This is a genomic window from Streptomyces sp. HmicA12 (assembly GCF_000373565.1).
Lineage (GTDB): Bacteria > Actinomycetota > Actinomycetes > Streptomycetales > Streptomycetaceae > Streptomyces.
On sequence record NZ_KB891798.1, the window covers coordinates 170785 to 286127 of the forward strand.

Sequence of the window (115343 nt, forward strand, 5' to 3'; positions counted from 1 at the left end):
AGCCGGGTGAGCCACGCCCTGCTGCATCAGGCGCGATGCCCGGTGGCCGTCGTGCCCGACGTCGCGTGAAGTACGCCGGGCCGGCTACCGACCGGAACGGAGCCGCGCCGCGTGATCGGGCACGTACGTCTGCAGGTCGCGTGGCGGACGCCGGTACCCCGAGGCCGGGGGACGCGCGGGGAGATCGACTTCGGGTGGCGGGACGTCCCGGTAACGCACGGTCGAGAGCAGGTGCGCGATCATGTTGAGGCGCGCGCTGCGCTTGTCGTCGCTCTCGACGATGTACCAGGGCGCTTCCGCGATGTCCGTGTGCACGAGCATCTCGTCCTTCGCCCGCGAGTACGCCTCCCAGCGCGTGATCGACTCCACGTCCAGCGGCGACAACTTCCAGCGCCGGGTGGGGTCTTCGAGGCGGCGCCGGAAGCGCTGCTCCTGGACGGCGTCGCTCACCGAGAACCAGTACTTGCGCAGCAGCACACCGTCCTCCACCAGAAGGCGCTCGAAGATCGGGCACTGGTGGAGGAAGCGCCGGTGCTCCGCGGGCGTGCAGAAGTCCATCACGTGCTCCACGCCGGCCCGGTTGTACCAACTCCGGTCGAACAGGACCAGCTCCCCTGCCGCGGGGAGGTGTTCCACGTACCGCTGGAAGTACCACTGCGTGCGCTCGCGTTCCGTCGGCGCGGGCAGCGCGACGATCCGGGCGACGCGGGGATTGAGATGCTCGGCGACCCGTTTGATCGTGCCGCCCTTGCCCGCCGCGTCCCGCCCCTCGAAGATCACGACCAGACGGGCGCTTTCGGCACGCACCCACTCCTGGAGTTTCACCAGCTCCGCCTGCAGCCGGTTCAGCTCCCGCTCGTACAGCGCCTTGTTCACGACCTCACCCCGCATCCCGTAGCCCAACACCCCGACCGTCTCTCGTGACGTCATCGGGGTCCCCGCCTCCCGCGTCTTCGACCGACAGCTCAGGAGGGCACCACGATCACGGGGCACCGGCTGTGCTCGATCAGAGCCCGCACGGTCCGGCCGAGCCGCCCCCTGCGGCGCCTGCCCACGACAAGCACCTCGGCGTTCTCCGAGTTCCGCAGCAGTGCGTCGGATGCTGCCGGACCGAGGAACACGTCCGGCAGCATCCGTACTTCGGGGTACTTCTCGCGCCAGGGCCGCAGCACATCGGCCAAGGTCTGCACCTCCTGGTCCTCCCACGAGGCACGGTCCTTCTCCGGTACGGCGAAGGGCAGCGATGCCATGGCGAAGGGCGGAAGACTCCAGGCGTGCAGCACGTGCAGTCGTGCTCCGCGCAGCCCCGCGGTGTGCAGTGCGAAGTCGAGCGCGGCGTCCGCGGGATCGCGGGCATCGATCCCCACGGTCACCTTGTCGGGGCGGTGCCGCAGGTCGTGAAGCTCCGGCCGCAACGGCACGAGCACCACGGGGACGGTGCACCGCGTGGCCACGCCATGAGCCACCGAACCCAGACGCAGCCCGGCGTACCCGCCCGCGCCGCGCACGCCGATCACCACCAGTCCGGCGTGCTCACCGAGGGAGAGCAACTTCGGTACGACGTCACCGACAGGCACGGCGCCGTCGGCAGGGGCATCGGGACACGCCATGAGCTGCGCCTGGACGCGCGTGCTCACAGGAGGGCCTCCCTTGGGGGACACGTGGACCGACTGGAGGGGCAGCCCGCGCAGACGGGCCTCGCGCGCCGCCCACCTGGCCGCGGCCGCGCTCCGCGCCGAACCATCGACTCCGACAACCACCGCGTGGAGCATGTCGGTTCACCTTTCGTGGAGGTCGCCTCGCCTGCTTCCAGAGTCCTCGGGAGACATCCCTGCGAGCAGGGGCCGGACGGACCGGTGCAGGGGACCGGCGGCCCCTCCTCGGCCACCGCGAGGAGCGGAACGATGAGGGTGGACGCGGAGGAAGACCTCGTGGAAGGTGCTGCATCATGCTGCGACCCGTCGTCGTTGGAGTCGACGAATCTCCTGAGAGTCTCGCCGCCGCGGAGTGGGCGGCCCGGGAGGCGCTTCTGCGCGACCTGCCGCTGCGGCTCGTGCACGCCTGGAACTGGAGTCCGCATCCCGCGTCCGATGTGCCCGTCGGTGTCACGGCGGCCGGCGCCGCGCAGCGCGTGCGGGCCCGTACGACGCTGGACAAGGCGGAGGCCCGCGTACGCGCCGCCTGTCCGACGGTGCGGCTGACGGCCGACCCGCTGGAGGGCCCCGCCTCGGCCGCGTTGATCCGGGTCGCCGGCCAGGCCGAGATGCTCGTCCTCGGCTCGCGCGGACTGAGCGCGGTCACGGGTGCCGTCGTGGGGTCCGTGGCGCAGAGTGTGTCGGCCGCCGCGCCCGTACCCGTCGTGCTCGTGCGTATCAGGGTGCCCGATTCCTGGGACGGGATGTCAACGCCGGGCGCGCCGCGTCCCGACGTCGTGCTGGGCCTCGATCTCGCTGATCCGTGCGACGAGGTTCTGGAGTTCGCCTTCGCCGCGGCCGCGTTGCGGGGTGCGCGCCTGCACGTCGTGTCCGCTTGGCGGAGCCCGGCCTTCTACTCGGTGGGTCCCGGAGAGGTGGGACTCGTCGAAGGGCCGCGGCGGGAGACGGAGTGGCAAGGCTTCCAAGAGGCAGTGCTGCAATCGTGGCGTGACAAGTTTCCCGGCGTCGAGGTGACAGGAACGGTTGTCGAAGGGCGGGCCGTCACACCGCTGCTCGCCAGGGCCGAAGGGGCGGGCCTCGTCGTGGTCGGACGCCATGCGCGGGAGGGCCACCGACTGGGCCACCACAACGGCCCGGTCACCCACGCGGTCATCCACCACGCCCGCTGCCCCGTCGCGATCGTCCCGCACCCCTGACAGCGCCGATGGCCCCATCCGCGTACCGCGACATGAGAAGGGTCCGCGATGAGCACCGTCACCACCGAACCAGGCAGGTGGTTCCCCACCACCGCCGTTCCTGATCCCGGTCACCCGGCTCGAAGCCGACCGGGCGGCGCTCGGCCCCATCGGGGCGGGTGACAGCCGATGAGGCAGGAACCACCGCACAACGAGGAGGTGACGGACATGATCAAGCCGATAGTCGTCGGTGCAGACGGTTCACGCGAGAGTGCCGCCGCGGCCGACTGGGCCGCGAGGGAAGCGTTGCGTCGCGGTCTGCCGCTGCGCCTGGTCCACGCCTGGGAAGGCCTTCCGTCGCAGGGCACCGAAGCGACGCTGCCCGAGTTGGCGGCCCCGCAGTACTGGGCCCGCCGCGTTCTGCGCACCATGAGCGAACAACTCCACGCGCGCTACCCGAAGTTGTACGTGTCCACGGAGCAACTCAGGCTGCCACCCGGCCAGGCGCTCCTGGCCGAGGCCGAGTCGGCGGAACTGCTCGTACTCGGCAATCAGGGGCTGGGCAGCGTCAGCGGGCTGTTCATGGGTTCGGTCGCCACGGCTACCGCGGCTCACACGGCGCGCCCGCTGGTGCTCGTACGCGCCGGATACACCGGCGACAGCGAGCGCCTGCCGGACCCGTCCGGCGAGTCTCCCGCTCATGGTCCGTACCGGGACGTCGCGCTCGCTGTCGACCTGCGGGAGTCGTGCGACGAGGTGCTCGAATTCGCCTTCCGTGCGGCGGAGTTCCGAGGCGCACCACTACGTGTCGTCCACGCATGGCACGTTTCATTGCGCCGGGGCGTCGTCGGCCCCGATGAGCGTGCCGCCGTCAAGAAGCGTGCCGAGCACGAGCTCGCCGTGCTCCTGGCGCCGTGGAGGGACAAGTTCCCGAAGGTGCCCGCGCGCGAACGCGTCGTGGAGGGTCACCCGACCCACCACGTGGTCAAGGCGGCGGGCGGCGCCGGGCTGCTGGTGGTCGGCCGCCGGGCGCGGCGGGCTGCGATCGGCGCCCACGCCGGACCCGTGACACACGCGGTGATCCATCACGTGGACTGCCCCGTGGCGGTGGTTCCGCACGACTGAGCCGCCGCCGGGCCGGTGCGGCTTGGCCCGCGACCTGAAGGAGGCCAGGTCCGGCGCCGGTGCAGCATCGTGCGCACTTCTCTGAACGGGAGCCGGACGACGAGGCGTCACGTCGGTTCGGTGACTGGGGTGCCCGACATCCGACAGCACCGGTGCGATGGTCGATCGAGGCCGTACCGGCACGGCATGATCGGGCAGTTCGACCGTGACGCGGGGCGCGGTCGATGCGCGACGACCGGTGAGCCGGCCGTCGGGTCACCGATGGGCAGGGGGCTCCACCCGCTCGCGGTCACCTCGTCGATGTTGTCGATCTCGAAAGCGGCTTCGGTTCCCGCCGCTTCGGCCGCCGGCGCTCCCGCGCGGTTCGGAAGGTGATGGCGCGGTCTTCGAGCGTGTAGTCGACCGGCGACACGGGGCTCCGCTCGGTGCGCATCCCAGCCGAACACGTCGTCGCCACCTTTCGGCAGATCACTGGCGGGAACGTTCTGCGGGCAATGGCCGTTGCCGGGCAGACGGGGCCATGTCCGTCGGGGGGAGGGTCATTTCGACCTCGCGGCCGGAGGAAGCGTGTTCCAGTCGTACGAGGACGGAAACCCTCTTCACCTCGCCGGGTGACCTGCGACAGCACCGGCCGGGCGATCGCGGTGTCGACCCGGTCGAGGACCTACGCGATCGTGCTCACCGGGTGTCGCTCTCCCCGGCGCTGTCGAGGGTGGCCCGGCCGCCCTCCAGCCGGGCCACCGGGACCCGGAACGGCGAGCAGGACACGTAGTCCAGGCCGGCCGCGTGGAAGAAGTGCACCGATTCCGGGTCGCCGCCGTGCTCGCCACAGACTCCGATCTTCAGCCCGGGGTGCGCAGCACGGCCCTCCTCGACGGCGATACGCACCAGTCGGCCGACGCCGTCCTGGTCGATGGTCTCGAACGGGGAGACCTTGAAGACGCCCTTGTCGAGGTAGGCGGAGAAGAACGCCGCCTCGACGTCGTCCCGGGAGAAACCCCACGTGGTCTGCGTCAGATCGTTCGTGCCGAAAGAGAAGAAGTCGGCCTCCTCGGCGATCCGGCCCGCGGTCAGGGCCGCGCGGGGCAGCTCGATCATCGTGCCGACCGGGCAGACGACCGGCACGCCGGAGGCCTCGGACACCTCGGCGAGTACGTGGTCCACCTCGTCGCGGACCAGACGTAGTTCCTCGACGGTGTCGATGAGCGGCACCATGATCTCGGCCCTCGGATCGCCGCCGGCCCGCGTCCGGGCCACGACGGCCTCCGCGACGGCCCGCACCTGCATGGCGACCAGGCCCGGGGCCACCAGACCGAGGCGGACGCCGCGCAGCCCGAGCATCGGGTTCTCCTCGTGCATCCGGTTGACGGCGTCGAGCAGCTCGGCGTCGTGCGGGTCGGCCCGGTCGCCGCGGGCCTCGGCGGCGGCGACGCGCACGGCGAGTTCGGTGCGGTCGGGCAGGAACTCGTGCAGCGGCGGGTCGAGGAGCCGGATGGTGACGGGCAGCCCGTCCATCGCCGTGAGGATGTCGATGAAGTCCTGCCGCTGCAGGGGGAGCAGCGCTTTCAGGGCCCGCCCGCGGTCGGCGTCGGTGCGAGCCAGGATCATGGCCTCGACCAGGCGGCGGCGGTCCCCGAGGAACATGTGCTCGGTGCGGCACAGGCCGATGCCCTCGGCACCGAACCGCCGGGCGCGGGCTGCGTCCTCGGGGGTGTCGGCGTTGGCCCGCACCCCGAGACGCCGTACGGAGTCGGCCCGTCGCATGAGGCGGTCCACGGCGTCGACGACGCCCTCGTCATGCTCACCGGTCTCGAAGTACCGCATCACGGCCGAGTCGACGAGCGGCACCGCCCCGAGGCGGACCGTGCCGTCGGAACCGTCCACGGACAGGAGCGTGCCCTCCTCGACGGCGGTGTCACCGACCGTGAACCGGCGTGCCCGGACATCGACCTGGAGTTCCTCGGCACCGCAGACGCACACCCTGCCCATCCCGCGGGCGACGACGGCCGCATGACTGGTCCGGCCGCCACGGCTGGTGAGGACGGCCTGCGCGGCCACCATGCCGGGCAGGTCGTCGGGGGTCGTCTCCTCGCGGACGAGAACGACCCGCTCACCCCCCGCCGCACGGCGGACGGCCTCGGCGGAGTCGAAGACGACGATGCCCACTGCGGCCCCCGGCGATGCGGGCAGGCCGCGCGCGAGTTCCGGCCGCGCGCCGGAGGTGTCGAAGCGGGGGAACATCAAGCGCGCGAGGCCGTCTCCGCTGGTCCGGGCGAGCGCCTCGTCGGTGCTGATGAGGTGTTCGTCCACCAGCTCCGCCGCGATGGTGAACGCCGCCTCGGCCGTGCGCTTGCCCACCCGGGTCTGCAGCATCCACAGGGTGCCGCGCTCGACGGTGAACTCGATGTCGCACAGGTCCCGGTAATGGACCTCCAACGTCCGCATGTGATCGCGCAGTTGGGCGAACGCGGCGGGGGCGAGCCGCTCCAGTTCGGCCAGCGGGACGGTGTTGCGGATGCCGGCGACGACGTCCTCGCCCTGGGCGTCCGGCAGGTAGTCGCCGTACAGTCCGGGCCGACCGGTCGCCGGGTCCCGGGTGAAGGCGACGCCGCTTCCGGAGTCGTGTCCGAGGTTTCCGAAGACCATGGCCTGCACGTTGACGGCTGTGCCCAGGTCGTCGGGGATGTGCTCACGGCGCCGGTAGAGCCGGGCGCGCTCGCCGTTCCAGGACGCGAAGACGGCGCGTATCGCGCGGCGCAGCTGCTCGGCGGGCGACTGCGGGAAGCTTTCACCGGTCGTCCGCTGAATCAAGTCCTTGTAAACGAGGACGAGTTCCGATAGATCGGCGGCGTCGAGACGAAGGTCGTCCGTGACGCCGCGGGACTTCTTGAGAACGGCCATCGCCTGCTCGAACCGGGCTCCGTCGACGCCCATCACCGTGCTGCCGAACATCTGTACAAGTCGGCGGTAGGAGTCCCAGGCGAACCGCTCGTTCCCCGAGGTCTTGGCGAGGCCGAGCACGGAGTCGTCGGTGAGGCCGATGTCGAGGATCGTCTCCATCATTCCTGGCATGGAGAAGCGGGCCCCCGACCTGACGGACAGCAGCAGCGGGTCGTCCGGTTGACCCAGTCGGCGTCCGACGGCCTCCTCCAGGGCGGTGAGATGCCCGGAGATCTCGTCGGCCGGCTCGTCGGGCTCCGTGCCCGTCCCCAGATAGGTCCGGCAGGCTTCGGTCGTGACGGTGAAACCGGGCGGCACCGGCAGGCCGAGACGTGTCATCTCGGCCAGGTTGGCGCCCTTGCCGCCGAGCAGAGCGGCCATGTCCCGGCTGCCCTCGGTGAACGCGTACACGTAGCGGGTCATGGCGGAGTCGCTCCTCGGGTCGGTCCGGAAGCCCTCGGCTGGTATCGAAGGCCGCGGACCCAGCGTCGGACGGGCGCCCGCACCAGGGGCAGACCCTCACGGTCCCCGGCTGCTGGGCCACTCGACCCTCCTGGGCGGAGGCCGTCCTGATGAGGGCCCAGCGGAACCCCGACAAGGGACCACTGGACCCGCGCGCGCCACACGCCTGCGACGGAACCTGAGGACAGGTGTCCCGCACGGCGCCGTCAGCCGCGCCGGCCCCGCACGAGGAGGCCACGGTCATGACCGGTACGACGACGTCCCGCACGGTGAGTTCATCGCCCTCCGGGCGGCGGGAGCGGCTCATGGGCTCGGTCTGTGCGGTGAACCCGGAAACGGGGGCCCGCGTGGCCGACGAGAGCGGCAAGCCGCAGGGCATCGTCAGCCGCTCGGACCTCATCAAGGTCTTCCTGCTGTCCGTGATGAGGGGATTGCCGATGAGGTACGCCGTGACACCGTCTCGTACCTGTTCCCGGGCGACCGGCGCCGTCAACGGCGCCTGAGCGCCGGGCTGTTGTTTCCGTGCGAGCCGCCGCGCTTTCCGGCCGGACCGGGCGGGGCACGCGTTGCCGCACCACGCACGCGCAGTACCGCGGCGGCCGTGCCGACCGTCGCCCGACCGCGAAGGGAAGCCATGACCGACCCCTCCGGAACCGACCGCGTCCGCCCCACCGATCCCCTCACCGCCGCCCGGCCGCCGCGGGAGGAGCTGGCCCCGGCGTTACGGGACGTCAGAGCTGTCGTGTTCGACAACGACGGAGTGATCACCGACTCGGCCCGTGTGCATGCCGCCGCCTGGAAGACCGCCTTCGACGCCTTCCTGCGTGACCACCCGCCCGCCGCACCGCGCGACCGGCGTCCCTTCGACACCCGTGACGACTACCTGCGTCACGTCGACGGGAAGTCCCGGCTCGACGGCGCCGCGGCCTTCCTCGCTTCCCGCGGCATCGACCCGACGGACGAGCGGATACGATCCGTCGCCGCCGACAAGGAGCGGCTGTTCGTCGCGCGGCTGCGCGAGCACGGCATCGAGGCGTACCCCGGGACCGTACGGCTGCTGCGCGCCCTGCGCGATGCCGGGATACCCACGGCCGCCGCTTCCGCTTCCCGGCACGCCCCCGAACTGCTGGCCAGGGCCGGAGTGCGTGATCTGTTCGACGCCTTGGTCGACGGTGGCGAGGCGGCGCGGCTCGGTCTGCCCGGGAAGCCGAAGCCGGACCTGTTCCTGGAGGCGGCACGGCGCCTGGACGTTCCCGCTCGGCGCACCGCCGTCGTCGAGGACGCCCTGGCCGGCGTGGAGGCGGGCCGCAGCGGCGGATTCGTCCCGGTCATCGGTGTCGATCGCGCGGCAGGCCCCGGCACACGGGAGCGGCTGCTGCGGTACGGCGCCGACATCGTCGTCGGCGACCTGGGCGAACTGCTCACCCGAGGAGTACGACCGTGACGGCCGAGACCTGGGACTACGAAGGATACGACCCCGAGCGGGAGAGGCTCAGGGAATCCCTGTGCACGCTCGGCAACGGCTACTTCGCCACGCGCGGGGCGCTGCCCGAGTGCGTGGCGGACGACACCCACTACCCGGGCACGTACGTGGCGGGCTGCTACAACCGGCTGACCTCCGAAGTGGCCGGGCGTCAGGTGGAGAACGAGGACATGGTCAACCTGCCGAACTGGCTCCCGGTGCGCTTCCGTAGGCCCGGACGGCAGTGGATCGCTCCGGACGCGGATCCGGTGCTCGACCACCGCCTCACCCTGCACCTGTCGTCGGGCCTGCTGGAGCGCCGGACCCGGTACGACCTCGGGCGGGGGCAGGTGTTGTCGGTGCGGCAGCAGCGGATCGTGCACCTCGCGGATCCTCATCTGGCCGCACTGCGCACCGAGTTCACGGCAGAGGGCTTCTCCGGCGACCTGGAGGTCGAGGCCGCCCTCGACGGCGGCGTCGTCAACGCCGGCGTGCCCCGCTACCGGGACCTGGACGGCCGCCACCTGACCCATGTGCACACCGGAACCCCCGCCCCGGACACCGTCTGGCTGCGCTGCCGCACCCGGACCTCCGACATCCGCGTGGGCATGGCGGCCCGGCTCACCGCCGACGCACCCGTCACGGCCGAACCCACAGCCGTGCGGGCCGTCCACCGCGTACAACTGCACCTCACCGAGGGGTGCCCCGCGACGGTCGACAAGACGATCGCCCTGCACACCTCACGCGACCCGGCGATCAGTGACCCCCTGGCCGCCGCGATCGACCGGGTCGTCACCGCCCCCGGCTTCGACGCACTCCTGGACAGCCACCTCACCGCCTGGGACCAGCTGTGGCGCCGCGCAGAGCTCGACGTGCAGGGAGAGGCGGGCGGCATCCTGCGCCTGCACCTCTTCCACGTGCTGCAGACCCTCTCGCCGCACACCGCCGACCTCGATGTGGGGGTGCCGGCGCGCGGCCTGCACGGTGAGGCGTACCGGGGGCACGTTTTCTGGGACGAGCTGTTCGTCCTGCCGTATCTGAACCTGCACTTCCCCGAGGTGTCCCGCGCCCTGCTCCGCTACCGCCACCGGCGCCTGGAACGGGCCTGCGCCGCGGCGCGGGCCACGGGCCGCAGGGGCGCGATGTACCCCTGGCAGAGTGGGAGCGACGGACGGGAGGAGACCCAGCAGCTCCACCTCAACCCGCGTTCGGGGCGCTGGCTGCCCGACCACTCGCATCTTCAGCACCATGTCGGCTCGGCGATCGCGTACAACGTGTGGCAGTACTGCGAGGCAAGCGGCGACACCGAGTTCCTGCACACCAAAGGCGCCGAGATGCTCCTGCAGATCGCCCGGTTCTGGGCGGACTCGGCCGTATGGGACGAGCACCTCGCCAGGCACCGCATCAAAGGCGTCGTCGGCCCCGACGAGTACCACGAGACCTACCCCGACGCGGCGGCCCCCGGGCTCGACGACAACGCCTACACCAACGTCACCGCGACCTGGGTACTCACCCGGGCCCTGGAACTCCTCGACACCTTGCCCGAACCCCGCCGCCGCGAACTCGTCGAGCGCACCGGACTCGACACGGGCGAGCTCGAACAGTGGCAGGACGTGTCCCGCACCCTCCATGTCCCCTTCCACGACGGCGTCATCAGCCAGTTCGAGGGCTACGGTGACCTCGCCGAACTCGACTGGGACGGCTACCGGCGCCGGTACGGCGACATCCGCCGCCTCGACCGGATCCTGGAGGCGGAGGACGACACCGTCAACCGCTACCAGGCGTCCAAGCAGGCCGACGTCCTGATGCTCGGCTACCTCTTCGCCCCGTCCGAACTGCACGGAATCTTCCGCCGGTTGGGGTACCGCCTCGATGAGCACACCTGGCGGCGCACTGTGGACCACTACCTATGCCGTACCAGCCACGGCTCCACCCTGAGCGGCCTGGTCCACGGCTGGGTCCTGGCCAGGGCCCGGCGCGCCGAGGCGTGGAAGTTCTGCCAGGAGGCGCTCCAGGGAGACATCGCCGATCTGCAGGGCGGAACCACCGGCGAGGGAATCCACCTGGGCGCCATGGCCGGCACCCTCGACCTCGTCCAGCGTGGGCTGACCGGCCTGGAGACCCGTGAGGGAGCCCTGTGGCTCGACCCCGTACCCCTGCCGGAACTGTCCTCCTACGGATTCACCCTCCGCTACCAGGGTCACTGGGGCGTACGACTGCGCCTGGAGAAGGAGCAGTTGGAGATCGCCGTACCGGCGTCCGACCGGTCCTCCATCGACGTACGACTGCCCGACCGTGCGGTCCGTGTGCGGCCGGGAGAGACCTGCGGGCTCGTGCTCCCGAACTAGATCACCCACGCATCGGTTCCGGCCGGGTCACTCGGCGCGAGACAGGGACCGAGCGGCCCATCTTCCCGGACGGTGCCCGCGCAGACCCTGGAGTCAGCATCCGGCACAGGAGGTGGACTCCATGTCCCGTACCGTCACCGATGTCGTCGACGCTGAGCGGGGGCGGCGGCCGTAGCCCGTCCATGTCACCGACCTCTACCGCAGGGCCGTCACCGACCTCGGGCGCCGCATTCCCGACAGCCTGGACATCATGCGCGCAGGCTCGACCGACATGGGGAACGTCTCCCACGTGGTCGCCACCATCCACCCGTCCAGCGGCTACGACCGCGGTGACACGATCATGCACAACCCCGAGTTCACCCGGTACGGCACCAGCGCCGGCGCCGACCGTGCCGTGCTCGACGGCGGCCTGGCCATGGCGTGGACGGCCATCGCCCCGGCCACGACCGAAGACCACCGCGCCTCCCTGCCGGCCCGGCTCGCCGACCGCCGGAACACCCCGCGCGCGACGCCCGCCGCATAGCCGCTCCCGGTGCACGAGCGCGGGCTCATCGCGGCCTCCGGACGGCCCTCGGCGGCCGCCCGAGCCTGAACTCCCGCCGTGCGACGTGCAGAAGCCGCCGGGCCGCCGGCCGCCATAAACTGGCCGGCGTTGCCCGATGAACGAAGGACGACAGTGAATTCGCCCCTTGCCCGGCCGGACCTCGGCACATCCACGCGCGGTGTCGCGCGCGCCGTCACGGACGTCCTGCAGCCCCGCAACGTCCTCGTGGCCGGCATGCTCGGGATCGGCGCCGTCGCGGGCGGCCTCGCCGGGCTGGCCTGGGGACTTCTCGGTGCGCTCTGCGCGGGACTGGTGCCCGCCGCCTACATCGAGTTCGAACGGAAACGGGGAACATGGGGCGACCGCCACGTGGTGGACCGAACGAAGCGGGCGCCCATCTTCCTCGTCATTCTGGCGTCCGTCGGCACCGGCGCACTCCTGATGACACTGGGGCACGCCCCCTCGGACGTCATCAGGGCCATGGTCGCGCTGTGGGTGATGACCGTCGCCCTGCTGAGCATCAACACCGTCTGGAAGATCTCCGTCGACTCGGCGGTCGCCTCGGCCGTGGTCGCGCTGCTCGCCGTCGTGCACAGTCCCTGGTGGCTGGTGGGGTACGCCGGGACCGTGGTGGTGTGCTGGTCACGCGTGGCGCTGCGGTACCACACGGTGTCGCAGACCGTGGCGGGCGCGACCGTGGGGGCGCTGACCACGGCCGCGTGGCTCGGGGTGTGACCTGCTCCCGTCGCCGGACCGGCGACGGGAGCAGGATCCCGGGGACCGTCGGCCCCCGGGCGGACCCGGCCCGATCGGGCCGGCCGAGGGCTCAGCAGGCGCCGAGGTCCTGCCAGACGCCCCACTCCCCGGTGGTGCCGGGCTCCTCACCCGTCGTCCACCACTTGGCCTTCCAGGTGTGGCCCTTGTACGACACCTGCTGGCCACCCGTGTAGACCGTGCCCGAGGCCCACGGGGCCGCCGTGCACTGGTTGCCGCTGCCGCCGGTGATCGTCAGCGTGTACGTCGCCGAGGGCGCCGCGGACGCACTCGCGCCGGTGACCACGAGGGTGTACGTGCCGTTGACGGCCGCCGCGGTCGTGGCGACGGTCAGCGTCGAGGTCGCTCCGGCCGTCACCGACGTGGGGCTGAGGGAGGCGGTGACGCCGGCGGGCGCGCCGCTGACGGTGAGCTTCACGGTCTCGGCGCTGCCCGCGGTCACCGAGGTCTGTACTGTCGCGCTCGTGGAGGCGCCGGCCTTGACCGTCCCCGATGCCGGGCTCGCCGTCAGCGAGAAGTCGTTGCTCGGTGCGGTGGTGCCGCTGGTGAAGGGCGCGAAGACGTGGGAGAAGTCCCAGGTGTTCTGCTCGATGCCGGAGCAGGTGTCTCCGGCGGCGCCGCCGGGGCAACTGCCGTTGTCGCGCTGGAGCGCCCAGAAGGAGATCATGTTGATCCCCTTGCTGTTCGCCCAGTCGTAGACGTCCTTGGCGTCGGCGAGCGTGAACGTCTCGGCCGGGCCGAAGTCGTCGACGCCGGGCATCTCGGTGACGCCGATCATGGCCCAGAGCTGGGCCGCGCTCTTGGTGGGGTAGAGCTTGGCGAGCTGGTTGTACAACCCCTGGGCGGCGGTCTTCGTGTCCTGCGCCATGTTGTGGGACGCGTTGTCGTAGTAGTCGAACGTCATGAGGTTGACGACGTCCACGCGCGCGCCGTTGGCCACGGCGTTCTTGAGCACGGCGAGTCCGCCGGCGGCCGGGCCGCCGGTCGTCGTCGGCAGGGTGTACGAGATCTCCAGCTTGCGGCCGTTGGCGGCGGCCCAGTCCTGGACCTTCTTGATCGCCTTGTTCCGCCGGTCGATGCCGGCGGTGTTGTCCAGGGAGTCGACCTCGATGTCCATGTCGAGCCGGGGGATGTCGTAGGTCGAGACGACCTTCTCGTAGACGGCGGCGATCTGGTCGACGTCCGTACAACTGTCGGCGATCTCGGTTCCGGTGGTGTCCGCCGTGTATCCGCCGAACGACGGGATGACATCCCCGCCGCGCCCCTGGATCGTCTTGATGTCGGCGCCGAAGGACGACGCGGCGACGGGGAGCGAGGTGTCGCCGTTCCAGTAGGCGGTGCAGGAGCCCTTCGCCGCCGTCTGGAGGAACGCCATCGTCAGGTGCTTGGCCCCGGACCGGGCGCTGAGATCGGCGGGGCTCTCACCTGTCCACGACTCGAAGTACGGGGCGAAGACATGGGCGGGGAGCGGGGTCGCGGCCTGGGCGGGGGAGCCCGCGACGGCGGTGAGGCCCAGAGCGGCCACTGCGGTGGCCACCGCAGTGAGAGTGGCACGGAGGGAGCGCATACGTCTCATGGCCATCCAAGAGGTGAGGCGGCGTCAACTCAGCTGTGACGCGCGGGAGATGCATACGGAATAGCCTGGCAGTCAGGGGCATGTCAATGGTCTGTACCAAGTGAGGACTAGACCAACTTGAAAGGCTCTCCAAGCCCCGACCCGTGACGCATGGCACCGCGTGCCGTGGGGGTGCTGGTCAGACGGGCGTCCCGGTGGCCGCGGCCGTTCGACCCGGGTGGGGCGGGTCGTCGAACCATCTGGCGCTTGCTCCTCCGGAAAGAAGCCGAGCGGAATGCCCGATGTTGTGGCCCACCCGCGCCTTGTCGGTCATGGCCGGGGACCCGTTCGATGCCGGACCGGCCGACGACTGGCGGTTCGCGGTACGGCCCCGCGTCAACCTCGGCGGCCCCGGCCGGCCGGTCGGCTCAGTTTCCGGACGGTTCAGGGGAGGCGATGGTGAGGTCGCCCGGGTCGACGCCGCCTTCCGTGGTGTCGTCGTCGGCGAAGACGAAAGCCTCGACGGGTACGCCCCGTTCGGCGCTCAAGGCCCGGACGAGTTCCCGCACGACGACCGTCTTTCAGGACCACACGCGGACCCGGGCCGCCCGCGCCCGGCAGCGCGCCCGGCCCGGCACAAGTCCCGCGGAGGCGGGCCCGACGTCTCCGAGGCGCCCGGCCGCCGAACGCTCGACACGACGCCGGTCGCCCGCATGCCGAGGCCGTCCCGGCGATACCGGTGATCACAAACTTCGGTCCGACCCCTTCCCCGTACCGACCAGTCGGTACTAGCTTCGCGGCGGCGAGCACGCATGGAGGCGTGCTGGTGATCAGTCAAGGGAGGCATGGTGTCGATCTCGCCGCCGACGAACGAGCCGCGTACCGCGGGGCCGACCGCGCGAGCGCTGGGCCGCCTGGGGCAACGGCGGCTCGACCGCTACCCGGAACGTGGCGCCCGCTACTGGTACTTGGGCGTCGTCGTCCTCGTCACGATCGTTCTCTACTACCAGCTGTACGTGCAGTACGCCGTGTCGACCGCCATCATCGGCGAGTACCACATGACGTTCCTGTACTTCGTCTACATCTCGGTGGCGGCCAACGCGGTCGGCGCGTTCGCGTCGCTGCTCGCCGGTCTCGCGGACCGCTGGGGTCGCGCCAGCATCGTGGTCTACGGCCTCCTGGTGGTCGGTCTGTTGACCACCTTCGTGCTTCCCCAGGCACCCGGCCGGACCAGCTATCTCCTCGCCTACTGCGCCGTGGCCCTGGTCGAAGGCATGATCCTGGTGGCCACCCCGGCCCTCATCCGCGACTTCTCGCCACAGCTCGGCCGCGCCTCCGCGATGGGCTACTGGACGATGGGGCCGATCATCGGCAGCCTCGTCGTCACGGGCGTCACCTCGCGCACCTACGGCGGCGGCACCTCCTGGGAGGACGAGATCCGCTTCGCCGGCATCAGCGGCCTCGCCGTCTTCGTGATCGCCCTGTTCGGGCTGCGCGAGCTCGCCCCGGCGATCCGCGACCAGATCATGGTCAGCGTCCGCGACCGCGCACTGATCGAGGCCCGGGCCAAGGGCCTGGACACGGAAGCCGCCCTGCACGGACAGTGGCGCCAGATGATGCGCCTCGACGTGATCGGCTCGGCCGTCGCCATCAGCCTCTACCTCCTCCTCTACTACGCGGCCGTGGGCAATTTCGTCCTCTACTTCGCCACCACGTTCGGCTACTCGGCGCAGCGCGCCAATGCGCTGCTGAACTGGTACTGGGGCGCCAACGCGATCGCCCTCGTCGCCGCCGGACTGCTCTCCGACCGGCTGCGCGTGCGCAAGCCGTTCATGCTCGTAGGAGCGCTGGGCTCGATCGGTTTCACCCTCGCGTTCACACTCCACGCCACACAGCCGCACACCGGCTACTACACGTTCGCGTTCATCGTCGCCGGGATCGGTGTGACCAGCGGCGTCGCCTACTCGCCGTGGATGGCCGGCTTCACCGAGACCGTCGAGCGCCACAACCCCGCCGCCACCGCCACCGGCCTCGCGATCTGGGGGTGGATCGTCCGGATCACGGTGGCCCTGTCGGCCGCCTGCGTGCCGCTCGTGGTGCACTCCGCGACCCCGCTCATCGAGCACGGCACCGAGGTCAAGCAGGCCTCCGTACAGGCCGCCCCCGCACTGGCCGTCACCCGGGCCCACCCGAGGATCTTCGCCGAGCTCGACGCCTACGCGCCGGGCAAGGTGCCGCCCGCGCTGCTGGCCCGCGCCCAGAAGGAGGTGGGCGCCGAGGACCTGCGGACCGTGCGGAAGGCGGCACCGCAGCTGAAGATCCTGCGCGAGCACGGCGCCGAGGTCGCCCGGGCGAGCGAGGAGACGCCGGGCCAGTGGCAGACCTGGTGGTGGGTCTGCCTGGCCGGGCAGGTGGCCTTCCTGCCGTTCGTCTTCGTGATGACGGGCCGCTGGCGACCTCGCGACGCGCGCCGCGACCTCGAGGAACACGAAGAGGCTGTGGCCCGTCAGGTGTCCGGGATACAGCAGAGCACCGAGGAGAACAGGACAGCATGAGCACCCCCTCCGAACTGCACGCGCTCACCGCGCTCGAGCAGGCCGCCGCCGTGCGCGACGGCGAGGTCGCACCGGACGAACTCGTACGACACAGCCTCGCCCGCGTCGAGAAGTACGACGACCGCTTCGGCGCCTTCATCACCCGCACCCCCGAGGCCGCACTCGCCGCCGCCGACGCGCTGCGAGCGGTCCACCCGCCGACCGGGAACCGTTCACCGCTCTTCGGCGTACCGACGGCGGTGAAGGACCTCGTCGACACCGCCGGCGTGCCCACCACGTACGGGTCCAGGGCCTTCGCGGACCACGTGCCGACGGCCGACGCGCACAGCGTGACCAGGCTGCGCGAGGCCGGCCTGATCAGCCTCGGCAAGACCAACACCCCCGAGTTCGGCTGCTGTTGCTACACCGACAACGACATCGCGGGCCCCGCCCGCAACCCGTGGGACCCGGCCCTGTCCGCCGGGGGTTCCAGCGGCGGAGCCGCGGTCGCCGTCGCGCTCGGCCTCGTACCCGTCGCACACGCCAGCGACGGCGGCGGATCCATCAGGATCCCGGCGAGCCTCTGCGGCCTCTTCGGCATCAAACCCTCACGAGGGCGCGTCAGTTCGGGCCCCGCCGGAGCCGAGGTCACCGGCCTGTCGGTACAGGGGCCGCTGGCGCGGTCGGTGCGGGACGCGGCGGCCTACCTCGACGTACTGGCCGGGCCCGAACCCGGCGACCCGCACTGGGCGGCGCCGCTTCCGGAGGGCGAGACCTTCCTCGCCCACGCGGACCGCGACCCCGGCAGGCTGCGGATCGGGCGGTACGCGACTCCTGCCGCCGCGGATCTCGCGGTGGCCCCGGAGTGCCTCGCCGCTTGGGAACACGCCTCCCGCCTCCTGGAGAGCCTCGGTCACGCCGTCGAGGACATCCCCAACCCATTCGGCCCCGAGATCGGCGACCACTTCATCGACGCATGGGGAGTCCAGTCGCTCGGTCACTCGCTGGACGGCGACCGGGAAGCCCTGCTCAGGCCGGTGACGCGGGCCTGGCGGGCGTACGGGCGTGGCGTCACCGGGGAGAGGTTCGCCGCTGCCCTGAGCGGAATGCACCGGGCGACGCGGCGCGCGATCCAGGCGACCCGGGCGTACGACGTCGTCCTCACGCCCACCCTGGCGACCCTGCCCCAGCCGGTCGAACACTTCGACGAGTCCGGCGATCCCCTGGTCAATCTCGACCGCCAGCGGACGTTCAGCACGTTCACGAGCCCGTACAACATGACCGGCCAGCCCGCGGTGAACATCCCCCTGTACTGGACGGCCGACCACGGCATCCCCGTGGGCGTCAGCCTGATCGGTCGCCCTGCCGACGAAGCCACACTCATTTCCCTCAGCGCCCAGTTGGAGGAGGCGTGTGCCTGGCGGGATCGTTACACGGCGCTGCTGTCGCAGGACGCACGACAGACCGACTGACCGTCCCCGGGTCGGCACTGCAGCTGTCGAACTGCTCGGATGCCGTCGCAGCTCGCCGTGTGCAGGATGTCTGAGGCGGACCGGTCTCGAAGCCGCGCACGCACAGCGGCGTCCGGACTTCGGCGACGGCGGAACAGAACCGGCGCCCGGAGCCTTGTGCGGGGTGCTGGACCGGACCGCCTGACGATGTGACCCAGTGGCATCCCTCTCCGAAGGAGCAGTTCCATGGCTCTCACCCGCGAAGAGCGCGAGCAATTCCTCGCGGAGCCGCACATCGCGGCCCTGGCCGTCGACGCAGGCGAGGGGAGGGCGCCGCTGACCGTGCCGATCTGGTACCAGTACGCGCCGGGCGGCGACATCTGGATCCACACCGGCAAGGGCTCACGCAAGCATGAACTCATCGCGAAGGCCGACCGGTTCACGCTCATGGTGGACCGTCTCGAGCCGACCGTCCGTTACGTGTCCGTCGAGGGCCCGGTGATCTCCACGGTCCCCGCCACCCGCGCGCATCTGACCGAGATGGCCTCGCGCTATCTGCCGCCCGAGAAGGTCGACGGCTACGTCGAGTTCGCCGAGGCGAACCACGGCGAAGCAGTCGTCATCACGATGCGCCCGGAGCACTGGGTCTCCTCCGACCTCGGCAACGTCTGACCGGCCACGGCCGTCGCGTCCGGATCTCTGCGTCGCCGGGGCCCGAGGACGCCCCGCCATCGGCTGTCCGCGGGATTTCGGGACTCTTCGCGGCGGGCGTGGCGGACGACCAGGTAGCCGAACCCGGCGCCGGCCCACGATCATCGACCTGTGGCGCGCGGTCCGCATCGACCTCGACTCGATGGTCACGTGCCATGTCCCGCTCACGGACATCAACGAGGCGATCCGTCAGATGCACACCGGCGAGGCCCTGCGCACCGTCATCGACATCGCCGAGTGACGACTCCGGCAGGGACCGGAGCGGCGAGCCGTGTGGTCGGACGCGACCGCACCGGCCTCGCCGGCCGACGCCCGACGTTCACCCGAACGGACCACCCGCCTCGCGGCCCGCAGGGCCCGCGAGGAGCGTGGCGGAGAGTCGAGCAAGCCCACGACCTCCGGATCCCGGACGGGACACGGCAGCTGCGGGCAGGAGGGGTCGTCATGGCCTACACACCCAAGGGCGCGACGCCCGCCACCGCCGACGCGAACCGTGCGGCGGTCGCCCGGTACGACATGGACGACCGGCAGGACTTCCACGACAACGACCGCGGGTTCATCGCCCCGTTCCCCGACAAGCTGTACGGCGCCGACGGCCGCGTCATCTTCGACGCGAGCCGGTTCGACTACATCGACGACGACGCCCCGGCGCCGGACACCGTCAACCCGAGCCTGTGGCGCCAGTCCCAACTGATCCGCAAAGGCGGGCTGTACAAGGTCGTCGACGGCATCTACCAGGTCCGCAACAACGACATCGCCAACCTCACCGTGGTCGAGGGCGACACCGGTCTCGTCGTCGTCGACTGCATGGCCTCCGTCGAGGCCGCCACGCAGAGCATGGCTATGATCCGCGAGCACGTCAGCGACAAGCCCGTCGCCGCGGTCATCTACACGCACACTCACATCGACCACTACGGCGGCGTCAAGGGCGTGGTCAGCGCCGAGGACGTGGCGTCGGGCAAGGTGCCGATCATCGCGCCGGGCACGATCGCCTCCTTCGACAAGCACGCCATCGGCGAGAACGTGATCGCGGGCAACGCGATGTCCCGCCGCGCCTCGTACGCCTTCAACAGCCTGCTCGACTACTCCGCCACCGGGTGTGTGACCTGCGGCATCGGCATCACGACCGTGCCGGGCGTCACGGTCTCCTACATCTCGCCCACGGACCCGATCACCGAGACAGGCAGCAAACGCGACCTGGGCGGTCTCGAGTTCGAGTTCCTCTACGCCCCGGACACCGAGGCGCCGGAGGAGATGCACATCTGGATCCCGCAGCTGGCCGCGCTGACCTGCGCCGAGAACGCCAACCACTCGCTGCACAACATCCAGACGCTGCGCGGTGCCCGGACCCGTGACGCCCGCAACTTCGCCCGCTACCTCGACGAGACGCTGGAGCGGTGGGGCGACGAGGTCCAGGTGCACTACGGCCCGCACACCTGGCCGGTGTGGGAGAACGGCGAGGTCACCTCGTTCCTGGCGTCGCAGCGCGACACGTACAAGTACATCCACGACCAGGCCCTGCGCCTCGCCAACAAGGGATACACGCCCCTGGAGGCGGCCGAAGTCATCGAGTTGCCGCAGGAGTTGGGCCGCAAGTGGTTCAACCGCGGCTACCACGGCACGCTCCACCACGACGTCCGTGCGGTGTTCACCAAGGAACTCGGCATGTGGGACGGCGACCCCGTCTCCCTCCACCCGCACCCGCCGACCGAGTCGGCCCGGCGCTTCGTCGACCTGATCGGCGCGGACCAGGTCATGGCCGAGGGCCGGCGGGCCTTCGACGCGGGCGACTACCGCTGGGCGGCCCAGATCCTGCACACCCTCGTCTTCGCTCAGCCGGACCACCAGGCGGCGCGCGATCTCCAGGCCGATGCCTACGAGCAGATGGGCTACCAGGCGGAGGGGCCGCAGTGGCGCGGCATCTTCCTCACCGCGGCCAAGGAACTGCGCGAGGGCGTCCAGCCCGCCACGTTCGCCACCGCGAGTCCGGACACCGTCCTCGCCATGCCCGTCGACATCCTCTTCGACTACGCCGCCGTCCACCTGATCGGCGACAAGGCGGCGACCGCCGACCTCCGGATCGACTTCTGCTTCACGGACATGGACGAGACATGGTCGATGTGGGTCGCGCGCGGGGTCCTCAACGCGCGTCGCGGCGCCGCCCCGGACACGCAGCTCACCGTCACGGGCCCCAAGGCGGCTCTGGTGGGTGTTCTGCTGAACCCGTCGAGCGCGGCCCCGCTCGCCACGTCCGGAAAGCTCCGTCTCGACGGCGACGACACCGTTCTTCTGACGCTGGGCGGGCTCCTCGACGCGTTCGACCCCGACTTCGACATCGTGACGCCCTGACCGAGCGGTCGGCTGCCTGCGGGCAGCAGGAAACCAGGCGGCGGTTCCCACCCCGGACGCGGATCAGGCCGGACGGACGGAACCCGGATCGTCCGGACTGTCCGACGGCGGGGCCGAGGTGTCGGAAAGCTCGAGGAAGGCCGCGAGTTCGGTGCGGTTGCGGACCCCCGTCTTGCGGTAGACCCGGCTGAGCATGGCCTCGACGGTCTTGCGCGAGACGAAGATCCGCTGGGCGGCCTCCTCGTTGGTGCACCCTGCCCGTACCAGATCGGCCAGTCGGCGCTCGCGTGCGGTCAGCCCGTCCTTCGCCGCGGAGGGCAGCGCGGCCGCGCCGGGGGTCACCGTGCCGGCGAGTGCGCCCAGGTGGTCCTCGACCAAGGTGATCCAAGGACGGGCCTGGGCCTCCGTGAACAGGGCCAGGGCGTGCGCCCACGCGAGTCGTGCGGCCGAGGCGCGGCGCCGGCGGCGTTCGACGCGCCCGCGGGCCAGGTGGGTTCGCCCCTCCTCGACGGGCCTGTGCAGGGCCGCGAAGGTCTCCGCCGCGGCTTCGAGAAGTCGCGCCGCTCCGTCGCTGTCGCCCTCCTGATACAGGCACAGGCCGCGGGCATGTGGTTCGACGCCGGTGACGGCAACCTGCACGCCTCCGCCCTCACCGGCGCCGGCCGCCGGGCGATCGAGGCGACCGGCGCCGTCGCGCACGCGGCCCGCCATACGAGTGCCCGACTCGACGAGGTCACGCGCGCGATCGGCAGGTGGGGCAAGGGGCTGCCCGGTCTGCTGTCCTGGGGCCCCGATGTCCGTACCAACCGCGTGCGCCTGGTCGTCGACCCGGCCCGTACGGACGCGCGCACCACGGCCCTGCGAGGGCGTCTGGCCGAACTGGGCGCCTTCACCCTCGGACGCGGCAGCCGCCCACGAACGGGCCGCCCGAGGACACATCCAGGGCAAGATCGTGCTCACGGTCGCTTGACCGACCGGTCATCCGGCCGGGGTCATGAGTGACCGCTCGGATGATCGCGGCCGGCACCTCGCGATCGCATCGCCGACGATGCCCTCCACCCTGCGGGCGAACCGGTGCCTGCGGCGCCACCCGCTGGAACAACGTCCACAGGCCTTCCGGCGCCACCCGCTCAACCCGGCTCAGGTCGCCCAGATGCGGCTTGAAAAGTGCCACTTGCCCGAGACCGGCTGGGAGCTGCTCAACCTGGCGGGCGGTGTTGTCTCGGTAGGTGGGCAGTGGACGGACGACGGCCCTGTGCATGAAGTGCACTCGCGCAAGCGTTGCGCGGCCACCGCTACCCGGCCTGTGCCCATCCCGCCGCAGTTCGTGCGCCTGCTCCGTGCCCACATTGAGCGCTTCGAAGCAGCTCAGGATGGCCGGCTGTTGCGGGATCAGGCCAACCGCCTCATCGGTGCCTGACGAGCGGAAGTCCAGGTCAGGCGCCTTCTTCCGTTCGCCTGGAAGAACCCGAGCTTCTGGGCCGAGTGCGACACCAGAAGGTCGACCGCTGTCTCCCAAAGATCCAGGACGCGGGAGCGCGCTTGATTCCGGCCGGCGTGCAGCCCGGTCTGCGGGCCCTCCTCGAACGCGCGGAGCTCGCCGAGCGACTCGGCCCTGGGGGAGGGGTGCCCGCGGACTGGTGGTCCTTGGGCCGGTGGAGGCAGCGGTGCGCGTATCCGTCGGCGGGAGGCCACCCGCGCCGAGCCCGGGTGATGTCTGAAGAGCGACATGCGTGACAGCGGTCGGCAGTCAGGGAGGGGTGTGACTGCCGACCGCTGTCGGTCATGCGTGGCCCGCGCCGTCGTCGGCCGGTGCCGGATACGGGCTGAAGACCGGGACCGCGCCGTCCGTGCAGTACTCGAACCGGACGCGCGCGCCCGGCCACGGAGGCGACGCCCCCACTGCCAGGCGACCGGTCACCCGGAAGCCCTCGTCGAGCACGATGACGGGAACCAGCAGGGGGAGTTTGCCCTTGCGCGGGCGGCGCAGGTAGTCGTGGACACGTCCCATGCCCTGGCTGCACTCCCAGGTCAGTTCTTCGCCCGCGCAGTTCGGGCAGAGGCTGCGCCCGCCGAACACGGTGCTGGCGCACCATGCGCAGCGCTGGAAGCGCAGTGCGAACGGGCCGAAAGCGTCGGCGTCACCGGGCTCGGGCAGAACGCCCAGGGGATACATGGGTGCTCCAACTCGTTCTGTCGTAAGGCTGCTTGACGGTGTGAAGACCGGTCACGACGGCGCGGTCAGGCGCTCGGCAGCAGGAACTCGGCCCGACCGCTGATCGCCACGCCACCGGCGTCCCGGGTGCAGGTCAGGTCGATCTCGACCGTGATGCCGTCGGCGCCCGGCCGTACCGCGGTCACCGCACCCGTCACGGTGAGGGTGTCGCCCGGCCACACCTGCTCCTTGAAGCGGGTGGTGAGGCGGCGCACGGTCTCGGCGCCGAGCCAGTCCGTGGCGAACGTGCCCACCAGTGCGGCCTGGAACATCCCGATGGAGAAGACACCGGGGAAGCCCGCGGCCTTCGCCGCCTCGTCGTCGTGGTGCAGGGGGTTGAAGTCCCCGGAGGCGCCCGCGTACCGGACGATGTCGGTGACCGTGAGCGGGCCGAAGGAGCGCTCGGCCTTGCCGCCCACCCGCACGGCAGGGGATGCCTGTGGTGTCGTCATCGGTCGTTCTCCTTGGGCGCGTGCGCGGTCTCGACTGCCGTCGACCGCTGTTCGGCGACGAGCGTGCCGTGTTCGTCGCGGAACTCCATGACCACGGTCACGAAGGTGAGGCGGCCGCCGCGGCGGCCCTCCTTCTCGTAGCGGTCGGTGATCCGTGAGGTCGCCGTGAGGGTCTGGCCGGCGCGCGGTGGTGGGCCGTGGAAGACGTACTCCTGCTCGGCGTGGAGCGTGCGCCGCGGGTCGAGGCCGTGGCGTGCCTGTGCCTTGGACTCGGCGGACTGCCAGAAGAAGCCGGCGGTGGTGAGGAACGTCGGCGGGATCACCGGGTCGGCCGCCCGGTACGCCGGGTTCGCGGAGAGCGTCGCCGTGGCGAACTCCCGGATCTTGCCGCGCTCGACCGGGACCTCGAAGGGCACCGGGGCGGATGCGTCGTCGCGAGCCATGTCAGTTGTCCTTGTGGTGGCTGGACTGCTTGACGTGCTCGCCGGGGATCGTGTTGTCCGGCGAGGCGGGCATGTGGGCCGTGGCCGACGCCAACTCCTCGACGGTCCAGCGCTGTTCGCTCTTGACCTCGTCGACCATCGTCCAGCCCTGGTACAGGCCGACCTGGCCGCCCGAGACGCGGAAGGCGTGCCCCGAGAAGCGGCAGTCGGCGGAGGCCAGCATGGCGACGAGGGGGGAGATGTTGCCGGGGTGCCAGGTGTCGAACGCGGCGTTCTGGGTCGACGTCATGACCTCGCCGAAGCCCGGCGTGGCGACGGTGAGGCGGGTGCGCGCCACCGGGGCGATGCAGTTGGAGCGCACGTGGTAGCGCTGCAGCTCCTTCGCCGCGATCTGGGTGAGGGCGGCGATGCCGGCCTTGGCGGACGCGTAGTTGACCTGCCCGGGGTTGCCGTGCAGGCCGGAACCCGACGAGGTGTTGATGAGCGAACGGTCCGTCTCCACCCCGGACTTGGCCTGCGCGCGCCAGTAGGCGGCGGCGTGCCGGGCGACCGCGAAGGTGCCCTTGAGGTGGACGTCGATGACCGTGTCGAACTCCTCCTCCGACATGTTCACCAGCACCCGGTCGCGCAGGATGCCCGCGTTGTTCACGACCACGTGCAGGTCCCCGAAGGTCTCCACCGCCGTGTCGATCAGGCGGGCGGCGCCCGCCCAGTCCGAGACGCTGTCGGTGTTGGCGACGGCCTCGCCGCCGAGCGCCTTGATCTCGTCCACGACGGCCTGCGCGGCACTGATGTCGGCGCCTGCTCCGTCGGGAGCGCCGCCGAGATCGTTGACGACGATCTTGGCGCCCTCGGCGGCGAACAGCAGCGCGTGCTCGCGGCCCAGGCCGCGACCGCCACCGGTGATGACCGCTACGCGCCCGTCCAGAGTTCCCATGTCTCGATCTCCTGGTCTGTGAGAACGATCTGTAAATCGCTCGTCTTGATCATGGATGGCGAACGAAGCTCCGCGCAGCCCGCTCATCAGCGAAAGTAGAGCAAGATGTGACCAGAAGTAAATGACGAAGTTGCTTGTCGCGGTGATAAGAAGAATCTATGGACCGTCGCCACTTCCAGTACTTCCTCGCCGTCGTTGAGGCCGGCAGCATCTCCGCGGCCGCCCGTAAGCTGCGCATCAGCCAGCCCGCGGTGTCCCAGTCGGTGAAGGAGCTTGAGCGCGAGATGGGCTCCCCGCTGTTCCAGCGCGGGCACCGCCTGAGCCTCACGCACGCGGGCCGCGCCCTGGTGGGTCCGGCACGCCGCACCCTGCGCTCCTTCGAGGTGGCGCGGGCCGCCGTCCAGGAGGTCGACCACCTCGCCACCGGCCGCGTCGATCTGGCGGTGGTCGCCGCCTACGCCGTCGACCCGGTCCTGCCGCTGGTCCGCCGCTTCCACGCCCGCTACCCCGGAGTGCGCATCGCGATCCACGAGGGACCCGCCGGGGAGGACGGATTCGGGGCGCTGCGCCGCGCCGAGGCGGAGCTTCTCGTCACCGATCACCCCGCCCCGTACGCCAAGCACGAGGCGGTGCCGCTGGCCCTGCAGTCGATGCAGGCCGTGTTCCCGCCCGGTACCGGGAACCTCCCCGAAGGGCCGGTGACCTTGCGGACGGTCGTGACGCACGACTACGTGCAGGGGCTTCCGGAACGGTCGGCGATGCGCGTATGGTTCGCGGCGGCGCTGGCAGCCGAGCAGTTGCCCCCGCCCCCCGTCGTCGTGGAAACCGCGCACCGCGACGCCATCATCCCGCTTGTTCTGGCGGGAGCCGGAGCCACGCTGCTCCCCGCTCCCGCGGCACGGACCGCGCAGCGCCTGGGCGCCGAGGTCCGGCCGCTCGCCTTCCCCTTCACCCGGTCCTGCTTCCTGTACCACCGCCGTGGGCCCCTGTCGCCCGCCGCGCTGGCTCTCGTCTCGCTTGCCGCCGACACCGCCGCGGCCGACGTACGAGCGACGCACGAGGATGCGGACCGGGCATGACCCGCATCGTTGAGGAGCGTCATGACCGCGATACCGGACGTCGGTGTCACCGGCTACGGGATCCACCTCCCGCTGTGGCGGCTGGACCGCGCGCAGATCCGCAAGGCCCTCGGCTCGGGCGGCGGCAAGGGTACCCGCGCCGTCGCCTCGTACGACGAGGACAGCACCTCCATGGGTGTCGAGGCCGCCCGCCGGGCCCTCGCCGGGGCCCTCGACCCCCAGAGCCTCGTCTTCGCCACGGCCACCCCCGCGTACACGGACAAGACGAACGCGACCACCGTGCACGCGGCGCTCGGCCTCGAACGCGGCGTGTCCGCCTACGACTTCACGGGCGCCGCCCGCTCCGGGGCGGGCGCGTTGTCCGCCGCCGCCGACTCCGCCGCCGCGGGTCGGCCGGCCCTCGCCGTGCTCTCCGACATCCGTACGGGGCTGCCCGGCTCGGCCGAGGAACGCGACGGCGGTGACGCCGCCGCGGCCGTCCTCTTCGGCACCGGCGACGCCGTCCTCGCGCGCCTCGCCGGACGGGGCAGCGCGTCCGCCGAGTTCCTGGAGCGCTGGCGGCCGCAGGGCGAGCCCTCCAGCCGTCTGTGGGAGGAGCGGTTCGCCGAGGGCATCTACAAGGAGCTCGCCGACGAGGCCGTCGACGCGGCGCTGAAGGACGCCGGGCTCGACCGGTCCGCCATCGACCGCGTCGCCGTCGCCGGACTGCACCGCCGCGCCGTCAAGTCCGTCACCCGCACCCTGGGTAAGGAGGCGACCGTCGTCGACGATCTGGCGGCCGTCATCGGCGCCACCGGTACCGCACAGCCCGGCGTCCTCCTCGCCTCCGCCCTCGACGAGGCCGGACCCGACGAGACCGTGCTGCTGCTCGTCCTCGGCGACGGCGCCGACGCGTTCGTCTTCCGCACGACGGCCGCCCTCGCCGCCTGGCGGGAGCGGCGACCGCACGCCCCGGTCGCCGAACAGGCCGCCGAGGGTGCGCAGGTGACGTACCAGACTTTCCTCACCTGGCGCGGCTTCCTGCGCCGCGAGCCCCCGCGCCGCCCCGACCCGGACCGCCCCGCCGGACCGCCCTCCGCCCGCAACGCCCACTGGAAGTACGGTCTGACCGGCTCCCGCTGCGAGGAGTGCGGCACCCGCCATCTGCCCGCGATCCGCGTCTGCCGGCAGTGCCACTCCGTGGATCGGATGACGCGCGAGCGGGTCGCCGACCTCACCGCGACGGTCGCCACCTTCCAGGCCGACCTGCTCGCGTTCTCGCTCAATCCGCCGCTGACGGCGGCCGTCCTCGACTTCGACGGCGGCGGGCGCGCCGTCCTGGAGGTCACCGACGCTGACGTCGCGCAGCTCGCGATCGGAGACCGCCTGGAGATGACCTTCCGCCGCCTCTACACGACCGGCGAAGGCGTCCACAACTACTTCTGGAAGGCCCGCCCGGCCCGAGCGGCCGACGCCGCGCACCAGGCGAAGTCCCCTACGGCAGAGGAGAACTGACGATGGCCACGCACGGAATCCGCGACAAGGTCGCGATCGTCGGCATGGGCTGCACCCCGTTCCGCGAGCACTGGGACAAGAGCGCCGAGGACCTCCTCGTCGACGCCGCGCACGCCGCCCTCGCCTCGGCGGGCATGGAGTTGCCCGACGTCGACGCCTACTGGCTCGGCACCATGGGCTCCGGCTACTCCGGCCAGTTGCTCTCCCGCGCGCTGAAGATCGACTACAAGCCGGTCACCCGCGTCGAGAACTTCTGCGCCTCCGGCTCCGAGTCTTTCCGCAACGCCTGCTACGCGGTCGCGTCCGGCGCGATCGACGTCGCGATGGCGACCGGCGTGGAGAAGCTCAAGGACTCGGGCTACTCGGGTCTGGTGAGCGCGGACATCCCGAGCGACGGGACCAAGGCCGCGGTCACCGCGCCCGCCGCGTTCGGCATGCTCGCCCCCGCCTACATGAAGGCGCACGGCCTCGACGAGGCCACCCTCAAGGACGTGCTCACGCGCATCGCCTGGAAGAACCACTACAACGGCGCCCGCAACGACCTCGCGCAGTTCCGCTCCGAAGTGCCCATGGACGTCATCCGCAACAGCCCCCGCGTCGCCGGGATGCTCGGCATCCACGACTGCTCGGGCGTCTCCGACGGCTCCGCCGCCGCGATCATCGTCCGCGCCGAGGACGCCCACCGCTACACCGACAGGCCGATCTACGTGAAGGCCCTGTCGATGGTCGCGGGACCCGGCGACGGACCCATGGACCCCGGCTTCGACTTCACCACCATCAAGGAGGTCCGCCGCTCTGCCGAGGCCGCCTATCGCGAAGCCCAAGTCGACAACGCGCGCGCCGAGTTGGCGCTCGCCGAGGTGCACGACTGCTTCACGCCCACCGAGCTGCTGCTCATGGAGGACCTCGGCTTCAGCGCGCGCGGAAGCGGCTGGCGCGACGTCATGGACGGCGCCTTCGACCTCACCGGCGAACTGCCCGTGAACCCCGACGGCGGCCTCAAGAGCTTCGGCCACCCCATCGGCGCCTCCGGCCTGCGGATGCTCTACGAGTGCTGGCTGCAGCTGCGCCAGGAGGCCCCCGCCGAACGGCAGATCGCCTCCATCACGCGCGGCGAGCGCAAGCTCGGCCTCACCCAGAACCTCGGCGGCCGGCCCGGCGACTGCGTCAGCTTCGTCTCCGTCGTCGGCTCCGAGCCCGCCGCGTGACGCCCCCACCGCTTGAGGAAACCACCCCCACCGCCTAAGGAACCACCCATGATCCGCACCCTGTTCGAGCAGGACCACGAGGACTTCCGGGAGATGGTCCGCACGTTCCTCACCGCCGAGATCGCCCCGAAGCTCCCCGAGTGGGAGGCCGCCGGACTGTTCCCCAAGGACGTGTACGCGCGCTTCGGCGAGCTGGGCCTCGCCGGGCTCAACGTCCCCGCCGAGTACGGCGGAGCGGGCGTCGACGACTTCCGCTTCAACGCCGTCCTCATCGAGGAGGCCGCCTACACCTACGCGAGCCTGGGCGCCCTCAGCGTCCACGCCAACATCGTCACCCCGTACTTCGTGAACCTGGGCACCGAGGAACAGAAGCGCCGCTGGCTGCCGGGCATCGCCGCCGCCGCCACCCTGTGCTCCATCGCCATGAGCGAGCCCGGCACCGGATCCGACCTGTCCGGCATCACCACGCACGCCGAACGCGACGGCGACGACTGGGTGTTGAACGGAGCCAAGACCTTCATCACCGGCGGCATCAACGCCGACCTGGTCCTGGTGGCCTGCCGCACCTCGCACGGCGAGGACCGCCGCGACGGCCTCAGCCTCCTCGTCGTCGAGGACGGCATGCCCGGCTTCACCAAGGGCCGCAAGCTGGAGAAGCTCGGCACCCGCTCCACCGACACCGCCGAACTCTTCTTCGACCAGGTCCGGGTGCCCGCCGCCAACCTGCTGGGAGAGGAGGGCAAGGCGTTCGGACACCTCACCGCCAACCTGGTCTCCGAGCGCCTGACGCAGGCGGTCGGCGCCGTCGCCACGGCCCGTGCCGCGCTGACCGCCGCCGTGGACTACGTCGGCGAACGCAAGGTGTTCGGCAAGCCGGTCGCCGCGTTCCAGAACACCAAGTTCCAGCTCGCCGACTGCGCGACGGAGATCGCGGCCGCCCAGGCCCTCGTCGACCAGGCCGTCCTCCAGTACAACGCGGGCACCCTCACCGTGCCCGACGTCGCCATGGTCAAGCTGTTCAGCAGCGAGGCCGCCGGCCGTGTCGTCGACAAGTGCCTTCAGCTGCACGGCGGTTACGGCTACATGCTGGAGTACCCGATCGCCCGCCTGTACGCCGACATCCGGCTCGCCCGGATCGCCGCGGGATCGAGCGAGATCATGCGGACCGTCATCGCCAAGTCCCTCGGACTGTGAGGGGGCGGCCATGACGAACGAATACCGCATGCGGTCGCCCCTCATCGACCTCTTCCGCGCCGTCGCCGACGCGGTCCCGGACCGCGAGTGCCTCGTCCACCGCTCCGTGCGCCGCACCTACGCCGAGACCCGCGACCGGGTCGAGCGGCTCGGCCGGGTGCTCGCCGCCCACGGCCTTGGCGTCCGCCGCGAACGCGAGGAACTGCGCGGCCACGAGTCCGGCCAGGACCACGTGGCACTGTTCCTCCACAACGGTCATGAGTACGCGGAAGGCACCTTCGGCGCCTTCGCGGCGCGGGCCGTCCCCTTCAACGTCAACTACCGCTACACCGCATACGAGTTGAGGCAGCTGCTGCGCGACGCGGCGCCGGCGGCGATCATCTACCACGCCGCCTTCGCCGAGACCCTCGCCCAGGTGCTCCCCGACCTGCCCCGGCGCCCGCTGCTCCTCCAGGTCGCAGACGACTCGGCGCCCCGCCTGCTGCCCGGCGCCCTCGACTACGACACGGCGCTCGCCGAGGCCCCGGCCGACGTGACGCTGCCTGAACCCTCGCTCGACGACCTTTTCATGGTCTACACGGGCGGCACCACCGGCATGCCGAAGGGGGTGCTGTGGCGGCAGGGAGACGTGTGGACCGCGCTGCTCGGCGGCTGGCAGCGGCCCCAGATCGACTCGCCCGCGAGCCTGGCGGCCCACGTCCTCAAGACCGGGGCGGGGCAGCGGTTCCTGGGCATCGCCCCCTTCATGCACGGCGCTGGCTGGTGGTACCTCATCCGCGCGATGACCGGCGGCGACACGATGGTCGTCCCCGACGTGGTGCACCGCTTCGACGCGGCCGACGTGTGCCGGACCATCGAGAGCGAACGCCTGGACACGCTTCCCGTGGTCGCCGAGGCGTTCGCCCGCCCGCTCGCCGACGAACTGGAGCGCGGCGCGTACGACATGAGTCGGGTCCGCGTCGTCGTCAGCGGCGGCGGCCCCCTCGCCGTCGAGACCAAGCGACGGATCCTCGCCGCGCTTCCACAGGCCGAAGTGGCCGACAGCGCGGGGTCGTCCGAGACCGGCGGCATCATCCGCGGCTCGTCCACCGCCCAAGGCTTCGGCGAGGAAGGGGTGTTCACGCCTCTGCCGCGCGCCTGCGTCGTCGATCTGGAACTCACCCGCGTATTCGAGCCCGGCCACGAGGAACCCGGCTGGCTCGCCGCCCGCGGCCCCGTTCCCCTCGGCTACCTCGGTGATCCGGCCAAGTCGGCAGCGACGTTCGTCACCGTCCAGGGCGAACGCCTCGCCCTGCCCGGTGACCTCGCCCACCTGCGGGCCGACGGCCGGCTCGTCCTGCACGGGCGCGCGTCGATGGTCATCAACTCCGGCGGCGAGAAGATCTACGCCGAAGAGGTCGAGCGCGCCCTCCTGAACCAGCCGCACGTGCGCGACGCGCTCGTCGTCGGCCGCCCCAGCCCGCGCTGGGGCCAGGAGGTCGTCGCCCTCGTCCAGCTCGACGGACCCGGCCAGGGCACGGACGACGCCACCCTGCGCGAGGGCGCCGCCGAACGCCTCGCCCGATACAAGCTCCCCAAGGCGTTCCTGCGCGTGTCCGCGATCCGCCGCTCCCCGGCCGGGAAGGCGGACTACGCATGGGCGCGCGCCCTCGCCAAGAACGAAGCCGAGGCGGACGGCATGCCCCGCACCGAGACGGAACAGGAGGCCGGATCGTGAAGGCCGGACTCTTCTTCGAACCCGGGACACTACCGCCCGAGACCGAGCAACTCCGCAGAGAGGTGCGGGATTTCCTCGCCGTCGAGCAGGCCTCCGGCGGCTTCACGCCCGTCTCCGACAGCTGGGTGTCCGGCGCCGACCCGGCCTTCTCGCGCAAGCTCGGCGAGCGCGGCTGGCTCGGCATGGCCGTCCCCAAGGAGTACGGCGGCGCCGAGCGCACCGCCCTCGAACGGTTCGTCGTCATCGAGGAACTGCTCGCCGCCGGAGCCCCCGTCGCCGCCCACTGGATCGCGGACCGGCAGATCGCACCCGCCCTGCTCCAGCACGGCACCGAGGACCAGAAGCAGCGGTTCCTGCCCGGCATCGCCTCCGGCCGCACGCTCTTCGCGATCGGCCTGAGCGAACCGGACTCCGGATCCGACCTGGCCTCCGTGCGGACCAAGGCGACCCGCACCGAAGGCGGCTGGCTCGTCGAGGGTACGAAGATCTGGACCACCGGCGCCCACCTCGCCCACGCCGTCGTCGCTCTCGTGCGCACCGGCCCCGCGGGCGAGAGCCGGCACGAGGGGCTCAGCCAGATGATCGTCACGCTGCCCGACGACGGCGTCGAGATCCGCCCGATCCGCTCCCTCGACGGCGGCCACCACTTCAACGAGACCGTCTTCACCGGCGCGTTCGTTCCCGACGACATGGTCCTCGGCACGATCGGCAACGGCTGGCGGCAGGTCACCGGCGAACTCGCCTACGAGCGCAGCGGCCCGGAACGCTTCCTGTCCACCGCCCTGCTGCTGCGCCTGCTCGCCGCCCGCGACGACGCGGACCCCCGTGTCGTCGGCGCCCTCACCGCCCGCCTGTGGACCCTGCGCCAGGCCTCGATCGCGGTCGCCGTGCAGCTCAGCCAGGGCGCGGCACCCGACACGGAGGCCGCCGTCGTCAAGGACCTCGGCACCCGCTTCGAACGCGAGGTCATCGACGCCGCGCGCGCCACCGGCGTGCACCCCGACCTCGCCTCCGCCGACCCGTTCACCCGGATCCTCGCCGAGTCCGTCGTCCGCGCGCCCGGTGGCACCCTGCGCGGCGGAACCAACGAGATCCTGCGCGGCATCATCGCGCGAGCCCTGGGAGTGAGATGAACTCCGACCTGCATCTGCTGGAGACCACCGCGTCCGACATCTTCGCCGGGTACCAGGACCGGCCGGGCCTGTGGGAGGAGATCGAGGACAGCGGTCTGACCCTCGTCGGCGTTCCCGAGGAGGCGGGCGGCAGCGGCGGCGACAGCACCGAAGCCGTGATCATCCTCCGCGCCGCCGCCTACCACTGCGCCGAGATCCCCCTCGCGGAGACCCAATGGCTGGCCGCCCCGCTCCTCGCGGCGGCGGGCCTGCCCGTCCCGGCCGGGCCGCTCACCGCCGCCGAGGCCACCCCCGACGAGGTGCGGCTCACGGCGGACGGGGACGGCTGGATCCTCGACGGGACGCTGCCGCAGGTCCCCTGGGCTCGGCAGGCCCACCGCATCGTCGTCGTCACCGACGGCCGCGCCTGCTCCGTCGACCCGGCGCACTGCACTTTCGAGACGCACCACAACCTCGCGGGCGAGCCACGCGACGACGTCACGTTCAGCTCCGTACGCCTGACCGCCGCCGACGTGGCCGCGCTGCCCGAGGGCCCGTCCCTGCGCGTCCGGGCGGCCCTCGCGCGCACCGTGCAGATGGCGGGCGCCGCCCGCCGGGCGCTCGACCACAGCCTGCGGTACGCGGGCGAGCGCCGACAGTTCGGCCGCCCCATCGCCGCGTTCCAGGCCGTCCAGCAGTACCTCGCCGAGATGGCGGGCGAGGTGGCACTGATGGACCTCGGCGCCCAGGTGGCGGCCGCCGCGCTCGCCGACCCGGACCAGGACGGCGTCGCCGCCGTCGCCGCGGCCCGCGTCAACGCCTGCCGTGCGGCCGGGGTCGTCGCCGAACTGGCCCACCAGGTCCACGGCGCCATCGGCACCACCCACGAGCACGACCTGCGCCGTGCCACGCTCCGCCTGTGGTCCTGGCGCGAGGAGTACGGCAACGAACACGCCTGGTCCGCCGCCCTCGGCCTGCTCGCCACGGCCGCCGACGACGACCCGTGGCTCCTCGTCACCGCCCCCACCGCGTAGGAGAGTCGACCCATGACCACTGATCAGGAACCGGTGCTGTACGCCGTCGCCGACGGCATCGCCACCCTCACCCTCAACCGGCCCCGGCGGCGCAATGCCTTCACCCTGGAGATGATCGACGACTGGGCGGCGGCCCTGCGTACCGCGGGCGCCGACCCCGATGTTCGCGTCATCGTCCTCACCGGCGCCGGCAAGGGCTTCTGCGCCGGCGTCGACATGGACACCCTCCTCGCCGTCGAGGACACACCGCTCGCGCAGAAGAACCTCCTGCACCTGCAGGTCCACCAAGTGGCCCGTGCCATCGAGGAGTTGGACAAGCCGGTCATCGCCGCCATCAACGGTGACGCCACCGGGGCGGGCCTCGACATGGCCCTGATGTGCGACATGCGGTTCACCGCCCGCTCGGCCCGCCTGTCCGAGTCGTACATCCGCCTCGGCCTGGTCCCCGGCGACGGCGGCTGCTGGTACCTGCCGCGCCTCGTCGGTCAGGCCAAGGCCCTGGAACTGCTGCTCGGTGGCGAGTTCGTCGATGCCGAGGAAGCGCTGCGCATCGGCATGGTCAACCGGGTCTACGACGACGAACGCCTCCTTGACGAGACGTACGCGTTCGCCCGGAAGCTGGCCGCCAACCCGGCCCTGCCGATGGGCATCATCAAGCGGACCGTGCGCGCCGGTGAACGCCTCGACATCCGCACCAGCCTCGACCTGATCTCGTCGCACATGGCGGTCGTCATGTCGACGGACGACGCGCGCAAGGCCATGGCGACGTTCCGGGACGGGGTCGTCGGGCCGAAGAAGAACTGACGCCGACTCCCGGCACACGACTGGGCCCGCCTCCTCAGGAGGCGGGCCCGGTCGTCGTACGAGCGTCAGCGCACCGCGCCCGCCGCCCGCAGTTCCGCGATGCGTCCCGCGTCGAAGCCGGCCTCGGCGAGGACCTCGTCCGTGTGCGCGCCGACCAGCGGCGAGGGCACCGGCGTCGCGGTCGGTGTGTCCGAGAAGCGGGGAGCAGGTGCGGGCTCGACGAGACCGTCCTCGCCCACCAGGTACGTGCCACGGGCGACGTTGTGCGGATGGTGCGGAGCCTCGGTCAGGGACAGGACCGGTGCGACGCACGCCTCCTGCCCGGCGAACTCCTTCGCCCACTCGTCGCGGGTGCGCGTCGCGAACACCGCGGTCAGCCGCTCCCCCATGACGGGCCACTTCGCCCGGTCGTTCTGGCCCGCGAAATCGGGGTCGTCCGACAGACCGAGAACGCGCAGCATGGACGCGTAGAACTGCGGCTCCACCGGTCCTACGGCCACGTGCCCGCCGTCCGCGCACCGGTACGTGCGGTAGTAAGGAGCGGTGCCGTCAAGGAAGTTGGTGCCCCGCTCGTCCTGCCACCGTCCGACGGAGAGGAACCCGTACATCATCGAAAGGAGCAGCGCCGAGCCGTCCGTCATGGCCGCGTCCACCACCTGGCCGCGACCGGTGGTGCGGGCGCTCAGGACCGCGCTGAGCACGCCGACGACGAGCAGCATGCCACCGCCGCCGAAGTCGCCGACCAGGTTGAGCGGCGGCACCGGGTCACCGTCCGCCGGGCCGATCGCGTGCAGCGCGCCGGTCAGCGCGATGTAGTCGATGTCGTGGCCCGGCTCCTGCGCCATCGGCCCGTCCTGGCCCCAGCCGGTCATCCGCCCGTACACCAGGCGGGGATTGCGGGCGAGCAGATCATCAGGGCCGAGGCCGAGGCGCTCGGTCACCCCGGGCCGGAACCCCTCGATGAAGATGTCCGCGCCGTCAGCGAGCGCGCGGACGACCTCGACGCCCTCGGGGTGCTTGAGGTCGGCGGTGACGGAGCGCCGGTTGCGGTGCATGACCGGGCGGCGGGCGTCCGCTCCCGCCTGCGCGGGCCGGTCGACACGGATCACGTCGGCGCCCAGGTCGCCGAGGACCATCGCGCAGAAGGGGCCGGGGCCGATGCCGCCCAGCTCGACGACCTTGACGCCTGCCAGGGGTCCGGGCATGCGGAAGTTCCTTTCTCTCCAAGGGAATGGGGGCGCGGTCACGTGATGTCGATGACCGTGCGCAGGGCCTCGCCCGTACGCATCTGGCGCAGGGCCGTGTCGATCTCCGTCAGCGGCACGTGGTGCGTGATCATCGAGGCGAGGTCGAGGCGCCCGGCGCGCCACAGCTCGATGATGCGGGCGTAGGTGCGACGGGGGTCGTCACCGCCGTAGAAGGAGGGCAGCAGCTTCTTCTCGCTGGTGACGAGGTCGGACATGTTCAGGTCCGGAATGTCGGTGCGGCTTCCGGCGCCGACCAGGCAGACCGTTCCGCCACGGCGCGCGCCGTCGTACGCGGCACGCAGCGTGGCCGGCTTGCCGACGGCCTCGAAGGCGTAGTCGACGCCCCGTCCGCCGGTGACGCGCTTCAGCGTCTCGGCCAGGTCCTCGGGCGCGACGGCCTCGGTGGCGCCGAACTTCAGCGCCCACTCGCGGCGTCCCGCGACCGGGTCGACGGCGATGATCTGCGCGGCGCCGGCCACCTTGGCGCCCTGGACGATGCTGACGCCCACGCCGCCGAGTCCGACGACGAGCACCGACGAACCCGCCTTGACCTGAGCCGTGTTGAGTGCCGCGCCGACGCCGGTGGTCACCCCGCAGCCGATCAGGGCGGCGATGTCGTACGGCAGGTCGTCGGGGATCGGGATGGCGGCCGCCGCGGAGATGACGACTTCCTCGGCGAAGGTGCCCTCGCCCATCATCCCGGGCATCCGGACGCCGTCGACCTCGAAGTTGGGTGTCGCGATATTGGCGAAGCCCGAACGGCACAGGTGTCCGTCACCGGCCCGGCAGTGCGGACACGCGTCGCACGGCGGCATCCAGCACACGATGACGCGGTCTCCCACGCGGACGTCCGTGACACCGTCGCCGACCTCGGTCACCTCACCGGCTCCCTCGTGCCCGAGGACGCACGGCGCGGGGTGTCCGAGCGTGCCGTTCATGATGGACACGTCGGAGTGGCACAGACCGGCGCGGTGCAGGCGGACCCGGACGCGGCCGGGCCCGAAGGAGACCGCGGTGGCCTCAGTGACGTCGAGCGACGTGTCGCCGACGGAGTGCAGGACTGCTGCGCGCATGAGTAACTCCGTTGCTGTCAGAAGTTGAGAAGTGGAGAAGGTGTCGAGTCAGTGGGCGGCGGTGGCCGGAGCCTTGGGCAGCGCCACCGACTGGTACTCGAAGTAGCCCGCGAGCCCCTCGGCGCCGAACTCGCGGCCGATGCCGGACTGCTTGAAGCCGCCGAACGGGGCGGCGAGGTCGAGGCGGAAGCCGTTGACGGTGAGCGTGCCGGTGCGGATGCGGCGGGCGATGCGCGTACCGCGCTCCACGTCGGCGGTGAACACCGCGCCGGAGAGCCCGAACGTCGAGTCGTTGGCGATCCGGACGGCCTCGTCCTCGTCCTCGTAACGGATCAGGCAGACGACCGGGCCGAAGATCTCCTCGCGGGCGATGCGCATGTCGTTGGTGACATCACCGAACAGGGTCGGCTGGACGAACCAGCCGGTGTCCAGCTCCTCGGGCACGCTGCCGCCCGTGAGCACGGTGGCTCCCTCGTCGCGACCGATGCGGATGTAGTCGAGCACGCGCTGCCGCTGACGCCACGTCACCATCGGTCCTACGAGGGTCCGTTCGTCGGCCGGGTCGCCGACCTTCAGGTCGGCGAGGGCGGCGGACAGGGCCGTGGCCACCTCGTCGTAGCGCGACGCGGGCACGAGGACGCGGGTGAGCGCCACGCAGGCCTGGCCGCTGTTGGCGGCGCAGGTGCCGCCGACGAGGGCGGGGACGGCCGCCGCGAGGTCCGCGTCGTCGAGGATCAGCGCGGCCGACTTGCCGCCGAGTTCGAGCGAGACACGGGTGAGGTTCTCGGCGGCCGAGGCCATGATGGTCTTCCCCGCGGCGACCGACCCGGTGAAGGCGACCTTGTCGATGCCGGGGTGGGCGACCAGATGGGCGCCCGACTCCCGCCCGGCGGGGACGACGTTCACGACTCCGGCCGGCAGCCCGGCCTCCGCGCAGATCTCCGCGAGCAGGTACGCGTCCAGCGGTGTCTCCGGCGACGGCTTGATCACGAAGGTGCAGCCCGCGATCAGCCCCGGCGCGAGCTTGGCCGCGAGGGTCAGCTGCGGGACGTTCCACGGCGTGATCGCCGCGACGACGCCGACGGGCTCACGCCGCACGAGGACGGGCCCGCCGAGCCCCTGCCGTTCCTCCTCCAGGTTCAGGTCGGCCGCCGAGGCGAGCGTCGCGCTGAACGCGGCCACCGCGGACATCGCCTGACCGGCTCGTGACCAGGTGAGGGGAGATCCGTTCTGAAGGGTGACCAGGCGGGCGATCTCCTCGCGGCGCGCGGCGAGCCCGTCGCGGATGCGGGTGACGGTCTCGATGCGGTCGGCGAGCGGGAGGCGCGGCCACGGTCCTTCGTCGAAGGCCCGGCGGGCGGCGGCCACGGCCCGGTCCATGTCGGCGGGGGAGGCGTGCGGTACGCGGCCGACGACCTGCTCGGTCACCGGCGAGACGACCTCGATGACGTCGGTGCCGGACGGTTCGGTCCACTGACCGCCGATGAACAGGTCCCGGTGCGAGACGAGTTGGGCGGGGGAAGTCGGGGCGGACATGAAGGGCTCCTGGAGGTGAAGGGAGAGGCTCAGTCGGTTCGCGGGCGCGCCGTGCGCAGCACGGTCTCCTGGACGACGGACGCCACCAGGCGTCCGTCCCGGGTCCAGAAGTCGCCGTGGGCGAGGCCGCGGCCGTCGCCGGCCGTGGGGCTTCGCTGGACCACGAGCAGCCACTCGTCGGCGCGGAAGGGCCGGTGGAACCAGATGGCGTGGTCGAGTGACGTCAGGAAGACGGTGTCGGGCTCCTGGCGCAGCATCCGCGGCGGTTCGCGGTGCAGCGCGGCGGACGGTGCGAGCAGCAGGTCCGAGGCGTACGCGAGTCCGCAGGCGTGCAGCATCGGATCGTCGGGGAGCGGGTGGGCGGCCTTGACCCAGAGCCATTGCTCGGTGCCGCCGTCGGGGGCCGGGCGCGACGGCGGCACCAGCCGGACCGACAGGGCACGGTGGAACTCGCGGACCTCGTGGTCCTCCGGCACGCCGATGGCGGCACCCGCCGCCGGGGCGAACGCGTCCGGCAGGTCCTCCGGCGGCATCGCCCTCGGCATCGTCACGTGCCGGGCCTCGCCGGGGCCGGACTCCTCGGGCAGCTTGAACGAGGCGGAGAGCGTGAAGATCGGTTCGCCGCGCTGGACGGCCGTGACCCGCCGCGAGACGTAGGCGCGTCCGTCGCGCAGCCGCTCGACCTGGTAGACGATGGGCCGCCGGGTGTCGCCGGCGCGCAGGAAGTAGCCGTGCAGGGAGTGCACCGCGAGGCTGCTGTCGACGGTGTGCCCGGCGGCGGTGAGAGCCTGCGCCGCGACTTGACCGCCGAACGCACGCAGCCGGGCGCCGTCGTGGCACCAGCCGCGGAAGAGGTCGCGCTCGACGCGCTCCAGGCTGAGGAAGTCGATCAGGTTCTGCTTGCCGACGGCGGTTGATGCGCCGTCCGGCGCGCCGCTTCCGTCGATGAGAGGGCGTGGGTGCACGAGGGGCTCCGGGTTGGGCTGAGGAGGCACGAGTCGGCCCGATGTCGATGATGTGAACCGTACGTCTCTTAGTGGCGCCCTGTAAATGCCTTACAAGTCGCGACAGTGTCCGCTAAGTAAATGGCCAGTATTGGCGAGGTGAGTGGGGTGGAACCTTTCGGGCAAACGAAACCGGCCGCGGCAAGAGCTGCCGCGGCCGGGTTACGGGGAGGGGTCGGTCAGGGAGAGGCGACACCCAGGACGGAGCGGGCGATGGACGCCAGCCGTGTCACGGGATCGGTGAAACGCTCCAGCAGCGTCAGCCGCGGCAGGATGTTCAGCATGGTGAAGGCGCTCTGTACGACCACTCGCGCCTCGGACGCACCGAGCTCCGGCCGCGCCGTCGTGAGCAGGGCCACCCACTCGGAGACGTAGTCGACCTGCGACCGGTGCAGGGCTTCCTGATCCGCCTCTGACAGGTGCGCGATGTCGCCGACCAGGACGAGACCGGCCGCCCCTCTGTTGGCCACGGAAGCGCGCGCGTAGGAGTCGAGGAGCCGGTCGAGGGCTTCGGAAGCGTCGGTGCTGCGGCGCAAGTCCCGTGCCAGACCTGCCCACTTGGCCTCCGATTCGCGGTGCAGCGCTGCCGCCAGGAGGTCCGCCTTGCCGCTGAAGTGTGTGTACACGGCCGGCCGCGAAACGCCCGCCGCGGCTCCGAGGTCCTCCATGCTGACGGCCAGGTAGCCACGGGCGGCGAAGAGCGGAATCGCCGTGGAGATCAGTGCCTCGCGGCGGGAGACGGGCCTGAGTCCGGAGCCCGGCGCGGGCAGGCCGGCCGCGGCCGTAGCGTCGGCGGGGGCGTCCGGCAGCGCGGTGTCGCAGGCGGCGCGGGCCGTGGCGGCCAGCAGTTCCTCGAACCCGGGCCGGGGCAGTTCGACATGGTGGTACGAGGCGCCCGCGATGGTGGTGACCGCCGCCCATGCCAGCAACAGGGCGTCGTCCGCGGCGAGTTCGGGGCGTTCCGTGCCGAGCGCCGAAGCGAGTGTCTCGGCGATGGCGGCGTGGCTTCCGGTCGCCTTCGCGCGGTCGTCCGGGGCGAGGTTGCGCGTCTCGCGGTCCCACACGCTCGCGTAGGCCCGGTGGTCGAGCGTGAACGACGACAGGTCGGCGAGGGCGGCGTCGAGGCCGTCCGCGTTCTGTGCGACGGCCTGGACCTGTTCCGCGCTGTCGAGCAACGCCCGGTTGAGCAGTTCCTGCTTGCTCCGGAAATGCCGGTACAGGGCTCCGGCGGTGATGCCCACGGCCGCCGCGATGTCCTCCATGCCCGTGGCCTGATAGCCGGAACGCCGGAAGCACTCCATGGCGGCGGCCAGGATCTGCGCCTTGCGGTCGCGGGGGCGTCGCGCCGGACGGGCGGTCTTGGTCGTCATCCGGCCCATCCTAGGCGCGGGCGGCGCTGGGCGACGCCGCCGGTCAACGGCCCGGCGGGGGTGCGTCCTGCCGGAAGGTGGCGGCCAGGCGCAGGGCATCGCGTTCCGGATGGGAGAAGCAGCCCACGGCGGCGGCTCCGCCGAGCTGGAGGACGGCGGCGAGCAGGAACACTGTGGCGTAGCCGTGCGCGTCGTGTCCGCCGACGTCCAGCAGCCGCCCGGCGACCACCGGTGAGACGACGCCCGCGACGGAGTACACCCCGGTGTAGACCCCGATCGCGCCGCCGCGCAGCCGGGCGGGCGCCAGCGTCCCGAACGACGTCAGGGCCAGCGGGAACACGACCGTGGCGACGCTGAACCCGACCGCGAGGAACACGATCCGGGCACTCCCGGCGGGTCCGTACGCCAGGCCGATCAGGCAGAGCCCCGACAGCGCCGAGGTCACGGCCGACAGGCCGCTGTTCGCTATGCGCCCGGAGACGCCGCGGCGGAGCATCCAGGGCACCAGGAAGGCGGGGACGAGCAGGGAGAGCGCCGACAGTGCCCACGGCAGCGCGACGAGGCGGCCGGCCTCGGCGGCGTCCCGCCCGAGCACGTCCTCGAGGTACGAAGGGACGAAGGACAGCAACAGCCCGGCGCTCCAGTAACCCGCGAACGCCACGCCCGTGTTGGCGAGGAACGTACGGCTCGTGAGGACCTGCCGATAGCCGACCCGAGGACTCGAAGGGGCCTCGGCGGCGGGCTTCGGGCCCGGGGCGTCGAGGGCGGGTCTTCCGCGGTCCCGCCCGAGCACGAACCACAGGACCGCCCACACCGCCCCGACCGCCGCGACCGCGAGGAACGCGGACCGCCACCCGTGTGCCGAGATCAGCGCGCCGAGCAGCGGCGCGGCCGCGACGACACCGAGCGGCGCCCCGGCCGTCAGCAGCGCGGTCGGACGCGTGCGGGCACCCGCCGGAAACCACTGGTACAGCGTGTGCGTGGCCACAGGAACGGCCGGGCCCTCCGTCGCGCCGAGAACGAGCCTGCCGGCCAGCAGGACGCCGAATCCCGCCGCCGCCGCGACGGGCAGCTGGGCGAGCGACCAGGCGACGGCCATCACCAGCAGGAACCATCTGCCGGACACCCGGTCGGCGATGAACCCGCCGGCCACGGCGGACACGTTGAACAACAGGAAGAAGGCGCCGGCGATCAGCCCGTACTCGGAGGAGGACAGGCCGAGTTCCTTCGTGAGCGGTTTCGCGGCGAGTCCGAGCACCGCCTTGTCGGCGAAGTTGATGACCATGAACGCGAACAGCAGGAACGCGATGAGCCACGCCCTGCGCGAGGGCGGCGCGTCGGCCCCCGGCGCCTGCGGGGACGACGCGGCGGGTGCGGACGCGGATGTGGGCAGGGGGGAACCACGGTCGGCCATGACGGCTCCTCGGTGTGGGTGATGCGGGTCACTCTGAGGTGGTCATGGGCGCGGTGTCAATGGTCGCGAACACCTGTATGTGAAGTGCGAGTACTGGTAAGTCGCGTCGTGTACCTTGACTCGGCTGCTCTGTCGCACCGAAAGTAAATGGTGAATCCAGCGGTTGAAGCACCTTCCGGTGTCGGTCCCGCGGTCTTCTCGCTGCGCCCGGTCGGATCCGGCCGCGCCGCCGAGCCCCTCCTTTCACACCTTCCAGGAGCGTCGCCGTGTATCTCACACAGAGCCTGCACCGAGCCGTGCAGCACACCCCTGACGCGCTCGCCACCCTCTGCGGCGAGCGCACCCGGACCCACCGCGAGAGCGTGGACCGGATCGCGCGACTCGCCGGAGCACTGCGGGTGCTCGGGATCGCCGACGAGGCCCGGGTCGGCGTGCTCGCACTGAACTCGGACCGCTACCACGAGACGCTCTGCGCGACGTGGTGGGCGGGCGGCGCCGTCAACCCGGTCAACACACGCTGGAGCCCCAAGGAGATCGCGTACTCGCTCCAGGAGTCGGACACCCGCGTGCTCGTCGTCGACGACACGTTCGCGCCGCTCGTCGACGAACTGCGCGCCCTGTGGGACGGGATCCGCACCGTCGTGCACTGCGGCGACGCGCCGACCCCGTGCGGACTCCTTCCCTACGAGGATCTGATCGCGGAGCACGAGCCGCTGGAGGACGAGCGGGTGGGCGGCGACCGGCTCGCCGGGATCTTCTACACCGGCGGCACCACGGGCTTCCCCAAGGGCGTCATGCTCAGCCACGCGAGCATGCTCACGTCGTCGTACTGCGGACTCGCCACCACTCGGACGGTGGCGCCTCGCGGGCGCACCCTGCACTGTGCCCCGCTCTTCCACCTCGCCGGGCTCGCCGTGTGGAACAACCAGAACGTGATGGGCGGCTCGCACATCTTCCTGCCCGCCTTCGAGCCGACGGCGGTGCTGACGGCGATCCAGGACCTGCGGCCCACCTCGATGCTGCTCGTTCCCGCGATGATCCAGATGCTGGTCGACCACCCCGCCGCCGGTGACCACGACCTCGACAGCGTGGAGTGGATGGGCTACGGCGCCTCACCGATCGCGGAGGCGCTGTTGCGCCGGGCGATGGCGCGCTTCCCCCGGGCCCGGTTCGCCCAGGGGTACGGCATGACCGAACTGTCGCCGGTGGCAACCCACTTGGGACCGGACGACCACGCACGGCCCGAGCTGCTGCGGTCCGCGGGGCGCGCCGTGGCCGGCACCGAGGTCAGGATCGTGGACCCCGACGACAAGGAAGTGGCCCGGGGCACGGTGGGCGAGATCGTGGTCCGCAGTGGCGGCATCATGCTCGGCTACTGGAAAAAGCCCGAGGAGACCGCGCGCACGCTGCGCGGTGGCTGGATGCACACCGGCGACGCCGGCTACATGAACGACGAGGGGTACGTCTTCATCGTCGACCGCATCAAGGACATGATCGTGACGGGCGGTGAGAACGTGTTCTCGGCCGAGGTCGAGAACGCCCTCGCCCAGCATCCGGCCGTGGCGAGCTGTGCGGTCATCGGCGTACCGGATCCCGAGTGGGGCGAGCGGGTGCACGCGGTCGTCGTGACGCAGCCGGGTGCCGAGGTCTCCGCGGCCGAACTGCGGTCTCACTGCAAGGAGTTCATCGCGGGGTACAAGGCGCCGCGCACCGTCGACTTCTGCGACGCCCTGCCGCTGTCGCCCGCCGGGAAGATCCTCAAGCGCGACCTGCGCAAGCCGTACTGGGAGGATGTGGAGCGCTCGGTGTCCTAAGGGGCCCGCGGTCCCCTGTGCACGCATGAACGCGCGTGCACGAGTGATGGCGCGTGCACGAACGAAGGCCCGGCCGGATCGGCCGGGCCTTCGTGGTGTGCCAGGGAGGTCACGCCAGTACGTCGAACCAGCGCACGGGCTCCTCCGGTCTCCGAACGGGCCGCGCCTCGCGCCGCGCTTCGAGCAGCCGCAGATGAGCAAGGGTCTCCCCGAGCGCGAAGCGCCGGCTCACCGGAGTGAAGCTGTCCCACGGCCGGGACCACGTCACCGTACGCGCCAGATCCCACGCCGTCGTGCCAGGTGCGGCCGACAGCAGGGCGGACAACTCGGCCAAGCGGTCCGTATGATGACGGGCCATCACCCGAAGCCGCCGGTCAAGGCCGCGGAAGCGGTACTCGTGCGCGGGCAGCACCTCATCGACGGGGAGCCCCTCCAGCCGCTCCAGCGAGACGAGGAACCGGCCCAGCGGATCGTCCGTGGTCGTCGCGTGGACGGCGACCTGCGGCGTGATCCGTGGCAGCACATGGTCCCCGGAGAACAGGGCCTCGCGGGTCCGGTCGTAGAAGCAGGAGTGCCCGGGGCTGTGGCCCGGAGTCCAGATCGTGGTGAGTTCGCGGCCGGGCAGGCGGATGATCTCGCCGTCCTCCAGGAGTACGTCCGGCCGGGGTTCTCGTTCGAGCCACGACATGTCGAGCGCCGCGAGGATCCGGTCGGCCTCGTCCACCGGTGCGCCGTGCTCGACCAACTGGGCGTGCAGCAGCAGCCCGTGCTCCTCCGCTGTCCTCGGAGCGCCGGCCGGGCGGGCGTCGAGGCGGTGCAGCGCCACCCAGGCGCCGGACGCCTCACGGATGCGTGCGGCGAGCCCGAGGTGGTCGGGATGCTGATGCGTCACCAGGACGGCGCGCACGTCCTGGACGCCGTAACCTGCGGTCGCGAGGCCGGAGCCGAGCGCCTGCCACGAGGGTTCGTCGTCCCAGCCCGCGTCGACGAGGACCACTCCGCCCCGGCACTCCAGTGCGTACACGAGCACGTACCGCAGCGGGTTCGCGGGCAGCGGCAGCGGGATCGACCAGACCCCCTCGGCAACCTTCTCCACCGGCGGGAACGTGCCCGACTGCCAGGCCTGCCACTGCGCGTGGCCGGTGATCTCGATCGTCATGACGGTGTACTCCCGGTGATGGTCGTGGTGCCCATGCCGGTGCCGGTCCCGTGCAGCACGGCGAGGCCCAGGTCCGTCAGGACGTCCGCGGGCTGCGCGTGACGGCGGACCTCGGGGCGGCGGGACATCACGTTGACGAGGGTGAGTGCGGCATGGACGGCCACGCGGGCCGCGCACTCGTCCAGTTCCGGTCGGCACGCGCGGAGGAGCGCGACCCATTCGGCGACGTACAGGACCTGGGCACGGTGGGCCGACTCCCGCTGTTCGTCCGGGAGTCGGGGCACCTCGCTCACCAGGAGCCCGACCAGCCCTCGGGATGTGGTGGCCGAGACGGCGTACGCGCGCAGGACGCGTTCCAGCGCGTCCGCGGCGTTCGTGCTCTCGGCTAGGGACCGGTTCAGCGCGTACCAGGCGGCCTCCGACTCGCGCCGCAGGACAGCCATCAGCAGTTCGGCCTTGCTGTCGTAGTGCGCGTAGACGGCGGCGCGCGACAGGCCGACGGCACGGGCGACGTCCGCCAGGCCGACCCCGTCGAACCCGTGCGCGCTGAAGAGGGGAAGTGCCGCGGCGAGCAGGGCCTCGTGCCGGGTGCTCGGCAGCAGCCCGGCCGCCGGGACGGGCGGGCCCTGCCCGGGGCGCGGGCGCCGGATATCGGTGCGGCACACCGAGGCCGCGGCGCTGACCAGCAGTTCGTCGAAGCGCGGCCGGGCGAGCGTGGTGTGGTGGAACGAAGGGCTCGCCAGAACGGCGAGGCACGACCAGGCGACGAGATCGAGATCGCGTCCGGAGGCGTGTTCACCCGCCGCGGCGCGCAGCGCGGTCGTCACCGTGCGGGCCGCCTGAGCGTGTCCGCGCTCCACCTCGCCCCGGTCCACGTCGGACAGGTGCCGCGCCGCACGCTGCCACAGCACGGTCGAGCCCCGCCGGTCCAGCGTGAAGTGAGCGGCGATGTGCAGGAGTTGATCCAGATCGGCTGCCTCGTCGAGCTCGGCGAGCAGTTCCTGGAGCCCGTGCACCAGGGCCCGTCCGAGCAGCTCCCGTTTGCCGGGGAAGTGCCGGTACAGGGCTCCCGCGGTGACGCCCACGGCCGCGGCGATGTCCTCCATGCCCGTGGCCGCGTATCCGTGGCGGTGGAAGAGTTCCACCGCCACGGCGAGGATTCGCGCCTTGCGGTCGCGCGGCCGGGACCGCTCCCCGGCGACGCGAGCGGTCCCGGCCGGGCTCACAGGCCGAGCGACTTGGCGATCACGGTCTTCTGGACCTCGTTCGTGCCGCCGTAGATGCGCGAGACACGGGTGTCCGCGTACAGGCGGGCGATCGGGTACTCCAGCATGTAGCCGTAACCGCCGTGCAGTTGAAGGCACTTGTCGATGACACGGCCCGCCGTCTCGGTGCCGAAGACCTTCAGCTTCGAGGCGTCGGCCGGCGTCAGGTCACCCCCGTCGTACAGGTCCATGGCCTTGTCCACCATCGCCTGGAGCGCCTCCACCTCGGCCGCGCACTCGGCGAGCACGAACTTCGTGTTCTGGAACGAGGCGACCGGCTTGCCGAACACCTGGCGTTCCTTGACGTAGTCCACGGCGAAGCGGATGGCGGCCGTCGCCGACGCGGCGGCGCCGATGCCGATGACGAGGCGCTCCTTGACGAGGTTCTCCGAGAGGTAGGAGAAGGCCTTGCCCTCCTCTCCGAGCAGGTCCCCGACCGGCACCTTCACGTCGCTGAAGGAAAGCTCCGCCGTGTCGGACGTACGCATGCCGATCTTGTCGAGCTTGCGGCCCACGGCGTAGCCCTCGGCGTGCGCGTCGACGACGAGGAGCGACAGGCCGAGGCGCCGGTTCTCGGCGGGAGCGGGGGAGGTGCGGCACACGACGATGACCCGGTCGGCCTGGACGCCGCCGGTGATGAAGGTCTTGGCGCCGTTGAGGACGTAGTGGGTGCCGTCCGCCGACAGCTCGGCGCGCGTGCTCATCCCGGCGAGGTCGGAACCGGTGCCCGGCTCGGTCATCGCGATGGCGTACATCGTCTCGCCGCTGATGAAGTCCGGCATCCACCGGTGCTTCTGCTCCTCGGTGGCGTACCGCATCAGGTAGCCGAGGCAGAGGCCGACGTGGACTCCGGAGCCGCCGAAGGTGACGGCCGCGCGGGCCGTCTCCTCCGAGATCACGGCCTCGTACTTGATGCTCGTCTCGCCGGCGCCGCCGTACTCGGCCGGGACGGAGATGCCGAAGACGCCCAGCTCGCCGAGCTTGCGGTAGAAGTCGCGCGGCGCCCGCCCCGCCTTCTCCCACTCCGGGAACTCGGGCGTCACCTCCTTGGCGATGAAGTCACGGACGGTCTCGCGGAACGCTTCGTGGTCCTCGGTGAACACGGTGCGGCGCATGGATACCTCACAGGTACTCGCAGAAGCAGATATGTAAACCGTACGTCTGCGACTACCCCTCTGTGAAGCATTGACATCTTGGCCTGTGATGCTGAAAGTAAATGACGCGTCGGATCGGCCGGAGGTTGTCCCCGCCATCGACGAACCATCGCCTTTGGGAGGCATCACATGAGTGCCACAGTGCATGTGGCCGGGGTCGGCATGATCCCGTTCAGCAAGCCGGGCCAGAGCGACCCGTACGACGTGATGGGCGAGCGCGCCGCCCGCGCCGCGCTCCAGGACGCCGGGATCGGCTACGAGCAGATCCAGCAGGCGTACGTCGGCTACGTCTTCGGCGACTCGACCAGCGGCCAGGCCGCCGTCTACGGGCTCGGGCAGACCGGCATCCCCGTCGTCAACGTCAACAACAACTGCGCCAGCGGCTCCTCCGCCCTGTGGCTCGCCCGCCAGGCCGTCGCGAGCGGCGCCGCGGAGTGCGTGCTCGCCCTCGGTTTCGAGCAGATGCAGCGTGGCGCCCTCGGCGGCGACAAACTGCAGGACCGGCCGCCCGCCATGGCCCGCAGCCTGAAGGTGACACGGGACATCCAGGGCTGGGCCGACGGCGCGCCCACCGCCGCGCAGCTGTTCGGCGGCGGTGGCCAGGCGTACATGGACAAGTACGGCATCACCAACGAGGTCTTCGCGAAGATCGCCGTCAAGTCGCGCCGACACGCGGCCCACAACCCGTACGCCGTCTTCCGTGATCCGATCACCGAGGAGCAGGTCCTCGGCTCGCCGCACCAGTACGGACCGCTGACCCGGCTCATGTGCTGCCCGCCCACCTGCGGCGCCGCCGCCGCGATCGTCGTCAGCGAGGACTTCGCGCGCCGCCACGGCCTGAACACCCAGGTCCGCATCAAGGCGCAGGCGCTGACCACCGACTACGCCTCGACCTTCGACTCGGGCGACATGATGCGCGTCGTCGGCTACGACATGACGCAGGCAGCCGCCCGCCAGGTGTACGAGGAGTCCGGAGTCGGCCCCGAGGACATCAAGGTCGTCGAGTTGCACGACTGCTTCACCAGCAACGAACTCCTCACGTACGAGTCGCTCGGCCTCACCCCCGAGGGCACCGCCGAGACGTTCGTCCTCGACGGCGACAACACCTACGGCGGCAGGGTCGTCGTCAACCCGTCCGGCGGCCTCATGTCCAAGGGCCACCCCCTGGGCGCCACCGGACTCGCCCAATGCGCCGAACTGGTCTGGCAGTTGCGCGGCCAGGCCGACGCCCGGCAGGTCGAGGGCGTCAACCTCGCCCTCCAGCACAACCTCGGACTCGGCGGCGCCTGCGTCGTCACGCTCTACGAAAAGGTCTCCTGATGCCCATCGACCCCCAAGTCATCGGCACCGAACTCCCGGAGTTCACCGCCGACGTGGAGCGTGGTCGCCTGCGCTTCTTCGCCAAGGCGATCGGCGAGAGCGACCCCGTCTACGCGGACGTGGACGCCGCCAAGGCCGCCGGACACCGTGATCTGCCGGTGCCGCCCACGTTCTTCTTCTGCCTGGAGATGGAACGCCCCGCGGGCCACCCGAGCCTCGTCGAGCTCCTCGGCATCGACATCCGCCACGTCCTCCACGGCGAGCAGGGCTTCACGTACCACGCGACCGCGCACGCCGGGGACCGGCTGACCTTCCGCACGAAGATCACCGATGTGTACAGCAAGAAGGGCGGCGCCCTGGAGTTCGTCGTCCGCTCCACCGAGGTCACCCGGGCCGGCGAGCTCGTCGCCGAACTCCACAACAGCCTCGTCGTGCGCAACCCGGAGGCCGCCAAGTGAAGCACCAGCTGCCCAAGATCACCCGTACCACTCTGGCCCTGTACGCGGGCGCGTCCGGTGACCACAACCCGATGCACATCGACCTCGACGTGGCCAAGTCGGCCGGTATGGACGACGTGTTCGCCCACGGCATGCTGTCCATGGCCTACCTCGGGCGCCTGCTGACCGCCAACGTGCCGCAGGAACGCATCCGTTCGTACAGCGTCCGCTTCACGTCCATCACCCCCCTGTACGCAGAGCCGACCGCCACGGCCCTGGTCACCAAGGTCGAGGACGGGCTCACCCACCTCGACCTGACCATGGAACTCGCGGACGGCACGGTCACCCTGCGCGGCACCGCCGTCATCGAAGGAGAACTCGCGGCATGAGCAGCAACACCAGCACCAAACTGGCGGGCAAGACCGCCATCGTCTCGGGATCCGGCCGAGGCATCGGCCGCGAGATCGCCCTGAAGCTCGCCGCGGAGGGCGCGCGCGTCGTCGTCAACGACCTCGACCCCGAGCCCGCCGAGCAGACCGTCGCCGACATCAAGGCGGCCGGCGGCGAAGCCGTCGCCTGCGCCGGCAGCGTCACCGACGACGACTTCGCCGAACGGTTCGTGAACACCGCGATCGAGACCTTCGGCGGACTCGACATCATTGTCAACAACGCCGGCTACACCTGGGACTCGGTCATCCAGAAGATGTCCGACGAGCAGTGGGACGCCATCCTCGACGTGCACCTCAAGGCGCCGTTCCGCATCCTGCGCGCCGCCCAGCCGCACATCTCGCGGATGGCGAAGGCCGAGAAGGCGCGCGGCGATTCCGTGCACCGCAAGGTCGTCAACATCTCCTCGGGCGCGGGCCTGAAGGGCAACGTCGGCCAGGCCAACTACTCCTCAGCCAAGGCGGCCATCGTCGGCCTGACCAAGACCCTCGCCAAGGAGTGGGGCCGCTACAACGTCAACGTGAACGCGGTCGCGTACGGCCTGATCCGCACCCGCCTCACCGAGGCCCCGGCCGGCGGCGAGGCCAGCATCGACATCCAGGGCCGCAAGCTGCCCGTGGGCGTCAACCCCGACCTGCTCGCCCAGCTGGAGCGGGGCATCCCGCTCGGCCGCGCGGGCACCCCCGAGGAGGCGGCCGGCGCCGTCTACATGTTCTGCCTGCCCGAGTCCAACTACGTCAGCGGTCAGGTCATCACCTGCGGCGGCGGCTACTAGAGGCCAGGCGAAAGACGTGACGGGGCTGCCGATTCCCCCGACGGCGGCCCCGTCACCCGCGTACTCGTTCCCCCGAATGTCCCGCCCGCCCCGGATCGTGACGAGAGGCCGCTCATGACCGCCGCCCGCAAGCCCGCAAGCCAGTTCACGAAGGCGGCCAACGCCGCCGTTCTCGACCACCTGGCCTTCGACGACGAACGCGACTTCGCCGACATGAGCCGCGGCCTGATCGCCCCGCTCCCGGACGGCGGGGTGATCCGCGACGCCCGCGGCGAGGTCGTCTTCGACAGCACGGTCTTCGACTACGTCGACGGCCCGGCCCCGGACACCGTCAACCCGAGCCTGTGGCGTCAGTCCCGCATCATCAAGCACGCCGGACTGTTCCAGGTCTGCGACCGCGTCTACCAGGTCCGCAACCACGACATCGCCAACGTCACCCTCGTCGAGGGCGACGGCGGGCTCGTCATCGTGGACGCCGGCACCACCACCGAATGCACCCGGGCCGCGATGGAGCTGTACTACGCCCACCGCCCGCAGCGTCTCCCGGTGGTCGCGGTGATCTACACCCACCCGCACCTGGACCACTATGGCGGCGTCCTCGGCGTCACCACTCCCGAGGACGTGGCCGCGGGCAAGGTCACGATCATCGCGCCGGGCGACTTCGACCGATACGCCATCGGCGAGAACGTCATCTGCGGCAACGTCATGTCCCGCCGCGCCGCCCACGCGTTCGGCACCCTCCTGCCCCCGGGCACACAGGGATTCATCAGTGACGGCATCGGCATTCGCGGAGGCGGCGGACGCAGCGGCTACATTCCGCCGACCGACCTGATCAGGGCCACCGGCGAGGAGCGCGTTCTCGCGGGCCTCACGTTCCGGTTCCAGATGGCGCCGGACACCGAGGCCCCCGAGGAGATGCATCTCCACATCCCCGAACTCAAGGCCCTCAGCTGCGCCGAGAACGCCAACCACACCCTGCACAACATCCAGACCCTGCGCGGCGCCCGCACCCGGGACGCCGCCAACTTCGCCCGTTACCTCGACGAGGCGATCGAACTGTGGGGCGCCGACGCCGAGGTCCACTTCGGCCCGCACACCTGGCCCGTGTGGGGCAACGAGAACGTCATAGAGTTCCTCGCCTCGCAGCGCGACACATACAAGTACCTCCACGACCAGACCTTGCGTCTGGCCAATCACGGGCTGACCCCGATCGAGATCGCCGAGACCGTCGAACTGCCCGCCGCGCTCGGCCGGGCCTGGTGGAACCGCGGCTACCACGGCACCGTCCACCACAACACGCGCGCCGTCTTTGCCAAGGAGCTCGGCTTCTACGACGGCAATCCGATGCACCTGTTCCCGCTTCCCGACGGGGAGTTGGGCCGCCGCTACGTCGAGGCGATCGGGGGCGCCGACCGGGTCGTCGCCCTGGCCCGTGACGCGGTCGAGGCGGGGGAGTACCGGTGGGCGGTCGAGCTCGCGGGACGCGCCGTGTATGCGGACCCCGGCCACACGCAGGCCCGTGAGGTCCAGGCCGACGCCTACGAGCAGCTCGGTTACCAGGCCGAGGGTCCGCAGTGGCGCAACATCTTCCTCACCGCCGCCCAGGAACTGCGCCAGGGCCCACCCCGGCGCCGCCCCTTCAGCTCCGGCGGCAAGGGGACGATCGCCGCACTGAGCGTGGACCGCCTCCTCGATTTCGTCGCCGTCCGTCTGAACGGCCCCCGGGCCGCCGAAGCGGACCTCACCATCGACCTCGACGTACGCGACGCCTCGACCCCGTACTCCCTGAAGGTCGCCCGAGGCGTCCTCAACCACTGGCACCGCCCGAGCACCGACCCCGACCTCACCCTGGTCCTCGACAGGCCCACGCTGATCGACGCCCTCTTGCGCCCGGCGGCTTTCGACGAGGCGCTGGCCGACGGACGGATCGAGGCCAAGGGCGATGTGACGGCGTTTCATGACCTGGTCGAACTGCTCGACCGCTTCCATCCGGTGTTCGACCTGCTCGGGCCGCACGCCGCCCCGGATGCCGGGAGGTTCCTGGAGTGACCCACCGTCCCCGACAAGGCCGATCAGGCGTGTCGGCGTCTCACGATCCGCCACACCGTGGCGCCGGCGGCGAGAAACAGGAGTGCGGCGGCGGTCAGCGTTTGTGTGTACCGGTCGAACCCCGTGTCCGCCAGGGACCCGGAGCCGGGGCCGTGACCCGCAGGAACAGAAACGGGGACCGGAGTACTTGAGGCCGTGGGAGTGGGAGTGGGGGTCGGGTTCGGGTTCGGCGGCGTGCCGTCGGGGGTGACCGTCCACCGCGCCTGGGTGTCGTTGTCGGTCGCGGACTCGCCGGTGTCGGTGGCGAGCGTCGGGACGACCAGGGGGCTGCGGTACTCCTTGACGACGTCCGCGTAACCGTCACCGTCGAGGTCGGTGGAGTCCCCGGAGGCCAGCGGGGCCAGGTAGGCGACGTTCTTCATCGTGACGTCCGTGTCCGCTTCGGCGGTGATGCGCACGGTGACTTTGAGCGCCGCGCCTTCGGCGTCGGTGGCCAGGGCGTCGGTGGCGGTGGCTGTGAGGCCGTCGAAGGTGTAGCCCTTGCCGGTGAGGGAGACGAGTTCGACGCCGTCCGGCAGGAGCTGGGTGACGCTCCAGCCCGCGGGTGCCGGTCGCAGACCGCTGTTGCGCGGCGTCAGGGTCCAGGTGACGAGGTCACCGGTGTGCAAGGTGGCGTCGGGCCCGGTTTCGAGGTCTTCCGTGAGGGAGAGTTCGATGCAGTCGGTCGGGTGGAGGGCCCGCGCCGAGGACAGCTCACGGACCGACGCGCCCCCGCCGTCGTAGACCAGGCCGTCGTCCAGATAGCCGGTCGCCCGACAGGCCGATCCCCAGTCGTTGGGGTCGTCGTAGTCGCGGGTGTCCACCGCGACGGGGTCGGCCGCGGCACGGGCACGGGAGCGGGCGGCCGGGGCGTCGTCGCCGGTGACCAGGACGGCGTCGCGCAGGGTGCGGCGTTGCGCGTCGGGCGCCGACGGGTCGGCGGAGCCGGCCTGGAGGAAGGTGCCCTCGCCGCGGAAGGTGTTGTCGCGCACCGTGATCCCGGACGAGGAGTACGAGCCCGCGCGGGCCGCGTCCTCGTAGAGCGGGGTGACCATGACGGCGGCCTGCCCCTCGGCTCCGGTCTGGGTGACGGTGTTGTCCGCGACGGTGACGTCGTGAGCGGGTGCGGCGAGGACCGTGGACGGCTGCCCGGAGACCGCGTTCTTCGTGAAGCGGACGTCGCGCGTACCGGAGTTCAGGCGCAGGCCGCCGCCGTTCCCGGTCATGACGGTGTCGTGGATGTCGATGTCCTCGCTCACGCCGGTGGCCGCGTCCAGGGCGCTCAGCATGCCGACGGCCCCCATGTCGGCGAAGCGCGACGCGCCCACATCGAGGTTCGTGACGCTGCGGCCGTGGATGCCGTACTCCGAGATGTTCGCGACCTGTGCGTCGGTGATCGTCATGCCGTCGGTGTCGCGGAAGTAGAAGCCGTACGACCCCGCCTGGATCGAGGACGTGTCGACGGAGACGTTCTGGGTCTCGTACGCCTTGAGGATCGCGGCGCCCGAGGTGGGCGTGGGGCCGTCGTGGCCGGTGACGGTCAGCCTCCGCACGGCCACGTCCTTGGAGTCGTGCAGCACGACGCCGCCACCGGTCACGTCGGCGCGGACGTCGGAGATGGTGGCGTTCAGCGCGCCGAGCAGGGAGATGCCGGTGGAGGCTGTCGGGGTACCGGTGATCCGCAGGTCGGTGAGCGAGTAGTCGTCACGCTGGGAGGTGCCGTCCATGGAGCTCTGCGTGGAGATGCCGATGTCGAATCCGGTGATGGTGCCGCCCGCGACGCTCGCTTTCCCGGCGTTCACGAGGCCGATGCCGCTGCTGGACGCGCTGCCGTCACCGCTGATCGTGGGGTTGGTGATGCGTGCGCCCTGCGTCGATCCCAGGGTGATGCCGCCGGTCGAGACCTCGGAGATCTACGGACTGACGATCCTCGGTCCGGCTCCGGTGTCGGCGAAGTTGGTGGCGACGCCGTAGCTGAAGTGCGAGACGCGGTCGAGGACGGCCGCGGTGGCCCTGTACAGCTGGATCCCGGCCGAGGTGGCGGTGTCGGTACCGGTGATCTGCGGGGTCGTGACGCGCGCCCCGTCGGTCGGGCCCAGGGAGATTCCTTCGCGGCCGACGCGAGTGACGACCGCGTCGGTGATGTCCGGTCCCGCCGCCGTGCTCGTATTGGTGGTCCCGATGCCGCGGGAGAAGTCGCTCACGGACGACGAAGTGACCTGGGCGCCACTGGAGTTCGCCAGGTCGATGCCCGTGCCCGCGTTGCCGGGGCCGCTCACGGTGACGTCGGCGACGGCGGGAGCGGTGGTCGCGCCGAGCCCGATACCGGTCAGGGATGCCTGGATCGAGCCGCCCTGCACGGCGACTCCGGCGGCGGTCGACGTGCTGGTGACGCCGACGCCGGTCGCCACACCGCTGATCGCGGCATCCGCGACCCGGGCGGACCCGGTCGTCAGATTGATGCCGAAGGACGAAGCCTGGTCCCCGCCGTCCATCGTGAAGCGGTCGATGACCACGCCCGTCGCCGCGGCGGCGAGTTGGATGCCGGTGGGGCGCGGGACAGCGTTGGGGTTGACGACCTTGAGGCGCCGCAGCATGGCCCCTACGGTGTTCACGGTCACCGTCGCGCCCGTCGCCGACAACCTGGGAGCAAGTCCCCCTCCAGACACCAACTTGAGGCTCTAGAAGAACCCAAGCTTCTTAGGGCTGTAGGAGACCAGCAGGTTCTTCGTCTGTTGGTGTACCGGCCCGATCTCGCTTCTGACCTGCGGTCAAGGGAGAACGCGTGGGGTACGAGACGGAGTTGGTCCGCGCCGGGTCCGGTTCACGATGAGTTGTGCCCGGTGCCGGCGAGTACGTCCCGCGATGCGGTGGCAGGCCGCCGGACGTACGTGCCGCCGTGGAGCTTTCCGGCACAGTCAGTCAGCCGTCTCGCTTCGTTGTACCGCGACCGCCGCCAGGAAGCCGGTCCCCATGGTCACATCGCTGATCTCCCAACCCGGCGGCTGGATCGCCCCGTGCGGCAGCACGCCGAGGTAGTCCCGCTCGAGCCCCCGGGCCAGCCCGGTTCCCAGCCCCTTGAAGAAGGCTTCCTTGCGTACCCAGACTCGGCCGAAGGCCTCTGCCCGCTCCTGTTCAGGCAGTGCCGACAGCTCCCTCTGCTCCTCCGGGTGCAAAGTCTTCGACACCGGCTCCGCCCGGGACGCCGGAGGAAGTCGTTCCACGTCCACGCCCACCGACACCTGGGCGAACGCCATCAGGACCAGCCCTCGGGTACGCGAAAGGGAGAAGTGGATCTCATCGCCCGGCACCACAGGACGTCCATGCGGCCCGCCGCAGTCGGGGCAGGGCCGCCGCTCCAGCACAACGGAGCCGGGGTGCCTGTTCATGTAAGCCCCCAGCAGTACCCGCAGACCCACATGAGCAGCCGTGTACGTCGCCCGATCCTCCGGGAACCGGAAGGCCGCGGCCCGCCTCAACTCCCCGGTGTCGAGTACCTCGTCGGCCAGCTCGGTGGCAGCAGGGCGCCAGACTTCCGGAACCAACTCCCACAGCGCCGGGCCGGAACGGGGCAAAGGCGCTGGTGTCACCCGGCCGGTTTTTGCGACCTGGTCCAGATTGCCGGGTCTGAGCGTCAACTGGTTCAACCCCCAGACCGATCCGTGGATGAGCGGGCCTGCAGCCTGGCACGGCGCCGAGCGTCCCGCAGCCGTGCCAGGCTGTCCTGGTGTCCGGCCTCGTCCAGGCTCCGCGGAGCCGGACCGGCGTGACGGGTGTCGCCCGACTCGGTACGAGGGTGAGAGATGCGTTCGAGAGCGCCGGCCAGTGCCCGCAGGTTCGGGTGCTGGAACAGGAGGAGCGGGTCCAGCCGCCGGCCGAGAACCGTGCTCAGCAGCGCCCCGAACTGCAGCAGCGTGATCGAGGTGAAGCCGGCGTCGAAGAAATTGGCCGTGGGTGAGACCGAGTGGCCGAGCACTTCTTCCGCGGTGTCCCGGAGCCGCTCGTCGAGCGACTCGGTGACACCGTCGGACACGGAGCGGTCCGCTCCCGTACTCGGCGCGGCGGGTTTGAGATTCGCGGACAGTTCCAGACGGTCGACGATCGAGATCGTGGCAGGCAGTGCCGGTGCCGCGAGCACTCCGGCGAGATGGGCGCGCACGGCGGCCCCGTCCGGCCGTGCCCCCGCCGCCCGGGGCTGGACCCACAGCCGTAGCGTCGGGTAGTCGCCGTCGACGACGAGTTCGGCCACCGCGTCCGCGACCCCTGGACAGCCACGTGCCGCAGCCTCGACCTCGTCGAGCAGGACGCGGTGGGAGTTGATCAGAACCTGCCGATCGAGGCGACCGACCAGGTGGAGCAGCCCGGCCGAATCACGCCGGGCGAGGTCGCCGGTGCGCACCATGCGGAAGGGGGAGGAGACGAATCGCTCGGGCGCATCAGCGAGGTAACCGGACGCGATCCACGGCTCTCCGACCAGGAGTTCACCGCGTTCCCCGTCGGCGCAGCGGCGCCCGTCCTCGGTGAGGAGCTCGACCCGTCTACCGGGCAGCGGACGACCGATGGGCACGTGTGAGGTGTCGGGGAGCGGGTCATCGGGGTCGATGCGGTGGGCGACCACCAACTGCGGGATCTCGACGCATCCGTAGCCGTTCACGATCACCGCTCGTGGCGCCCGGGATCTGATCAGTGCCGCCGTCGCGGTGGTGAGCGGGGCACCGCCGCAGATGACGAGACGCAGATGGGGGAGGAGCGGGGCGTTCCGGTCCGCGCCGAGCGCGAGTGCCAGCAGCGTCGGGGTCGCGCTGAGGACGCTGATCCGCCGGGCGTGCAGCCACAGGGCAAGTCCGGTGGGGTCTGCCTGCTCGCTCGGAGTGGGGAGGCAGAGACAGGCTCCCGTCCGTATCGCGAGGCCGATGTCGCGCAAAGCGGGGTCGTGGGCGGGGCCGCTGAGCAGACCGATGCGGTCGTCGGCTCCCACGCCGAACCAGGTGACGAGGTCGGCGACCGCGGCGTCGGTGACGGACGTCGGTACCAGCACCGGTAGAGGATCCGCGGTCGTGCCGGAGGTGAAGAGCACATGTGTCGCCGGGGTCGGGGAGTGCGCCTGCCGGACTGCTGTCGGGAGCGCTTGCGGGGGGCCGTCGTCCGGAGGAAAGGCATGGGAGGCATGGCTGCTCAGGGCCGCGGCGTCCCGGCGCGCCGGTGGCCACGCGGCATCGATCAGCACGGGGGTGACCTTGGCGCGCATGCAGGCGAGCAATCGCTCGACGAAGAGCCGGTCCCGGCGGGCGGGCAGAGCCACCAGGGCGCCGGGTCGGACCGTCGCCGGCAACTGTGCCGCGCGGGCGGCGACGGCGCGGTCGAGTGTGCGCCGGTCGACGATGCCGTCGCCGGTGTCGAGAGCGGCCGCGGACGGGTGCTCGGCTGCCGTACGTGAGAGAAGCTCGACCGTGGACGTCGCATAACCGAAGGCGAGGGTCGCGGGACTGTGTCCGCCGGTCGGTGCGATCGGCAGGAGTTCGACGAGGCGGCGCTCCGGGGCCGTCGCGGCGATCGAGCAGACCTGAGCCACCTGCTCGGCGAATTCGGTGAGATCGGCGATGTCGTGAGGTGCAGAACCACGCGGGGCGACGAGGTGCAGACGGTAGCCGGCATCGGTGCGTCTGACGTACAGGCTGAGGTCGAACAGCGCCCATCCGGGGGCGAGGTCGTGTTCGCTGCTCGGCTGACCGGCGAACCGTGCCGGAGGAGCCGCCCCGGTGAGGTCGTTGAACCACAGACGGATGAGTGGACTGCGGGCGGTGCGCGGGAGCTGCAGGCGATCAAGTATCGCGTCGTAGGTGGGTGTTGCGTGATCGACAGCGTCGAGGAGCGTGAGCCGTGTTGCCGCGCACGCCTCCAGGACACTGCGCCCGTTCGCCGCGGGATGGCCGGGATCCAGGAGAAGCGTGTCGAGCAGGAAGGCGACGGTCTGTTCGTCCGTGGGATCCCCGACCCGTACGCTCGGCACGCCGACCACTCCTGGGTCGCCGCCGGAGCGTGCGGCGAGAACCGATGTGGCGACGGTCAGGAAGAAGACGGCAGGCGTGAGGCCGGCGCCGCGCAGCATCGAGTCCACAGCGCCACCGGCCTCGGGCGCCAGGTCGACGGTGACGGTGGCGGCCCGGTGCTCGGCGGTACCGACCGGGACAGGCGCGGGCAGCGGGGTGCCGACCCGAGGGGCCAGCAGCCGACTCCACCAGTCGAGGTCGGCCTTCCACCTGGCGGAGTCCACGAGAGCGCCTTGACGGTGGAGGTGAGGGAGCAGGCTGGGAGCCGGGTGCGGCCACTGCGGTGCGGACCCGGCTCGGCGCGCGGTGTAGGCGGTGGCCAGGTCGTTGAGCACGATGTCCGACGCGCGCAGGTCGCTGATGAGGTGGTGCATCACCAAGACGATCCAGGAACGCCCGGTGCCCGGTGACCAGATGAGGCCGCACCGCCACAGTGGCCCGGATCCGAGGGGGATCGGCCGGTCGGCGATCCGCCGCAGGGAGGCGTCGACCTTGTCGGTCACGTCGTCCTGTGACGTGCCTTGTACGACGTCGATGACGAGCGGCACGGAGGCTGCCTCGCCGATGACGACCTCGGGACAGGCGGGTGAGGGTTCGACGACGTGACAGCGCAAGGCCGTGTGCCGGTCGGCCAGGTCGGCAAGGGCGGCGCGTAGGGGTGCGGGGTGTACCTGGGCCTCGAAGGTGAGGACGCGTACGACGTTGTAGGCGGGAGAGTCCGGGTGGAGCTGATGCCACGTCCAGATCCTGCGCATGGCAGGGGAGATGGGAGCCGCCCGCGGGCCATCGTCGGCCGTGGTCCCCGTGCCGGAGGGACACGAGGCGGCCGGGGCGGCTTCGCGGTCGGCTCGTTGGACAAGAGCGACCAGGTCGGTGAGTGAAGGGTTGTCCCTGATGAGCCCGGCCAGGCTGAGTGCCGCACCGGTCTCGGTGCCGATACGAGCGATGAGTCTGGCTGCCAGCACCGAATGCCCGCCCGCTTCGAGGAAGCCGGTATCGGGTCCGGTGGCGCCGAGCAGGTCGGTCCAGATGGCGTGCAGTTGACGGGTGAGACTGCTGTCGGGGCCCGTCACCGGTGCCCTCCGGCAGAGGTTGCCGGATCCGCCTGGAGCACCAGCCGAGCCAGCGCCGCCCGGTCGACCTTGCCGTTGGAGGTGAGGGGGAGCGCGTCCAGGCAGCAGAGATGGCTCGGGACCATGTACGGCGGAAGACGTGATACCAGCAGCTCACGCATCTCGGTACTGGTCATCCCGGATCCGCGGCAGGTGTAGAAGCCGGCGAGAGTTCGGTTCCCGCCACGGTCGCAGGTGACGGCGACGGCCGACCGAACACTGGGCCCACCGGCCATCACCGCCTCGATCTCCTCCAGTTCGACCCGGTATCCGCGGACCTTCACCTGATGGTCGATCCGGCCCAGCAACTGCATCTGCCCGTCCGCCCGCCAGCGGCCGCGGTCACCGCTGGCGTACATGCGCCGGCCGGGTCGGAACGGATCGGGGACGAAGCTGCGCGCGGTCTGTGCGGGGTCACCGTGATACCCGAGGGCGAGGGACTCCCCGGCCGTGAAGATCTGACCCGCCTCGTCGAGGGCGGTGGGTTGTCGCCGGTCGTCGAGGATGTAGTAGCGCGAGCCCTTCAACGGCCGTCCGTAGGGAATGCTCGGCCACTGAGGATCCACGGTGTCGATCTCGTAGAAGCACGACCAGATGGCGGTCTCGGTCGCTCCGCCCAGATTGACGATCCGGACCTCCGGGAAAACCTCACGGGTTTCGTCCGGCATGGACAGAGGGATCCAGTCGCCGGCGAGCAACATCAGCCGCAGCGACGCCCGTTGCTGACGGGGCGCGTCACCGTCGGTGAGGAACGGCAGGAGCCAGGCGAACATCGAGGGCGCGGAGTTCCATACGGTTATCTCTTCGTCGAGCAACACCTGTGCGAGCACTCTGGGTTCGGCGAGTTCGGTGTCGTCGGCCATACGCAGGGATCCTCCGGCCGACAGCACCCCGAAGACGTCGAAGACGGAGAGGTCGAAGCAGAACGACGTCACCTGCAGAAGTCTGTCGTCGGCCCGAAGGGCGAACTGCTCGGCGGAGCCCGAGAGCGTGTTGAGCAGTGCGCTGTTGCTGACCGCCACACCCTTGGGACGACCGGTGGAGCCCGAGGTGTAGATCACGTAGGCGACGTCGCCCGGAACGGCCGACAGGAGCGGCGGCGAATCGGGCTGCCGTGCGAGGTGCCATCTGGTGCGAATGTGCTCGGCGGACAGTCCTGTGGTGTCCGGTGGAAGATCTGTCCGACGCAGCACCGTCGTCCGTCTGCCCGGCGAGGGCGGCTCGACCTTCCAGGCGCGGTCGGGTTCCCGGGCGACCGGACTCGCCACGATGACGGCACCGCCGGGCCGGACGGTCGTCGCGAGGGCGCGCAGTACCTCCGGGGAGGGGGCCGCGGACACGACGGCCACGTCGACGGTGGTCGACACGAGCTCATCGAGGCGTTCCGGGTGTCCGACGACGAGATCGGCGAACACTCCCTGATCCTCCGCCCACGCGGCCGCGGTGTGCACCGCTTCCCGGTCCGCGTCGACGGCGACGAACAGGTCGACGTGAGAGGCGACGGTCTTCAGCAGGTCGCCCTGTCCCAGGCCGATCTGTAGTACGGTGCGCGGCTCTTCGGCCATGACATGGGCGGCGATCGTGTCGACATCGCATTCGGCGACGTCTCGTTCCACGGGCGGGGACGCGTGCTCCGGCCGCGGAGGGCATTCTGTGTGGACATCGAGGAGCACGATGTCGGTGAGATCGGGGCACATGGCTGTGAGCTGCTCGAACACGGCCAGGTCCGCGGCAAATCCGAGGAGGCAGCGGACCCTCGTCGAGCGCAGAACATACGCGGTCCGTTCGAGCGGCCACTCGCTGCTGAGGGGCACGAATGCGGCCCCCGTCAGAGCTGTGCCGAGGATGGCGACGACGGATTCCGGATGGCGCCGCCCGACGAAGGCCACATGGTGTCCGGCTTGTATGCGGTACTCGCGAAGCAGCCCGGCGACCTGCGACGACAGTCTCAGCAGCTCCTGGTAGGTGTAGACGACGCGGTCCTTCGCCACGACGGCAGGCGCGTCCGGCGTCCGCCGCGCTGTCCGCGCGACGAGGCCCACTGCGGTGACCTCGTCGGTTTCGGCCTGTTCGGTGGCCCGGCCCGGCCGGGACGTGGTGACCGACCGCGAGGATCGCACGGCCCTGATGTGTGCCACTCCTGCCGCCACCGCGGCGCCGAACGCCGACTCGTCCTCGTGCAGGGCAAGGTGGGATCCCTTGACGCGGCTCTGCAGAGGATGCGTGCAGACGTCCTCCCAGGCCCGCAGCGTCGGCTCGGGCACCAGCCAGTCGGAGTCGAAGCCGACGACGCAGGTCGGTACGGAGAGCGGGGGGCGTGGCCGATAGCGGTAGCTCTGCACCACCGCGAAATCGGCGTGCAGTGGCTCGGCGAAGAGTTCCGCCATGCCCGGCACTTCGAGCATCTCCGGCGCCGCGAGCCCCATCTCGACGGCCTCGCGCAGGAATTCCGTGCCGGGGGGATGTCTCGTGACCGACGGGTGTCCGATCCCGCTCTGCGGAGCGCGGGTGCCGCACACGATGAGGCCCATGGGCGGAGTGCCCGCGTCGGCGAGTCGTGCGGCCGCTTCGTAGGCGAGCCAACCGCCCATGCTGTACCCGAGGAGCACGATCCGTTCCGTCGACAGTTCCGTCAACGCGTCGAGGAACTCGGTGACGACGTCGTCCGCATCGCGCAGGCAGGCCTCGGACAGGCGGGGGCCGTGCCCCGGCAGGTCGACGAGCACGAGCCCGCTGTCGCTGGGCAGGTGCCGGTGCACCGGACGGAACGCGCGCCCCGAGCCGCCGGCGTAGGGCAGCGCGATCACGAGAGGCCCGTCCTGGTCCGGATTGATCACGTCGCTGAACCAGGCCGACGAGAATGCGGTCATGCGGAAGCCGTCCGTTCTGGCGTCGTCAGCGGGAACAGGACCTGAGTGTCGTCGTGGACGACAATGCGCAGCTCGCTGGTGTGGGGCTGCCCGCCAGGCCCGGTGAGCCACAGTTCGTCCGGGCTCGGCAGCATCTCGGTGAAGGTGATGGCGGCATCGGCGTCAGCGGCGACACTTCGGCGCAGGCCTCGTGCGAGATTGCGGAGGGACAGCGGCGCGTCCTGGTCGACGAGGTAGGGCTTCGGTTGGTCCGGTGTCCGGGCGAACAGCCACCGAGGCATGCCCAGATCCTGCAGCCGCCGACGCAGCACGCGATGGCGGTAGTCGTTGTCGATGGTGTACGGGAGTTCCGACACCGGCACATGCCAGCTCTCACGCGCGATGACCACATCGTCGAGCAGCAGGCGGGGCTGGTGGGCGGCTCGGGGCCGGATGCTGAACCGATTGGCGACGACTGCTGTCAGGAACTCGCCGAGAACCTCGGTGAGCGGAGCCGACCAGGTGCCGTCGGCGGGGCGGACCATGAGTCGACCGCCGGCATCCCGGCCGACGAGAAGTCCGGCACCGGGCAGGGCCGTCCGGCCTGAGGGATGGCCCTCGTCCGCGGTCCACGACCAGTACAGGTACAGGTCGGGAAGGTCAAGGGCGAGGGGAGGATAGGTGCGGGAGGTGACGGCTGGTGAGGCGGCCGGGTAGACCGGCACGAAGCGGCCGTCCGGGAAATCGGCTGCGGTTGCCGCACGCAGTTCGCCACGATCGTCGGCCTGGGTGGCGAAGGCGCGGTTCTCCAGCGTGTTGACGGCGAGATGCAGCTCGCCGAGCACCCATTGCGGACGGTGCCCGGGGCGTTCGCGGAGCATCAGGTCCGGGCTGTGCTGTCGGGCGGCACGCCATCCGACGGGGCCGGCCGGGAACAGCTTGCGCACCAGCGGGCCCATCGTTTCCGTGGTGAGCCGGGCCGAGGACGCGGTGGATTCGACGGCCGTGGAGAGCAGTTCCGCCCAGCGCGCCTGGAAGTCGGCCGCGACGCGTGAGCCTGCGGTGCCCGGCAGCCCGCTGAAGATGTCACCGGAGGCCATCACCAAGTCGCACAGGGCCACCGGCCGTCCTGAGGCGGCCTGCAGGGAATCCACCCGTGCCCCGAGGTCCCGCTCGATCTCTGTGCCGGTTTCGCGCACCAGCCAGCGTGCTGTGTCCAGGAGGAGCCCGAGCGGGTCACGGAGGTCGTCGATCAGATCGACGCCGATGGTGACGTCCAGGTCCCGCCGGCAGTCCTCGTACACGATGCACCGCCCGAGATCGCGATCGGGTTTGGCGCGCTGATCGTCGATCCCGGTCAGGGACCGGAACTCAGCCCCCAACCGGTCCAGGGCGCCACGCAGCGCTGCCGGGTCACCGGCCGCTTCCGCGACGGCGTCGACGGCACCGTCGAGTCGGCGGAGTTCGGCCAGCAGGCCGGCGCGCAGCTTCGCGTCCGGGATCTGGGCGAGGTGATCGCGCAATACGTCTTCGGGCTGATCGGTGACCGGTACGGGAAGTCCGACGAGGACCGCTCCGGTGGCGACAAGCCGCTCCAGAGCCTGTTCGGCGATCGGCTGCGTTCCCGGAGGTCCGAACGCGCTCAGCAGGTCACCCACCCGGCGCGGCCGATCGAGGAGCACCGCCAAGGCGGACTCGTCGGCGTCCAGGTGCTGCGGACGGCGTCGTGGCCGGCGCAGTACCCGGCCGTCGAACGAGCAGGCCGGGTGACGTCGCGCGATCAGGTGCGGGTGGAGCTCCGGCCGCGCGGCGAAGGCGCGTGCGATCGCGTCGACGGCCCAGTGTTCGCGGAAGAGTGTCCGGCTGCGCAGACCGGCGGTGCCACTGGTACGCACTCCGGACTGGTCTTCGCTGAACCGTGCCCAGGCGACCGGGCCGAAGAATCCGATGGTCTCGTTCTTCGCGCAGTAGCGCTGTGCGAGGAAGGCGACCAGTGCTTCGCGCTGGTCCCTGCGGGAGAGGCGTCCGTCCCCGCCGGCGGCGAGGTCGGCGGCGAACTGGCCCATCCAGTTCCGGACGAGTGCCGGGTTCTGCCAGGTGACCGCCTCGAGGAGAGCCGGCTGCGAGACGACGGAACGTACCGCCGCTGCCGAGGTCTCGCGACTCCGGGTGTCGGAGTCGTCGTCCGCGCACATGGGGACCGCGAACCTGTCGAGCCACGAGATCGGCATCCCCGCGCTGCGCAGGGCGGCCAGGCGCCACAGCGACCAGCCGTCGCGCAGCGCGAGCCGATGGACGGGGCGCGCTCTGGATCCGGATGAGTGGGACTGGTGCGGTGCGACGGTCATCACCGCACCCGCTGGTCGATGACCTCGGCGAGTTCGGCCAAGGTGGGGGCTTCGAAAAGGAACCCGACGGTCAGCTCGATGTCGAACGCCTCTCTGATCTGCGTCATCAGCTCGATCGCGGTCAATGAGTCGCCCCCGAGGTCGAAGAAGTCGTCATCGGGGGCGATTCGATCGTGCCCGAGGGTGCGCGCCCACAGGCCGCGAAGACGATCGGCGATCGAGACCGGCGCCGTGTCCGTCGCGGGTCCCGACGCTGTTGCCATCGGCTCTGTCGGCGCGTTCCCGGAACCGGCTCGTGGCAGCGGCAGGGAAGACACGATGGAAGGGGGCTCGGGGGCCGGCTGGCCGGAGGCGGGAGGCGCCACAGGCACGGGTCGGCCGTTTCGGTGCGGACGGATCAGCACCTGATCGGGTGTTCGGGACGAGAGCAGCTTCAGCAGGATGTCGGTTCCGACAGAGGGGGCGATACCCGCGTGGTCCTCGGGGTCGGCCTGTCCGTCTTCGAGTTTGGTGCCGAATGCCGTCCGGTCCGTCCTGCGCATCGTGAAGCCTTCGACGGCGACGAGTACGAGTCCGTCGCAGCCGATCACCTCGACGTCAGCCACGAGCTGTCCGTGGTGGGTCTCCTTCTTGCGGATGCGGACGGTTGTCTCCTCCTGGAGCGGTGCGAAGACGGTGAGCGCGCGGTAGAGGAACGGCAGGTACGTCTCGTCGGCCCGGTCCTGGGGGCCGGGCCCCGGAGCGCCCCGCAGCGCGGAGGTGGCCAGGTCCAGCAGCGCCGGGTGCAGCGGGTGCGTGCGCAGATCACCCGTGAACTGCGCCGGGAGCCGCAGTGCGAGGAGCCGCTCGTGCGTACTGTCGCGAACCTCCAGGACCGAGCTCCACCGCGGTCCGAGTGTGAAGGACCCGGCCGCGGATCGGGCCGCCGGACGCGTGGCCTCGCGCAGTGATGCGAGGTTGACGGCAGGCGCCTCAACACTCCGGCGTTCGATCCGTCCCGTGGCGTGCGAGACCCACCGGGCCGTCGTGTCGTCCACGAGCTGAGACCGGACCTCGAAGCGGTGCCCGGTGCCGTCGGGTACGAACACGACGGTGACGCGTCGCGTCCGCCGCGCGACCAGGGGCGCGACGAACACCACATCACGGAGCACCGTCGCGCGATCGTCGGCCGCGGGCACGGCGTTGCCGTATGCGCGCGTGACCAGATCCAGATGGGCGGTTCCGGGCAGGATCGGGATGTCGTCGAGCCGGTGTTCGTCGAGCGCCCAGGTGTCCGCGGCGCCGAGCGTGGTCGTCCAGTGCAGTTCGCCCACCGCGGACGCACCGTTGGGCCGGCTCGCCATGCCGATGGAGGCCCAACTCGGGTAGTTGACGCTCAGTACCCTGCGCGCGGGGAACAGGCCGGGGCGAGCGCACAGGTCCATCACCGCGTTCGCCGCGGCGTAGTCCCCGCCGCCGACGAGACCGTCGACGGCAGCGCGACTGGAGAACAGTACGGCCCAGTCGAGTTCCGGCCGTCCGGCCAGTGCTTCCGCGAGGGCGACGGTCCCGTGCACCTTGGGGCGCAACACCTCGGCGGCTTGCGCCGGGTCGCGGGTCTGCAGGATCCCGTTGCCTGCCACGCCCGCGAGATGCAGCAGCCCCTGGACCGGCCCGAAGGCGGCCGCGACGATGTCGAGGGCGCGCCGCACCTGCCGTGGGTCGCCGACGTCGCACGCGAGAAGGCGTACCTCGGCCCCTAGCGCGGTGGCTTCGTGGACGGCGGCCCTGACCTCGGCCGACCAGGCGTCGACGGGCTCCTCCGCGGCGGGCAGGGTGCGACCGAGCAGCGCGATGCGGGGGCGGATGCCCGTCGCGGCGAGGCTGCGCATGGTTGCCAGGCCCAGCGCGCCCATCCCTCCGGTGATGACGTACACGCCCCCGGAACGAAGCGCCGAGGTGTGGTCGGGCGCCACCTGCAGCGCCGCCTCACGGGGCACCCAACGGTGGCGCCCGCGCAGCGCGACGACGAGGTCCTGATCGACGCGGCAGATTTCCTCCCGCAGCTCGTCGACGGGAGTGCGGGAGGAGAAGTCGATGACCTTGCAACGCTGCCGGGGGAGCTCGGCGTGCAGGGTGCGGACGAGTCCGTGGACGGCGGCCTTCACCGGGTCGACCGGGTCGGCCCCCGAGACGTCGATCGCGCCCGAGGTCAGCGCGATGAGCTCGGGGACACGACCCGTCGCGCTGGTGCGCAGCCCGTGTTTGGCCAGCGCGAGTGCGCTGAAGAAGCTGTCGTCCAACTGCTGCTGAACGTTGTCCGTGGTGGCCGGCGGCCAGGGGGCAGCGGCAAGGGCATGCACCAGGAGATCGGCCTCGATGCCGCGGCGGGCCAGTTCGTCGAAGACCCGCTCGATGTCGGCGACGACACCCGGGCGAATGGCGAATTCACCGCCCTCGTCGCGGTAGGCGTCGGCCGGACGGACCCGGATCGTGTGCATCCCGGCGCACTTGAGCGCGGCCACCACGTCGTTCGCGCTGTCTTCCGCGGAAGGGAGGAAGACGACGACGGTCGTCCCCGCCCGGGTGATGTTCGGTGGTGTCAGAGCGGAGGAGGCCCAGCGCATGGAAGAGAACGGTCCGGTCGGGCCGTCTTCGAGAGGGGCGGCCGAAGGTGTCGGCGGCTGAGCCGTGTTCGTCTCGACGGGTGCGTCCGGAGCCGTCATGACCTGCGCGGGAGCGGCCCGCGGTGCATCGACCCAGTGGCGTTCGCGCTGGTACGGATAGCCGGGAAGCGGGATCCGGTGACGCAGTGGAGCCTGCCCGACTGCCTCCCACGCGATGTCGGTGCCGGCCGTCCACAGATGTGCCGCGGCGGTCAGCACGGCGGTGATGTCCTGGTCGGCGAGGTCGTCTGCAGCCGTCCCGCCACGCCGCCTCGGCAGCGTCGGCACCACGGCGACGGAGGCGTTCCGGACCCGCTCGTGGCGGCGGGCCAGGTCGCTGAGTACCTGCTCCGGTCCCACTTCGAGCAGCACGCCGGGCCCGGTCTCGACCAGCGCGTCCAGCGCGGTGGCGAACTGCACCGGCCCCACGAGCTGGTTGGCCCAGAAGGCAGGGTCGACAGCCTCGTCCCCGGACATGACGCGTCCGGTCGCGGCGGAGTAGACGGGCAGGATCGGCGGCTTCAGGGTCACGCCGGCGAATGCCTTCTCGAACGTGCGGGCGGCTTCGCCGAGCAGAGGCGTGTGGAAGGCCCCCGATGTGGGGAGCCGGGTGCAGGCGACGCCGCGGTTGGAGAGTTCCGCGGCCACGTCGGCGAGGTCGTCCTCCGACCCGGCCAGCACCACCTGGTCGGTCCTGTTGATCACCGCCACGGTGACGGTCCCGCACAGCAGGTCGCTGAGCGCCTCCGCGTCGGATGCCACAGCGAGCATTCCACCGCCGGCCGGATGATCACGCATCGCTCTGGCGCGGGCCAGGACCAGCGAGGCGGCAGCGTCGGGTTCGAAAACTCCCGCAACCGTCGCGGCCGCCAGCTCGCCCAGGCTGTGGCCGAGGAGCGCGGCGGGACGTACTCCCGCTTGCTGCCACACGTGGGCCAGAGCGAGTTCGGTGGCGAACAGGAGGGGCTGCGCGAGGGAGGTCTCGTTGACGTCGAGACCCGGCACGCCGCGCCAGCAGTCGCGGAGCGGCAGGTCGGGGGAGTCCAGCCGATCGAGCCATTCGTCGAGCGCACGGGTGAAAGTCGGCACGCGCCGGTAGAGGCCGCGTGCCATCTGCACGTGCTGGGAACCCTGACCGGGGAACAGCAGTGAGACGGAAGGCGGCCCAGTCACCGGGTGCCGCGAGACAAGGATGCGACCGGTGTCGGCTGCCGTCATGGTGGTGGCCGCGTCATGAGCACCGGTGCACACGGCGGCCGCCCGGACCGGATGCTTCCCGCGGCCGTGCTGCAGGGTTGCCACCGCGTCCGCGAACACCTCTTCGCCCAGCTGCAGAAAGGCTTCGGCGAGGCCGGTGCGGACGGTCCGCTCGGCGTCTGTGCCAGGGCTCGACCAGACCACCAGACGCGGTTCCCCCTGATGGGGCGTGAGGGCGAGGGAGGGAGGCTCCTCCAGCACCACGTGGGCGTTGGAGCCACCGATCCCCATGGAGCTCACGCACGCGCGGCGCGGCCGCTGCGGATCCCGTGGCCAGGCAGCGAGCCGGTCCTGTACGCGGAACACGGACGATCCGAGATCGAGTCGAGGATGGGGCGAGCGGTAGTTGATGCTGGGCGGCAGCTGCTCGTGCTCCAGCGCGAGGATCGTTTTGATCAACCCCGCCAGGCCGGCCACCGGTCCCAGATGCCCGATGTTCCCCTTCACCGAACCAATGGAGCAACTGCCCACCGGAAGCCGCTCCTCGGCGAGGCCGTTGAAGGCGTCGGTCAGCGCGCGGATCTCGATGGGGTCCCCCATGCCGGTGCCCGTCCCGTGCGCCTCGACGTAGCTGATGTCGCCCGGTCGTACGCCGGCCGTCGTCAGTGCTTCCCTCACCACCGCGCTCTGAGCGGCCGCGTTGGGCGCACCGAAGCTGACCTTGTCGGAGCCGTCGTTGTTGATCGCGCTGCCGCGGATCACGGCGCGGATGTGGTCGTGGTCGGCGAGGGCATCGGGAAGTCGCTTCAGCATGACCGCACACGCGCCCCCGCCGAACACGGTGCCGTCGGCCTCCGCGTCGAAGGGCCTGCAATGACCGCTGCGGGACTGGACTCCGCCCTCCGACCAGAGATAGCCCTGCCCGAACGGGAAGTCGATGCTTGCTCCTCCGACGAGCGCGGTGTCGCAGTCGCCGACGCGCAGCGACTGGCACGCCAGGTGCAGAGCGACCAGAGTGCTGGAGCAGGCGGTCTGCACGGTCACGCTGGGTCCTTGCAGGTTGAGCTTGTACGACGTCATGGTGGCGATGTAGCCGCCGAGATTGAGCGACGCCACGTCGGAGAGCGGGAATCCCAACACGTCCTTCTGCGCACGCAGATGGTGTTCGTCATAGAGCGGCGCCCCGGCCGATGCGAAGACGGCGGTGCCCGCGCCGACGAGGGTCGGGTCGTAGCCTGCGTTCTCGATCGCCGTGTGGGCCGCTTCGAGGAACAGCCGGATCTGCGGGTCGCAGGTCTGCGCCTCTCGCGGGGTCATGGCGAACAGATCGGCGTCGAAGTACTGCGTATCCGGCATCAGGGCGGCCGTCTTGACGTACGCCGTGTTGGTCAGCAGTTCCTCGGAGACACCATGATCGCGCAGGTGCTCGTCGCTCAGCGCGGTCACGGACTCCGTGCCCCGGACGAGGTTCAGCCAGTAGGCGTCAACGCAAGACGCGCCGGGGACCCGTGCCGCGACCCCGACCACCGCGATCTTGTCGTCATCGTCCACTGAGGCCTCCTCGATCAACGACGTGCGACCTCTTGGAAGCTAAGGCCCGGGCCGGGATCGGTCGTGTCGCCGAAACAGGCGACCGATCACCTGTCACGGGAGGGCGCGACCGGCAGCAGAAGGGAACGCAGGGGCTCCAGCCGGCATCCACGGAAGCGCTTCGCGGACAGGGACCCGACACCGAAGTCGATCAGTGCGGCGCCGTCGGTGATGGCTCGCTCGATCGGTTCGTAGTAGGTCAAGTTGAAGTACTGGCTGTGCTCCGGCGCCGCGTAGTCGCGGCCCACCGCCCTGACGGCCCAGGTGTCGCCGCGGCGGTGCACGACCGAGAACGCCACCGGTCTGCCGGACAGATATCCGACCAGCGCGCGTACCTCGGAGCCCGGCGTCAGCGCGAGCATGGCCAGGTAGAACTCCGCCTCCACAGGATCCGCGGAATCGCCGTGGCGCTGTTGCGTCTGCGCGAGGAGGGGCGCGACCTCGGCCGCGACCGAGGACAGCGGCTCGTCGCGCATGACGATCCCGCTGGTCGCGAAGGCGTGGCGCTCCCGCCGGACCTGCCATCTGCGCTTGCGCGGAAGAGCGGCGAGGTACTCGGAGAAATGCCCCCATTCGATCGGCATCACGGCCTTGTCGCGCGTGGTGTCCGCCACCGCCTCGGGCTCGAACTCCGCGAGCCAACCGGCCTGGGCGGGATCGAGGTCCGGGATCAGGACCTGCGGGCAGCCGGCCCCCGAGGCGATCTCCCGGGCGGCCGAGACCAGCGCCCCTGCGGCGGCGGTGGCACACGCGGGGTCGATCGCAGCGCTCAGGGCCAGATGATTCCGGTAACCGCCTGCCCCGCCGGCCGAACAGACTCGGGAGCCTGCGGAAAGGGACAGCTCATCGACGAGGCTCGCCGCGACGAGAGAGGCTTCGTAGGTGCGTGAGAACTGGTAGACGGGAAGCAGACCGAGCGCGACGCCCGACGTGGAGCGCGCGACCACATAGGTGATGCGGGCGCCACGCCTGTGCTCCACTATGTGATGGCGTTCCAGTTCCTCCAGGACGTGGCCCGATGCCGTGACGCCGAGTTCGTCCAGAAGGTCGAGCGAAACCCTGTCGACTTCTTCGGTACGCATTGCCTCACCCTGTCGTCCCGGGGCCATGGGATGAGCCCCCATTGCAGGGGACGTCGCGAGCAGGCGGGAGGCGAGTCACCCGAACGGGCGGCATGACCATCAACGTCGCCGTACCCGAAACTCGTCTCACTGGTTTGGCCGTTGGGCACCACAGCGGAGCGGTGCGCTCGACGGGAGTTCGTGCCGTGAGCGACGCCACCTCGTTCAGGGACTGTCCACCGCTCGACGAACGCGGCGCAGGATGGGCGACGCGAACGGGCCCATCTGGAAGGAAGGCTGATGAACGTTCACACGCTCAGTCGTGTGGAAGCGCGTCGGATCGCGACGCGTGCGCAACTCCTGCACGGCGAGCGGCCGTCGGAATTGACGGACGTGGTGCGGCACCTGACGCTGCTGCAACTGGATCCCGTCGCGGCCATCGCGCCTGCCGCGGATCTTGTGTCGTGGAGCAGACTCGGTGCGGCCTATTCACCGGATCTTCTGGTCCGGATGCTCAAGGAGCGCGAACTCGTCGAGATCGGGGCAACCGTCCGGCCGATCGAGGACGCCGTGCTCTATCGGGCAGAAATGGCCGGGATGCGGAATCGGCCGCCGGTGGCCGACTGGGAGAAGAGGATGCACGGCTGGCTCGAGGCCAATGACGCCTGCCGCCGCGACATCCTGACGCGGCTGGAAGCAGATGGCCCGCTGCTCTCGCGCGACATCCCGGACACGTGCGTGCTTCCGTGGAAGTCCACCGGGTGGACGAACGACCAGAACGTGATCCGGCTGCTGGGGCTCATGGCCGATCTGGGAGAGGTGGCCATCGCGGGGCGGCAGGGCCGCAATCGGCTGTGGGACCTGGCCGAGCGGGTGTACCCGGATGCGGCGGTGCCGGACCCGGAGGAGGGTCTGCGCGTGCGCAACGAGCGGAGGCTGCGGTCATTGGGAATCGCCCGCAGCAAGTCGGCCAAGGTACCCGTCGAGCCGTACGACGTCGGTGGAGCGGGCGAAGCGGCAGTTGTCGAAGGCGTCAAGGGCGAGTGGCGCGTCGACCCCACGTACCTCGGGCAGTCGTTCGAGGGGCGGACGGCACTGTTGTCCCCCTTCGACCGCCTGGTCCATGATCGCAAGCGTGCCATGGAGCTCTTTGATTTCGAGTTCGGAGTGGAGATGTACAAGCCTGCGGCGAAACGCCGTTGGGGATATTTCGCGCTGCCGATCCTGTTCCACGACCGTCTGGTGGGCAAGCTCGATGCGACGGCGGACCGGAAGAAGGGCGTCCTGCGGATCAACGCCGTCCACGAGGACGAGGTGTTCACGAAGGAGATGACGGTAGCCGTCGATGCGGAAGTGGACGCGCTGGCCGAATGGCTCGAACTGGAAGTGGAGCGTTCCTGACCAGCGTCGTCCGCAGACGAAGGGAGGCGAGGAGAGGTGACGGAGGCGCGCGGGAGATGTACTGACCGAGCTCATCCGCACCTGTGGGCGGTGAGCGACCTTCACGTCGGACACCCGGCGAACCAGAGCGTGGTCGACGGACTGGCCGCACAGCATCCTGATGACTGGCTCCTCGTCGCCGGGGACGTGGCGGATTCGTCATCACGGACACAGGAAGTGCTGGCGGATCTGCGCAGCCGTTTTCGGCGGGTCATCTGGACACCGGGCAACCACGAACTGTGGACGCATCCGCGTGACGAGGACCAGAGCCGGGGAGTGGCGCGGTACGCCGGCTTGGTGGACATGTGCCGCAAGGCAGATGTGCTGACGCCGGAGGACGAGTACGCCACCTGGCGCGGCCCGCAGCGGGAATTCCTCGTCGTCCCGGTCCACGTCCTGTACGACTACTCGTTCCGCGACCCCGGCGTCGCACTCGACGATGCCTTGGAGGCGGCATGGGAAGCGGGGCACGTGTTCGGTGACGAAGTGCTGTTGCACCCGGACCCGTACCCCACGCGTCAGGAATGGTGCCGCGCTCGTGTCGAGTTGACCGAGGAGCGGTTGGCTGTCGCCGGACAGGACCGCCCGATGATCGTGGTCAACCACTACCCCTTGGTGGAAGAACCGACGCGGCGGATGTTCTCCTCGCATCTGGCCATGTGGTGCGGCACGCGGCTCACCGCGCAGTGGCACAAGCGCTTCCCCATCCACACTGTCGTGCACGGCCATTTGCACATGCCACGGTCGTCGGTCGACGACGGTGTCGCCATCGAGGAGGTTTCCCTCGGCTATCCACGAGAGTGGAAGTATCGGACGACACCGTTCGCACCACGGTCGATCGCGTGTGGGGTCAGCACCCGTTGACCTTATGGCGCGGACGCTCCTTCGCGTCCCAAGCGAAAAGCATCGGCAGAGGGCTCACCATGGATCGTGATATTCGTACTGCCGACGGACTCCTCTTCTTCTGGTGATGTGACGAATCTACCGAGGAGAGCGGCGCGGGTGAGCTCCGCTTTGTTTCCAACGTCAAGTTTGACGCGTATTCGTTTTACGTAGGTGTCGACGGTGTGCTGGCTTATGCCCAGGCGAGTTGCTATCTGGCCGTGCGTTCTTCCCTGGGCGATCTGGGTGAGAACTTGCTGCTCACGGTCGGAGAGCGTGGGTTGTCCAGCCTGGACTGCATTGCTCGCGGTGTCCGTGCTGGGCCGGGTCAGTGCTGAATGACCGGCGGATCCTGCGGCGGCGAGTTCGATGGCGCGGACGATCTCTGACCCCGGTTCGTCTTTACTGATGACGGCTGTCACTCCGGCCCTTATGTAATCTTTGCCTTTTGTAGAGAGTTCATTGGTGAGAATGAGAACCGCCATGGACCGAGCGGCGTCCGCGACGACGTCGAAGTCCGTTCCGGCGACCGCGTCGGCGTCCACGACCGCCACGTCGGCGAGCCAGCACGGCTCTTCGCGGGCGGAGGTTCGGGTGGCGACGATTCTGACGCCGGCCGTTGTCAGGACCTGGCTCAGGCCGAGCAGGAAGCAGGGAGAGGTCACGAGCAAATCTGTACGAATCATGCGTTTCCCAACGAGGAGGGCGCCCACTGGCGGTAGCGCGATCGACGGACGTCAGGTGTGCTGGGTGATGCTCGTTGAATCTGTTGTGGCGTCAGGTTCGTCTGTGAAACAGGTACTTCAGTGGGGAACATTCGTACCCCTGTGCGGACATGTCAACCTTCGGGGAGTCGGGAACATGATCCGTGCGGCATGCGTGACACTCGGTGGCAGAACGCCTGCTGAAAGTGAGGGAGTTGGGCGTGGAGTCGGGGTGCGGGCGACTCGCCGGACGGCTGTCCGCAGTGATGCCGCCCGGAAAGTTCGTGCTCCTCGTCCGGTCACCGGCGCCCGCGGAATGCACGCGCAATTGCCGCCCTGCGCACGGGAGGTGAGAGGTTGTCAGTAGTCGGGTGAAGGGATAGCGTTTTGATGCGTTTGAGGAACGTCGATCAATAGACGGAGGAGATTGCGGAAATGGCTGAAGTTCTGCTGTATCACCACATCCAGGGTTTGACTGACGGCGTCCAGAAGTTTGCCGAGAGCCTGCGACAGGACGGCCACACCGTGCATACGCCGGATCTGTTCGAGGGGCGCACTTTCGGAAGTCTTGAGGAGGGTATGCAGTTCGCGCGGGAGACCGGCTTCGACACCCTCCGGGCGCGCGGTGCGGCGGCGGCCGAGGAACTCGACCCGACGCTTGTCTACGCCGGATTCTCCTTCGGTGTGACGATCGCTCAGAAGCTTGCCCAGACGCGGCCAGGTGCGCGTGGTGCGCTGCTGATGCACGCCTGCATCCCCGTCGCCGAGTACGGGGAATCCTGGCCCGACGGCGTGCCGGTGCAGTTGCACGGCAAAGAGGGCGACGAGTTCTTCGACGAAGACCTTCCGGCGGCACGCGCGCTGGTCAAGTCCGCCTCGGCCGCAGAGCTGTTCGTCTACCCGGGCGATCAGCACCTGTTCACCGACGCCTCGCTCGACGCCTTCGACGCGGAGGCGTCCAAACTGCTGATGGATCGTGTACGGGGGTTCCTCGCGACGATCTGAGTCACGCGCAGACCGGCGGCCGGTCGCACACCGCCTGCGGCGTGCGACCGGCCGCGCGTGCGCGGTGCGGACAGGGAGTCGGCCGACATCAGTGCTGTTCAAAGGCGTACGAGCATCTTGCCCAGGTTGCGCCCGCGCATCATGTCCAGAAGGGCGGACGGGGCGGCCCGCAGGCCTTCGGCGAACGTCTCTCGGTACTGCAGCTGTCCGTCGCGCAGCCATGTGGCGGCCTCCTCGAGGAACTGATTCCGCAGGTGTGCGAAATCGCCGGCGAGGAAGCCCCGAAGGGTGAGCCGTTTGCCCGTGGAGAGCGCCAGGTTCCGGGGGGCCGCGGGTGTCTCTTGGGCGTTGTACATCGAGATCGCGCCGCACAGGGCGATCCGACCGTGCGGGTGCATGGCGCCGATGGCGGTCTCCAGGTGTCTTCCGCCGACGTTGTCGAAGTAGACATCGATGCCGTCCGGCGCGGCGGTGCGCAGAGAGCGGCGCAGGGCGCCTTCGTGGTAGTCGAAGGCGGCATCGAACCCGATGCTGCGCAGGTACTCGACCTTTTCCGGGGAGCCGGCGGATCCGACGACCCGCCCGGCCCCCTTCAACCGAGCGAACTGTCCCGCAGCGCTGCCGACGGCACCGGCGGCGGCCGACACGAAGACGACCTCACCCGGCCGCATCGCGGCGACCTCCAGGATCCCCGCGTAGGCGGTGAGACCGGGCATCCCGAGCACTCCGAGATAGGCCGAGGGCGGGGCGAGGTCGGGGTCCAGCCGCGTCGCGGCGTCCTCCGCGATCACCGCGTACTCGCGCCAGCCGGACTGGTGCAGGACGACGTCCCCCGCCGCGAAGAGCGCGGACCCGGACTCGATCACCGTTCCGACGGCGCCGCCTTCCAGTGGCTGCCCGATGTCGAAGGGTGCTACGTACGACGGGATCTCGTTCATCCGTCCCCGCATGTAGGGGTCAACGGACAACACCTCGTTGCGTACGAGCAGTTCACCCGCCTGCGGCTCGGCCACCACGACGTCGACCACGGAGAAATCGCTGTCCGACGGCCAGCCCAGGGGCCTCGACACCAGGTGAACCTCACGGCCTATCATGCGCCTCACGGTAGGTGCCGCCCGAGGATCGGCGGCGCCCCAAGTTCCGGTGACAGGACGCCTAGCCAGGTGTTGTCTAGCTTCGGTTGTCCCGACACTCGGTCGCCGTCAGCGGTCCTGTCGTGCGCGCGGGTGCAGCCCCTTGTGCTGGAGGTTCACCGTGGCGCCGAAGGAACAGCTCGTGGTCTCGCGCACCCTCTCCGAATTGTTGCGGGACCGTGCGGGTGATCGGCCGGACGCGATCGGGTACACCTACCTGAGTGACGGTGAAGCCGAGCGGGAGACGCTGAGCTACAAAGACCTGGACGCAAGGGCATCCGCGATCGCCGCCGCGCTGCATGCCGCCGGCACCGCGCCCGGAGATCGAGCCCTGCTGCTGCTGACCCCCGGACTCGACTACGTAGCCGCCTTCTTCGGATGTCTCTACGCCGGAGTGGTGGCGGTGCCGTCCTATCCGCCGGATCCGTTCCGGCGCCAACGCACCCTGCCCCGGCTCATCGGTGTGGTGGACGATGCCGATCCTGTCATCGCCCTGACGACATCGGATCTGCTCGGCTTCATCGACGATCTCGGCGAGTACGCGCCCCAGTTGCGCAGGCTGCGATGGATCGCGGTCGATGCCGTGCCTGCGGAGACGGCCACCCCCGTCGCGATGGATCCCGACTCGACGGCATTCCTGCAGTACACCTCGGGCTCGACGGCCGCCCCGCGTGGCGTGATGGTCTCGCACGAGAATCTGCTGCACAACCTGGGAATGATTCAGCGGTACTTCGGCACCGACGCCGACACCCAGGCCCTGATCTGGCTGCCGCCGTACCACGACATGGGTCTCATCGGCGGTCTGCTGCAACCCCTGTACTCCGGCTGCCCCGTGACGATGCTGTCTCCGCTGCACTTCCTCGAACAGCCGATGCGCTGGCTGCGGTTGATCTCGAGTCTCGGCGTCACCGTCAGCGGCGGCCCCAACTTCGCCTACGAACTGTGCTCCCGCCGCGCCACTCCGCAGGAGATCGCCCAGCTGGATCTGAGCTCATGGCAGGTGGCCTTCAACGGGGCCGAGCCGACCCGCCCGGAGACGCTCGACAGGTTCGCCGCTGTCTTCGGCCCCGCGGGATTCCGGGCCGATGCCTTCCTGGCCTGCTACGGGCTTGCCGAAGCCACACTGATCGTGAGCGGCACGGAACTGGGCAAGCCCGTTCCCCGACTTCAGATCGACCGCGCCGCACTGGCCGGCAACACGGCCGCCGCGCCCGGTGAGGGCTCGGAAGTCTCGCTCGTGTCCTGCGGATCGGGGGCCGCCGATCAGGAGATCGCGATCGTCGACACCGCTACCGGGCAGCGATGCCCCGAGGGCACAGTGGGAGAGATCTGGGTCGCAGGGCCGAGCGTTGCCCGAGGTTACTGGCGCCGACCTGCGGAGACCGAGCGCGTGTTCGGCGCCCACTTCGCGGGTGAGAGCACCCGCTACCTGCGTACGGGGGACCTGGGGTTCCAGCTGGAGGGCCGGCTGGTGGTGACGGGGCGGCTGAAGGACGTTCTCATCGTCCGCGGCCAGAACCACTATCCGCACGACATCGAGTTCACCGCTGAACACGCGCACCCGGCGCTGCGGGTCGGCTGCTGCGCGGCGTTCCAGGCACCGGACGACCATGCCGAAGGGCAGCTGGTCCTGGTGACGGAGGTGCGCGCGGCGTCCGAGACCGTCGACCCTGCCGAGATCACCGCCCGGTTGCGCGAGGCTGTGGCCCTCGTCCACGGTCTGCGGGTGCATACGGTCCTGTTGGTGAAGGCCGGCACGGTGCCGAAGACCTCCAGCGGCAAGATCCAGCGCAGTCTGTGTCGCGCGCGCTACCTGGCAGGCGAGTTGAACGAGGCCACCGTGCAGCGTGTGCCCGCGGCCCCCGCGCCCGCGGTCGATCCACAGCCCGGCCCCCGCGACGATGTGGAGTACCGGTTGCGTGCGCTCGTCGCGGAGCTGGTCGACGTCGCGTCCGACACCCTCGACGTGAAGGCTCCACTGCTGGCGCTCGGCCTCGACTCGCTCGCGGTCGTCACGTTGCAGCACCGGGTGGAAGCGGCTTTTGGCGTCACGGTGCCGGTCGGTGACGTGCTCACCGGCGGAACCATGGAGGGGATGATCGAGCGGATCACGGACGGCCGCGCACAGCGTGCCCCCGTCACAAGCGAGACGGGAACGCCCACGGACGGCGCCCTCTCGTCGGCCGGCGACGCGACGGCCGGCGTGGTGGAGGCACCGCTGTCGCACGGTGCGCGCGAGATCTGGCTGATGCAGCAACTCGAACCGGACCACCCCGAGTTCACCGTCGCCACGGCACTGAGACTGCCGGAGTCGGTGAATCTCGGTGCGCTGCAAAGGGCGCTGGACGCCGTCGCGGCCCGACACCCGGCACTGCGGACCACGTTCGAGGCGAGGGACGAGGAGTTGGTGCAGGTCGTCCACCCGCAGAGCCCGGTCACGGTTCGGGTGCACGAGGTGCCGGAGCTGGACGAACACGCCCTCACCGCACGCCTGGAGGCCGTGTCGAGCACCCCCATCGACCTGGCCGCCGATCCGCTGCTGGACGTCTCCCTCTACCGCTCCGCCGCAGGTGAAGTGCTGCTCGTGCGCATGCACCACATCATCACGGACTTCTGGTCCAGCACGCTCCTCGCCCGCGAGGTGGGAGCCTTCTACAGCGCCTACGCCGCAGGCCAGGAACTGTTCCTGGCACCGCCACGAGCCACCTATCCCGATGTGTCCGCCTGGCGCAATGCCGTCCTGTCCGACCGGGAACGCGTACGGCACCTGGAACGCCACTGGCTCGACCAGCTGGCGATCGGGGTGGACACCGTGTGGCCACGCGTCACCTTTCCCCGGCAGGACGGGGGCCGGCGCGAGGGCGGTGCGATCGATTTCGCGCTCACCGCGGAGCTGACGGAGGCGCTGCGCGCGCGTGCCGTCGACGAGAGCGTGACGTTGTACGTGCTGCTGCTGGCTTCGTTCATGGCGGTCCTGCACCGCACGACAGGGCAGCACGATCTGGTCGTGGGGACACCCATGATGGGCCGTACTCGTCCCGAGTTCGCCGACGTCGTCGGATGCTGCGCCGGCACCTCCGTGATCCGCTGCCCAGTGAGCGACGACATGCCGTTCCCCGCGTTGCTCGGCCGGGTGCGGCAGCAGGTCATCGGCGCGCTGCAGCATCAGGACTACCCGATGTCCCTGCTCCGTGAGCGCCACGGAGTCGGTGGCCGGGGCCATCTCGTGGAGGTGCTGTTCACCGTCAACCAGGCGCCCCCACGCCCCACCGGTGACCTTCGCGCGCGGGGTTCGGCGCCGTCGCAGCAGCCGAGTACGGAGCATGACACCACCGAGCTCGCCGCGCTGGCCCAGGTCGGCCCCCCGGCTCTCCGGGGCCGGTTGGGGTCCCTTCCGGTCGAGAAGTTCCCGCTGCGTCTCGGTGGTGGTGCGGTACCCGTCGAAGTCGTGATCGCCGAGGTGTCCGGCACCGCGCACGGGCTGCTGCGGTTCCGTGCGGGATCGCTCGACGCGGCGGCGGCCGATCGCCTCGTGCGGGACTACCTGGCGGTTCTGGACCGGGTCGCCGCCGATCCGGACGTGACGCTCGCCCGCCTTTCCGAGGGCGTCGCGTAGTCAGCCGCGGATCGCGCGGAGCATGTCCGTGATCTCGCGGGTGAGGGCGCGGGATCCGTCGTCGGACAGCATCCAGTGGTCGGTCTTCAGCTCGACACTTCGGAAGAGGCCCCGGGTCTGCGCCTTCCAGCGGTGCTGTTCCGCCGCGGGCACCGTCGGGTCGTTCGCCCCGCGCGCCGTCAGGATCGGGACGGGGAGCGCGGGGGCGACCGTGTGAACGTAGCCGTCGAAGACCTCCCAGTCCGCACGCATGGGCCGCTCCAGCAGGTCGAGGAAATCCTGGTCGGCCAGGAGCGCGTCCGGCATGCCGCCCAGCGCGGCGGTACGCGCGAACATGTCGTCACGGGAGAGCCTGCTGGTGCCGGTGTCCGGAATGAGTTCAGGCGGTCGGCAGCTGCAGACGACGAGCAGCTGCGGATTCGCACACGGCAGCCGGACGAGCAGACGCGCGATCTCGAAGGCGACGAGGGATCCGGAGCAGTGCCCCAGCAGGCCGTAGTCGCCGGAGAAGGCGGTGAAGCCGTCGCGGGTCGCCGCTTCTTCGATCTCGGCGAGCAGCGCGCCGATCGAGTGGTGCGGCGCCTCGCGGACCCTGCGTCCACGCCCGGGCAAGAGGGCCCCGGTCAGAGAGATTCCCTCCTGCGCGGCCGCGTCGCGGAGCGGATGGAAGAGCGTGGGGCCCGCTGCGATGTGCGGAAAGGCGAACAGCTCGAATCCGTCGGTTTCCCTCCGGTAGGGAAACAGCTTGTCGACCGGTGACATCAGGCTCCCTCTGCGCCGGGCATCCAGGTACGCCCAGTCAACCCGGCCTGCGCGCAGGTCTCCTGTCCGGTGTTCGGGTGACAGGCACCACCTGGGACGCAGAGGCGTCGGTACCCGTTTTCTGCGACGTCCCCGAAGGCCGGACCCGCGCCTAACGTGAGCGTTGTGGCCCTCCATCCTTCGCCCCATGCATCCGATTCCCAAGACGCGCACTCTTCGGACGCGGCGGACCCCGCCGGGGACGCTCCTGTGACGTCCCGATCCGCTGTCGAGGAGGGGATCGGCGGGATCTTCCGCGACATCCTCCGCCGTGACGACGTAGGCGTGCTCGACGACTTCTTCGATCTCGGGGGAAGCTCGCTGATGGCCGTGCGGGCGCTCGGACAGATCCACCAGCGGTACGGGGTGCGGGTCCGGGCGATGGACTTCTTCGAGTCTCCCGTGGCCGCCACCCTGGCGCGGCACGTGATGGACGCCGTGCCCGCCCAGTGGCCGGCGGTGGACCGGCGCCCCACGGGCGCCGAGCCCGTGCTGTCCTACGATCAGCAACGGCTCTGGTTGGAGGACCAGTTGCTGCCGAGCGCCGCCTACCACGTCCACGGCCGGCAACGGCTCAGCGGCGAGGTGGACGTGGCTGTCCTGGACGCCTCACTGCGCGCCATCATGGACCGGCACGAGGCACTGCGCTCCCGGTTCCCCGTACAGGACGGCCGCACCGTGCAGATCGTCGACGGCCTGGCGGACGACTGGCATCTCCGTTTCGAGGACCTGCGCGCCGAGCCCGACGGTGAGGGCCGGGCGCAGGCACTGATGGACGCCGATGCCGCAGAGCCCTTCAGCCTCGAACACGGCCCTCTGGTGCGCTGCCTGCTGATCCGTGTGGGTGAGGCCGAGTACCTGCTGAGCATCACCGCACACCACATCGTGTGCGACGACTGGTCGGTCGGTGTCTTCGTGCGGGAGCTTTCGGCGCTGTACGCGGTGGGGGGCGATCCACAGCGGGCGGAACTGCCCGAACTGCAGGTCCAGTACCGCGATTTCGCCGTCTGGCAACGGAGATGGCTGACCGGCGAGTACCTCGCGCAACAGGTGGACTACTGGCGCGAGCATCTCGCCGGCGCCCCTGCCTTCCTGGCGCTCCCCAGTCGGCGGCGCAGCACGCCGGACGACGTTCTGGTGGGCGGACGCATGTCCGCCGCGCTCTCAAAAGCCGAGACGAGCGCACTCGGCGAGTTGTGCCGCAAGGCCGACGCCACCGTGTTCATGGCACTCCTCGCCGGGTTCGGGACAGTTCTCAGCCGCTGGTCCGGCCAGGACGACGTGGTGATCGGGGTACCGATCACTGGGCGGGCCGACGCCCGGTTGCAGAATCTCATCGGCTTCTTCGTCAATACCCTTCCGTTCCGACTGGACCTCCGTGGCGACCCGACGTTCGCCGAACTCCTCGCCCGGGCCCGCAAGGCGGCCCACGGTGGATACGCGCATGCGGAAGCACCGCTCGATCTGCTGGTCGGCGAGCTTCCGGCCACGCGTGTCCCGTCCCGGACGCCGTTGTTCCAGGTGATCCTGAACGGGGTCGACACCCCCGAGGTCCATCCACTGGCAGGCACCACGGGCGAGGTGTTGGACACCCCGGCCCGTCCCAGCAAGTTCGAGCTCACCCTGAGCGCGCGTACCTGGGACGGGATCCTCCGCCTCGATCTGGAATTCGATGCTCACCGCTATGAGCGGGCGATGATCGAGCAGCTTCTGGACCAGATGACGGAGCTCCTGCGGGCCGCGACGCGAGACCCCGACCGCCCGCTGAGCGCACAGGCCAGTGTCCCGACCGCGTGCGACGGCCCGGCAGTGGATTCTCCCCGACCGGCCCGTGGACCGCAGTCGGCGGCCGACCCTGACGCGGTCGCTGTCGTCGACAGCGCCGGTGAGTGGACCTATCGCCGCATGGACGCCGTCGCCGACCGGGTCTTCCGGACGCTGACACGACACCTGCCCGCCCACGCGGCGAGCCGTCGGCTCGACGACTCCGAGGGCCAGGTCGTCCTCGCGTGGCAGCCCTCCGCTCTCTGTGTGGCCGCGCTCCTGGGATGCCTGCGGGCCGGAATCCGGGTTTCCCTGGATCGTGCGGGCGATGCCCCGGAGGCCCTCGGTGGCTTGGTGGTGCGCGCCGACGGCTCGCGCATCACCATGCGGTTCGGAACCGACGGGACGTACGCCGTCGATGCCGGTGATGCGCAGAGCGACGGAACGGCGTCGGGCACTGATGCGGTCAGGTTCGGGACCGGCCCCGATTGGGCGGTGGCGCGGTACGGGTTCGACTCCCACGACCGCTTCGCCGTGCTCTCCGGCTCCACTCACCATGTGATCTCGGCGATCCTGACGGCCTTCGCCGCGGGAGGGACCCTGGTCCTGGTCGACCCCACACCCGCCGGCGGAACGAACGCGCCGGCCGCGGAGCTGGAGAACCGGGGCGTCAGCGTGCTCTACACGGGACCAGAGGTGTTGCGCGGCCTGGCGGGTTGCTCCTTGCCCGGCCTGCGCCACGTCATCGTCGAGAACGAGGGATCCTTCGTGGCGCAGGACGTCGTCGCGGTGCGCCGCACAGCCCCTGACGCCCGGTGCACGGGCCTGTACGGCATCGGCCCCGACGGCCGCCCAGCGGCGGTCCACGACGTACCGGACGGGTGGTCCGTGGAGACGGCACCCCTGCGCATTCCCCTCGGCCACGTGGTGCACGGCCCCGTGCGACTCGTGCGGCTCGGCGGGCAGGACGCGGCGGTCGGCGAAGTCGCCGAACTCTGTACGCGCAGCGGCCGGAGCGGGCAGCTCGGGCGGCTTTGGGCCGACGGGACGATCGAGTTCGTCGGCGCGGTCGGCAGCGACCCGACGGCCGAGGTCCTCCCGGCCGCCTGCGCGCTGCGTTCGCTCCCGGGCGTCGTCGATGCCCTTGTGGTGGACTCGAGGGAAGCGGACACCGGCGCGGGTACGGGGCTCGTCGCCTATCTGGTGACCGAGAACGGCGAGTTCGACCCGGCCGCGGCCCAACCCCGGCTCGCGGCGCTGGTGCCCGACGCGCTGCTTCCGTGGCCTCTCGTGGTGCTCGACCGGCTGCCGCTGACCGAGGACGGCGCGTACGACCTGGCCGCCCTGCCGCGTCCGGATGCGCCCGAGACCACCGACCGGTACGTCGCTCCGCGAACTCCCGTGGAACGGCAGCTCGTCGAGATCCTCGCGGCCCTGCTCAACGTCGACCGGGTCGGCGTCCATGACAGCTTCTTCGAACTGGGCGGATTCTCGTTGCTCGCGACGCAGCTGAACATTCGGATCCGCGAGACCGTCCAGGTGAACCTCACCCTGCGCGACATCTTCGCGTCGGCGACGGTCGAGATGCTGGCGCGGCGCATCGCGTACCGCCAGGCCGAGCAGGAGCCGGTCGAGGATGTCGAGGCCCTGCTCAGCGATCTGGAGGCAGAGGTGTCCCGCGACGCCTGAACGAGGCGGCCCGGCGCGCATCGGCTGATCTCCCGACGGACAAGTCCGCCGGGAGATCAGCCGTTTGCATCCGGTGTCCAGGGCAGGACGTCGCCGACCCAGCGACACCGGGTGGACCCCACAGGGGTCCACCCGATCCGGTCAGACCGAGAAGTCTCGTACGGCGATGGTCTGACCGGACAGCACCGGGAAGCCCGCCCAACCGGTACCCGGAGCGAGCCGCGGTGCGTCGACACCGTCCGGAAGGCTGGAGGCCGTGGACAGGACGCGAAGGCGCAGCGGGCCTTTGCCCTTCACCCGGAGGGTGAGGTCGATGCCCTTGCCGGAAAGCGCGGCGTACCGGAATCCCCAGCCCCAGGGCTCGGCCAGCGCGCTCTTCGCCGTATCGATGTGCACACCGTCGACCGTCGCGCCCTGCACCGAGTGGTGGGTGGTGTCCGCGAAGACGTCCACCATGAAGACGTCGTCGGGCAGGGTGAGGTGCAGTCGCACGGTGCGCTGCCCGGTCGTGGGGTCGACGTCTTCGGGAGCGGCCCGTCTGACGCGGGGCTCGGGGAGACCGGGGGCCTCCGGTGCGCGGCCGTGATACAGCGGCACGCCGGACAGGGACGGAATCCGGTCGTCGAGCCGACTCGGTCCTGCGGTGAGCAGCCGTCCCACGGCCGGCTGGTCCTGTCCGCCCCGGCTCAGCCAAGTGGCCTTTCCCGTATTGGCTTTCCAGGCGTAAGCGAGGCTGACCGGGCGCGGATTCACGGCGCTGTACCCGTTCATGGACGCGGCGACGGCCGCGGTCGCCGCCGTTCCCAGGAGCAGGATCGCCCCGAGTGCCGCAGAGACCCGGCGGCTCGGCCGTGGCTCGACGAGGGGAAGCGCCGTCGCGGCGAGCAGGGTCAGCATCAGCAGGGGAGCGGCGCCCAGCCCGAGTCCGACAGCGGTCGTCACCAGCACCGCAACGGGAAGCAGCAGCACGGTGGCAGGCAGTGCCGCAGCCCCGGCGGCCAGCAGGTGGAGCGGCGAGCGGGGTGCGACGGACAACGTCGAGAGCAGGGTGCCCAGACCGATCAGGGCCGGCCAGGTGAACAGATAGGCACCTCCGGGCAGGAGGACGGCGCCGATCAGTGAAAGCGCCACGAACCAGCCGAGTACACCGGTGGACGCCTCTGTGGGCGACATGCGACGACGTGCCCACCGGTACCAGACCAGCAGGACCACGACCATCACCAGCGCACCCGATGCGAGATACGGCATCGGGTGGTACACGGCACCGATGCCCAGGCCGAAAGCGGGCTGGAGCGCGGTCAGCAGCCACCATCCGCCGAAGCCGACCCCCGCGGCGGCCAGGAGGACGGCCGAGAACGAGCCCGCGGCGAGTCCGGCCCGCGAGGGGCGCAGACCGTGACGCCGACCGCGGATCATGACCAGGACGAGGAGCACCAGCGCGGCGACGGCCAGCGGCAGAGTGAGCCAGCCAGGGTAGGAGACGACCGTGCCGAACAGGGAGAAATAGGTGCCCGCGGGCTCGTCCGAGGCGAGGTCGACGGCGCTCAGCGAGCGCACGGCAGCGAGGCCGGAGTCCCCCATGTCCTGCACGCTTCCGGCGTTCACGTGGGCGATGTCGTCGCCGGCCGTGTGGTAGCGGGCGACGCCGTCCATGTAGGCGAAGTTGATCCCGCGCATGCCATCGGCGGCCAGGACGGTGAGGTCGGTGTCGTTGGGAAGCAGGCTGTACAAGGCACCCGCGAACGAGGAGGTCACCGCGTCCGAATCGGCGACCGTCGAGGTCAGACCGCCCTCCATCTGGAACATCAGGGCAGGGCCCGACACGCCGCGGGCCTCCAGGTTCACGACGGCGACTCGACGCGGATCGCCGACCGCTCCCGAATCGACGAACCCCTGGGCGCCGAGCAGGCCGGGCTCCTCGGCATCGGTGAACAGCACGTCGATGTCGTTGCGCGCCTGCGGCAGCGAGCGCAGCGTACGGACGATCTCGAGGACTGCGGCGACATTGGTGCCGTTGTCACTGGCTCCCGGGCCTGTGGGCACGGAGTCGTAATGGGCCACCAGCAGGACCCGGCCGGTGGGTTTCGAACCCGGTATGTGAGCGTGCACGTTGCTCACTCGGGCGAGCGTCGGATAACCACCCGACGGCAGACGGGACGCCACGCGCGTCTGCACGGTGGGCCGGACGCCGAGGCCGCGCAGTTCACGAACGAGGAAGGCGCGCACGTCAGCCGCGGCCGCGGAGCCCGCGGGATGCGCAGTGGCGGCGATGTCGTCGATCCTGGAGAGGGCGCGCTGCGCGGAGAACTCTGTCTGCGGCACCGAGGCGGGCCTGGGAGCGGGAGGCCGCATGGACCAGATACTCGCCGTGCCGGCCAGCAGCAGCACGAGTGCGATCGTGACCGACGCCGCGCGCCGGTGCCATGGGGTGGGCGAGGCCCCGCGCTGTGCGGTCGAGGGCGGCGGTGTCTGTTGCTGGGTCGTCATAGACGTGGCTGACCTGTCATCAGAGAGCACTGTCCTACCGGGATCCCATGGTCCGGCAGCCGTAGCAGACGCGAGCACTCCCCGGTTTCAGGGACTCCTGCGGTGAGGGCCGCCCCCTCGGGCCTCGGTGGGGCCGGTACCGGACGAGCCCCGCGCACGCCCCTCGACGTCTGTGCTGTGAAAGGGGGACAGGTCGGAACCTGTGCAGATCGTTACGGTGAGGGCACGCTTCCCGGTGGCGAACGATCGCCGCCGACAACCGTGCGACCACAGGGGGACAAGGGCCATGCGGCTGCGGAGTCAGACGGTCGAGCAGCGTGATTCACCCATCAGCTCCGCGTACGAACTGCTGGAGGAGCACGGGCACTCCGGGAAGCTGCTCGATCTCGCGCAGGCGGCCCCGCAGTATCCGCCGGCTCAGGTGGTGAGCGAGTACGTTGCCGACCTGGTGCGTCGTGGCGAGGGCAGCGAGTACACCGAGGTTCCCGGAATACCGCGGCTGCGTGCCACGATGGCCGCCGAACTGAGCGAGGCGTACGCAGGGCGGGTGAGCGCTGAACACGTCGTCGTCACCGCAGGGTGCAACCAGGCGTTCTCGCTGGTCGCCTCGGCGTTGGCCGGCCCTGGCGACGAGGTGGTGGTGGCACTCCCGTACTACTTCAATCACGACATGTGGCTCCGGATGAACGGCATCGAGCCGGTGTACCTGGAGCCCGATGAGAACCTGGTGCCACGGGCGGTGGACGCCGAACCGCTGATCACCGGGCGGACGCGCGCGATCGTACTCGTCACCCCGGGAAATCCGACCGGCGTGACGATGCCCGCGCAGGAGATCGCCGCGTTCGCGTCGTTGGCCGCGCGGCACGACATCGCGCTGGTGGTCGACGAGACCTACCGCTCCTTCCGGAGCACCGACCGGCCGGCGCACGACCTCTTCGCCGACCCGGCGTGGACACGCACAGTGGTGAGCCTCCACTCGTTCTCCAAGGACCTTGCCATTCCCGGCTACCGCGTCGGTGCGGTGGTGGCGTCGGCCGAGCTCAACCGTGAGGTGTGCAAGCTCCTCGACTGCGTGGCGGTCTGCGCCCCGCGGATCGGTCAGGAAGCCGCGTGGATGGGATTGACGCAGGCCCACCAGTGGCGGGTCGACCGCGCGCGGGAGCTCGCGGACCGCAGGGCCTGGCTGGACGAGGTGATGGCCGACCGGCCGGGCGGGTTCGAACTGCTCTCGTGCGGAGGGTTCTTCGGCTGGATCAAGCACCCCTTCGCCGAGCGGACGACCGCGGACGTCGTGCGTGCGCTCGTCCAGGACCATGGTGTGCTGGTGGTTCCCGGTAGCGCGTTCCTCCCGGAGGACCGGCAGACGTTGCGGGTGAGCGTCGGAAACGCCGACCCGGGGGCCATGTCCGAACTCGCGGACCGCTTCCGGGCCATGGGAGCCGACTGACCCCTCCCGCCGCGTGTCAGGCCGTCGGTGTCCTGGCTTCACGGGACACCGCAAGCGGATGGTGCGGCGGTAACTTGCCTCTTGCCCGAGCTGTCGACATGCGATGAGTGAGGACCATGAATCCGTTCGATGATCCCGATGGCACCTTCCTCGTGCTCGTGAACGACGAAGAGCAGTACTCCCTGTGGCCGACGGTTCTCGAGGTGCCGCCCGGGTGGAACATCAGCCATGAAGCGGACACGCGCCAAGGATGTCTGCACTACATAGAGGCGACGTGGACCGATCTGCGGCCGCGCAGCGCCCGCCCCGGAGGCACCGGAGCCGACAGGGAGACAGCGCGGCACAGCGGGGTCGCCTAGTGGATGCCAGCATCTTCTTCTTCTCCGCGGACGCGGACGCGGAGGAGAGAGGGGCGGGAGCGGACCGGTACGCGCTGGTGAAGGCCGTCGCCGCTCGTATCGATGACAGCGCCCTGTGCGGAGTGTGGACTCCTGAACGGCACTTCAACGTGTTCGGCGGTCTGTACCCGAATCCTTCGGTGCTGGGCGCCGCACTCGCCGTGTCGACCGACAGGGTCGCGATCAGGGCGGGCAGCGTCGTGCTTCCCTTGCACGATCCGGTCCGGGTCGCCGAGGAATGGTCGGTGGTCGACAACCTGTCGGCGGGACGCGCGGAGATCGCCTTCTCGAGTGGCTGGCACGCCAACGACTTCGTCCTGGCGCCGGAGGCCTACGAGGGGCGACTCGCGTCCTTGGACGATGCCATGGACCGATTCACGCGGCTGTGGCAAGGGGGTGCCGAGAAACGTACCGATGGAAACGGTGACCAGATCTCGGTCATGACCTATCCGCGACCGCGACGATCCGAGATTCCCCTGTGGATGTCCGGACAGTCCGACACGACGTTCCTGCACGCGGCCCGGCGCGGCATGGGAATCGTCACGAACTTCACCGGAAGACGCCTCGACGACCTCGAACGACGCATCGCCCTCTACCGTTCCGCGTTCGTGCCGTCCGGACACACTCCGGACCCTCGGGTCGGGCTGATGCTGCACACGTACATCAACGATGATCCGCGCGCCGTGGCGGAAGCGCTCGACTCGTCCTATGACGCCTACATCCGCCGCCACCTCGATCTGCAGTTGCGCAACGAGGTGGCGGACGTCTCCGCGGCCGATCTGGACGACATGGTGGCAACGGCGAAGGCGCGGCTTCGAGACGGTGGAGGCCTCGTCGGCGACAGGGCCACCTGCACGGAGCTGGTCCGCCGCTTCGGCGCGATCGGTGTCACCGAAATCGCCTGCCTGGTGGACTTCGGCATCGACCCGGAGCTGGTGCTCGAGAGCTTTGACGATCTTGGCGAACTCGCCGCGTCCGTCGGAAGGTTGGGGGAGCAATGAAACTGCCGCTCGCGAAGCTCGAAGAATGGATGCGGCGCTACTACCACGCGGTCGAGCACGACATCGGCAGCAGCGGCGTACGGGATCTGACGGTCGGTGAGCTGTGCGACATCGCCGGCTTCGACCTGGCCGAGTTGTCGGCGCTTCCGTTCCACGACAGCGAGCCCCTCGGAGGGCGGGATCTGCGCGTCGCGCTGGCCGATCGCTGGACCGGCGGTGACAGCGAGCGCGTCATGGTCACCCACGGATCCAGCGAGGCCATCTGGCTCGTCATGCAGACCCTGGTGCGGCCCGGGGACGACGTCATCGTCGTCGATCCGGCCTACCAGCAACTCCATGACATCGCCGTGGCCCGCGGCTGTCGTCTGAGGCGATGGGATCTCTCCTGCGATGACGGCTTCGCCGTCGACATGAGCCGACTGCGGGAACTGGTGGCGGCGGAGCGGCCGCGCATGATCGTCGTCAACTTCCCCCACAACCCGACAGGCATCACCATCACCCGCGAACAGCAGGACGAGCTGATCGAGATCGCGGACGCGGCCGGCGCATGGCTCGTGTGGGACAACGCCTTCGGCGAGATCACTTATGAGGCCGCGAATCTGCCGCTGCCGCACGACCGTTACGAGCGCAGCCTGTCCTTCGGCACGTTCTCGAAGAGTTACGGACTGGCGGGCATCCGCACCGGCTGGTGCCTGGCACCCCCCAAGCTGCTGCTGGAGATGGCTTATCTGCGCGACTACGTGGCGCTCTACGTCTCGCCGGTCCTCGAGTTCTTCGCGGAACGGGCCGTCCGCAACGCGGATCGCATCGTCGCGATGCAGCGCGCACACGCGCTGGAGAACCGGGAACTCCTGCTCGCATGGGCGAGGGAGCGTCCTGACCACGTCCGGTTGACGCCGCCCGAGGGTGGTGTCAGCGCGTTCGTCGAGCTGCGCGGCGTCCGGGACGTGACCGAGGTGTGCCGCAGGCTCGCCGAGGAGTTCCGCACGCTGCTGGTCCCCGGGGAGTGCTTCGGAGACGCGTACCGCAACCATGTCCGGCTGGGCTTCGGAGGCACCGGCGCCGAGCTCACGGCCGGACTGACCAACCTGGATCGGCTGTTGAAGCCGTGAGTCCGGCAGCCTCGGAAGGCTGCCGGACTCACGGCTGGGGCGTCGGGGCGCGTCCTGGGTCGTGTCCGCAAAGTCCCTCCTGCCCTGCGACGCCTGGCACGCTTCCCCAAGCTCTCAACTCCGTTCGAGCAGGGGAGACCCCATTGACGCCGCAGGGCCCGCCCTCCGGGCGGACGGAGGGACTTTGCGGACACGACCTAGTAGATGACCCGGTCGTCCGCGGCCGGGCGCCAGGCCCGTGAACCGCGCAGATTGCGCGTGAGGTTGAGGCGCTTGAGCCAACGGTCGCTGCCGTCGTAACGGGCCCGGAAGGATTTGCGGCCGTGCACCGCACGGAAATTGTCGATGAAAGCGACGTCGCCCGGTTCCAGGGCGACGCCCTTCATCTTGGATTCGATCTCGTCGCACAGCCCGGTGTATGCGGACAGCGAGCGTTCGCTCCATCCCTCGGTTTTCATGTGGTAAGGGTCGAGCACCATGTAGGGATCGGTCCGGTCACCGAAAAGCACCGGTCGCTTCACCGGGTTCGCGTTCCACTCCTCGATCGTCCTGAAGCTGTCCTCGCGCAGCCGTCGGATCGTCGGATCGGCTGTTGACGTCGAATTCACGGGCAGGTGGGAGTTGTCGGGCAGCTGTGTGAAGACCGGTTCGAAGAGCGCTTCGACATCGAGCCCGGACCAGTCGAGATCGCCCGCGTCGCAGATCGTCGTCTCGACCGCGTCGGGGTTCTTCAGGCACATCAGGGCGACGTAGTCCCCGCGGCAGGGATGGAACGCATCCTCCGTGTGCCAGGACAGGTGCTGGAGGCTGTTCGAACCGAGTTCATAGTGTTCGTGGCCCTTGATGGGCAGGACATCATGCATGATCCGGCCGTCCTGTTGGGTCGACCAGCCGAAGAAGTCGCCCAGCACCGAGGCGCACAGCAGGAAGAAGACCTCGTGGCGCAGGGTGGGCGAGGAGACGTCACTGCCGCGCCAGTGTTCCGGCGTCGGCCCGATCTCGTCCTCGTTCACCTCGAAGCCCGAGACCAGGCAGAGCGCTGCCGGCTCGCGCAACCGGTGGTCCTCGAGGAACTCCAGAAGCCGCGTGGGCAATCGCCGGGCAAGCAGCGGAGCCTGGCGCTGGAGCTCCGGATCCTCGACGGTGGTGTACCGGACGGCGATGTCGCTGAGCAGCGGTCCGACTCCCGTACGCTCGTGCGCCGTCAGCGTGAGCTTGTTCATCGCACTTCCTTCTGCCGCCGTGGTTCGCGGCGAGTTCATGAACACGCAGAGCACGCACGAGCGTAGGAGCCCGCACAGCGGAGGTGGAGGTGCCCAATACAAGGGACAAGTAATCCGCGCCCTCCCAAAATAGGGTCACCCACGTTGATCCCGATTCGGCATCCGTGATATCGGCAGACGAGGGAATTTGTGACCGCGAACCTGACCTTGATGGAAGTCGACGCACTGACCGATCTCGATGGTCGTTTGAATCTGACGGACGGACATGCGCGACTGGCGTTGACGCCGGAGCAGGCAGCCATTGTCGCCCGCATCCCGGAGATGTTCGCGATCGCCACTCGCCGAGCTTTTCCGACGATCGAAGAGGCGGCGCACACCGCCTTCCTCGGTGCCATCGGACAGCGCACGGCACCGATCGGGACGGGCCGCATCCTGTCCTGCTACTCCTCGACCCTCGCCACGGACATCGTGGCGCGGGCACTGCCGGCCGGCGCGACCGTCGCCGTCCTGCATCCGACGTTCGACAACATCGCCGACCTCTTCCAGACCCGGGGTCTGAAACTGGTCCCGCTGCAGGAAGAGGCGTTGGTCAACCAGGACTGGCCAGGACCGCCGGTGAGCGCCGTCGTCATCACCCTGCCGAACAATCCGACGGGCATGGTGACCCCGGAGGGCCATCTGCGGTCCCTGGCCGAACACGCCGCGCGGCACGGCCAGACGGTGATCGTCGACGCCAGCTTCCGCGGCCAGGTGCGCGACGCGCAGTACGACACCTACGCCGTTCTCGATGCCGCGGGTGCGGACTGGATCATCATCGAGGACACCGGCAAGCTCTGGCCGATGCACGAGCTGAAGATCGGCATGCTCGCCTACAGCGAACGCACCACGCTCCCCATCCGACGTGCCTTCTCCGAGTCGATGCTGGCCGCGTCACCGGTGGTGCTGCAGCTGGTCGAGGCACTTGCCGGGGACTGGGCGGACGGCGGATACGAACGCGCCCGCGCGCTCGTCGAGCGGAACCGCGACGCGGTGCGCGAGGCGATCGAGGCGGTCGGTACCGGCCTGGCCGACCCCGACTCCCAGATCAGTGTGGCGCGGGTCGCCCTGCCGGAGGGCGGCCCCGACTCCGCGCAGCTCTACAACGACCTGAGGGCCCGCGGGGCGCACGTGCTGCCCTGCGCCCCCTTCTACTGGGCCGATCCTGCCAGTGGCCTGCGCAGCATCCGCATGTCGCTCGCACGACCGCACGAAGTCGTCCACGCCGCAGCCGCCGCCCTGGCCGACGCCTACTCCGCCCGGAGGTGAGCGATGACCGCCGCCACGATGGACTTCGAGATCCGCCCGACGAGTCGGCCCCTGCCGGCGGCCGAACGTGAAGCAGTCCTGAAAGAGCCGGGGTTCGGGCAGACTTTCACCGATCACATGGTGACGCTGCGCTGGTCCGCAGGGCGCGGTTGGCACGACGGACGCCTCGAACCGTACGGCGCCTTCACGCTGGAGCCGGCGACCTCGGTCTTCCACTACGGACAGGCGATGTTCGAGGGAATGAAGGCGTACCGCCAATCTGACGGAGCGGTCACGCTGTTCCGTCCGACTGCGAACGCGGCACGGTTCAACGCGTCGGCGCGGCGCATGGCGATGCCCGAACTGCCCCCGGAGATCTTCGTCAGAGCGGTCGAACTGCTCGTGGCCCACGACCGTGCCTGGGTGCCGGAAGGAGCCGGTCGGAGCCTGTACCTGCGCCCCTTCATGATCGCCACGGATCCCTCGCTCGGGTTCACTCACCCGTCGCGGACCTTCCTGTTCTGTGTCGTCGCCTCGCCCGCCACCGCGTACTTCGGCGGGGGACCGCCCAAGTCCCTGACGGTCTGGCTGTCCACGGCCTACACGCGGGCCGTCCGTGGTGGCACGGGCTTCGCCAAGACGGGCGGCAACTACGCGGGCGCCTTCGCCGCGGGGTTGGAGGCAACGGCCCACGGGTGCGACCAGGTGGTGTGGCTGGACGCCATGGAGCACCGGTGGGCCGAGGAGATGGGGGGAATGAACCTGTTCTTCGTGCACGCACGGCCGGGCGGACGCCCGCTCCTGACGACGCCGCCTCTGACGGGCACGTTGCTGCCGGGCATCACGCGTGACTCTCTCCTCACCCTGGCGCCGAAGATGGGCTACGACGTGACAGAGAGCCCCGTGTCCGTGGACCAATGGCGGGAGGAGTGCGCGTCGGGCGAGCTGACCGAGGTGTTCGCCTGCGGTACGGCGGCGGTGATAGCGCCGGTCGGCACCGTGAAGTCGCAGAGCGGGCGATGGACGGTCGGCGACGGCGAACCGGGGTCGGTGACACTTCGGTTGCGCCGGGAGCTGCTGGGAATCCAGCACGGTTCGGCCCCCGATCCGGAAGGCTGGGTCCATCATGTCCGCTGAAGTCGAGGCCCGGCCGAGGGAGCCTCGGTGTATCCACGAGATGGTGGTCGAGCAGGCCCGTCGCTCACCCGACGCGATCGCTGTCAGCCACGGAGATCTGCGGATCACCTATGGTGAGCTGGACGTCCGATCGGCGGCGCTGGCGCGCCGCTTGCGGAGCGCCGGGGTGGCGCACGGAGACATCGTGGTGGTCCTGCTGGACCGGTCCGTCGACCTGATCGTGGCGCTGACAGCGGTGCTGCGCGCCGGTGGGGCCTATCTCTATCTGGACCCGGTGGAGCCAACCGGTCAGCGGGAGCGGATCCTGGCCGACACCCGCGCCCGACACGCCCTCACCGACATCGACTCCGCACACGCGATCGACCTGCCGGTCGTGGTGTGTGTCGAGGACGTCAAGGACGTCGAGGACGTCGAGGACGTCAAGGACGTCAAGGACGTCAAGGACGTCAAGGACGCCGAGGACGCCGAGGACATCGAGCCCGAGACGGCTTCGTTCGACACCGAAGGGGGTGCCGAGGCCTGCGCAATGCCCGTGGACAGCCCGGCGTACGTCTGCTACACCTCGGGCTCCACCGGGGACCCCAAGGGCGTGGTCGTGTCGCATCGGGCGGTGTTCCGGCTCGTCGACGACCCCTCCTGGATCGACGTCCGCGACGATGACGTGTTCTTCCAGCTCACCCGTGTCGGGTTCGATGTGTCCACGTTCGAGATCTGGATGCCCCTGGTGCGGGGTCTGCGGCTCGCCCTGGGACCAGCGCTGCACGCCAACCTCGACCTTGCCGACCTGGCCGGGATCATGCGTGCCGAAGGCGTCACCGTGCTGTGGCTGACGTCAGGTCTGTTCCACAAGATGGTGACGCATCAGCTGGACGGACTGTCGGGGATCCGGCATCTGCTCGCCGGTGGCGATGTCCTCTCCCCCGCCCATGTCAGCAGGGTCATGACCGCCTACCCCGACATGCTCTTCACCAACGGCTACGGACCGACGGAGAACACCACCTTCAGCACCTGCTGGACCACCCGCGAGTCCGGACCGGAATCCACGGTGCCCATCGGGGTTCCGATCGACGGCAGTTCCGCCGTGGTGCGGGGTCCCGACCTGCGGCCCGTGGCCGACGGAGAGGCCGGCGAGTTGTGGGTCGGCGGCAGCGGGGTGGCCAACGGATACCTGCATCGACCGGCGGAGACAGCGGCGCGCTTCGTCGCGGACCTCGATCCCGCGGCGGCACCGGGCAGCCGGATGTACCGAACAGGAGACCTTGCGCGGTGGCGGGGCGACGGCACCCTGGAGTTCCTCGGCCGGGTCGATCGGCAGCTGAAGATTCGTGGCTACCGCGTGGAGCCGAGCATGGTGGAGTCGGAGATCCTGCGCCTCCCCGGTGTCGTGCAGGCCGCGGTGGTGCCTCGCAGCTACGGGGCGAGCGATACGCGTCTGATCGCGTATGTCGCGGCCGGGGAACGCGACCCGTCGACCTGGGCGGCGTTCAGCGCCTCGCTGCGGGAGCAGTTGCAGGCGGTGCTGCCGGCCCACCTGGTCCCGTGGGCGATCGTCATTCACCCCGAGCTGTCGCTCAACCCGAACGGAAAGGTCGACCGTTCGGCACTGCCGTCGGCAAGGATTCCGCGGAACGTGTGGAACGAGTACGTGGCGCCCAGGGACTCCGTCGAGGCACGGCTGGCGGAGATCTGGAGCGAGGCGCTGGACATCGACGAGGTCGGCGTCGAGGACAACTTCTTCGACCTGGGAGGACATTCCCTGCTCGCCGCGGAGCTGCTGGCCGCTCTGCCCGTGGAGTTCGAGGCGACACTGCCCGCACGCACGCTGTACCTGAGACCCACGATCGCGGAACTCGCGAAGGAGCTTCGGGGCAGTGCGGGGGAGTCCAGGCCCGAGAGGAGTACGGATGCGTCCGCTCAGTAGGCATGAGGCCGACTCGTCCGGCGTTCCGGCCGGGGGCTGTCCCGTCGGTGCGGCTTCCGCCGGCCTGGCGCATGCCGCGTCCTTCACCGAACTGGGTTTTCGTGGCGTCTGGGCGCAGATGCGCGAGGAGGACCATCTGGAGTGGACGCAGGTGGACGACCACAGAGGCTTCTGGTCGGTGGTGAGGTACGACGATGTGGAGAGGGTTCTGCGGGACGCCGCCACCTTCACCTCGGAACGCGGCACCATGATCAATATTCTGGGTGCCGAGGACCCGGCCGGCGGACGGCAGATCGCCGCGACCGATCCACCGCGTCACACCGTCATGCGGGCGCGCCTGCAGAAGGCGCTCGCCATCAAGTCCATCGAGAAGCAGCAGAGCATGATCAGCCGCTTGGTCGACGAGGCGCTGGCACCCCTGGCCGCCGACGGTGGCTTCGACTTCGCGGAGGCGATGCTGGCACTGCCGGTGGCCATCGGTGGCGAGTCGATGGGGCTGCCGCGTGCGGACTGGCCGCGGTTGGGAGAACTCCTGGTCGCCTCGATCGCCGCCGACGATCCCGCCTATCAGAAGGAGGGCGGCACCCAGGCGACCCTTGACGCCGCCCACCGCGAACTGTTCGCCTACTTTCAGGACATCTACACCGAGCGGCGTCGCAACCTCGGAGACGACCTCGTCAGTGTGCTGATCACCACCGAGGTGGACGGACGCACCATGACCCCTGGCGAGGTCATGTCCAACTGCTACAGCGTGCTGCTCGGAGCGGTCGTCACGACGCCGCACGCCCCCAACTACATGATGACCGAGCACATCGCCGACGGAACCCTCGACCGGTGGGCCGAGGATCTCACCGTCACCCCGACCGCGGTGGAGGAAGCACTGCGGCTGGGCTCACCCGTCAGCCACTTCATGCGGTACGCCGTCGACGACGTGGTCATGCACGGGACTCGTATACGGGCGGGTGACGCGGTGGTCAGCTGGCTCGGCGCCGCGAACCGTGACAGTACGGTGTTCCCGGACGCGGAGCGGTTCGACATGCGACGGCGCCCGAACAAGCATCTGGCCTTCGGAATCGGCCCGCACTACTGCGTCGGGCACACCGTCGCGCGGGTCACCCTGCGCACCTTGTTCAACGAGCTGCTGACGCGCTTCACGACGTTCGAGCCCGCAGGTGAACCACAGCGACTGCGGTCCAACTTCGTCTCCGGCCACCGGAAGCTGCCGATCACCGCGTCGCCCGCCCACACAGGCTGAGTCCGAACGTCGGAAGGGTTCCCCATGTCCTCGTCGCGACCTCCCCTGCGCAACCGCTGGTTGCCCCGTGAACCGTCGCGGAGCGCGCGCGCACGGGTCTTCCTCATTCCCTATTCGGGTTGTGGTGCGAGCATGTACCGGCAGTGGCCCGCGCAGCGCGACGGGGTGGAGTTCCTGCCGGTCGAGCTTCCGGGACACGAGTCACGGTTCGCAGAGCCCAACTTCACCTCCTACGCGGAGCTCGGCGAGCAGATGGCCGAAGGGCTCGCGCCTCACCTCGACGTGCCGTTCGGCTTCTTCGGCCACTGCGGTTCGGCGCTCGCGGCGTACGAGACCTCGGTGCAGATGGTCACGCGGAACGTGGCGATTCCGTCGGCGCTGTTCGTCTCGTCCGAGGTCGCCCCGCAGGACGGCCCCGCCGGCAGGTTCCTCGAGATGGACGACCACGAGTTGGGCGCCGAGCTGGAGAAGCTGATCCGTGAACTGGGCGGCACGCCGTCTGCCGAACTGATCGAGCTGTACCTGGAGGTTCTGCGCGCCGACGTGGAGACCAACAGACGTTACGTCGTGCCCGCACCCGTCCGGTTGCCGTGCCCGATCATCGCCGTCGGCTGGACCGGGGACAAGGAGATCCCGTACGCGACCATGGGCGGCTGGCCGACATGCGGGGACACGAAGTCGGTGCTGCTGGAGGGCAGCCATCACCGGTTCATCGAGGCGCCGGCCGACCTGCTCGACCTGATGGGTGCCGCACTCGGGCACGGCTCGTGACCGGCGCCATGGCCACGCCGACGGAGCGGGAACGGCGCTGGCTCAAGCGGTTCGCCGGACCCGCCCCGGCCGGGACGACCACGCTGCTCTGCTTCCACTACGCCGGGGGAAGCGCGGGGATGTTCCGCCATTGGCCCGCGCTGCTCCCGTCCGTGGACGTGGTCGGCGTACAGCTTCCGGGCCGAGCGGACCGGTTTCTCGAAGATCGCCATGCCCGGATGGAGCCGCTGGTGGAGGAGCTGATCGAGGTGCTGCGGCCGTCGCTGGGCCGGCGCTTCGCCTGCTACGGATCCAGCATGGGCGCCCGGGTGGCGTGGGCGTTCGCGCATGCCCTGCGCGAACGCGATCTGCCGGGCCCCTGTGCGCTGTTCGTGGCCGCGAGCGGCGGGCCGGCACTCGATGACGGAAGCTGGCTCTGGCAGGACCGGGACGACGGACTCGAAGGCTATGTGCGGGAGATGGGAGGCACTCCGCCGTCCGTGCTCGCCGAAGCGGGACTGCTGGCCGCACTGCTCCCCGTACTGGAGGCGGACCTGTCGGTGCTGAGCACGCACGACTTCCACCCCGAAGTTCCTCTCGACATCCCGGTCCATGCCTTTGCCGCGGAGCACGACGCGGAGGCGGGCCCGGATCGTATGCGGGCATGGCAGGACGAGACCACGGCGGCGTTCTCGATGGACGTGCTGCCGTGCGGGCACTTCTTCGACTCCGCGTCCGAGGCAAAGGTGATCGACTCCATCGGCAGGACGCTCGGTGACGTGCTGTCGCCGACGAACGGAGGAATGGCGAAGTGAGCGACCTGGAATCGCGCATCGCCGCGCTGCCGCCGGCGCAGCGGGCTGTTCTCGAGGCTCGGCTGGCCGACCGCGCGGCCGCTCGCGGACAGGGCGCGGTGGACCGGATCCTGCCACGCGACCGATCCGCTCCGGTTCCGCTGGGTGTCGCCCAGCACCGGGAGTGGGCGGTCGGACAGATCCGCTCGGTCAACAACATCACCGGCGCTCTGAGGCTGGAAGGCAGTCTCGATCTCACTCTGTTGAGCAGCGTCCTCACCGAGATCGTCGAGCGCCATGAGGTGCTGCGTACGACGATAGAACTCGACGGAAACGGGACACCGGTGCAGGTCGTCCAGGCGGTGACACCGGTGCCGACACCGGTGGTGGACCTGACGCACATCGCCCCGGAGCAGCAGACGGACGAGGTTACGCGGCTCGCCCGCCGCGACATGACGCGGCCGTTCGACCCCGCGGACCCGCAACGCCTGCGGGTGACGTTGCTCAGGCTGGAAGCACAGGTGCATGTGGCCCTGTTCGCAGCCGACCACGCGTCCTCGGACGCCTGGTCGCTGGCGATCATCGTCGAGGAGCTGGCCGCGATGTTCCGCAGCCGCCTCGGCGACGCCCGCGCAGATCTTCCGCCGCTCGACATCCAGTTCGGGGACTTCGCCGTGTGGCAGCGCCAGGAGCGCAGCGAGGAGCGGGAGGAGAGCGAAGTCCGCTACTGGCTCGAGCAGCTGACAGGCATGCCCGCCGACTCGGCACTCCCGGTGGACCGCCCCGGTCCGGCGCGCCCGACCTACGCCGGCGGCGTGTACGACATGCGTCTCCCGAAGGAACTGGCGGCGGGTGTACAGCGGTTCGGGGAGAAGGAGGGCGCCTCACTGTTCGGCGTACTGCTGGCTGCCTGCTCCGTGCTGCTCAACCGGTACTCGGGCGAGGACGACGTGGTCGTCGGCTCCCTCGTGTCGGGACGTACGCGCGGGGAGACCCAGCGGCTCATCGGGAGTTTCGCCAACCCACTGCCGCTGCGCGTGCGGATGCACGACGAACTGACGCTGCGCCAGGTCGTGCGAGAGGCCCACGCGACGCTGGCCGGCGCGCTCGACCACCAGGACCTCCCGTTCGAGAAGGTGGCCGAGGGCCTCGACCTCGGACGCGACTCGACCCGCACCTCGTTCAGCCGGGTCTGGATCAACGTGCTCACTGTGCCGGACATGACGCTGGAACTGCCGGGGCTGCGCATCACACCGGTGTCGATCGCACCGGCCAAGACCTCGGTGGACCTCACGCTCAACGTCACGCCGAGCGCCGGGACGTTGCAGATCCAGTGGCACTTCATGTCCGAACTCTTCGACCCCGCCACGATCGCGTTGCTGGCCGAACAGTTCCAGCGTGTGCTCCGCCACCTCGTCGACGAACCGGACACCCCCGTCTGGGCCGTGGAGCTCAATGCCGGCGCCGCGCAGAGCGAGCCGGCGGACTCGACCGAAGTGAGCGGATTCGTCGAGCTGTTCCAGCGTCGGGTGCGCATCGCTCCCTACGCCCCGGCGGTCATCTGGGACGGTGCCGCGACGAGTTACACGGAACTCAACCGGCGTGCGAACCGGCTCGCCCGGCGGTTGCGTGCCGCGGGAGTCCGGCGCGACGCGCGCGTCGGTGTCCTGGTCGAGCGGTCGCCGGCCCTGGCAGTGGCGATCCTGGCCGTACTCAAGGCCCACGGGGCGTACGTGCCCATCGACCCGACGTACCCGCCCGAACGCATGGCGTTCCTGCTCCGGGACGCGGATGCGCACGTACTGGTCACCGAAGAACTGCTGGCGGACGCGCCGGGCCCCGGCGGGTGGACCACCGTGCTCATCGACGAGGCCGACGAGGCCGACGAGGCCGACGACGCCACGGGCGACGAGGGGGACCTCGACCTGCCGGATCCGGCAGCGGCGGCGTACGTCGTCTACACCTCGGGTTCGACCGGCGCTCCGAAGGGCGCCGTGATCGAGCACCGGCCGCTCGCGGTGTTCGCGCGCGAGGTGGTGGATCGCCTGGGCCTGGGCACCGGCGACCGGTTCCTGCAGTTCGCCTCGCCGGGCTTCGACGTGCTCGCCGAAGAGCTGTTCCCGACCTGGCTCGCCGGCGGCGCCGTGGTGATGCCGACGAAACACCTGATCAACGGCGAGGACGATCTCGCGGCGCTGATCGAGCGGGAACACCTGACCGTCATGGAACTGCCCACGGCCTACTGGCACGAGTGGGCGCGTGAGATCGACCGGCTCGGCGTGGAACTCCCGAGACACCTCCGACTGGTGATCATCGGTGGTGAGCGGGTGCTGCCCGAACGCCTCGCCATGTGGCGCCGCACCGGTGTTCCCCTCGCCCACGTCTACGGGCTCACCGAGACGACCGTCAGCTCCACCTTCTTCAGGCTGGACCCTGACGACCCGGAAACGGAGTGGCCGAATCTGCCGATCGGCACCCCGCTCCCCTCGGCCGACCTGCGCATCCTGGATCGCCGGATGCGGCCGGTCCCGGCGGGGGGCGTGGGCGAGCTCTACATCGGCGGTGTCAGCCTGGCCCGAGGCTATCTGGGACGCCCGGCCCTCACCGCACAGCGCTTCGTCGCGGACCCGACCAGACCGGGCAAGCGGGTCTACCGCACCGGCGACCTGGTGCGCCGCCGCACCGATGGCAACCTGGAGTTCCACTCACGGGTCGACACGCAGGTCAAGATCCGTGGCTTCCGCGTCGAGCCCACCGAGGTCGAATCGGCCCTCACCGACCATCCCGGGGTCGCGGAGGCCGTGGTGACGGTCCATGAACCTGCCCCGGGAGACCGCCGGCTGATCGCCCACGTGGTGCCGTCGGCCGGCATGACCGCAGTCGCCGCCGGCCTGCGGGACTTCCTCCTCGAACGGCTTCCCTCCTACCTCGTCCCTTCGGCGTTCGTCGAGATGGCGGAGCTGCCGCTCAACGCGAACGGCAAGATCGACCGCGCGCGTCTGCCCGCCCCCGGCCACGCGGACACGGCCGGCGCAGCAGGCTTCCGTGCGCCGGCAACGGCGACGGAACAGGCACTGGCCGGCATCGTCGCCGGTGTGGTCGGTGTCCCGCGGATCGGCGTCGACGAAAACTTCTTCGAGGTCGGCGGCGACTCGATCCTCGCCATCCAGGTGGTCGCCCAGGCGCAGCAGGCGGGCCTGCGGCTGACTCCGTACGACCTCTTCGCGAACCCTTCGGTGGCTCAGCTCGCCGTGGTGGTCGAGGCCGACCGCACCGTCGACGCCGAGCAGGCGGACGTCACAGGTCCGGCACCCCTCGCGCCGACCCAGCACGATTTCTGTACAGCCGAGTTGACGACACCCGCGCAGTGGAACCTCTCGGTGCTGCTTGACCTCGCCGTCAAGGTCGAGCCCGACGTGCTGCGGGCGGCCGTCGAAGCGGTGATCGGGCATCATGACGGGCTGCGCCAGAGGTTGCTGCTCGCAGGGGCCCGGACCCGGTCGCGCCTCGCCCCGCGCGGTGACGAGACACCGTTCGCCCACTACGACTTCTCCGCCGGGCAGGACCCGGATCTGCGGACCGCGGAGATCTTCGCCGCGTTGCAGCACAGCCTCGATCCGGCGGTCGGGCCACTGATCAGGGTCGCGCTGCTGCGCCCCGGACAGGGGCGAGCGGACCAGTTGGTCGTGGTGGTTCACCGGCTCGTGGCCGACGTGGCGTCCATGAGGATCCTCCTTGAGGACCTGGAGACCGCGGTGGTGCAGTTGTCGGCCGGTGAGCCGCTGCGGTTCCTGCCGAAGACCACGTCGTGGCAGTCGTGGACGCGCAGGCTGGCCTCCTACGCCTCGTCGGATTCCGTACAGGGCCAGCGCCCGTACTGGACCGAGGCGGTGACCGTAGGTCCCGGTGAGGAGTGGCGCGGGCGGCTGCCCGAGGACCATCCGGAGGCGCAAGGGCCCGACACCCAAGCCGATTCCCGAACCGCTACCGCGCGCCTCGACCGGGCCGCGACCGCGACCTTGCTCGCGGCGCCCGAGCGCCTCGCGTGCACGGTCGAGGAACTGCTGCTGTCGGCGCTGGCCCGCACACTCGCGGAGTGGACGGGTGCCGAGCGCCACCTCGTCGAGGTCGTCCGCCACGACAGGGCCCAGCTGTTCGACGACGTCGATGTGACGCGCACCATCGGCTGGTTCAGTCCCACGCACCCGCTGCTCCTGCACGCTGCCGGCGAAGAGACGCTGCGCACCGTCAAGGAGGCCCTGCGGGCCGTGCCCGCGGGCGGCACCGGCTGGCAGATGCTGCGGCAGGGGCGCGAGCCGTTGGACGCGGCGCCGGTCGACCTCTCCTTCTCCTACACGGGCAGGGCCATGGAGTCCGCGTCCGGGACCTTCTCCGTTGTGGCGGAGACCATCGGTGGGGACCGCAGCCCGTCCGAACTCCGTCCCCGTCCCCTTGAGGTGAGCGCCGGCATACGCAACGGTGAACTCGTCGTCGACTGGGGATACGGCACACGGCGGCACGACCCGGCGACCGTGGAACGCCTCTGCCTGAGCTACGTCGCGCACGTACGCTCCCTGATCGGCGCGGTGTCGCCCGAGGGCGCGACCGCGGACTTCCCGCTCGCGCGTGTCGACCGATCCCAGCTCGACGGCCTGCTGGGCAGGCTCGCCGAGAGGCGGGCTGAGTGAGCGTGGAGGACGTGGAGGACGTTTACGAGCTGTCGCCGCTGCAGCAGGGCATGCTGCTGCACAGCCTCTACGGCGGAGACTCCGACACGTACCTGGCGCAGCACAGTTTCGCAGTCGAGGGGCGACTCGACGCGCAGGCGTTGGAGACCGCCTGGCAGCAGACCGTCCGCGCGCATCCGGCGCTGCGCACCTCTTTCCACTGGGAGGGCATGGACACGCCCCTGCAGGTCGTGCACCGCCATGTGCCCATCGAACTGCGCCGTCACGACTGGTCAGGCTTGGAGTCGGCCGTACAGGACGAGAAGGCCGAGCAGCTTCTCGCCGCCGAGCGGGCGGCCGGGTTCGATCCTGCTCAGGCACCCCTGCTCCGCCTCGACCTGGTGCGCCTGAGCACCGAGCGGCACCTCGTGGTGTGGACCCACCACATGCTTCCGGTCGACGGCTGGTCCGTGCCGCTGGTCATCGGGGAGGTCATCGCCCGCTACCAAAGCCTCACCACCGGATCGCCGCCGCCGGCACCTGCTCCGCCCTATCGCGACTACATCGCCTGGCTCCAGCAGCAGGACCTGGGCGCGGCACGGGAGTACTGGGTCGAAACCCTTGGCGACACCGCCGGGTTCCACCCGCTGGGGCCTCTGCGGCCGATCACGCCCGACGCTCCGCCCTCGATCATCGACGAGCACAATCTCGTGCTGGGCGAAGAGCTGAGTACGGCCCTGCGTCGGACCGCTGCCCGGCACGGTGTCACGCCGGGCACGCTGATGCTGGCCGCATGGGCCCTCGTGGTGGAGTGCTTCGGCGGAGGCTCGGACGTGCGGTTCGGGGTCGCCTGCTCGGGCCGGCCCGCCCTGCTGCCGCAGGTCGAGCGGATGGTCGGCAGTTTCGTGAACAGCCTCCCGCTGCAGCTGACGGTTCCCATGGACCGCGGCACGGGAGAGTGGCTGCGCGAAGTCCAGGCGCTGCACGCGGCCGCGCGCCGCTTCGAGTTCAGTCCGCTCGCCCAGATCAAGTCCTGGACGGGGGTCACGGCGACCGAGCCGCTGTTCGATTCTCTGCTGGTGCTGGAGAACTACCCGGTCGATCTCGGTGAGGGGACCGACGCGCAGCAGCTGACGGTGCGCGGGCTGACGGATTTCGAGAAGACCAGTGAACCCCTGACCGTCTTCGTCACCGCGGCTTCCACCCTGCGTGCGCTCTATCACCGTGACCGGATCGGCTCCCAGGAGGTCGAGGAGATCCTCGGTGCCTTCCGGACTGCCCTGACCGGGTTGACGCGGCAGGCGAGGATCGGCGGTGTTGCCTCGGGCCTTGCGCGGTCCGGGCAGCCGGAACCGGCGGCGTCCGGAGGGTTCGCCCGCTACGACGACCACGGGGGAGTCCTGCCCGCGCTGGTGCGGCGATGGGTGGAGCGGACGCCGACGGCGCCCGCGGTCGTGGCTGAGGAGGGCGTGCTCACCTTCACCGAGCTGTGGGACCGGTCGTGCGCGGTCGCCGCGGTACTGGCCGACGCGGGCGTGCGTCGCGGAGCGACGGTCGGGGTCTGCCTCGAACGCTCCGTGGACCTCGTGGTGGCGGTCCTGGGCACCCAGCTGGCGGGTGCGGCGTACTTGCCGTTGGAGCCCTCGCTGCCCGAGGCACGTTTGTCGTTCATGCTGGCCGACGCCGGGGCGGAGGTGGTGATCGCACCGCCGGAACTGGCGGCCCTGGCACGTCGGCTGGGCGCGCGTCAGGTCGTCGCCCCCCTGGCAGCGCAGGAGGCCGGCACGCGTCGGCCACCGATTGCGGCGCAGGGTTCCGATATCGCGTACGTCATCTACACATCCGGATCCACTGGACGCCCCAAGGGCGTCGCGATCACGCACGACGCGATCCTCAACCGTCTGCTGTGGGCGCAGGACACCTTCGGGCTGACTCCGGACGACCGCGTGCTCCAGAAGACGCCGTTCGGTTTCGATGTCTCCGTGTGGGAGCTGTTCTGGCCACTGATCACGGGTGCGGTGATGGTGGTGGCCCGCCCCGGCGGACACCAGGACGCGGCCTATCTGGCCGGGCTCCTGGCGGACGAAAAGGTGACGACCGCTCACTTCGTGCCGTCGATGCTGGAACTGTTCGTGGACGACCCGGGCGCCGCTGAGCTGCCGGCCCTGCGCCGGGTGCTCTGCAGCGGCGAGGCACTGCCTCATGGCCTCACCCGCAGGTTCGCGCAACTCCTGCCGCGCGTCGAGCTGCACAACCTCTACGGGCCGACCGAGGCCGCAGTGGACGTGACGTGGTGGGACTGCGCAGGGACAGCCCCTCCAGGGGTGGTCCCCATCGGTCGGCCGGTGGCCAACGTGCGGGCCCACGTCCTGGACGGCCGACTCGCGGAGGCGCCTCGGTCGGTACCGGGTGAGCTGTATCTCGGGGGCGTCCAGCTTGCGATCGGGTACGTGGGACGGCCGGGCCTCACCGCAGCCACGTTCGTCGCGCATCCGCTGGCGGGCCCCGGCGGACGTCTGTATCGCACCGGCGACAAGGTGCGCAGGCTCGCGGACGGCTCACTGGAATTCCTCGGCCGCGTCGACCGGCAGGTGAAGATCAACGGCTATCGGATCGAACTCGGAGAGGTGGAGCACACCCTGACCAGCCATCGCGCGGTGCGCGAAAGTGCGGTCACTGTGCATGTACGCGGCGAACACCGCGAGCTCGCGGCGTACGTGACCGTCTCCGATGCCGACGCCGACCGGGAGGGGGTGCCCGCACAGTTGAGGGCCCACCTCGCCGAGCGGCTGCCGCGCCACATGGTGCCGGCGACGGTCACCGTCCTCGCCGCGATGCCGCTGAACCCCAACGGAAAGCTCGACCGGGCGAAGCTGCCCGACCCGCGCACAGCGGTGCAGGTGACGGACGGCCGTCCGTGGAAGGGACCGGAGACCTCGGCCGAGAAGGCCGTCGCCGCCGCCTTCGAGGCCGTGCTCGGGGTGCGGTCGATCGAGCGCGACAGTGACTTCTTCGAACTCGGCGGAACATCCTTCGACGCGGTGCGCGCGGTGCGGCGGATCGAAGGAGCCACCGTTCCGCTGATCACCACACACCCGACCGTGCGCGGGCTGGCAGCCGCGCTGCAGTCACCGGGGTCCACGGCGGGCATGCTCCTGAGCCTGGCACCGCGTGTACAGCCTGCGACGCACTTGGTGTGCGTGCCGTTCGGCGGCGGCAGCGCCATCGCCTACCGCGCACTCGCCAGTCATCTGTCGCCCGATGTGTCGCTCCAGGCGGTGACGCTTCCGGGACACGAACCCGGCAGCGACCCGCAGTTGCGGTCCATCGACGCCATCGCTGGTGAGTGTGCCGCCGCGGTGCTGGAGCTGCCGCCCGGCCCGATTGCCGTCTACGGGCACTGCGTCGGAGTGGCGCCGGCCGTCGAGGTCGTCCGCCGCGTCGAGGCCGCGGGGCGACCGGTCGAGCGGCTGTTCCTGGGCGCCTCCTACCCGTTCTACGAGCCGCGTCGTATCGGGCGCGCCATCCAGCGGGTGCTGGCGGCGCTGGTGCAGCGCGGGTGGCTCCGGGTGGGCGCGCGGACGGTGGGAACGACCCGGGGGAGTGTGCCCGAAGCCGATGAGGCGGAGGTGCGTTATCTGCGTTCCATCGGCGGCTTCGGCAGTGAGGTCGACGACGAGACCATCGCGTTCGTGATGCGAGCCTTCCGGCACGACGTCACCGAGGGCGGCCGCTACTTCGCCGACGTGTGGACCCGCGGGACCGAGCCGTGGCTGAGCGAGCCGGCGGAGCCGCTCACGCCGCTCTCGACACCGATCACGTTCATCGCGGGCACCGCAGACCCGATGACCACCGGATACGGCCGTGGGGTGCGGTTGTGGGACCGGTTCAGCACCAGTGTCGACCTCGCCGTGATCCCCGAGGGCAGTCACTACTTCCTCCAGGACCAGGCGGAGGCGCTGGCCGGTGTGATCGAGAAGTCCCTGCAGGGCCACTGCGGCCGCTGCGGAGCGTCGACGTTGGCCGGCTGACGTCGGCCGACCCGCCCGTGGGCAGCGGCCCAGGGCGTGTTCCGATACCCCCGTCGCCCGCCCGAGGAGTCTCGAACAGGCCCCGGCTCAGTGTGCCCGCGCGGTGCGCCAGGTGACCTCGCAGGGGAGAGAGGCGAAGCCGCGCTGGTGCGGGGTGTGGACGCGGCGCGCACGATCGGCGTCGATCTCGTACGCGGACACGGCGGCGCCGATCTCCTCCAGCGCGATACGCATCTCCATCTTGGCCAGCACCGAGCCGAGACAGTGATGCGGTCCGTGCCCGAAGCTGATCATCTTGCTGGTGTCGCGCTCCAGGTCGAAGCGCTCCGGGTCGGGGAAGACCCGCGGGTCGCGGTTGGCGCACGCGGGCAGGACGGCGATCCGGGCACCCGCGCGCAGCCGGACGCCGTGGAGTTCGATGTCCTCGGTGAGGCGACGGGCCACCATCTGGCTCGCCGAGTCGTAGCGCAACGTCTCGCTCGCCCATTTGTCGGCGTTCCCGTTCAGTCCGGCCCGCTGGACCTCGTGATCGAGATGCCCGTGGTACCAAGCGTTGCCGATGGTCTTGCCGGTGGATTCATTGCCCGCGCCGACCATGACGAACAGGAATCCGACGATCTCCGAATCGGTCAGTCGTCGACCGTCGACCTCTGCCGCGATCAGGGTCGAGGTCAGGTCCTCGCCGGGGCCGCTCTTGCGAAGGTCGGTGACGAGTGCGACGAAGTACTGGGCCATGCGCAGCGCTGCCGCCGTCGCGGTCGGCCCCCGCTCGTCGGACATGTCTTCGCGTACGTTGAGCGCATCCGTGTCCGCGCGGATCAGGTCCCAGTCCCACTCGGGTATGCCGAGCATTTCGCACAGGACGTCGTTGGGCAGGGCTGCGGCGTAGTCGGTGGCGAAGTCGAAGCGTTGCTGACCGCGCAGGGCGTCGAGCCGGTCGCGGGTGATCTCGCGGATCCGCGCTTCCATCGCGGCCACGCTGCGCGGGGTGAAGGCGCTGGAGACCAGCGCGCGGTAGACACCGTGGTCGGGCGGGTCCATGGCGAGGAAGAAGCTGGTCTTGGGGGCGTGCGGGCCCCAGAGTTCGGGTTCCAGTGAGATGCCGAACCGATTGGAGAACCGCCGCGGCCGGCGCAGTGCGTCGACGACGTCGGCGTGGCGGGACAGCGCCCAGAAGTCCCGTTCCTCGTTGCGGTACACGGGAGCGTGCTCCCGCATCCAGGCATAGAACGGATACGGGTCCTCATGGATCCGGAAGTCGAAGGGGTCGTAGCCATTGGGGAACAGATCGGCGGGAGCGGGCGCTCCGCCCACGGCGACCGGATCGTCGTCCATGCCGGGTCCTCCTGGATCGGTAGTGGTCGGAGCCGGGCGGCCGCTCAATGGCCCGTGGAGGAGCCGACCGCGTCGACCCGCGGCTTCGGTGCCGCGTTCCTGGCGGTCGGGGCGGTCAGCGGCACGTCGTCGCGCAAGGCACGCAGGTCGCGTGAGAGGTAGGCGAGCCGCGCAACGATCAGGACGGCCACCCCGAGCAGCAGGATGAGGAAGGCCGAGCCGCGTCCCGTACCGGTGCCGATCACCCGGCCGACGGTGTCCGCCAGGGCGCCGTCCGGACGCAACAGCGGCTCGAAGATCCGCTCGGAAACGGGACCGGCGAGCATGTAGCCGGTGAACAGCACCGTGTTGGTGATCATGTTGAAGGTGGCGAAGGCACGACCCTGCAAGCCGGGCTCCACCTCGGTCTGCAGAACACTCCGGCTGGTTCCTTCAATGATCATCGAGGAGAACTGGAAGCCGAAGGCGGCGACGGCGACCAGGGCGATGTTCGGGCGCAGGGCGCCCAGGCAGAGGAAGAACCCGAGCGGCACGGCCAGCCCGGCGATGCCGTGGATCCGTTTCGGCGGCCCTCCCCACGCGGCCATGGTGGCGCCGCCGAGGAACATGCCGACCCCGCCGGCCGACAGCACCGCACCCAGCGCCGTCACCGAGGCCATGCCGATGACCAGCGGCGTGAAGAGGACGTCGACGAAACCGACCGCCAGATTGAGCGCCGCGTAGAAGCAGAGCAGCGGGACAAGCCCACGCCGGGTGGCGAGGTGGCTCCAGCCTTCGCGGATCTCTCCGAAAATGCCGGCCGGTCGCTCCTTCGGCGCGGCGGGCCGCGGGATGCGGATCCGCAGGAGGATGACGATATTGAGCAGGAACGTCACGCAGTCGATGGTGAGGATTCCGGGCAGCCCGATCGCGACGATGAGCACCCCGCCGAGTGCCGGAGCCACGGTCTGACTCACCGCGGTCGCGGTCATCACCATTCCGTTGGCGCGGCCCAGTTGGTTGCGGGGGGCGAGCTGCGTCACGCTCGCGTTCAGCGCCGGAACGAGGAACGCTCCCAGCGCCGAGCGGATGGTGATGGTGATGAAGATGTGCCAGGGCTGGAGAACCCCCAGGCCGGAGAGCAGGGCCAGGGAGAGGCTCGTGCACACCCCCACCATGTCGCTGGCGAGCATCACCGTGCGCCGGTTCCAGCGGTCGACCAGTGCTCCGGCGAAGGGGGAGAGCGCGATCGCCGGCAGCAGCGACAGGATGAAACCGACGGCGAACTGGATCGTCGAGCCGGTCTCCAGATAGATCCAGACGGTGAGCGCGAACGCGGTCAGCGCCGTGCCCGTCAAGCTCGCGATGTAGCCCCCGCAGAGCACCGTGAACCTTCGCACCGGTCGACCGTCCGATCTATGCCTGTCGGCGTGGTAGATGGCTTGTGTTGACGCGCACTGACGCCCATGGTCGGGGAGGGCTCGGCGGGAGTGCATCCCCCGAATTCTGGGACAGCGCGATCCGCGAAACGGCCGAGTGCGACCGCACGTCCCGGAGCCGGACGTCGATCGCGCCGAATGGTGTCGGCGCTCACCCCGGCCCGGGTGACCCGCGTCGGTCGAAGACGCGTCGCATCCGATCACTCAGATCGCGAGGACCAGGCGGCGCGGGATCTCCAGGCCGACGCCTACGAGCAGATGGGCTATCAGGCGGAGGGCCCGCAGTGGCGCGGCATCTTCCTCACCGCGGCCAAGGAACTGCGCGAGGGCGTCCAGCCCGCCACGTTCGCCACCGCGAGTCCGGACACCGTCCTCGCCATGCCCGTCGACATCCTCTTCGACTACGCCGCCGTCCACCTGATCGGCGACAAGGCGGCGACCGCCGACCTCCGGATCGACTTCTGCTTCACGGACATGGACGAGACATGGTCGATGTGGGTCGCGCGCGGGGTCCTCAACGCGCGTCGCGGCGCCGCCCCGGACACGCAACTCACCGTCACGGGCCCCAAGGCGGCTCTGGTGGGTGTTCTGCTCAACCCGTCGAGCGCGGCCCCGCTCGTCGAGTCCGGAAAGCTCCGTCTCGACGGCGACGACACCGTTCTTCTGACGCTGGGCGGGCTCCTCGACGCGTTCGACCCCGACTTCGACATCGTGACGCCCTGACCGAGCGGTCGGCTGCTTTGCGTGTAGGGGAGGACCGACCGCACGCGCCGGATTGCCCGGGGCGCAATGACGGTCCCAGGCAACCGGCTTGAGCTCTAGAAGAACCCAAGTTTCTTCGGGCTGTATGAAGTCAAAACGTTCTTCGTCTGCTGGGGTACACGCCCGATCGCACTGTTGGCCTGCGGAAACAAGTGGAATCGTGCGCTGCGAAGCCGAGTTGGTCCGCATCTGGTCCGGATCGTGGTGAGGAGTTCATAGTGCTGGCGAGCGGGCCTGAGGAGAGGGTGCTGCAGGCCACTCGCGGATCACCCTGGGGCTGCTGGTGTGCCGGATTGGCCAGATGTCTGAGTACATCGATGAGGTCGAGGCGCGGAGGGCGCGGCTCGTCGCGGTGGGTGACAACTCGGAACGCTTGGAGAGCGAGGCGTCGTTCGCCGCACTGTGTGGAGTCAGCCCGGTGGAGCGTTCTTCGGGGCGCCGGTATTTCCGCCGCCTGAACCGGGGTGGTGATCGTCAGGCCAACGCCGCACTGCACCGCATCGTGTTCACCCGCCTACGCGTTGATGCGCGTACACAGGAGTATTACGAACGCCGGCTGAAGGAGGGCAAGACCCGGCGGGAGATCGTCCGGTACCTCACACGCTACGCGGCCCGGTAGGGGTGTACCCGGTGGTGAGGCCATCGAGCGTGCGCGAGGTGGCGGCAGTGCACCGGCGTCGTGGATCAGCCTCGACGAGGTCACCTGCCGCGCCGCCGCCGGGGAGCGAAGGAGAACGCGGCGGAAGCGCCCGGTGTTGCGGCAGGCGGCGCCCGCGGTTGCCGAGTAGCGTCGTGGACCAACTCGACGCGGAAGGCACGAAAACATGGCACAGGACGCTTCACAGCGCGCGCTGGACGAGGTGTGCGCGCTGATGCGTGCGGCATCGCCGCGCACGGCGCGCGGTGTATGGCGGGAAGAGTCGCGGCGGCGCGGCCGACAGGAGAGGCGATTCTCCTTCCGGGCCCCGCAGCAGTGGCGGGTCGAACTGGACGGGGCGTTGCGTGTGGTGTCGGACGGGGTCCGCTCCGCGTCCCCCGACGGAGACACCTGGTACTGGGTGCCGGCCGACCGGGCTCACCACAGCGTCGGTCTGTGGATGATGCTGTTCCCGGACGCCGCGCCACTGTGGGGACGCCCCGGCGACCTGTACCGTCCGGCCCGGATCCTGCCGTCCTCACCGGACCGTCCCAGCCTGGTCACCGTCCGGTTCGATCCGATGGAGACGGCGGAACCAGTGCCGCTCACCGTCGAGGTCGACGAGGCCAGCGGAGTCGTACGGACGTGGAGTTCGCCGGCAGGACGACAGTGGTTCGATGCACTGGAGCTGAACGTCGAGCTGCCCGAGGCCCAGTTCGAGGTGCCGGCCGCTGCGCTGCCGGACCCGTCGTTCACCTGAACCGGATCACTTGAACTCGCAGAGAGCAGGCGTACCTCGTGGAGTCCAGCAGTCCCAGGACTTGGTCTTGAACGTGTCGGCCGTCCACGGGCCTCCACCCGGCTTGGGAACACCCTGGGCCTCGAACTGTGCGCCCAGCGTCGCGTGATACGTGGAATCGTCCTCGAGCCTGTTCCCGTGGATGAGCTTTGAGGTCCAGGTGCGCTTGAATGCCTTCGGCGATACGGGCCAGCTCCCGCAGCCCCCTTCCGGCAGGCCTCCGTTGCTGTCCTGACAGGACACGGTGAGCATCGGCTTGATGGCGGGGCCGACCATCACATCGAACGACACCTTGAACCGAGGCTGACGGCCGTTGAGCGACGTGCGCACAGTGAATCGGACACGCCCCTCGACAGCGTGTCCTGTCCCGTAGATGCCGTTGGCCACGGACTCGGCGATGTAGTCGCTGATGACGCGGTGGCACGTGATGTCACCGCACCACTCGCCATCGCGACGTCCCTGGTCCTGTCCCGATACATGGACGGGGCGTGTCGCGAGCGGTGTGAAGCGGTCCTCCGACTGCCCCGACAGTAGGCGCACGGACTCCCGCAGCCCCTCCGCCGTGCAGAACCACCGGTCGGCCGCTCGCTGCAGGGCCCTTTCCACGCAGGGCCGCAGAGTTTGGGGGACCCTTACGCCGTCCTGTGGCACCGGAGCGGCCACGACGGGCCCCATGGACAGGAGTGAAAGGGCGGGCACGGCAGCGGCAGCGGCGACGGCGACGGCGGCCCGGCGAAGGCGCGGACGGGCAGAACCGGCGGTTGTCGGCATAGGGATCTCACCTTGAACGCGATCACGAGCTGGGATTCCGATAGAACCCCGCCCGCTTGTGCTGAGCATCTTCTGTTGACCCGGTAGAGCCCTGGTGCCGGCCCGGGACGGGCGACACCTAGGTCCTGCTCGCGGACATCGCAGAGAAGGAGGATCTGCCGCCCGACAACGAGGTCACCGAGACGCAGATTGGTGAGCAGCACGGTGCGTACGGAATGGCACTCATCGGCATCGGCAGCTTCATTGAACGGATCCAGATGGACGCCATGACTTCATGGCGATCGTCCCTGAGTACCAAAACTTCGTGCACCTCCGTCAACAACGTGAACGCCTCGAGACCACCCGAGAGCACACTGCCGTGTGATCACGCCCACCACCCTGGTCACGGATGGTGGCTGTGCCCGTGGGTGCCTGAAAGGGCAAAACTCCTTCCAGGCAACCGACTTGAGGCTCTAGAAGAACCCAAGCTTCTTCGGGCTGTAGGAAACCAGAAGGTTCTTCGTCTGCTGGTAGTGGTCCAGCATCATCCGGTGGTTCTCCCGTCCGATCCCCGACTGCTTGTATCCGCCGAACGCCGCGTGCGCCGGGTACGCGTGGTAGCAGTTCGTCCAGACGCGGCCCGCTTGGATCGCACGCCCGGCCCGGTACGCCGTATTGATGTCGCGGGTCCACACGCCGGCCCCGAGGCCGTACAGGGTGTCGTTGGCGATCTTGATGGCGTCGTCGTAGTCGGCGAACGAGGCGACCGAGACGACCGGGCCGAAGATCTCCTCCTGGAAGATCCGCATGCGGTTGGTGCCCTCGAAGATCGTGGGCTGGACGTAGTAGCCGCCCGCCAACTCGCCGTCGTACTCGATGCGTTGTCCGCCCGTGAGGACCTTGGCGCCCTCCTGCTGGCCGATGTCCAGGTAGGAGAGGATCTTCTGGAGCTGGTCGTTGGAGGCCTGGGCGCCGATCATGGTGTCGGTGTCCAGGGGGTGGCCGGGCTTGATGGCCTCCGTGCGGGCGATCGCCGCGTCGATGAACTCGCTGTAGTGACCCTGCTGGATCAGTGCGCGGGAGGGGCAGGTGCAGACCTCGCCCTGGTTCAGGGCGAACATCGTGAAGCCTTCGAGGGCCTTGTCGCGGAAGTCGTCGTCCTTCGCCCAGACGTCGTCGAAGAAGATGTTGGGGGACTTGCCGCCGAGTTCGAGGGTGACCGGCTTGATGTTCTCCGAGGCGTACTGCATGATCAGGCGGCCCGTCGTCGTCTCGCCGGTGAAGGCGACCTTCGCGACACGGGAGGACGACGCCAGGGGCTTGCCCGCCTCCACGCCGAAGCCGTTGACGATGTTGACGACGCCCGGCGGGA

Annotated in this window: 82 protein-coding genes and 3 pseudogenes (2 of these 85 only partly in view); 47 read left to right on the plus strand and 38 right to left on the minus strand. The window is 70.2% G+C overall.

Going from position 1 to position 115343, the window contains the following annotated elements:
- Positions 1-69, plus strand: partial view of a universal stress protein gene (locus tag B072_RS0104655; RefSeq protein ID WP_018528768.1) — the final stretch only. 795 nt of this gene lie to the left of the window's left edge; only the last 69 of its 864 coding nucleotides appear in the window; its start codon lies off the left edge, out of view; its stop codon occupies positions 67-69.
- Between the two features lie 15 nt (positions 70-84).
- Here the strand turns inward: B072_RS0104655 and ppk2 are convergent, their stop codons facing one another.
- The 3 genes and pseudogenes from ppk2 to B072_RS49905 form a co-directional block, all read right to left on the minus strand.
- Entirely contained in the window at positions 85-891 is an 807-nt protein-coding gene (ppk2, locus tag B072_RS0104660) for a polyphosphate kinase 2 (RefSeq protein WP_018528769.1), read from the minus strand.
- 74 nt (positions 892-965) lie between these two features.
- Positions 966-1637, minus strand: a complete 672-nt coding sequence (locus B072_RS45920; RefSeq protein ID WP_018528770.1) for a universal stress protein — start codon at positions 1635-1637, stop codon at positions 966-968.
- A gap of 15 nt (positions 1638-1652) precedes the next feature.
- A pseudogene (locus B072_RS49905) lies at positions 1653-1772 on the minus strand (universal stress protein); the annotation flags it as partial.
- Positions 1773-1948: 176 nt separating this feature from the next.
- Between B072_RS49905 and B072_RS0104670 the strand changes: the two are divergent.
- Together B072_RS0104670 and B072_RS0104675 are read left to right on the plus strand one after the other, a co-directional pair.
- A complete protein-coding gene (locus B072_RS0104670) occupies positions 1949-2851 on the plus strand; it encodes a universal stress protein (RefSeq protein WP_018528771.1) in 903 nt (300 codons plus the stop codon).
- A 207-nt stretch (positions 2852-3058) separates the two neighbouring features.
- A complete protein-coding gene (locus B072_RS0104675; protein WP_026245452.1) occupies positions 3059-3955 on the plus strand; it encodes a universal stress protein in 897 nt (298 codons plus the stop codon).
- Between the two features lie 678 nt (positions 3956-4633).
- Here B072_RS0104675 and ppdK read toward each other — a convergent pair.
- Positions 4634-7318, minus strand: coding sequence for a pyruvate, phosphate dikinase (ppdK, locus tag B072_RS0104680; protein WP_018528773.1), 2685 nt, complete (start codon positions 7316-7318; stop codon positions 4634-4636).
- 281 nt (positions 7319-7599) lie between these two features.
- Between ppdK and B072_RS0104685 the strand changes: the two genes are divergently transcribed.
- From B072_RS0104685 to B072_RS0104710, 5 genes are all read left to right on the plus strand, one after another.
- Positions 7600-7860, plus strand: a complete 261-nt coding sequence (locus tag B072_RS0104685; protein WP_158689146.1) for a hypothetical protein — start codon at positions 7600-7602, stop codon at positions 7858-7860.
- Between the two features lie 131 nt (positions 7861-7991).
- Positions 7992-8801 carry an HAD family hydrolase gene (locus B072_RS0104690; protein ID WP_018528775.1) on the plus strand — a complete coding sequence of 270 codons (810 nt, stop codon included), beginning with the start codon at positions 7992-7994 and terminating at the stop codon, positions 8799-8801.
- Positions 8798-11167 carry a glycoside hydrolase family 65 protein gene (locus tag B072_RS0104695; protein WP_018528776.1) on the plus strand — a complete coding sequence of 790 codons (2370 nt, stop codon included), beginning with the start codon at positions 8798-8800 and terminating at the stop codon, positions 11165-11167. The genes B072_RS0104690 and B072_RS0104695 overlap by 4 nt, the downstream gene beginning before the upstream one ends.
- Positions 11168-11417: 250 nt before the next feature.
- Complete coding sequence (locus tag B072_RS0104705; protein ID WP_158689147.1) at positions 11418-11690, plus strand: hypothetical protein; 273 nt, start codon at positions 11418-11420, stop codon at positions 11688-11690.
- A gap of 153 nt (positions 11691-11843) precedes the next feature.
- Complete coding sequence (locus B072_RS0104710; RefSeq protein WP_018528779.1) at positions 11844-12446, plus strand: hypothetical protein; 603 nt, start codon at positions 11844-11846, stop codon at positions 12444-12446.
- Between the two features lie 91 nt (positions 12447-12537).
- Here B072_RS0104710 and B072_RS0104715 read toward each other — a convergent pair whose 3' ends face one another.
- Together B072_RS0104715 and B072_RS48015 are read right to left on the minus strand one after the other, a co-directional pair.
- On the minus strand, positions 12538-14061 hold the full coding sequence (locus tag B072_RS0104715; RefSeq protein ID WP_026245453.1) for a chitinase: 1524 nt from the start codon (positions 14059-14061) through the stop codon (positions 12538-12540).
- A 407-nt stretch (positions 14062-14468) separates the two neighbouring features.
- Positions 14469-14609 carry a hypothetical protein gene (locus B072_RS48015; RefSeq protein ID WP_018528781.1) on the minus strand — a complete coding sequence of 47 codons (141 nt, stop codon included), beginning with the start codon at positions 14607-14609 and terminating at the stop codon, positions 14469-14471.
- A gap of 276 nt (positions 14610-14885) precedes the next feature.
- On the opposite strand from B072_RS48015, the gene B072_RS0104725 reads away from it, so the two are divergent.
- From B072_RS0104725 to B072_RS0104745, 4 genes are all read left to right on the plus strand, one after another.
- Positions 14886-16595, plus strand: a complete 1710-nt coding sequence (locus B072_RS0104725) for an MFS transporter (RefSeq protein ID WP_018528782.1) — start codon at positions 14886-14888, stop codon at positions 16593-16595.
- The gene (locus B072_RS0104730; RefSeq protein WP_018528783.1) at positions 16592-18046 is read left to right on the plus strand and encodes an amidase; all 1455 of its coding nucleotides are present in this window, start codon (positions 16592-16594) and stop codon (positions 18044-18046) included. The genes B072_RS0104725 and B072_RS0104730 overlap by 4 nt, the downstream gene beginning before the upstream one ends.
- 225 nt (positions 18047-18271) lie before the next feature.
- Positions 18272-18697 (plus strand): pyridoxamine 5'-phosphate oxidase family protein, encoded by a 426-nt coding sequence (locus B072_RS0104735; protein WP_018528784.1) that lies wholly within the window; start codon positions 18272-18274, stop codon positions 18695-18697.
- A gap of 483 nt (positions 18698-19180) precedes the next feature.
- Entirely contained in the window at positions 19181-21085 is a 1905-nt protein-coding gene (locus B072_RS0104745; RefSeq protein WP_018528786.1) for an alkyl/aryl-sulfatase, read from the plus strand.
- Between the two features lie 63 nt (positions 21086-21148).
- Here the strand turns inward: B072_RS0104745 and B072_RS0104750 are convergent, their stop codons facing one another.
- Positions 21149-21724 carry a helix-turn-helix transcriptional regulator gene (locus B072_RS0104750; RefSeq protein WP_158689148.1) on the minus strand — a complete coding sequence of 192 codons (576 nt, stop codon included), beginning with the start codon at positions 21722-21724 and terminating at the stop codon, positions 21149-21151.
- On the opposite strand from B072_RS0104750, the gene B072_RS48590 reads away from it, so the two are divergent.
- On the plus strand, positions 21692-22087 hold the full coding sequence (locus B072_RS48590) for a hypothetical protein (RefSeq protein ID WP_199791018.1): 396 nt from the start codon (positions 21692-21694) through the stop codon (positions 22085-22087). The two genes, B072_RS0104750 and B072_RS48590, sit on opposite strands and share 33 nt — an antisense overlap.
- On the opposite strand, the pseudogene B072_RS47635 reads toward B072_RS48590, so the two are convergent.
- The 5 genes and pseudogenes from B072_RS47635 to B072_RS0104775 all read right to left on the minus strand — a co-directional run.
- Positions 22083-22229: pseudogene (locus tag B072_RS47635) on the minus strand (IS5/IS1182 family transposase); the annotation flags it as partial. The gene B072_RS48590 and the pseudogene B072_RS47635 overlap by 5 nt on opposite strands.
- Positions 22230-22868: 639 nt before the next feature.
- A complete protein-coding gene (locus B072_RS42400; protein ID WP_018528789.1) occupies positions 22869-23261 on the minus strand; it encodes a Zn-ribbon domain-containing OB-fold protein in 393 nt (130 codons plus the stop codon).
- Positions 23262-23326: 65 nt separating this feature from the next.
- A complete protein-coding gene (locus B072_RS0104765; protein WP_026245454.1) occupies positions 23327-23752 on the minus strand; it encodes a MaoC/PaaZ C-terminal domain-containing protein in 426 nt (141 codons plus the stop codon).
- Positions 23749-24195: an FAS1-like dehydratase domain-containing protein gene (locus tag B072_RS0104770; protein WP_018528791.1), complete on the minus strand. Its 447-nt coding sequence runs from the start codon at positions 24193-24195 to the stop codon at positions 23749-23751. The genes B072_RS0104765 and B072_RS0104770 overlap by 4 nt, the downstream gene beginning before the upstream one ends.
- 1 nt (position 24196) lies before the next feature.
- The gene (locus tag B072_RS0104775) at positions 24197-25132 is read right to left on the minus strand and encodes an SDR family oxidoreductase (protein WP_018528792.1); all 936 of its coding nucleotides are present in this window, start codon (positions 25130-25132) and stop codon (positions 24197-24199) included.
- A gap of 158 nt (positions 25133-25290) precedes the next feature.
- Between B072_RS0104775 and B072_RS0104780 the strand changes: the two genes are divergently transcribed.
- From B072_RS0104780 to B072_RS0104815, 8 genes are read left to right on the plus strand one after another with little or no spacing between them, the layout of a single operon-like run.
- Positions 25291-26211: a LysR family transcriptional regulator gene (locus tag B072_RS0104780; protein WP_018528793.1), complete on the plus strand. Its 921-nt coding sequence runs from the start codon at positions 25291-25293 to the stop codon at positions 26209-26211.
- 21 nt (positions 26212-26232) lie between these two features.
- Positions 26233-27705, plus strand: coding sequence for an OB-fold domain-containing protein (locus tag B072_RS0104785; protein ID WP_018528794.1), 1473 nt, complete (start codon positions 26233-26235; stop codon positions 27703-27705).
- 2 nt (positions 27706-27707) lie between these two features.
- A complete protein-coding gene (locus B072_RS0104790) occupies positions 27708-28913 on the plus strand; it encodes an acetyl-CoA acetyltransferase (RefSeq protein ID WP_018528795.1) in 1206 nt (401 codons plus the stop codon).
- 48 nt (positions 28914-28961) lie between these two features.
- On the plus strand, positions 28962-30107 hold the full coding sequence (locus B072_RS0104795) for an acyl-CoA dehydrogenase family protein (RefSeq protein WP_018528796.1): 1146 nt from the start codon (positions 28962-28964) through the stop codon (positions 30105-30107).
- A gap of 10 nt (positions 30108-30117) precedes the next feature.
- Entirely contained in the window at positions 30118-31824 is a 1707-nt protein-coding gene (locus tag B072_RS0104800) for an AMP-binding protein (protein WP_018528797.1), read from the plus strand.
- Positions 31821-32957 (plus strand): acyl-CoA dehydrogenase family protein, encoded by a 1137-nt coding sequence (locus B072_RS0104805; RefSeq protein ID WP_018528798.1) that lies wholly within the window; start codon positions 31821-31823, stop codon positions 32955-32957. Before B072_RS0104800 ends, B072_RS0104805 begins: the two co-directional genes overlap by 4 nt.
- The gene (locus tag B072_RS0104810) at positions 32954-33970 is read left to right on the plus strand and encodes an acyl-CoA dehydrogenase family protein (RefSeq protein ID WP_018528799.1); all 1017 of its coding nucleotides are present in this window, start codon (positions 32954-32956) and stop codon (positions 33968-33970) included. Before B072_RS0104805 ends, B072_RS0104810 begins: the two co-directional genes overlap by 4 nt.
- A gap of 12 nt (positions 33971-33982) precedes the next feature.
- Positions 33983-34774, plus strand: a complete 792-nt coding sequence (locus B072_RS0104815) for an enoyl-CoA hydratase/isomerase family protein (protein WP_018528800.1) — start codon at positions 33983-33985, stop codon at positions 34772-34774.
- 65 nt (positions 34775-34839) lie between these two features.
- On the opposite strand, the gene B072_RS0104820 is transcribed toward B072_RS0104815, so the two are convergent.
- The 6 genes from B072_RS0104820 to B072_RS42410 form a co-directional block, all read right to left on the minus strand.
- Positions 34840-35979, minus strand: a complete 1140-nt coding sequence (locus B072_RS0104820) for a CaiB/BaiF CoA transferase family protein (RefSeq protein WP_018528801.1) — start codon at positions 35977-35979, stop codon at positions 34840-34842.
- Positions 35980-36017: 38 nt separating this feature from the next.
- Positions 36018-37094 carry a zinc-binding dehydrogenase gene (locus B072_RS0104825; RefSeq protein ID WP_018528802.1) on the minus strand — a complete coding sequence of 359 codons (1077 nt, stop codon included), beginning with the start codon at positions 37092-37094 and terminating at the stop codon, positions 36018-36020.
- A gap of 48 nt (positions 37095-37142) precedes the next feature.
- Positions 37143-38630 (minus strand): aldehyde dehydrogenase, encoded by a 1488-nt coding sequence (locus B072_RS0104830; RefSeq protein WP_018528803.1) that lies wholly within the window; start codon positions 38628-38630, stop codon positions 37143-37145.
- A gap of 29 nt (positions 38631-38659) precedes the next feature.
- Positions 38660-39595 carry an acyl-CoA thioesterase gene (locus B072_RS0104835; RefSeq protein ID WP_018528804.1) on the minus strand — a complete coding sequence of 312 codons (936 nt, stop codon included), beginning with the start codon at positions 39593-39595 and terminating at the stop codon, positions 38660-38662.
- A gap of 218 nt (positions 39596-39813) precedes the next feature.
- Positions 39814-41004, minus strand: a complete 1191-nt coding sequence (locus tag B072_RS42405; protein ID WP_018528805.1) for a TetR/AcrR family transcriptional regulator — start codon at positions 41002-41004, stop codon at positions 39814-39816.
- A gap of 43 nt (positions 41005-41047) precedes the next feature.
- Positions 41048-42418: an MFS transporter gene (locus B072_RS42410; protein ID WP_018528806.1), complete on the minus strand. Its 1371-nt coding sequence runs from the start codon at positions 42416-42418 to the stop codon at positions 41048-41050.
- Between the two features lie 266 nt (positions 42419-42684).
- On the opposite strand from B072_RS42410, the gene B072_RS0104850 reads away from it, so the two are divergent.
- On the plus strand, positions 42685-44232 hold the full coding sequence (locus B072_RS0104850; protein WP_018528807.1) for an acyl-CoA synthetase: 1548 nt from the start codon (positions 42685-42687) through the stop codon (positions 44230-44232).
- 109 nt (positions 44233-44341) lie between these two features.
- On the opposite strand, the gene B072_RS0104855 is transcribed toward B072_RS0104850, so the two are convergent.
- From B072_RS0104855 to B072_RS0104865, 3 genes are read right to left on the minus strand one after another with little or no spacing between them, the layout of a single operon-like run.
- Positions 44342-45391, minus strand: coding sequence for an MBL fold metallo-hydrolase (locus B072_RS0104855; protein WP_018528808.1), 1050 nt, complete (start codon positions 45389-45391; stop codon positions 44342-44344).
- A complete protein-coding gene (locus B072_RS42415; protein ID WP_018528809.1) occupies positions 45388-46617 on the minus strand; it encodes a TetR/AcrR family transcriptional regulator in 1230 nt (409 codons plus the stop codon). Before B072_RS42415 ends, B072_RS0104855 begins: the two co-directional genes overlap by 4 nt.
- Complete coding sequence (locus tag B072_RS0104865; protein ID WP_018528810.1) at positions 46614-47771, minus strand: acyl-CoA dehydrogenase family protein; 1158 nt, start codon at positions 47769-47771, stop codon at positions 46614-46616. Before B072_RS0104865 ends, B072_RS42415 begins: the two co-directional genes overlap by 4 nt.
- 168 nt (positions 47772-47939) lie before the next feature.
- Between B072_RS0104865 and B072_RS0104870 the strand changes: the two genes are divergently transcribed.
- The 5 genes from B072_RS0104870 to B072_RS0104890 all read left to right on the plus strand — a co-directional run bounded on the left by B072_RS0104870 (position 47940) and on the right by B072_RS0104890 (position 52838).
- Entirely contained in the window at positions 47940-49130 is a 1191-nt protein-coding gene (locus B072_RS0104870) for a lipid-transfer protein (RefSeq protein WP_026245456.1), read from the plus strand.
- Positions 49130-49588: a MaoC family dehydratase N-terminal domain-containing protein gene (locus tag B072_RS0104875; RefSeq protein WP_018528812.1), complete on the plus strand. Its 459-nt coding sequence runs from the start codon at positions 49130-49132 to the stop codon at positions 49586-49588. Before B072_RS0104870 ends, B072_RS0104875 begins: the two co-directional genes overlap by 1 nt.
- Entirely contained in the window at positions 49585-49956 is a 372-nt protein-coding gene (locus B072_RS0104880) for a MaoC/PaaZ C-terminal domain-containing protein (RefSeq protein ID WP_018528813.1), read from the plus strand. Before B072_RS0104875 ends, B072_RS0104880 begins: the two co-directional genes overlap by 4 nt.
- Positions 49953-50789, plus strand: a complete 837-nt coding sequence (locus B072_RS0104885) for an SDR family NAD(P)-dependent oxidoreductase (RefSeq protein ID WP_018528814.1) — start codon at positions 49953-49955, stop codon at positions 50787-50789. The genes B072_RS0104880 and B072_RS0104885 overlap by 4 nt, the downstream gene beginning before the upstream one ends.
- A gap of 114 nt (positions 50790-50903) precedes the next feature.
- A complete protein-coding gene (locus B072_RS0104890) occupies positions 50904-52838 on the plus strand; it encodes an alkyl/aryl-sulfatase (RefSeq protein ID WP_018528815.1) in 1935 nt (644 codons plus the stop codon).
- A gap of 23 nt (positions 52839-52861) precedes the next feature.
- Here the strand turns inward: B072_RS0104890 and B072_RS0104895 are convergent, their stop codons facing one another.
- From B072_RS0104895 to B072_RS45395, 8 genes are all read right to left on the minus strand, one after another.
- Entirely contained in the window at positions 52862-54679 is a 1818-nt protein-coding gene (locus B072_RS0104895; protein WP_026245457.1) for a right-handed parallel beta-helix repeat-containing protein, read from the minus strand.
- 111 nt (positions 54680-54790) lie between these two features.
- Complete coding sequence (locus B072_RS0104900) at positions 54791-55492, minus strand: right-handed parallel beta-helix repeat-containing protein (protein ID WP_158689149.1); 702 nt, start codon at positions 55490-55492, stop codon at positions 54791-54793.
- A 303-nt stretch (positions 55493-55795) separates the two neighbouring features.
- Positions 55796-56524 carry a 4'-phosphopantetheinyl transferase family protein gene (locus B072_RS0104905; protein WP_234018794.1) on the minus strand — a complete coding sequence of 243 codons (729 nt, stop codon included), beginning with the start codon at positions 56522-56524 and terminating at the stop codon, positions 55796-55798.
- Positions 56521-60000, minus strand: coding sequence for an AMP-binding protein (locus B072_RS45385; protein ID WP_018528818.1), 3480 nt, complete (start codon positions 59998-60000; stop codon positions 56521-56523). The genes B072_RS0104905 and B072_RS45385 overlap by 4 nt, the downstream gene beginning before the upstream one ends.
- Entirely contained in the window at positions 59997-62909 is a 2913-nt protein-coding gene (locus tag B072_RS45390) for an alpha/beta fold hydrolase (protein WP_018528819.1), read from the minus strand. The genes B072_RS45385 and B072_RS45390 overlap by 4 nt, the downstream gene beginning before the upstream one ends.
- Positions 62906-65236 carry a lantibiotic dehydratase gene (locus B072_RS0104920; protein WP_018528820.1) on the minus strand — a complete coding sequence of 777 codons (2331 nt, stop codon included), beginning with the start codon at positions 65234-65236 and terminating at the stop codon, positions 62906-62908. Before B072_RS0104920 ends, B072_RS45390 begins: the two co-directional genes overlap by 4 nt.
- Positions 65236-70629, minus strand: a complete 5394-nt coding sequence (locus tag B072_RS42425; protein WP_018528821.1) for a type I polyketide synthase — start codon at positions 70627-70629, stop codon at positions 65236-65238. Before B072_RS42425 ends, B072_RS0104920 begins: the two co-directional genes overlap by 1 nt.
- Before the next feature lie 86 nt (positions 70630-70715).
- A complete protein-coding gene (locus B072_RS45395; RefSeq protein WP_018528822.1) occupies positions 70716-71750 on the minus strand; it encodes a GNAT family N-acetyltransferase in 1035 nt (344 codons plus the stop codon).
- 279 nt (positions 71751-72029) lie between these two features.
- On the opposite strand from B072_RS45395, the gene B072_RS0104935 reads away from it, so the two are divergent.
- Both B072_RS0104935 and B072_RS0104940 read left to right on the plus strand, forming a co-directional pair.
- Positions 72030-73130 (plus strand): DNA glycosylase AlkZ-like family protein, encoded by a 1101-nt coding sequence (locus B072_RS0104935; RefSeq protein ID WP_018528823.1) that lies wholly within the window; start codon positions 72030-72032, stop codon positions 73128-73130.
- 90 nt (positions 73131-73220) lie between these two features.
- Complete coding sequence (locus B072_RS0104940) at positions 73221-74033, plus strand: metallophosphoesterase family protein (RefSeq protein ID WP_018528824.1); 813 nt, start codon at positions 73221-73223, stop codon at positions 74031-74033.
- A 2-nt stretch (positions 74034-74035) separates the two neighbouring features.
- Here the strand turns inward: B072_RS0104940 and B072_RS46225 are convergent, their stop codons facing one another.
- A complete protein-coding gene (locus B072_RS46225; protein ID WP_199791005.1) occupies positions 74036-74716 on the minus strand; it encodes a helix-turn-helix transcriptional regulator in 681 nt (226 codons plus the stop codon).
- Between the two features lie 474 nt (positions 74717-75190).
- On the opposite strand from B072_RS46225, the gene B072_RS0104945 reads away from it, so the two are divergent.
- Entirely contained in the window at positions 75191-75760 is a 570-nt protein-coding gene (locus B072_RS0104945; protein WP_026245459.1) for a dienelactone hydrolase family protein, read from the plus strand.
- A 98-nt stretch (positions 75761-75858) separates the two neighbouring features.
- Here B072_RS0104945 and B072_RS0104950 read toward each other — a convergent pair whose 3' ends face one another.
- On the minus strand, positions 75859-76854 hold the full coding sequence (locus tag B072_RS0104950; protein ID WP_043243310.1) for an NADP-dependent oxidoreductase: 996 nt from the start codon (positions 76852-76854) through the stop codon (positions 75859-75861).
- Between B072_RS0104950 and B072_RS0104955 the strand changes: the two genes are divergently transcribed.
- Positions 76853-80509 (plus strand): AMP-binding protein, encoded by a 3657-nt coding sequence (locus B072_RS0104955; protein ID WP_078506291.1) that lies wholly within the window; start codon positions 76853-76855, stop codon positions 80507-80509. The genes B072_RS0104950 and B072_RS0104955 overlap by 2 nt on opposite strands.
- Here the strand turns inward: B072_RS0104955 and B072_RS0104960 are convergent, their stop codons facing one another.
- Positions 80510-81271, minus strand: a complete 762-nt coding sequence (locus B072_RS0104960) for a thioesterase II family protein (RefSeq protein ID WP_018528828.1) — start codon at positions 81269-81271, stop codon at positions 80510-80512. It abuts the gene before it with no gap.
- 249 nt (positions 81272-81520) lie between these two features.
- Here B072_RS0104960 and B072_RS0104965 point away from each other — a divergent pair, with 249 nt between their 5' ends.
- Positions 81521-84763, plus strand: coding sequence for a condensation domain-containing protein (locus B072_RS0104965; RefSeq protein ID WP_018528829.1), 3243 nt, complete (start codon positions 81521-81523; stop codon positions 84761-84763).
- Between the two features lie 141 nt (positions 84764-84904).
- Here the strand turns inward: B072_RS0104965 and B072_RS0104970 are convergent, their stop codons facing one another.
- Positions 84905-87250, minus strand: a complete 2346-nt coding sequence (locus tag B072_RS0104970; RefSeq protein WP_018528830.1) for a M20/M25/M40 family metallo-hydrolase — start codon at positions 87248-87250, stop codon at positions 84905-84907.
- Between the two features lie 286 nt (positions 87251-87536).
- Here B072_RS0104970 and B072_RS0104975 point away from each other — a divergent pair, with 286 nt between their 5' ends.
- From B072_RS0104975 to vioD, 4 genes are all read left to right on the plus strand, one after another.
- Positions 87537-88697 (plus strand): aminotransferase, encoded by a 1161-nt coding sequence (locus B072_RS0104975; protein ID WP_018528831.1) that lies wholly within the window; start codon positions 87537-87539, stop codon positions 88695-88697.
- A 116-nt stretch (positions 88698-88813) separates the two neighbouring features.
- On the plus strand, positions 88814-89056 hold the full coding sequence (locus B072_RS42435; protein ID WP_018528832.1) for an MbtH family protein: 243 nt from the start codon (positions 88814-88816) through the stop codon (positions 89054-89056).
- Entirely contained in the window at positions 88948-90096 is a 1149-nt protein-coding gene (locus B072_RS42440; protein WP_078506294.1) for a MupA/Atu3671 family FMN-dependent luciferase-like monooxygenase, read from the plus strand. The genes B072_RS42435 and B072_RS42440 overlap by 109 nt, the downstream gene beginning before the upstream one ends.
- A complete protein-coding gene (vioD, locus tag B072_RS0104990) occupies positions 90093-91208 on the plus strand; it encodes a capreomycidine synthase (protein WP_018528834.1) in 1116 nt (371 codons plus the stop codon). The genes B072_RS42440 and vioD overlap by 4 nt, the downstream gene beginning before the upstream one ends.
- 197 nt (positions 91209-91405) lie before the next feature.
- Here the strand turns inward: vioD and vioC are convergent, their stop codons facing one another.
- Positions 91406-92431: an arginine beta-hydroxylase, Fe(II)/alpha-ketoglutarate-dependent gene (gene vioC / locus B072_RS0104995; protein ID WP_018528835.1), complete on the minus strand. Its 1026-nt coding sequence runs from the start codon at positions 92429-92431 to the stop codon at positions 91406-91408.
- A gap of 210 nt (positions 92432-92641) precedes the next feature.
- Here vioC and B072_RS0105000 point away from each other — a divergent pair, with 210 nt between their 5' ends.
- From B072_RS0105000 to B072_RS0105035, 8 genes are read left to right on the plus strand one after another with little or no spacing between them, the layout of a single operon-like run.
- Complete coding sequence (locus B072_RS0105000) at positions 92642-93736, plus strand: aminotransferase class I/II-fold pyridoxal phosphate-dependent enzyme (protein WP_106432825.1); 1095 nt, start codon at positions 92642-92644, stop codon at positions 93734-93736.
- A gap of 3 nt (positions 93737-93739) precedes the next feature.
- Positions 93740-94852, plus strand: coding sequence for a branched-chain amino acid aminotransferase (locus B072_RS0105005; protein ID WP_018528837.1), 1113 nt, complete (start codon positions 93740-93742; stop codon positions 94850-94852).
- Positions 94842-96773 (plus strand): non-ribosomal peptide synthetase, encoded by a 1932-nt coding sequence (locus B072_RS42445; RefSeq protein ID WP_199791006.1) that lies wholly within the window; start codon positions 94842-94844, stop codon positions 96771-96773. The genes B072_RS0105005 and B072_RS42445 overlap by 11 nt, the downstream gene beginning before the upstream one ends.
- On the plus strand, positions 96757-98028 hold the full coding sequence (locus B072_RS0105015) for a cytochrome P450 (protein ID WP_018528839.1): 1272 nt from the start codon (positions 96757-96759) through the stop codon (positions 98026-98028). Before B072_RS42445 ends, B072_RS0105015 begins: the two co-directional genes overlap by 17 nt.
- Positions 98029-98052: 24 nt before the next feature.
- On the plus strand, positions 98053-98799 hold the full coding sequence (locus tag B072_RS0105020; RefSeq protein ID WP_026245462.1) for a thioesterase II family protein: 747 nt from the start codon (positions 98053-98055) through the stop codon (positions 98797-98799).
- A gap of 8 nt (positions 98800-98807) precedes the next feature.
- On the plus strand, positions 98808-99593 hold the full coding sequence (locus tag B072_RS0105025) for a thioesterase II family protein (RefSeq protein WP_018528841.1): 786 nt from the start codon (positions 98808-98810) through the stop codon (positions 99591-99593).
- Positions 99590-104260, plus strand: coding sequence for a non-ribosomal peptide synthetase (locus B072_RS0105030; RefSeq protein ID WP_018528842.1), 4671 nt, complete (start codon positions 99590-99592; stop codon positions 104258-104260). The genes B072_RS0105025 and B072_RS0105030 overlap by 4 nt, the downstream gene beginning before the upstream one ends.
- Positions 104261-104271: 11 nt before the next feature.
- Positions 104272-108270, plus strand: a complete 3999-nt coding sequence (locus B072_RS0105035; protein WP_199791007.1) for a non-ribosomal peptide synthetase — start codon at positions 104272-104274, stop codon at positions 108268-108270.
- 87 nt (positions 108271-108357) lie between these two features.
- Here B072_RS0105035 and B072_RS0105040 read toward each other — a convergent pair whose 3' ends face one another.
- Positions 108358-109605, minus strand: coding sequence for a cytochrome P450 (locus B072_RS0105040; RefSeq protein ID WP_018528844.1), 1248 nt, complete (start codon positions 109603-109605; stop codon positions 108358-108360).
- 44 nt (positions 109606-109649) lie between these two features.
- Positions 109650-111080, minus strand: coding sequence for an MFS transporter (locus B072_RS42450; RefSeq protein WP_078506295.1), 1431 nt, complete (start codon positions 111078-111080; stop codon positions 109650-109652).
- A 108-nt stretch (positions 111081-111188) separates the two neighbouring features.
- Between B072_RS42450 and B072_RS0105050 the strand changes: the two genes are divergently transcribed.
- The 3 genes and pseudogenes from B072_RS0105050 to B072_RS0105060 all read left to right on the plus strand — a co-directional run bounded on the left by B072_RS0105050 (position 111189) and on the right by B072_RS0105060 (position 113182).
- On the plus strand, positions 111189-111746 hold the full coding sequence (locus B072_RS0105050) for an alkyl sulfatase C-terminal domain-containing protein (RefSeq protein WP_234018795.1): 558 nt from the start codon (positions 111189-111191) through the stop codon (positions 111744-111746).
- 382 nt (positions 111747-112128) lie between these two features.
- Positions 112129-112404: pseudogene (locus B072_RS42455) on the plus strand (transposase); the annotation flags it as partial.
- A 205-nt stretch (positions 112405-112609) separates the two neighbouring features.
- Positions 112610-113182 carry a hypothetical protein gene (locus tag B072_RS0105060; protein ID WP_026245464.1) on the plus strand — a complete coding sequence of 191 codons (573 nt, stop codon included), beginning with the start codon at positions 112610-112612 and terminating at the stop codon, positions 113180-113182.
- 6 nt (positions 113183-113188) lie between these two features.
- On the opposite strand, the gene B072_RS0105065 is transcribed toward B072_RS0105060, so the two are convergent.
- On the minus strand, positions 113189-113992 hold the full coding sequence (locus tag B072_RS0105065) for a hypothetical protein (RefSeq protein ID WP_158689152.1): 804 nt from the start codon (positions 113990-113992) through the stop codon (positions 113189-113191).
- Positions 113993-114444: 452 nt separating this feature from the next.
- Positions 114445-115343 carry the 3' portion of an aldehyde dehydrogenase family protein gene (locus B072_RS0105075; RefSeq protein WP_018528851.1) on the minus strand. 625 nt of this gene lie beyond the right edge of the window, so only the last 899 of its 1524 coding nucleotides appear in the window; its start codon lies beyond the right edge, outside the window; its stop codon occupies positions 114445-114447.

Bases quoted from the DNA above. Each gene is read 5' to 3' on its own strand.
- ppk2 (WP_018528769.1), bottom strand. From the start codon at position 891: ATGCGGGGTGAGGTCGTGAACAAGGCGCTGTACGAGCGGGAGCTGAAC.
- B072_RS0104670 (WP_018528771.1), top strand. From the start codon at position 1,949: ATGCTGCGACCCGTCGTCGTTGGAGTCGACGAATCTCCTGAGAGTCTC.
- B072_RS0104675 (WP_026245452.1), top strand. From the start codon at position 3,059: ATGATCAAGCCGATAGTCGTCGGTGCAGACGGTTCACGCGAGAGTGCC.
- ppdK (WP_018528773.1), bottom strand. From the start codon at position 7,318: ATGACCCGCTACGTGTACGCGTTCACCGAGGGCAGCCGGGACATGGCC.
- B072_RS0104685 (WP_158689146.1), top strand. From the start codon at position 7,600: ATGACCGGTACGACGACGTCCCGCACGGTGAGTTCATCGCCCTCCGGG.
- B072_RS0104690 (WP_018528775.1), top strand. From the start codon at position 7,992: ATGACCGACCCCTCCGGAACCGACCGCGTCCGCCCCACCGATCCCCTC.
- B072_RS0104705 (WP_158689147.1), top strand. From the start codon at position 11,418: ATGCGCGCAGGCTCGACCGACATGGGGAACGTCTCCCACGTGGTCGCC.
- B072_RS0104715 (WP_026245453.1), bottom strand. From the start codon at position 14,061: ATGAGACGTATGCGCTCCCTCCGTGCCACTCTCACTGCGGTGGCCACC.
- B072_RS0104725 (WP_018528782.1), top strand. From the start codon at position 14,886: ATGGTGTCGATCTCGCCGCCGACGAACGAGCCGCGTACCGCGGGGCCG.
- B072_RS0104730 (WP_018528783.1), top strand. From the start codon at position 16,592: ATGAGCACCCCCTCCGAACTGCACGCGCTCACCGCGCTCGAGCAGGCC.
- B072_RS0104735 (WP_018528784.1), top strand. From the start codon at position 18,272: ATGGCTCTCACCCGCGAAGAGCGCGAGCAATTCCTCGCGGAGCCGCAC.
- B072_RS0104745 (WP_018528786.1), top strand. From the start codon at position 19,181: ATGGCCTACACACCCAAGGGCGCGACGCCCGCCACCGCCGACGCGAAC.
- B072_RS48590 (WP_199791018.1), top strand. From the start codon at position 21,692: ATGTGGTTCGACGCCGGTGACGGCAACCTGCACGCCTCCGCCCTCACC.
- B072_RS42400 (WP_018528789.1), bottom strand. From the start codon at position 23,261: ATGTATCCCCTGGGCGTTCTGCCCGAGCCCGGTGACGCCGACGCTTTC.
- B072_RS0104765 (WP_026245454.1), bottom strand. From the start codon at position 23,752: ATGACGACACCACAGGCATCCCCTGCCGTGCGGGTGGGCGGCAAGGCC.
- B072_RS0104770 (WP_018528791.1), bottom strand. From the start codon at position 24,195: ATGGCTCGCGACGACGCATCCGCCCCGGTGCCCTTCGAGGTCCCGGTC.
- B072_RS0104775 (WP_018528792.1), bottom strand. From the start codon at position 25,132: ATGGGAACTCTGGACGGGCGCGTAGCGGTCATCACCGGTGGCGGTCGC.
- B072_RS0104780 (WP_018528793.1), top strand. From the start codon at position 25,291: ATGGACCGTCGCCACTTCCAGTACTTCCTCGCCGTCGTTGAGGCCGGC.
- B072_RS0104785 (WP_018528794.1), top strand. From the start codon at position 26,233: ATGACCGCGATACCGGACGTCGGTGTCACCGGCTACGGGATCCACCTC.
- B072_RS0104790 (WP_018528795.1), top strand. From the start codon at position 27,708: ATGGCCACGCACGGAATCCGCGACAAGGTCGCGATCGTCGGCATGGGC.
- B072_RS0104795 (WP_018528796.1), top strand. From the start codon at position 28,962: ATGATCCGCACCCTGTTCGAGCAGGACCACGAGGACTTCCGGGAGATG.
- B072_RS0104800 (WP_018528797.1), top strand. From the start codon at position 30,118: ATGACGAACGAATACCGCATGCGGTCGCCCCTCATCGACCTCTTCCGC.
- B072_RS0104810 (WP_018528799.1), top strand. From the start codon at position 32,954: ATGAACTCCGACCTGCATCTGCTGGAGACCACCGCGTCCGACATCTTC.
- B072_RS0104815 (WP_018528800.1), top strand. From the start codon at position 33,983: ATGACCACTGATCAGGAACCGGTGCTGTACGCCGTCGCCGACGGCATC.
- B072_RS0104820 (WP_018528801.1), bottom strand. From the start codon at position 35,979: ATGCCCGGACCCCTGGCAGGCGTCAAGGTCGTCGAGCTGGGCGGCATC.
- B072_RS0104825 (WP_018528802.1), bottom strand. From the start codon at position 37,094: ATGCGCGCAGCAGTCCTGCACTCCGTCGGCGACACGTCGCTCGACGTC.
- B072_RS0104830 (WP_018528803.1), bottom strand. From the start codon at position 38,630: ATGTCCGCCCCGACTTCCCCCGCCCAACTCGTCTCGCACCGGGACCTG.
- B072_RS42405 (WP_018528805.1), bottom strand. From the start codon at position 41,004: ATGACGACCAAGACCGCCCGTCCGGCGCGACGCCCCCGCGACCGCAAG.
- B072_RS42410 (WP_018528806.1), bottom strand. From the start codon at position 42,418: ATGGCCGACCGTGGTTCCCCCCTGCCCACATCCGCGTCCGCACCCGCC.
- B072_RS0104855 (WP_018528808.1), bottom strand. From the start codon at position 45,391: ATGACGATCGAGATCACCGGCCACGCGCAGTGGCAGGCCTGGCAGTCG.
- B072_RS0104865 (WP_018528810.1), bottom strand. From the start codon at position 47,771: ATGCGCCGCACCGTGTTCACCGAGGACCACGAAGCGTTCCGCGAGACC.
- B072_RS0104870 (WP_026245456.1), top strand. From the start codon at position 47,940: ATGAGTGCCACAGTGCATGTGGCCGGGGTCGGCATGATCCCGTTCAGC.
- B072_RS0104875 (WP_018528812.1), top strand. From the start codon at position 49,130: ATGCCCATCGACCCCCAAGTCATCGGCACCGAACTCCCGGAGTTCACC.
- B072_RS0104885 (WP_018528814.1), top strand. From the start codon at position 49,953: ATGAGCAGCAACACCAGCACCAAACTGGCGGGCAAGACCGCCATCGTC.
- B072_RS0104890 (WP_018528815.1), top strand. From the start codon at position 50,904: ATGACCGCCGCCCGCAAGCCCGCAAGCCAGTTCACGAAGGCGGCCAAC.
- B072_RS45390 (WP_018528819.1), bottom strand. From the start codon at position 62,909: ATGACCGCATTCTCGTCGGCCTGGTTCAGCGACGTGATCAATCCGGAC.
- B072_RS0104920 (WP_018528820.1), bottom strand. From the start codon at position 65,236: ATGACCGTCGCACCGCACCAGTCCCACTCATCCGGATCCAGAGCGCGC.
- B072_RS45395 (WP_018528822.1), bottom strand. From the start codon at position 71,750: ATGCGTACCGAAGAAGTCGACAGGGTTTCGCTCGACCTTCTGGACGAA.
- B072_RS0104935 (WP_018528823.1), top strand. From the start codon at position 72,030: ATGAACGTTCACACGCTCAGTCGTGTGGAAGCGCGTCGGATCGCGACG.
- B072_RS0104945 (WP_026245459.1), top strand. From the start codon at position 75,191: ATGGCTGAAGTTCTGCTGTATCACCACATCCAGGGTTTGACTGACGGC.
- B072_RS0104955 (WP_078506291.1), top strand. From the start codon at position 76,853: ATGCGCCTCACGGTAGGTGCCGCCCGAGGATCGGCGGCGCCCCAAGTT.
- B072_RS0104950 (WP_043243310.1), bottom strand. From the start codon at position 76,854: ATGATAGGCCGTGAGGTTCACCTGGTGTCGAGGCCCCTGGGCTGGCCG.
- B072_RS0104960 (WP_018528828.1), bottom strand. From the start codon at position 81,271: ATGTCACCGGTCGACAAGCTGTTTCCCTACCGGAGGGAAACCGACGGA.
- B072_RS0104970 (WP_018528830.1), bottom strand. From the start codon at position 87,250: ATGACGACCCAGCAACAGACACCGCCGCCCTCGACCGCACAGCGCGGG.
- B072_RS0104975 (WP_018528831.1), top strand. From the start codon at position 87,537: ATGCGGCTGCGGAGTCAGACGGTCGAGCAGCGTGATTCACCCATCAGC.
- B072_RS42435 (WP_018528832.1), top strand. From the start codon at position 88,814: ATGAATCCGTTCGATGATCCCGATGGCACCTTCCTCGTGCTCGTGAAC.
- B072_RS42440 (WP_078506294.1), top strand. From the start codon at position 88,948: ATGTCTGCACTACATAGAGGCGACGTGGACCGATCTGCGGCCGCGCAG.
- vioD (WP_018528834.1), top strand. From the start codon at position 90,093: ATGAAACTGCCGCTCGCGAAGCTCGAAGAATGGATGCGGCGCTACTAC.
- vioC (WP_018528835.1), bottom strand. From the start codon at position 92,431: ATGAACAAGCTCACGCTGACGGCGCACGAGCGTACGGGAGTCGGACCG.
- B072_RS0105000 (WP_106432825.1), top strand. From the start codon at position 92,642: ATGGAAGTCGACGCACTGACCGATCTCGATGGTCGTTTGAATCTGACG.
- B072_RS0105005 (WP_018528837.1), top strand. From the start codon at position 93,740: ATGACCGCCGCCACGATGGACTTCGAGATCCGCCCGACGAGTCGGCCC.
- B072_RS42445 (WP_199791006.1), top strand. From the start codon at position 94,842: ATGTCCGCTGAAGTCGAGGCCCGGCCGAGGGAGCCTCGGTGTATCCAC.
- B072_RS0105015 (WP_018528839.1), top strand. From the start codon at position 96,757: ATGCGTCCGCTCAGTAGGCATGAGGCCGACTCGTCCGGCGTTCCGGCC.
- B072_RS0105020 (WP_026245462.1), top strand. From the start codon at position 98,053: ATGTCCTCGTCGCGACCTCCCCTGCGCAACCGCTGGTTGCCCCGTGAA.
- B072_RS0105025 (WP_018528841.1), top strand. From the start codon at position 98,808: ATGGCCACGCCGACGGAGCGGGAACGGCGCTGGCTCAAGCGGTTCGCC.
- B072_RS0105040 (WP_018528844.1), bottom strand. From the start codon at position 109,605: ATGGACGACGATCCGGTCGCCGTGGGCGGAGCGCCCGCTCCCGCCGAT.
- B072_RS42450 (WP_078506295.1), bottom strand. From the start codon at position 111,080: ATGCACTCCCGCCGAGCCCTCCCCGACCATGGGCGTCAGTGCGCGTCA.
- B072_RS0105060 (WP_026245464.1), top strand. From the start codon at position 112,610: ATGGCACAGGACGCTTCACAGCGCGCGCTGGACGAGGTGTGCGCGCTG.
- B072_RS0105065 (WP_158689152.1), bottom strand. From the start codon at position 113,992: ATGCCGACAACCGCCGGTTCTGCCCGTCCGCGCCTTCGCCGGGCCGCC.